Origin of the sequence: Rahnella sp. CG8 (assembly GCF_023701875.1) — a bacterium.
Taxonomy (GTDB): Bacteria; Pseudomonadota; Gammaproteobacteria; order Enterobacterales; family Enterobacteriaceae; genus Rahnella; species Rahnella aceris.
Genome location: NZ_JABAED010000002.1, coordinates 251,190 through 361,224, shown reverse-complemented (window position 1 = coordinate 361,224; position 110,035 = coordinate 251,190). Strand labels below are relative to the sequence as shown.

The following is a 110,035-nucleotide window of genomic DNA, read 5'->3' as shown; positions in this document are numbered from 1 at the left end:
GTGGTGGTGGCGGTGGCGGCAGCAGTAATAACGGTGGCAGCGACGGCGGCGGAAACACTGACGGTGGGAATACCGGTGGCGGGAATACTGGTGGCGGAAACACCGGTGGCGGAAACACCGGCCAGACCGCAACGTTATCGCTGGGCGCATTTGCCGGTGACAACACCCTTAACGCCACGGAATCGCGTTTAGCACAAATCTTTTCAGGCACCGCAAGTAACGTGGCCGCAGGCGAGACCATTACCCTGACCATCAACGGTAAAACCTACACCAGTACCGTAGGCGCTGACGGCAAATGGAACATCAATCTGCCGACGGTAGATTTACAAAATCTGGCAGATGGTACTTACGTGGTGTCCGTCACTGTCACCGGCACTGATGGCAAATCGGTTACTCAGGGGATCACCGTTGTCGTGGATAAAACCCCGCCGGTGGTCTCGCTCGATCCTGTCGCCAGTGACAACATTCTTGACGCCGTTGAGCATCAGCAACCGCTGACGGTGACCGGCACAGCTTCTGTCTCTGAAGCCGGGCGCACACTGGTCGTTACCCTCAATGGCACGCAATACAACACGACGGTCGGTGCTGATGGCACCTGGTCGGTGACAATACCCGCCAGCACGGTTTCCGCGCTGGCTGAAGGCAATTATACACTGACCGCGTCACTGACCGATGCCGCAGGAAACTCGACCACTACGCCGGAAAGTTTCGTTATCAGCGACAGCGCCGGTATTTTGATGGTCAACCCGATCTCAGGTGATGGTCAGCTCAATGCCAGTGAAGCGCAAAGCGCGCTGGTGATCACCGGTACCACATCCAATGTCCCTGCGGGCACGCAGATCACGGTGACAATCGGCGGCGTGGCATATCAGACCACAACAACAGCGGAGGGGGGCTGGAACCTGAGTCTTTCTCCTGCCCGGTTGCAGGCGCTGACTGATGGCCCGACGACCGTAACCGTCAGCCTGGTCGATAGTCAGGGCAATACCATCAGTCAGACGACAGATCTGAATGTTGCTATCCATGGCGTTCCGCCGACGCTTGATCCGGCTTTCGGCGGTGACAATACGCTCAATGGCAGTGAATCCATCACCAGCCAGACATTGACGGGGAACACGGGTCTCACCGGCGATGGTCAGACCGTGACTGTCACCCTTGGTGGCCAGCAAATTACCGGCACGGTTACGCCAGACGGTATCTTCACCGTGACGGTTCCGCCTTCAGTACTCGGTAACCTGCCGCAGGGCAGCAATAATATCGTGGTCACCGTGACGGACCCGGCGGGCAACCACAACACCATTACCACGCCAGTCAGCATCGATACTGTCGCCCCAACCCTTGCTATCAATTCGCTGGCGGGCGACGGCCAAATCAGTCTGGCCGAAGCTGCAGGTGCACTGACCTTGTCAGGTACTGCCTCAGCAGCAGATGCAGGCAGAACGGTTACCATCACCATTGACGGCCAGACATTTACCGCCGTTGTCGGTGATGACGGCGCATGGAGCACACAAATCCCGGCTGGCACGCTGACTGGTCTGAACGGTGATTTCCCGATCAGCGCCACCCTGACCGACGCTGCGGGCAACACCACCACCAGCACCAGCCCGCTGCATGTTGCTGCCGATTCCACTCTTCAGCCGGGCATTTCAGTGAATGCATTTGGCGGCGATGACGCCGTTGACGGCGCGGAAGTCCAGACGGCACAGGTGCTGAGCGGTTCCACAACCCGCGTCGAAGCGGGTCAGATCGTCACGATTACGTTCAACGGCAATACCTATGAAGCCACGGTTCAGACCAGCGGCAACTGGAGTGTGATTATTCCGGCGGCCGATATGGTCACGCTGACCGACGGTACCCAAACCCTCAATGTCAGCGTGTCTGATAAAGCCGGTAACCCGGCGACCGGCACTGATACTTTCGAGGTTGATACCTCTCAGAACGGTATTGCGATTGACCCGGTAACGGGTGATAACGTCATCAACGCAGTGGAAACTGCAAACGGCATTGAAATCAGTGGTACCACTCTGGGGGTAGCGGAAAACGCCATAGTCACCGTGCAATTCGGCTCGCTGTTTAAAACAGCCACGGTAGGGGCGAATGGCAGATGGTTCATGCTGTTAAGCACGGGCGAGATCGAGGACATTCAAGGAAGCAATCCAGATCTCAACAGCATTTCTGCCACTGTCGAAGGGCCTGGTGGAATAATTTTATCGAACAGTATTAATATCGGTATTGATAACACCAATCCTCTTCCCACTCTCAATACCCCGTTTGGCGATAGTCTGCTCAATGCGACTGAAGCCGCCGCCGGGCAGACTCTCAGCGGTACCACCGGAAAATCGGGTGATGGTCAAACCGTCACCGTCACATTAGGCGGGAAAACCTATAACGCGACTGTGGCCGCAGACGGCAACTGGTCAGTTCAGGTTCCGGCAGCAGATTTGCAGGCGCTGCCACAGGGCAATGTGGCGATTGCCGTCACTGCCACTGACGGCGCTGGCAATACCGCCACGTTAAGCAGTAACGCTACGGCTGATTTCACCGCGCCGCTTCTGACTGTTAACCCGGTTTCCGGCGACGGATACATCAACGCCTCTGAAGCGGCTGAGGGGGTGACGATCACCGGAACTGCCTCGATTTCGGAAGCCGGACGCACCGTCACCGTCACCCTCAACGGTGAAACCTATACCGGCATTGTGCAGCCAAACGGCCAGTGGAATGTTGCCGTGCCAGCCACCGCATTCAATGGTGTGGCAGACGGCAGCTATCCGGTGAGCGTCCAGTTGTCCGATGCGGCGGGCAACAGCACAACGGTTAACTCCGGCGTGCAGCTTGCAGCCGATGCGGCGAACGGCCCGACCATCACCGTTAATACCTTTGCGGGTAATAATGTGCTGGATGGAGCAGAACAACAAACCGCGCAGCAGCTCAGCGGTTCAACCTCCCGTGTTGAAGCGGGTCAGACAGTCCTGATCCTGCTGAATGGCCATTCTTATACGGCAGTGGTACAGCCAAGCGGAAGCTGGAGCGTCAGCGTTCCGGCGGCGGATCTGGCGACCATCGCCAACGGCACCACACAAATTAGCGTGTCAGTGGCGGATAAAGCGGGAAATGTGGCGACAGGCAGCGAAACCCTGATCGTCAACAACCTGCTCAGCGGGCTGGCGGTGAATCCGGTGGCGGGCGATAACCAGCTCAATGCCGGTGAAGCCGCCGCAGGAATTACCCTCAGCGGCACCTCCAGCAATGTGCCGGTAAATGGCGTGGTGACCATCACGCTGAACGGTAAAATTTATACGGCAACCGTCGGCACGGGCGGTGCCTGGAGTGCGCAGATCCCGGCAGCCGATCTGGCGCTGCTCAGTGACGGCACTAACACCGTGAAAGTCAGCGCGACTGATGCGGCAGGCAATCCGGTGTCCGGCAGCAGTGACTTCGGTGTGATCATCCATTCCCTCCCTGACGCGACACTCAACACGCCGTTTGGCGATACGCAGCTCAATGCCAGTGAAGCGGCAGCAGGCCAGACACTGACCGGCAGCACCGGGGTCAGCGGCGACGGACAGACTGTCATCGTCACCGTCGGCGGGACAGATTACACCGCCACGGTGGATGCCAGCGGGAACTGGAGCGCCACCGTCCCTGCCGGAGATTTGCAAACCCTTCCTCAGGGACCTGGGGCGGTGCTGGTGGCCGTCACGGATGCGGCAGGCAATACCAGCAATCTCAGTACGCCGGTAACTATTGATACCGTCGCGCCAGTAGTCACCATCACCACACCGGTCGCGGGCGACGGCACCATCAATGCCGCAGAAGCCGGGGCGATTATTCCGGTCAGCGGCACGGCAGGAGCGGGTGAGGCGGGCGATACCGTCACCATCAGCATTGGCGGACACACTTATACCGGCACTGTGGCAGCAGGCGGCGGCTGGACAGTCAACATTCCGGCCGATGCGCTGGCAAACGTGGCGAACGGCACCTATACCCTGACCGCCACGGTGACCGATGCCGCCGGTAACGCAGGCACCGCAACCGCACCGGTCACTGTGACGGCGGATCCGGCATTGCTGCCGACAATCGACATTGACCTCTTTGCCGGAGACGGCACCCTCGACGGCGCGGAACGTATGAACCCGCAAACCGTCAGCGGAACGACCACCCATGTGGAAGCCGGACAAATCGTCACCGTGACCATCGGCGGCATTGATTATCAGGCTACAGTCCTGGCCAGCGGTGCATGGAGCGTCAGCGTACCGGCTGCCACCTTGCAGACCCTGCAAAATGGCGCGGCAACCATTGAGGTTTCTGTCGCCGATAAAGCCGGTAATCCGGCGAACAACAGCGAAGACTTCACCGTTAACAGCGCGCTGGGCGGTGTGACCATCAATCCGATCACCGGCGATAACAAAATCGACGCTACGGAAGCGGCTGCGGGTTTTGATATCAGCGGTAAAACCGCCAACGTGCCGGAAGGAACGCCGGTAACCGTTAAACTGGGTACGGTGACCTACACCACGCAGACCGATGCTGACGGTAACTGGACAGTTAACGTTCCGGCGTCTGACGTTGCCAGTCTGGCGGATGGCACCAGTCATGTGATTGCCTCGACTGTCACCACGGATCAGGGGCCGGTGACCACCACCCAGGATTTGGGCATCTACGCCACATTGCCGGAGCCAACGCTCAACACCCCGTTTGGCGATGGTTTGCTGAGCAGCGCGGAAGCCGCCACCGATCAGACACTGACCGGTAAAACCGGACTGACCGGCGACGGTCAGACGGTGACGGTTACCCTTGACGGCGTCCCTTATACCGGCACGGTTGCCACTGACGGTAGCTGGACCGTGACCATTCCTGCCGCGGATTTGCAGGGCCTCGGTGAAGGCACGAAGACCATCACTGTTGATGTGACAGACGCGGCGGGTAACACCGCAACCTTACCGGGTTCCGTGAATGTGGACTTCACACCGCCTCCGCTGACGCTGGATAACGTGGCGACGGACAATGTGATTAACGCTGCCGAAGCTGGCGCACCGATCACCCTCAGCGGGACCAGTGATCCGGCCGATGCAGGACAGTCAGTGACACTGACCTTTAACGGACAAACCTATACCGCAGAGGTGCAACCAGACGGTAGCTGGAGCACCACCATTCCGGCGAATACCCTCAACGGTCTGGCGGATGGCAGCTATCCGCTGACCACCACACTGACGGATGCAGCGGGTAATACCACCACTTTGCCACCGGTCAATATCGGGATCGCGACCAATAACGTCCCTGTGCCGGACATTGATACACCGTTTGGCGATACCTATCTCAACCTGACCGAGTCCGGCCAGTCGCAAACCATCACCGGCAGCATTGGTGCGACGGCTGACGGCCAGACGGTCGTGGTTTCCTTAGGCGGTGAAGACTATCCGGCGACGCTGAACCCGAACGGCACCTGGAGTGTCACGATTCCGGCGGCTGATTTAGGGGCGCTGGACAATGGCAGTCTGCCGCTGAGCGTGACGGTCACGGACGCCGCCGGTAACACTGGCACCACCAGCTCGCAAATCACGGTTGATCGCACGGCGCCGGTTCTCAGTATTAATGACGTGGCGACCGACAACATCATCAACGCGGCTGAGTCCCTGCAACCGGTGGTGATCAGCGGTACGGCCGGTCTGGACGATACCGGACGTACGGTGTCTGTAGTGCTGAGTTTCAACAACGTCAGCTACACGGCAACCGTGCAGCCCGATGGCACCTGGAGCTTCACGCTGCCAAGTACCGTCGTGCAGTCGCTGACGGATACCACTTATACGCTGACCGCCACGATCACCGATGCGGCAGGCAACAGCACGACAGCCACGCAGACCTTCAGTGTGGATGCGAATGTCGCTAATTTGCCGACGCTGACGATTACAGCCGTGTCCGGCGATGATTACATTAATGCGGCGGAGAAAGGCGCGGATATTCCGATCACCGGGACATCCACCAATCTTGAAGTCGGGCAGACGGTGGTGGTGAGCTTTAACGGCAAAAACTACAACGCCGTCGTCGGTGCGAATGGCAACTGGACGGCAACCGTGCCGCTGGCTGATCTGGGCACCTTGTCTGACGGACCGGTTACCGTTACAGCGACCGCCAGCGATGTGGCGGGTAACCCGGCATCCGCATCGCACAACGCCACTGTTATCACCCAGCCGGGCGACCTGCCAACCCTGACCATCAACGCCATTTCCGGCGATGATTACATCAATAGCACTGAACACAATCAGGGCATGATCGTGAGCGGAACCTCCACGCATGTGCCCGTGGGCGGTACGGTGACCGTGGTCATTACCGGCGAAAACTACACGGCGACCTATACCGCTACCGTGCAGGCTGACGGGAGCTGGAGCTTCCCGATGACGGCGGCGCAGGTTCAGGCGATGCCCGCCGGGAACAATACCTTCACAGCAACAGCGGATGATGTGGCGCAAAACGTAGCAACCAGCACGCATGATGTCACGGTTGATACAACTCCTCCGCTGCTGACTGTCGTGGTGGATACCGGCGGTGACGGCATCATCAATCTGGCCGAAGCCGCGCTGGGTGTGCCGGTGAGCGGGACGACGGATCCTAATCTGACGGTCAAAGTGACCTTCAATGGTAAGGATTACCTGACCACGGCCAACGATCAGGGAGTCTGGTCGCTGACCCTGCCGGGCGTTGATGTGCAGGCACTCGCCACCGATGGCAGCAAAACCCTCGGCGTGAGCGTCAGTGATGCGGCCGGTAACATTGTGACTGCTTCAGGCAGTTTCACGCTGGCAACCCATTCGCTGCCAACCCTGACCGTCGGTGCTATTGCAGGCGACGGCGTGCTGAATATTGCTGAAGCCGCCGCAGGGTTTACCCTGAGCGGTACCAGTACCGGGCTGGTTGCGGGCACCACGGTGCTGGTCACTATTCCGGGGCTGGCGGATCCGATCACCGGTACCGTGAACGGCCTCGGAACAGGCTGGACAGCCGTCGTGGCACCGGGTCTGCTTAGCGGGCTGGACAACGGGCCGGTTCAGGTCAGCGTCTCCGCGACGGATACGGCGCTTAACCCGGCGTCTTCCAGTGCCAGTCTGAATGTGGTGCTGACCCAACCGGGTGTGCCAACCATTAATACGCCGTTTACCGATGGCGTGCTGAATGCCGCTGAAGCGGGCGCAACCCAGCTGATTACCGGCACCACCGGCATTACCGGCGCAGGCCAGACCGTGACGGTGACGATAGATGGCACGACGGTCACCGCGACCGTCGGCGCGGATGGCAACTGGACCGCCACCGTCCCTGCTTCTGTCTTGCAGGGGCTGACAGATGACACACACACTATTTCGGTGACGGCAACCGACAGTGCAGGAAACCCGAGCAGCGCAGCCGGTACCCTTGATTTCACGTCGGTAACGCAAATCCTGCCGCAGGCCGGAATCAATACACCGTTCGGTGATGGTGTGCTGAATCTGGATGAAGCGACGGCGGGTGGCACCATTACCGGGACGACCGGTATCACCTCGCCGGGTCAGACGGTTACCGTCGTGATTAACGGTAATGCGGTGCCGGTGGTGGTGGATTCTGCTGCCGGAACCTGGAGTGTCACTCTGACACCCGCGCAGTTGCTGGGCTTGCAGGATGGCACCTGGCCGGTCGTCGTGACCGTGACCGACAGCGCGGGTAACATCTCGCCGCTGACGACGTCGGTTGACGTACAAATCAACAACGTCCCGGCACCGGCAATCAATCTGCCGTTTGGTGACGGTACGCTAAATATTGCCGAATCCATTGATGTTAACGGGCAAACCCTTACCGGTACCACCGGCGTAACCGGAGCCGGGCAAACCGTCAGCGTGGCGATCGCGGGCATGACCGGCAGCCCGTTTACGGCAACGGTCGACCCGGACACCGGCAACTGGAGCCTTAACCTGACATCAGCGCAGCTCACTTCCCTTGGCACCGCGACGGCGTCACATCTGATTACCGTCACGGCCACCGACAGCGCGGGTAACCATACTGATGCGACACTGGCCTTCACCTCCTATCTGTCTGCCCCTGTGCCGGTTATCGACCCGCCATTTGGCGACGGCAATCTGAATATCACGGAAGCGGCTGATGTGAACGTGATTACCGGTAATACCGGCATCACCGGCAACAATCAGAACGTTAAACTGACCATTGATGTGAATGGCATTACCTATAACGCGACCGTCGATCCGCTGACCGGCGACTGGTCGGTAAGTCTGCCTGCAGGCGTGCTGAACTCTCTGGGCAGTGGTTCGCATGACATTAACGTCACCGTGACAGATGCCGCAGGCAACAGTACGCCTGCGACGTTGCCATTCACCAGCTATCTCACCGCGCCGGATGTCACCATCAACACGCCGTTTGGCGATGGTTATCTGAGCGCTGCGGAAGCCGCCACACCGCTAACCCTGACCGGGACGACGGGGATTACAGGGGCGGGGCAAACCGTGGTGGTCACTATTGCCGGAATACCTCTTCCGGGTGTCACGGTGGATGCGGACGGTAACTGGACGGTGCCTGTGACGGCGGGCGAAATCGCCGATCTGCCGCAGGGCGCACAGCAAATCTCCGTGACGGTCACGGACGGCGGCGGCAACACCGGTTCGGCCTCGGCTGACGTTGGCATTGCCGTAACCCAACTGCCAGCCGTAGCAGTAACGTCCTTTGCCGGTGCCGGTTTTGATCTGACCTACGCCGAGAGCCAGAGCACGCAAACCATCACCGGTACAACGGTGAATGTACAGGCGGGACAGCAGGTGACGGTCACTGTCGGCAGCATCAGCCATCAGGCAACGGTGCTGGGCGATGGCTCATGGAGTGTGACGCTGACACCGGCTGAGCTGGCTACGCTGAACAGCGCGGACACCATCACCGCTTCTGTCAATGATCTGGCGGGTAACACGGCAAACCTGCTGGCGCCACAGGCCATCACGGTCAACCTGACGCCGCCAACATTCGCCATCACCATTGATCCGGTCACCGGTGACAACATCATTAACGTGGCGGATGGCAATCCGGCGAACATTACTCTTTCCGGTAAAACAGTGAATGTGCCGGATGGCACATTGGTCAACATCACCGTGGGAGGTGTTCCGCATCTGGCGACAGTCACTGCGGGAAACTGGTCTGTGGCTGTTTCTGCCACTGAATTTGTGAATGGCACGACCACCACGGTGACCGCATCAACGCTCATTCCGTTGACCAATGCTACACAAAGCGTGCTGGTGGATACCACCGCACCGACCCTGACTATCAGCGCCTTTACCGGCGACGATATTCTGAATAATACCGAGTCGAAATCCGCGCAACTGATTTCAGGGACGGCGGATACCAGCGAGGTGGGCCGGGTGGTTACGGTCACGCTGAATGGCAAAACTTACAGCGGCACCGTGCAGACAGGCGGTACCTGGTCAGTCAGCGTGCCAGCGGCCGATTTGCAGGCATTGCCACAAGGCACTGGCGCAACTAACGTGATCTCCGCCACCCTGACGGACGCGGCAGGCAACGTGGGGACGGCGGTTCCGCATACGGTGAACGTCGATACGTCTGCGCCGTTGCTGGCGCTTGATGCGGTGGCCGGTAACAACGTCATCAATCTGGCGGAATCACTGCTCAACGTACTGGTGGGCGGGACCTCCAGCGGCGCGGACGGTCAGACCGTCAACGTCACACTGGGCGGTGCATCAATCGGTACGGCGGTTATCCAGCCGGGCGGGGCATGGTCGCTCAACCTGACACCTGAACAACTGATTTTACTCAACGATGGCACCCTGACACTGGCGGCCTCCGTGACCGATGCGGCGGGTAACACCACCAGCGTCAGCACCGGTCTGGATATCTTCTTTAACAAACTGCTTAATCTGAATGTCACCAGCGGGCTGGGGCTGACAGATGGTTTCCTCAATCTGGCGGAATCGCAGGTAGCGCAAACCCTCAGCGGAACGGCGATTGGTGCGGGCGTGGGTTCAGTGGTGTCGACGGTTATCAACGGCACGCCGCTCTCGGCGATTGTCGGGGCTAACGGTGCGTGGTCACTGAACATTCCGGCGGCCTTGCTCGGTGCGCTGGGTGAAGGTCAGCAGGTGCTCAACCTGAACCTCACCGATGCGGCAGGGAATGTGAAAGCGTCTGTGCTGAATCTGGACGTCATTAAAACGCTTCCGGTTCTGGGCGATCTGGATCCTCTGTTTGGTGGTAACGGTCTGCTGAATGCGGCGGAATCTCTGCTGGCACAAACCATTGGCGGCGTCGCGACAGCGGTTGACGGCACTCTGGTGACCGTGACGCTTGGCGGTAAAACCTACAACACTACCGTGACGGCGGGTACCTGGGATCTGCAGATCCAGCCGGGTGATCTGGGCGCGTTGCTGGATGGCAACCTGAATCTGGGCATCACCCTGACTGACCCGGCAGGTAACTCGTCTGCAACGAATATTCCGGTGGGGATTGCGATCCACAATCTGCCACAGGTGGTGCTCGACACCGTGTTTGGCGACGGCGTGCTGAATATCGCCGATCTGCTGGTGAATCAGACCATCAGCGGCACTGTTTCTAATGTGGCGGCGGGTACTGCCATTGCGGTGCAGGTCGGTACACAAACCATTAATGGCGTAGTGGATGCGACCGGGCATTTCCTGGTCACCGTTCCGCCGTCTGTTCTCGGCTTACTGAGTGGCACGACCGCAGCAGTCAGCGTGACGGTAGCGGATGCGGCAGGCAACGTCGGCAGTGCTGTGGCGAACGCGGTGCTGGATCTGGTCCAACCGGTCATTAACCTCACCTCGGTACTGGGCGACGGCTTGCTGAATGCGGCTGACGCGCTGACGACCCAGGTGATTGGCGGTACGGTCACCGGTGTGGCGACGGGTACGCAGGTACAGGTCACGCTGGGCGGGAAAACCTTCCTCGGGGCGACCGATGCCAGCGGTGCATTCAGCATCACCCTGCAACCGGGTGACCTGAACGCGCTGGGGGATGGCACCTTCACGGTCGGGGTTTCTGTGACCGACAGTGTAGGCAATACCGCCACTACCAGCGGAACGCTGAACGCTATTATCAATGCGGTACCGAAAATTGTGCTGGATCCGGTCTTTGGTGCTGACGGTATTCTTAACGCCGCTGAAGCGTTGCTGACTCAAACCATCAGCGGTACGGTCACCAACGGCCAGGTCGGGGAAATCGTCAATATCAATGTCGGCGGCGGTCTGATTAACCTGACCGCTACCGTAGACAGCGACGGCAAATTCTCAGCGTCGCTGACGCCGCTGCAATTATCCGGCCTGCTTGACGGTAACCTCACCCTCGTCGCCTCAGTCACCGATGCGGTGGGTAACACGACCTCAAGTACCGTGGGCCTGAATGTCGGTATTAACAATCTGCCGTCGATTGTGCTTAACCCGCTGTTTGGCGATGGCGTGCTGAATGTGGTTGACCTGCTGACCGGACAAACCATCAGCGGTGTCGCGACCAACGTGGCGCAGGGCACGCAGGTGCAGGTTTCCCTGAATGGCAAAAATTATCTGGCGACGGTCGGTGCGGGCGGTGTCTTCAGTGTCACCGTGCCGGTGACCGATCTGACCGCCATCCTCAACGGCACGCAGTCGGTGGTCGCCAGCCTGACGGACGGATCCGGTAACGCGGCGTCGGTCACCGGCCTGCTGAGTGTGGTATCGCAGTCACTGCCAACCATCACGCTGAATCCGCTGTTTGGCGATGGTCTGCTGAACGCGGCAGATGCGCTGCTGACCCAAACCATCAGCGGTACCACGACTAACGCGCAGGGCTCAACGGTGACCCTGAACGTGGGCGGAAATACCCTGACGGCGCTGGTGAAAGCCGACGGCACCTTCAGTGTGGCGATTCCGCAGCTCACTCTGGCGGGCTTGCTTGACGGTACGCTGAACGTCGGTGCCTCAGTGACCAACGCCGCCGGTAACGCCGTCAGCGGCAGTGCTACAGCAACGGTGGGGATCCATACCTTGCCGACGCTGCTGGTCAATACCTTGTTTGGCGGAGACCAGTATCTCAATGCTGCAGAAGCCGGTGCGAATACCAATATTACCGGTACATCTAATCTGCTCAACGGCACGGTATCTGTCACGGTGGGCACCGTTACACACACCGGTACTGTCACTAATGGCGTCTGGAGCGTGCCGTTCACCTCTGCTGAATTGCAAGGACTGGCGGACGGTTCCACACAGGTCTCCGTGGTGGTGAGAGACAGTGTGGGTAACACCGCGACGTCTTCCAACCTGCTGAACGTCCTGACACATGATCTGCCGCTGGTGGCGCTGAATCCGGTTCTCGGGCTGACGCTCGGTCTGGTGAGCAATATCCTCGGGGGGCAGGGGCTGACGCTGAGCGGCACCAGCCGCAATATCGCGCAGGGCGGTCTGGTCAGCGTAACCCTGCTGGGGAATACGCTGGCGGGTACCGTGCAGGCAGACGGTTCGTGGACGGTGAAATTCAGCAGTGCGCTGCTGAGCAGCTACGGACTGGTGGGCCTGCTGTCGGCATTACTGGGATCGATTGTTGAACTGAAAGCCGTCGATGCCGCCGGTAACGGATTTGATGCCCATGTCGGGCTGACTGTCGGTTCATCATTACCGCCAGAAACCGCCACGCTGATGGCGACCTCTCTGTCTGCCGAAGATACCGACACGCATACGCTGGCCGCCAGTGTGGTAGCCGATTCTACGACCACTTCTACATCGGAACCCACAGACACCACGCACGCCACCAGCACACTGGTCTCGTCGCTGGCGACTACGGAGTCTACTGCCACCACGACATCAGAAACCACCGCGCATGCTGATACTGCCTTCTCGATTGGCGGAGTCACTATCGATCTGACGGCAACGGACGGTGTCGCACTGGGTGGCACCGGCGATGACGTGATTGCAGTTCACACGCTGGACTTCGGTCTGATCGACGGCGGTACCGGTGTCGATACCTTGCTGCTGGCGGGCACCAATCAGCATCTGGATCTGACCCTGCTCGGGCTGAAAGTTGAGCATATCGACATCTTCGATTTGGGCAATTCCGGCACCAACAGTATCTCGCTGAACCTGCATGAGGCGCTGAGCGTGAAGGATAACCCGACCGATGAAGTGATCATCAAAGGCGGCGAGGGCAGTCTGGTGAATCTGCACATCGGCACTGACGGTGCGTGGAACGAAACCGGGCAACGCACGGTGGATGGCCTGACGTTCGACGTTTACCACAATACCTCAATAGAAGCCTCTAATACGCTGGGAGACGTTCTGGTGCAGCACGGTCTGCACGTTCAGCAAAGTTGATGCAGTGCGCCTCCCCCTGCGAAGGGGGAGGCGGGGAGGGGGTTTGCAAACGACTGCGCCCACCCAACCCTCCTCTTTGCAGGGGAGGGAGCAGTACCAAAAATATAAATCGGCGTAATTAAGTGGTGTCGGTAATGAAAAATAAGAGAGTGATGCGGTCACTGACCGTGATGTTGGGCACCTTGTGCCTGACCGGTTTAACAGGGAATACGGGGGTGACGGCGGCGGTTAAACAGCCGGAATTTAACTGGCAGGCTGCGCCGACCGAGGAGATGCGTGCCAGCCTGACGTTGCAGGATGCCATCCTGCGGGCATTTGCGCGTAATCCGCAAATTTCAGAAGCGGCGGCGCAAATTCGCGTCGGCAAAGGCAACCTTGATGAGGCAAAAAGCGCCTGGTATCCGCAGATTTCCTTACAGGGAACTGCCGGAAAATCACATCAGACTGACTCGGCAGGTAGCCTGAGTAATAACGCATCGGCGGGCGTCCAGCTCAGCCAGTTGCTGTATGACTTTGGTCGTACCGGCGGCAGCATCAGTCAGCAGGAATACCTGTCTGATGCCTATCGTTATTCGCTTTACAGCACAATGACTGATGTGGCGCTCAGTACCCTGCAGGCCTATCTCTCGGTCAAACGCTATCAGGCGCTGAGCCTGGCGGCGCGCGACAATATCGCTTCTCTCGAACGTGTGCGGGACACCGCCAGACTGCGGGCAGACGCCGGACTGAGTTCACAGTCTGACGTGTTGCAGGCAGAAACGCGTATCGCCGGAATGAGAGCCACCGTTGAGCAATACCGCGCGCAGCAACGTTCTGCGCAGGCACAACTGACGGTGCTGACCGGCGTGGTGTCCGATAATTTGCCGGATCTGCCGCAAAGTCTGCTGGACCAGAAAGTGACCCTCGACAAAATCCCTTACGAAAACAGCACGCTGGTGCGTGCCGCGCAGGCTAAACAGCAGGCGGCGATCGAAGAAGTTAATCAGACCGAAGCTCAGCACTGGCCGACCCTGAAAGTGCAGGCAGGACGTACGCGCTATGAAAACAGCGGCGGTGGCGGTTCTTACTGGGACGATCAGGTACAGCTGGCGGTGGATGCGCCGGTGTATCAGGGCGGGGCGGTGAGCGCCAAAGTCCGCGCGGCAGAAGGCCAGCGGCAGGCGGCACAGGCCGAAGTCGAAAAAGCCAAGCTGGACATCAACCAGAAAGCGTCGGCAGCTTATGCCGATATGATCGGCGGTCAGCAGCGGCAACTGGCGGGTGAGGAACAGTTCGGCAGCGCGACGCATACCCGCAGCGTTTATCAGGATGAATACAAACTCAGCAAGCGCAGCCTGAACGATTTGCTCAGCGTTGAGCAGGACGTTTTTCAGGCCGATACGTCGCGCATTGGCGCGCTGTATGACGGCTGGGATGCGACGGTGCGCTATGCCGCCGCCGTGGACAATCTGGTCGATATGTTAGGCATCGACAGACACAAACAAACAGGTGACACCATCCCGATGCTGTAAGGCGCGGACAGGACGGGAATAAACCAGAAGTATTCGATATCGAGGTTGAAATGAGTAATGAAGCAACAACACCTTTGTCGATCGACGTCTGGATAAGCGCCATGGGGCGCGTGGCCGAAACATTCGGTAAACCAGCAGATCCGCTTTATCTTCGCCAGCAAATGCGCTGGTTCGAACATCAGCCGTTGCGGCGTCAGCTCGACCGGCTCAGCGGTCTGATGGGGCTTCAGGTGGGTATGGTCAGCTGGAATCAGGTGCGCTGGCGTCAGGAAGTGTTACCTGCCGTCATTACGCTGCAACAGGGTGGCATTGCGGTACTGGAAAATCTGCACGATGACGGCATGGTGGACTACTGGCTGAGCGATGGCGGCAACTTGGTGCGTTCGGCTGAACTGGTGGTGTTGCTTGAGCAAAGCACCGGCCCGGTCTTTCTGGTTGGCGTGGCACCGCGCGGGCGCGATCAGCGTATCGATCCGTTCGTTCAGCCGCATAAAAAACACTGGTTCTGGGATAACTTCCGGGGTTCCGGGCGCAAAATCGCGGAAATCTCGCTGGCCTCTATTCTCGGTAACGTGCTGGCGCTGGCGGGAATTTTGTTCTCAATGCAGGTGTATGACCGCGTTATTCCGGCGCAATCTTACCCGACCTTGTGGGTGCTGTTTTTCGGCGTGGTGCTGGCGGCGGGGATGGAATATGTCATCCGCCTGATGCGTACGCTGGTGTCGGATCTGATGGGCAAGAAAGTCGATCTGAAAGTCTCCTCGCTGTTTTTCGTGCGGGCGATGAATATCAAAAACGACGACCGGCCGAAATCCACCGGTTCCTTTATCTCTCAGTTGCGTGAAATCGATCAGGTGCGCGAACTGCTGACCTCGACCACCATCAGCGCGGCGGCGGATATGCCTTTCGTGTTGCTGTTCCTTGGCATCATGTTTTTCATCGGTGGCCCGCTGGTGATTATCCCGCTGCTGGCGATCCCGCTGATTGTCATTCCTGGCATTCTGATCCAGTGGCCGATGGCCAAACTGGCGAAAGAAGGTATGCGCGAAAGCGCACTGCGCAACGCCGTGCTGGTGGAAACCATCGAAGGCATCGAAGACATCAAAGCCTTGCAGGCGGAAGCCTATTTCCAGCGTCAGTGGGAACAGACGCACGAAGTGAGCGCGGCGGTGGGCATGAAGCAACGCGTGTGGGGCGCGCGCCTGACAGGCTGGGCCTCCACCGTGCAGCAACTGACTTACGGCGGCATGCTGGTTTTCGGCGTGTATCTGGTGCTCAGCGGCGACATCACCACCGGTACGCTGGTCGCCAGCAGCATGTTGTCATCGCGCACCATCGCGCCGCTGATGCAACTGACGATGGTGTTTTCCCGCTGGCAGCATGCGAAAAGCGCCATGCGCGGGCTGGATGAACTGCTGAAAAAACCTGTTGACCGGCCAGCGGATGCACAGTTGTCACATTGCCCGACGCTCAGCGGCCATTTCAATGTGCGTAATCTGCAATACACCTACGACAAAGAGAACGCGCCGAATGTGCTCGGTATCGGGCAACTGGAGATCAAGCCGGGCGAACGCGTGGCAATCCTCGGGAAAGTCGGTGCGGGTAAATCCACATTGCTCAAACTGCTGGCGGGGCAGGCCAGCCCGTCGCAGGGGAAAATTCTCATCGACGGCGTCGACATGACTAAAGTTGAACCGGCGGATATCCGCCGCCAGCTCGGTTATCTGTCGCAGGATTCGCGGCTGTTTTTCGGCACCTTGCGTCAGAACCTGATGCTGGGTTATCCGCACGCGACTGACCAGGAAATGCTGCAGGCGTTACGTATCAGTGGCGCGTTGTCGATGGTGCAGGCCGACGCGTCGAGCCTGGATAAAATCATTAACGAAGGCGGGCGCGGGTTGTCCGGCGGTCAGCGGCAGATGGTGATGCTGAGCCGCATGATCCTGCGTAACCCGCAGGTGGTGCTGATGGACGAACCGACCGCGTCGATGGATGAACAACTGGAAGAATACGTCATCCGTCAGTTACATGGCTGGCTGGTGGGGCGGACGCTGATTGTGGTGACGCACCGTCCGGCGTTGCTCAGGCTGGTGGACAGGATCGTCGTGATGGATAACGGGCGCGTGGTGGCTGACGGACCGCGGGATCAGATCCTCGCCAAAGTAGCCAGCACCACGCCCGCTCCGGCAGCGGCGGTCATGGACGATAAAAAACAAGGCGCAGCCTGAGCTGCTAAGGACACCGCATGGCACATCTGACATTGCATGATGAACTGGAAGCCGAAAGCCGCAAAGTCTCGTGGATTATCTGGGGCACGCTGGCCAGTTTGCTGGTGTTTTTTGTCTGGGCACGTTTTGCTGTGCTGGACGAAGTAACGGTCGGTACCGGCAAAGTGACGCCATCGAGCAAAGCACAGCAAATTGACTCGCTCGATGGTGGCGTAATTTTAAAACTGATGGTGCAGGAAGGATCAGTGGTGAATCGCGGACAGCTTCTGGCGCAGCTTGACCCGACACGTTCTCAGTCAAACTATGGCGAGGCCGCCTCCCGTGTGCGGACATTACGTGCTTCTTCTGAACGTCTGAGCGCTGAACTGACCGGCGCACCGCTGAAATTCAGCCCCGAAACCATGAAATCACCGGAACTGGTGGCGCGTGAACGCCAGTTATATTTATCACGTAAGCAGAACCGTGATGAAACGGTGACTAACCTGCAACAGTCGCTCAAACTGGTGAACGATGAAATCAACATGACGCAACCCCTGGTGGCCAAAGGCGCGGCAGGGCAGGTCGAAGTCATTCGCCTCAAACGTCAGGCCAGCGAACTGCGCGGAAAAATCGACGATGCCACTAACCAGTACGCGGTACGTGCGCGTGAGGAGCAGGTGAAAAATAACGCCGATCTGGACGCTGAATTGCAGGTGTTGGCCGGTAAAGAAGATCAGGTGACGCGCTCTGAGCTGTATTCGCCGGTTCACGGCATTGTTAAAGACATTCAGGTTTCCACTGTCGGCGGTGTTCTGCAACCGGGTGGCAAGCTGATGGAAATCGTGCCGATTGAAGATCAGCTGCTGATCGAAACCCGCATTAACCCGCGCGACATCGCCTATATCCGCCCCGGACTGCCTGCCACGGTAAAAATCTCGGCGTACGATTCATCAATCTATGGCGATCTGGACGGTAAAGTTGAAGGTGTCTCACCGGATACGTTGCAGGATGAAGTGAAGCGCGACCAGTATTATTACCGCGTGTATGTCCGCACCGACAAAGCTTTCCTGACCAACAAAGCCGGGCGCCAGTTCCCGATCGTGCCGGGGATGGTGGCGAATGTGGATATCAAAACCGGTCAGAAAAGCGTGCTGGATTATCTGATTAAACCGTTGAATAAGGTGAAAGAATCCCTGAGGGAGAGGTAAGCAGGAGGGCGCTGCTGCTGAGGCTTTAAAGTCAACACCTTGGGCTCGCCGCCCAAACTGGCCCAGAGGACGCGTAAGCGCGCCCCCTCTGGACTCCGGCGGTATTTTAACTGCGCGCTCTGCTCGCTGACTATGTTTCAGCTGCCGCAGTGATAGCCATAAAGCTCCCTCCCCTGCGAAGGGGAGGGTTGGGGTGGGGTATTAAAGAAAAATCAGAGAGTTAAAGTAAGCTTTGACTAAGTGTTAGCCCGTAAAACCCCCTCCCAACCTCCCCCTTCGCAGGGGGAGGAGGAAAGATAAAACATTCTGTCGTTGAATTTAAGATCGTGCGGGCGATTCAGAAATCTTGCTGAACGGAGCGGCTTCGAGACCTGTGGCTCGAAGACCGAGTGAAGGCACCGCGCAGCGGCAAGATTTCCAGCCTGTCTCTGCGGCAACTGAAACATAGCCAGCACGCGATAGCGCTTGTTGAAAAGCGAAGGGAGATCCAAGAGGGAAAAAGCACTTTTCCCTCTTGGTCGGTTTCGGCGCGAAAGGCTCTGCGATAACAGTTATTGAGAAACCGAAATATTCCCGATTAAGCCTCCACGGCGAGTGAGAAACCGAAATATTCCCGATTAAGCCTTCACGGCCAGTGAAAATCCAAAATTTGCACCTTTATAAAAGGGGGGCAAGCCGCTATTGCAGCGGCTCCTGCAATCTAAACCCGGCGATAGGATCTTCAATCTCAGTCTTGCGCTTATCCTGCCAAAGATTCATCCTCGCCCGCAGCGAGCCGCTGAGTTCATCGTGAACCTGCTTCGCCGCCTCGGATTCCGGGTTCATCTCAAGCACGAATTCCATAAATTTATCCGCGATATAACGGTTTTTCTTCACGCCGGTACCGGTCAGCCAGGCCATGCCAAGGGTATAAGCGGCTTCGGCGCGATCCGGGTGTGCGGCGTTATGCAGAATTTCCGGCAGCCACACTTCTGCTGCCTGACGTTTCTCGGCATCTGAGCCATTATCCAGTGCGCAACTGGCGCGATAGTAGGCGGCGGACAGGTGCCCGGCGTCTATCGCGCGCTGATACCACTGCATCGCCTGTTCATAATCCGGTTCGCCGCTCAGCCCGTCGCGCAGCGCGTTAGCGCAGGTAAACATAGCCGGAACCATGCCAGAGCGGGCGGCGCTGAGCACACAATCCATCGCATTACTGTCATTGTGATAATGCTCAGGCACATCATGGTGCCAGCCGTTGCGGTAGAAGAAATACAGCTCGTAGCAGTGAATGGCACTGCCGTGGCGCGCCATGCCGGTCATCAGAGAATGAGCGGCATCGATGTCGTCATTGATTGCCATATCATGCGCCAGCGTGACCAGATCGCTGACCGGTTGTTCATCCCCCGATTGCTGGATAAGCGACCACGCGTGTTCCATCAGCCCTTCACTTAACTCTGGCCGGGCTGGCAGTCCGTACAATCCGAATTGCAGCGCCGTCGCCGCAAACGCGACCAGCACCGGATCATTGGCCTGGCTCAGGCCGCGGGTCAGTAACTGAGTGAGTACCGGCAAACCTTCTTCATGACCGTTTGCCAGCACGGCGCGGGAAATAAACATGCGGGCAGAATGGCCCGGCATCGCCTGCGGTGAAACGGTGAACAATGCGTCATAAACGGTCAGGCCGGCCTGATCATCATCCTGCCAGTAAGCGGTACAAATCCCGGCGAGATCCAGCAGGCGGATGCGGGTTTCAGGCGTGATGGGCTGAGCCAGTAAAGTCGCCAAACGCTGCTGGAGTTCCTGCGCCCGCGGTGATTCCCGTTCTGCAATATCGCCGGATAGCGCATCGCACAGCGCGTTCGCACGAAACTGGTTACGTTCTTCATCGCTGAATTCCGCACACAGCGGGCTGTCGATAATCAGCATCTGTTGCTCGTCGCTGCCGCCCCAGAACGCGGAATGGAATAACAGGTAGGATTCCATCGTGCCGACGTCGGCGTGACGCACGGACATCGCCATGCGCAGCCAGTAATCCAGCGCTTCTTCACCGGTTTTTCGGGTTTGCTGTAACGCGGCAGGTAACATTTGCGGCCAGTGTGTGGCAGGTTCGAACCCGAGGGCGTGGATATGCGCCACCCCGGCTTGCCAGATTTCACTGTCCTGAATCGAAAACTTCTCATGCAGGGGCTTGGGGATTTCGCCAGCGAAAAGAGATTTCAGCCAGTAAGGCTCACCGAAACCCCCGCTGAGATTCATCAGATGGCGGAACGCATGAGTCGGGCGCGGGTGTAATTCGATGGCGCGTAAAAACGCCAGCACGGCGTAATCGCAACACAACTGGGCACCGAGCCACTGGTGATCTTCAATTTCATTTTCGCCCTGAGACTGGCGGATCAACCAGGCATTTTCATGCCAGACCATGCCCAGCAATACGTGAGCGTGGTAGCTCTGCGGGCATTGCTGCGCCCAGTCACTGAGAACTTCCAGCGGATTAAGTGCAGGCGATTCCGTACCGGTAAACAGAGTAGCCGGATGCATCAGCAGGCCGTAATCGCTTTGGCCTTCGCCCTGATTCTGCCAGCCACGCATCAGTGACAACAGCCACTCGTCGAGTTTTAGAAAACGGCGGGTTGCCAGAAGCATTCTGGCTTTGGATATGTTGTCTAGCTGATCCTGTTGTGGCATGAGGTTCCCTGAACGGTTGAATAAAGAAGCTGTTGCGTGGCACCGCAGTTTATCGGTCTTCCCGGCGGTGATCAGCGGGATTGGTCTGACTTTGGCTATAGTAACGGATCTGAAGTGTCGCTGACCAACAAAGCCTCTCCACAATATCGATTAATAATTTTCCGAAAATACCTTATTAATTTAATGGATTAGATATCGAATATTAAGAAAATCGAAATTCAAAAGATGGAGATAATGTGAAGTAATTATGGAGAAATACAGTCAACGGGCGCGATATAATCAATGATGAATATCACAGAGTGATATTATATCTTTGTAAATCAAAAAAAAACCGGCCACAAAGGGCCGGCTGTTGTTTCCACAAAACGGGGAATGAGGGTAATTGAATAACAAATAATGATGATAGCGAGAGAGAGTATATATTATTGCTGAATGTATGATTTATCACTTAGTGCGGTAACGGGTTTAATTAATTAATTGATATATATCATTTTTTTATTAAATTAGCTTTGCGTGCTTTATTTTAACAAAAATAAACAGACGTAAATTTACGCAAAATTAATATATTGTTACATATTCTAATATATACGTAATGTCTTCACTAATTTCGTATCATTTTCTTTCTGGATTAAAAGAATCTATATCATGAGAATGGAACTGCCATGTCGGGCCAACATTTATACAGATACAAAAACGTTATGCAGATTTAAAGCGGTAAAAAAAACTGTACTTTACATTTAGTGGCACGGTCCGACACCTATCGAGGACAAAAAAATGAAAATCCGTGTTCTTTCACTCATGATCCCTGCTTTAGTGGTGGCGGGATCAGCAAGTGCGGCAGAAGTTTATAATAAAGATGGTAATAAACTGGACCTGTACGGTTTAGTGGATGGCTTGCACTACTTCTCTAACGACAAAGGTTCTGATGGCGATCAGAGCTACATCCGCCTTGGTTTCAAAGGCGAAACCCAGATTACTGATCAACTGACGGGTTACGGCCAATGGGAATATCAGGTTCAGGCTAATCAGGCTGAAAGCTCTGATGACGGTGACCGCGCATTTACCCGTTATGGTTTTGCAGGTCTGAAATTTGGCGACATGGGTTCATTCGACTACGGTCGTAACAACGGCGTGATGTATGACGTTGCCGCCTGGACCGACATGCAGCCTGAGTTCGATGGTTCCACTTATGGTGCTGACCAGTTCCTTTATCAGCGTACCAACGGCGTGGCAACTTACCGCAACGACAATTTCTTTGGTCTGGTCGATGGCCTGCACTTTGCCCTGCAATATCAGGGTAAAAACGACAGCGGCGGCGGCGAACCAGGTACCCGTGATGTGCTGACACAGAACGGCGACGGTTACGGTATGTCGCTGAGCTACGATATTGGCGCGGGCGTCAGCGTAGCGGGTGCCTTCTTCAACTCTGACCGTACTGACGAGCAGAACTCTGCACCGGGTATCATGGGCGACGGTAAAAAAGCCGAAGGCTACACTGGTGGTCTGAAATATGACGCGAATAACGTCTATCTGGCTGCGATGTTTACCCAGGCTTACAACGCTTCCCGCTTCGGTTCCACCGATTCAGAAGCTTACGGTTATGCTAACGAATCCCAGGCATTTGAAGCCTATGCAAGTTATCAGTTCGATTTCGGTTTGCGTCCGTTCGTAGCTTATAACCAAACCCGCGGTAAAGATTTAGGTTCAGACCGTCTGGGTAATAACTACCAGGATCAGGATCTGGTTAAATTTGTTGACCTCGGTGCGACTTACTACTTCAACAAAAACATGTCAGCCTACGTTGACTATAAAATTAACCTGATCGACAGCAGCACCTTCACCGACAACGCTGGCATCAATACCGATGACGTGACGGCGGTAGGTCTGGTGTATCAGTTCTAAGCGTGCCTTTCTCAGACACAGAATAGCGCTTAGCAGTAAAGAATAAGCAGTAAAAGAACGCGGCCTCTGATGGCCGCGTTTTTTGTGAGTTTCTGACAGCTTCAGGCAGATTTCTGATGGATGAGATGCAGCGGGGGAGAGACATCAAGTTTGATGTCAGGGTTCTGGCGGAATTCATGTGGCGTTATGTTGAAACGCTTGCGGAACATGTAGGTGAAATGCGATTGCGAACCAAAACCGAAATCCATAGCAATGTCAAAAATCGGGGTTTCACTGCTGCTCAGCTGATAAACAGCACTCGCCAGACGGCGTTCCCTGATGTACTTCCCCAGAGAAATGCCTGTCGATTCTTTGAACAGTTTTTGCATGTGCCAGAGCGAATAGCCTGAATACTCAGCCAGTTCTTCAAGATGGATCACACGACCAAGATGGCCTTCAATCCATTTGCTGAGTGCGCAGACGATAGCGATATGAATGTCTTGAGCCATAACCAGTCTGTATTAAGGTTGAATACCGCTATTATACACGAGTTCGCCAGGTTGGCGTGGCAGCTGTTGCTCAGAGATGTTCAGGGGGGGCAGACAATAATGGCCCGGTGGGCAGGACTGTAATGACAGCCGCGCGGGCCATGTTTTAACGCAACAGGATCCAGTGGATCAAACGGGCGATGCCATCGTCCACCACGACTATCCCGACGAGAATAAGAACAATCAAAACCACAAAGTTCTTACCGGTTGGCAAAATGATGTCTCCCTTTATCCCTTTTCAGGGAACGGAACTCAGTTACCAGGGGCTGCTGCCCTGCATATTCAGTGCAATCACACCCAGACAAACCGCAACAAAGATCAAAAATACGATAAGAAGCCGTTTCATTCTTTTTTTACAGAGCCTGCGCTCTTCCTCCACAGTGAGTCAGCCAGCAATTTCTTTAGCCACAAACACTGCGAACGTTAACCGCTTATTTCTGCGAGATCCAGTCTGTCAGAAATTTTTAATCTTTTTGCTCGCGTTTGATTAACCGTCTGTGGCCGGGCGACGTACCAGATCGGTTTTCTGCCCGCCATTAATCACCGTCGTTGGTGGCGTTTCCGGCACCAGCGCATCCGGCGCAATGTTCATATGGTTAAGGATTTCGCCCATAATCTGCCCGAAAATCGGGCCTGCAACCGAACCACCGAAGTGCTTGCCCGCTTGCGGATTATTGACCATCACCACCAGTGCAACACGCGGATTACTGGCAGGCGCAACACCGGCGGTGTAGTTGATGTAACCGCCGTCGTATTTGCCACTGGCTCCCATTTTTTCCGCCGTACCGGTTTTAATCGCCAGACGGTATCCCGGCACCGCAGCGCTGAGGCCGGAGCCGCCGGGCAGGGCGTCACTTTCCATCATATGAATCACGGTTCTGACCACGTCAGCCGACATCACACGGGTACCAAGCACCGGCGGCGTGACTTTGGTTATCGACAGCGGGCGGTAAATACCTTCGGCACCAATCGTGGCGTATTCACGGGCGATTTGCAGTGGCGTGACGCGCAGGCCGTAGCCAAAGGAGAAGGTAGCGCGCTCGATATCAGCCCAGCGGTCACGGTGGAGCGGGAAATAACCACTGCTTTCGCCACCGATACCCAGATCTGTCGGTTTGCCCAAACCAAAGGACTGATAAAGCTGAACCAGTACACTGGCAGGCATCGCCAGCGCAATGTGCGACACCGCAATGTCACTGGATTTTTGCAAGATACCGGTGATGGTCAGCGCTGGCCAATGACCAACGTCGCGGATCAGGTGGCCGTTAACGGTATACGGATGGGTATCGAGAACGGAATCCGGACGGATCATATGGCGGTTCAGACCCGCCATCACCACCAGCGGTTTGACCGTCGAACCCGGTTCGAAACTGTCGCTGATCGCCACATTTCGCATGTCTTTTGCCTGAACTCCGGCATAGTTATTGGGATTATAGGACGGATAGGACGCCATCCCTAAAATCTCACCGGTATTCACATCCACCAGAACAGCAGCACCGGATTCAGCCTGGTTAAGCGTAACGCCATCGCGCAGCCGCGAGTACAAAACGTACTGCATAAAACTGTCGATACTCAGGTTGATGGTGGGCGGCTGTTGTGGCGCGACTTCTTTCAGGATGCCGATCACATTGCCATGGCGATCCTGACGGTATTCGCGCATGCCCGGTTTGCCCTGCAGCAGAGCATTAAAGCCTTTTTCAACGCCAGTCAGACCTTCGTTATCTGTCCCGACGACGCCGACCAGATTTGCTGCGGCTTCACTCATCGGGTAATAACGGCTGTCATCGAGCTGACTGCTGATGCCGCCGAGGTGCAGCTGGCTGATATCTGCGGCGATGCCTTCTTCTATTTTGCGGCCGAGATAGACGAAGCGGCGTTGAGGATCACTGGTGATGGTTTGCTGGAGCTGCGAAAGTGGCATATTCAGCGCGGAAGCCAGATATTGCCACTTCGGACTGTTCAGGTCGCTGTGCAATTCCAGCACACGGAACGGATCGGCGATAATGTCTTTTGAGGCGACGCTCAGCGCCAGCGGATGGCCGTTACGATCAACAATAGTACCGCGCCCGGCAGGGATGACAGTGGAACGCAACGAGCGGGAGTCGGCTTCTTTTTCCAGCATTGGCTGGTTGAGCAATTGCAGGTAGCCCACCCGGCCGAGCAGAAGCGCCAGGCAACAGACAATACCGAGACAAATCAGCGCAAAGCGCTTGGTGTAGAAATTAGGTTGGGCGCTGGATTTTTTTAGGCTCGGTGGCATGGCGGTTTCGCAAAGTCATTGGCGCGTGTGAAGCGAAAAGCGAAGGTGCGGGAACAATGTACCGGATGAAATCACCCAGGTCTGTACCTCATTATGTGCAACTCATCGCTCTGATTGATAATGAATTTCGTATAACCCGCACATCTTATATTAAGCCATAGCGATGGATTGTTTATTTCAATTGCTCTTTGTAAGTAAGTGCAACGGCAAGGTGGATTTTTACTCCACAGCGAGCCACTCGTCGGTTTCTTCGAACATTTCCTCTAACATTTGGTTTAACTGTGAACGTTCCTGCTTGCTGGCACCGTGGGTATTCAGCCCGTTAGCCTGCATCGGTTTTACTTTTACTTCCGCGTCAGGAAACAGACGGTGTACCCGTTTAACCAGTTCCGCTTCAATCTTTTCACTGGCATTGGGGATGCCGGAGACATTCCGTTTGTCAAAAATCAGTTCGACCCGCATAACTTTCCTCATAAAAGACAGGGAGAAATAACTGTTGAAATATACAGTCTTATTTGTGCGGGTCCAAGTGATTTTTAGTCTGTTCTCTGCATAACGCCGCGCCCGATGAGACGCTGACGATCGTGAGGGCGGCGCAGATCAAGCTGCGGACCTGCCGGAACGATACCTGTCGGATTCAGCCATAAAATACCGTAGTAACCTTGTTTGATATGCGCCAGGTTTACCGTGTCGCTGACCCCCGGCCACTGATAGAGTTCACGCAAATAATTTGAAAGATTTCGATAGTCTTCAATACGGCGAATATTACATTTGAAGGCACCGTGATACGCGCTGTCGAAACGCACCAGAGTGACGAACAGACGCCAGTCGGCTTCGGTAATATATTCACCGGCCATGTACCGGTGGGTGTTTAAATGCGCCTCAAGGGTATCGAGCGTGCCGAACAGTTGGGTCACGGCGGCGTTATAGCTTGCCTGAGTCTTCGCAAAGCCTGTCTTGTACACACCGTTGTTGACGTCGTGATAAATCACTTCATTCCAGCGGTCGATGTCTTCGCGCAGGGCAGCAGGATAAAAGTTATCCCGATTTCCGGTCAGTGCATCAAACGTATGGTTAAGAATGCGGATAATGTCAGCCGATTCATTATTGATGATACGTCCTTCGCGACGGTCCCACAGTACGGGCACGGATACTTTGCCGGTATAGTGTGCATCGCTGGCGGTATAGAGCTGATGGATGTAACGCACCTGCTCAATCTTTTCGCCTGCATCCTGCGGCGTGTCGAACGTCCAGCCATTTTCACCAATCACTGGCTGAGCAACGGATACCTGAATGAATTTTTCCAACCCTTTCAGATGGCGGAAAATTAACGTGCGCGAGGCCCACGGACACAAATAAGAGACGAAAAGCTGATACCGTCCGGCTTCCGGCTCAAGATGTGTCTGGCGAAAGGCAGTTTCCTCACGATGAAATGCCCCGTTTTTTATTTCTTCTTTCGCGACGTCGCCGCTTACCCATTTTCCGTTGACCAGTCCCGCCACGATGGTTGCACTCCGCTCATTTTTTAGAAAGTTATCAGAATATAGGGTCCACCGTAACGGTTTCAGGCTGCGCTATAAACGACATTATTTTCAAGAAGAAGGTCAAATAATTTGATAGGGGAAAATGGGCGTGGCTCAATAAAAAAGCCAACCGGTCAGGGTTGGCTTTCATCTTTGCGCTAACGGCGAATGTCAGTTTGCCAGGAAGCGTTTTTCATCTGTCAGCACCTGAAGCAGCAAGCCAAGCTCGGGTTTCTGATCTTTAATCCGCTTGCCGTTAATGTCAAAAGCGCGGTAATCCCCGTTATTTTCCAGTTCCAGCGTCTGGTCCGGGGTGGTGATCACCAGCGTACCGTCGTCGCTGGTCGTGACCCAGTTATGACGACGCTTCGCAGCGAACAAATCTTCGCCCTGCGAGTAATCCGCCGGGGCCGTAGTGACGTGCAACAGGCGCTGCATCAGCGTGGTCATCACATCGGCATGATCCGTCAGCTTATCGATATTCTGCGCCGGTGTGCCCGGCCAGTGAATGATCAGCGGAACCTGCAACTGGCGGCGGTTCATCGAGTTACCTGACCCCCAGGTGCCATTCTCGTTGAATTCAATACCGTGTGAGGCGGTAATGACCACCACGGTTTTCTCCAGCTCTCCGCGGTCTTTTAACGATTGCAGGATGGCCTTGATTTGATCATCCACGCCCAGTGCACCGTTCTGATAGCGACGAATAAAGGTGTTACCGGTTGGCACACTGGCCCCGTCCTGACGCAATGCACTGCTGATGCCGTTCAGGTTCACGTAGGAGAACCACGGTCCGTTGCCAAGGCCATTCAGCCATTGTTGCCATTGATAAACGGTTTGCTGGTCAGTCTGTTTGACTGGCGGCGGCAAGGTGAAATCGGTCAGTAATGCCTGGCGGTACAGCGGGCTGTTAAAACCGTCTGAGGCAAATAAACCAAATTCGTAACCTTGTTGCTCCAGCGATGTCACCAGCGCAGAAGGTTTACGCGCCGCCAGAATGCCCTGCATATAGCTTGGCGAAATCCCGTAGAACAGGCCGAACTGCCCGGTGTCATTACGGTTTCCGGAACTGAAATGCTGATCAAAACGAATGTTATGTTTGGCAAAATCACTCAGTGCTGGCATGTCTTTATCCAGCGTGGCGGTATGGACACCGTCGAGTACCACCATCAGCAAATTATACTTCGACCCGGTTTTCGCGAAGCTGAGGGTATTCAGCGGATATTCCACTGCCAGCGCTTCAGGGTTGCCTTGTTCGATCAGCCGTTTCTGGTATTCACCGGCATTCAGCAAGCCGTGTTTTTCAAGGAATTTGCGTGCCGTCATCGGATACGACAGCGGAAGATTCGCGCGCTGCATAGTGATCGGGCGATAGAAGTTGGCATCCGCCCAGATATACATCAGATGCGAAGCAAAGAAACTGGCAATGAACAGCACGACAATCGGTTTGGCGAAATTACGGCGGTTCAGGCTGCGCAGCTTTTGCCACGCCCAGGTACCAAACAGCATTTCGAGCAGGAATATCACCGGCACAGCAATAAACATCAGCTGCCAGTCGCGGGCCATCTCGCCCTGAACGGGATTGACCACCAGTTCCCACACAACCGGATTAATATGCAGGTGGAAACGGGTAAAGACTTCGGTATCGACCAGGAGCAGGGTCAGCCCGGCAGTAGCCAGAATAGCGGATAAGAACCGCAGCAGGCGTTGTGACATCACCACGAAGGTGAGCGGGAAGATGATCAGTAAATATGCCGAGAAACCGATAAAACTGAAATGCCCAAGCCAGCTGACCAGCGCGTAAATACGCCCCTGCAATGAAGAAGGCCAGTCAGAAACAAACAGGTAGCGGCTGCCGATCCCAAGAATGAGCAGGATATTAAACAGGGCGAACCAGTGGCCCCAGCTGATCATCTGGGATACTTTTTCGCGATAGCGCTGACGATTTGTCACCATGAGAGGGTTTGGGCAAGTTGTGAATTAATGGGCTTTATCTTCTCTTATCGACGCTTGCAACGCTTTCGCAAAGGACTGCGACAAGGCTTTGCGCTGTGCAGGAGCGACGCTGGTATTAATAAGGTTTGTCACCATATTGCCCAGAACCATCAGAGACAGGTCTGTCGGGGCGCGGTGTTTTTCAAGAACTGTCGCCAGCTCGGAAAGGAGCTGTTCAACGTGTTCGTCACTGTAACGGGATGATTGTGCCATAGAGTATTGTGCTTCTTGATCCGACAAAGTCCAATATCTTAGCGTATCACGCCTCTGTTTTCCGCATTTTTATAACCCCTTCACAGTTCGGGTTGCAGATGCGTTGACTGCACTCAGTCACCCGAATCACTTACCGGCGTAAGCTCATCGGGATTTCTTCGTTTGCCGCCTTCCTGCAACACGAATTATTTTGGGTTTTTTCTCGCATCAAACTCTTATTTCTAAGGCATGAGCGGTTGCGGCTTTGACGCTTCGGTGTTTGAATACGCCCCGCAGACAAACCCTTCTTACACGGCTGCAATTCTTACAGGAGAAAATCCCCATGAGTCTGGATCTCGAGCAGATCGCTCTGCACCAGTTGAACAAACGTGATGAGCAAACGCTGGATGTTGTGCTGCGTGATACGCTTCTGACGCCCAATGCTGCCGTTGATGAAATGATGGCAGAACTGCACCGCGTCTACAGTGCAAAAAGCAAAGCGTACGGTCTGTTCAATGAAGACAGCGAGCTGGCAGTCGCATTACGCAGTTGCCGCAAAGGGGACGACGATTTCCTGTCATTCAGCCGCGCTGCCACTGGCCGTCTGCGTGACGAACTGGCGAAATACCCGTTTGCCGAAGGCGGCGTGGTGCTTTTCTGTCATTACCGCTTCCTGGCAGTCGAATATTTACTGGTTGCCGTGCTGAACAGCCGCAGCAGTATGCGCGTCAATGAACAGCTGGATGTCAGCAGCATTCATTATCTCGACATCAATCATGCGGATATTGTGGCGCGTATTGATCTGACGGAATGGGAAACCAATCCGGAATCGACCCGTTACCTCACCTTCCTGAAAGGCCGGGTAGGGCGCAAAGTCTCTGACTTCTTTATGGATTTCCTCGGCGCATCCGAAGGTCTGGATACCAAGGCGCAGAACCGTGGCCTGCTGCAGGCGGTTGATGATTTCTGTACCGAAGCGCAGCTCGATAAAAACGAGCGTCAGAATTACCGTCAGCAGGTTTATACCTACTGCAACGAGCAACTGCAGGCGGGCGAGGAGATCGCGCTGGATGATCTGTCCGAAGAACTGCCGCCGTGGAATGACAAGAAATTTAAAGAATTTACCCAGGAGCAGGGCTATCAGCTGGAAGAAACCTTCCCGGCCGACCGCAGCACCTTGCGTCAGCTGACCAAATTCGCCGGCAGCGGCGGCGGTCTGAGCATCAATTTTGATGCCATGCTGATGGGCGAACGCATTTTCTGGGATCCGGCGACCGATACGCTGACCATTAAAGGCACACCGCCGAATCTGCGGGATCAATTGCAGCGCAAAGCGGGCAATAAATAATCGCACCCTCCCCTGCGAAGGGGAGGGTTGGGGTGGGGTATTAAAGCAAAATCAAGATGTTGAAGTGTGCTTTAGAAAAGGGTATTAGCCCTTAAAACCCCCACCCAACCTCCCCCTTCGCAGGGGGAGGAGCAAATCAGAATAGCGCCCAATAAAAAACGCCGCATAAGCGGCGTTTTTTATTTGTTCTCGCACGGCGTCCCGATGCGCAACAACTCAGTCAGCGATTAAACGCGAACGAAGTCGATGTGAGCCAGTTTTGGCTTGAACGGGTGACGCTGTACAGCCTGAACTTTAACTTTGGTTTCTTTACCGTCGATAACCAGAGTAATTGCTTCAGAGTAGAACTCCGCTTTAACTTCCAGATTCTTGACAGAATCGTGGTCCAGTTTGATAGAAACCGGAGCAGCTGAGCCACCGTAAACGATAGCTGGGAATTTGTTTGCTGTACGCAGGCGGCGGCTCGCACCTTTGCCCTGCTCGTCCTGTGGACGTACTTCTACATTGATAGTGATCATTGTATGTTTCTCGATTAGAACTACTTCTAAAATGTGCCCCGCCACCTGCGACCGAGTGACGAGTTGAGTACTGCGGCTTTCACACAAGGCGAAAGCGGGCGGTATGATACCGGAGTCGGCGCGCAGCAACAATGAATAATTACCGATTTGGTCATCCCTGTTACCCGCGCAGTTCGTTAGCGCGCCGGTAGCGGCCTTCATAATCAAACATTTTTTCCCGCACCTGCCAGAACTGGCCTTTCATGCGCGCCACCACAAAATCCGGATGACGCAATAAAATCTGCTGCGCGACGATATCCGCGGCGGTATTCCATTCCAGCGGTACGCCCGGCGCGCGCTGGTGCGGACGCAGGAAGTTATGCAGAAACGCCATGCGCTGGGCAGGCGTCGTCAGGCGAAAGCGCTCGGAAACGTCAGCACCGTCTTCATCGTAATAAGTAATCTTCAGCCATTCGCCTTTGTCGTCGCGCCCGTTTTGCAGATTCATACCACCACAGCGCAGCACCAGTGCATCTTTCAGGCGCAGCGCGGCTTTCAGCATATCATCGGGATCGACCAGAATTTCCTGACACTGATGACAACGCCGTGCGGCGATATCGTTCTCGGCGCCACAGTGCGGACAGCTTTTAAAGCGAAAGCGGAAATCACATTGCTCGCGATTGCCTTCATCATCTTCCAGCACGCCCTGACAACGGCGGCCAAAATGCTCGATGACTGTGCCGTCTTCGGTGGTTTTTCCCCAGAAAATATTGGCGAAACCGCAGGCCGGGCAGAACACCTGCACCGGTTTGTTATCGCCCGCCGGTTTATGGCTGCCGACTTCCGGCGTAAACAGGTCATGCGGGTTTCCGGCGTAATCGAGGATCCGGCAATCCGTTTTGCCCGGTGCGAGCCGCAGCCCGCGTCCGACAATTTGCTGATACAGACTGACGGATTCGGTCGGGCGCAGGATGGCGATAAGATCCACATGCGGTGCGTCAAAGCCGGTGGTCAGCACCGATACATTCACCAGATAGCGTAACTGCTGCGCTTTAAACGCGGTAATCAGCCTGTCCCGTTCCACCGCGTGTGTTTGTGCGCTGATCAGCGCCGCTTCGCCTTTCGGCAGCAGACCGAAAATTTCACCGGCGTGTTCCACCGTCGAGGCAAAAATCATCACCCCTTTGCGGTCCTGTGCGAACTCAATAATCTGGCTGATGATGTGCGGCGTGATGCGCTTTTGCTGGCGCAGTTCGTCATTCAGATCGGCTTCACTGAACAGACCATTACTGCTGGCCTGCAGGCGGCTGAAATCGTAACTGACTACCGGCATATCGAGTCGTTCCGGCGGTACCAGAAAGCCGTTTTTAATCATGTAACGCAATGGCAGTTCATAGATGCAGTCGCGGAACAGGCTGTTGGCATCGCCGCGTACAATGCCCTGATGGTGATACTGATAAATCCAGCCCTTGCCCAAACGGTAGGGCGTGGCGGTCAGGCCGAGCAGCCGCAGGCGCGGGTTTTGTGCTTTGAGATGGCCGATGATTTGCTGATACTGACTGTTGTCATCGTCGGAGATACGGTGGCATTCATCGACAATCAGCAGGGAAAACTCACCGCTGAACTCCGACAGGTTAGGCGCGACGGACTGCACGCTGCCAAATACCACTTTGCCGCTGCTTTGCTTGAGATTCAGACCGGCTGCGAAGATATCGGCTTCCAGCCCGTAAGAAAGGTATTTGCTGTGGTTTTGCGCCACCAGTTCTTTGACGTGGGCGAGCACCAGCACACGCCCGCGGGCAACGCGCGCCAGTTCGGCAATCACCAGACTTTTTCCCGCGCCGGTCGGCAGCACAATCACAGCCGGTTCGTCGTGCTGGCGAAAATGACGCAGCGTGGCATCCACGGCATCTTGCTGGTAAGGGCGGAGGGTAAAAACAGTCACGCGATGATCACCTGTTCGTTATTGAGTTAACTTACCTGTTTATAAAAACAGTAATGCAGTATGCCAAGAAATCCGGCTGATGGCGATGAGCAAAGAAATCGCCCGCTGTGAATGTTTAGCCTGCTTATTTTCCTTCTTCCTTGCAGGATGCACGGCTATACTAATGCGCTCAATGCGGCAGTATTTCTGCCCCCCCGAAGTAATAATAACTCTTTGCAATTATTACGAACCGAACAACCCTGAACCCTGTCAGTTGCTGTATTGCGACGGCGGGGTCTTGTGTTTTATCAGTAACGCGATCACTCAGATCGCCATGAAGGCAAGTCGATCCAATGCGTCTGGACAAGTTTCTCTCTCAGCAATTAGGCGTAAGCCGCGCGCTGGTTTTGCGCGAACTGCGTAACAAACGTGTCACCGTAGACGGTGAAATCGTCAAAACCGGCTCAATGAAAATCAGCCCTGAACAACGCGTCGAGTTTGATGGCAATGTGCTGGATCAAATTACCGGTCCGCGTTATTTCATGCTCAACAAACCGCAGGGATACGTGTGTTCTACCGATGATCCGGATCACCCGACCGTGCTGTATTTCCTCGAAGAACCCGTTGCCTACAAACTGCATGCCGCGGGGCGTCTGGATATCGACACCACCGGTCTGGTGCTGATGACCGACGACGGTCAGTGGTCACACCGCATCACCTCGCCGCGTCATCACTGCGAAAAAACCTATCTGGTGACGCTCGAACATCCGCTGGCTGACGACACCGCTGCGCAGTTTGAGGCCGGTGTGCAGTTGCATAACGAAGATTCCCTGACCAAACCGGCACAGCTCGAAAAAATCGAAGACTGTCTGGTGCGTCTCACCCTCAGCGAAGGCCGTTACCATCAGGTAAAACGCATGTTTGCCGCCGTCGGTAACCGTGTGGTTGCGTTGCACCGTGAATGTATCGGCGAGATTGTGATGGATGAAGATTTAGAACCGGGTCAGTACCGTCCGTTAACTGAGCAGGAAGTGGCCAGCGTTGGCGTTCCTTCGCGATAGTTTTTTCGATAACTGGAGCAGCTGAAAGTGCAAGAAAAACCGGTCTCCCACGTCGGACTGATTTTCATCCTGGGATTGATATCGATGCTGATGCCTCTGGCCATCGATATGTATCTGCCAAGTATGCCCGTGATCGCACAGGAATATGGCGTTCCGGCGGGCAGCGTGCAAATGACGCTCAGCGCTTACGTGCTGGGTTTTGCAATAGGGCAGCTGTTTTACGGACCGATGGCGGACAGCCTCGGGCGTAAGCCGGTTATCTTCTGGGGCGTGATGATCTTTGCCGTCGCGGCCGGTGCCTGTGCGCTGGCGCAGTCGGTCGAGCAACTGGTCTGGATGCGTTTCCTGCACGGTCTGGCAGCCGCTGCCGCAAGTGTGGTCATCAATGCGCTGATGCGCGATATGTTCACCAAAGATGAATTCTCGCGAATGATGTCTTTTGTGGTGCTGGTGATGACGGTTGCGCCGCTGCTGGCACCGATGCTCGGTGGTTTGCTGATGGCCATATTCAGCTGGCACGCGATTTTCTGGGCAATGGCCATCGCCGCGCTGATTGCCGCGACGCTGGTGGGCGTCTATATCAAAGAGACACTGCCCAAGGAACGACGGCAGAAATTTCATCTGCGTACCAACGTCGGTAACTTTGCATCCCTGTTCCGTCACAAACGTGTGCTCAGTTATATGCTGGCGAGTGGTTTCTCATTTGCCGGGATGTTCTCTTTCCTCAGCGCCGGTCCGTTTGTTTACATCGAACTTAATGGCGTTTCGCCGCAGAACTTCGGCTTTTACTTTGCGCTGAACATCGTCGCACTGGTCATTCTGACACTCATCAACAGCCGTAACGTGCGCCGTACGGGCGCGGTGAAAATGTTCCGCTTCGGGTTGTTTGTGCAACTGACGATGGGGATGTGGCTGGTGATTGTGTGTACCTTCGGATTGCCATTCTGGGCGATGGTGATCGGTGTGGCGGGGTATGTCGGTGTGATTGCGATGGTGACGTCTAACGCCATGGCCGTCATTATGGATGACTTCCCGCACATGGCCGGTACAGCCGCTTCACTGGCTGGCACGATTCGTTTCGGAACCGGTGCGGCGATTGGTTCTGTGCTGTCACTGTTTACGGCGAAAAGCGCCTGGCCGATGGTCGGTTCAATGGCGTTCTGTGTCCTGGCCGCCACCTTGCTGTATCTCTACGCCAGCCGTCCGGCGAAAGCAGTATCTGCATAACTTCCTCCCCCTTCGCAGGGGGAGGAGCAAAGTCCGGTTGGCCTGCTGATTTTACAGATGTCGAAGCAGGAATTCGGTCTGCTCCCTCCCCTGCGAAGGGGAGGGTTGGGGTGGGGTATTAAGGTCAAAATCAGAAAGCTAACGTTTTCTTTAACAAGGGGTTAGCCTTTAAAACCCCCTCCCAACCTCCCCTTCGCAGGGGGAGGAGCTAAACCAGCACCGTTTTGGATCATTAAACCACTTCTGCTTTCACTCCCTGAACCCTGCGCGCGGCTTTGGCACGGGCGTATTCATCCGCCATGGCTTTGGCTTTCGCACCCGGCACCAGCGCCATGTCGCACTCTTTTGGCAGCAGGGTGGTGACCGCCGCAGCAATCAGCAATGAGGCTACCAGCGCATAAATCGCGGTGCTCTGGCCGTACAGACTGACCAGCACGCCGACCAGATACGGACCGCAGAAACCGCCCAGATTCCCCAGACCGTTGATCACACCCCGTGCGCTGCCTGCCACTTCCGGCGTGGTGACTTTACCCGGAATGGTCCAGAAGGCGCTGGTGGCGGCTTGCAGGAAGAAACCGGCACCGACCAGGAAACCGTAGGCCGCCATGATGTTATGGCCAAATGCGACAGAGGCCGCCAGACAAGCTGCGAAACCACACAGCGGCAGGGCGATAAACATACGACGCTTACCGGTTTTATCCGACAGCACCGACATCGCCAGGATCCCCAGCATGGTGCCGACGTAAGGGATAATCGCCAGCATACCCACCGAACTCATGTCACCGCCGGTCAGGTTTTTCAGGATGGTCGGCAGCCACAAGGTATAGCCGTAAATCCCGGTCTGATAGAAGAAGTTAATGATGATCAGTTTGACGATAGACTTGTTACGGAACACCTCTTTCAGCGGCGCATTGTTTACCGGCGCCAGGGCTTTCAGGGCTTCGCGTTCGCGGTTCAGTTCCGTCACCAGATAGTCGCGTTCACGCTCTGACAGCCATTTCGCTTCTTCCGGACGGTCGCTGATGGTGAACCACCAGAAAATCATCACCACGAAAGATAATGCCCCTTCGATGATGAACAACCAGCGCCAGTCGAGCGTATCAAGAATCAAACCGGACAACGGCGCGGTGATCATCCCGCCGAGCGGCGCGAACATCAGCACGTAAGCATTGGCGCGGCCACGTTCTTTATCAGGGAACCAGTTGCTGACCATCGTCAGCACCACCGGCAGCATCCCGCCTTCTGCCACACCCAGCGCAAAGCGCAGGAACAACAGCTGATACTGATTGGTGATAAAGCCGGTCAGGATGGAGATCACCGCCCAGGCAATCAATGAGCAGGCAATGAATTTCCGTCCGCTGCCGTGTACCGCCAGGCTGCCGCCCGGCACCTGCAGGAATAAATAGCCGATAAAGAAGATACCGGCGGCCAGACCGGCCATTGAAGCGGTAATCCCTAACTCCGCGTCCATCCCGCCGGGCATGGCGAAACTAATATTGACCCTGTCCATGAAGGAAATAATGCAAGCGATAAGGATTGGCGTTATTACTCGAAGCCAGCGAGCCTTAGGAATCTTATTATCCATATTCTTTCCTCTGTGTGCCTGTAACCGGTGATGGCTTAATAAAAGCATTTTGAGGAAAGTATTTCGTGACAGGAGTCACGTTGAATTATGTTAAGAAAAGGTGTTACCACTTACGTGATCCTGCACCGGAGTTGGCGTGCAGGACGAAGGGGGAGAAATGGACGGGAAAGGAGGATTAAATGGTGCCGCCGAGGGAAATACGGTAATGCAAATCCACCCTTTCGATCGTCGGCAGGTTCCTGATTTTTTTGAGCAATATCTCTGCCACCACTTTCCCCATCTCAAAGCGCGGGGTGATCACGCTGGCTAATAATGGTGTAGTGGCGAGGCCGATATCCAGCCCGTGGAAACCGGAAATTGCCATATCCTGCGGGACGCGGATCCCCTGTTTGATACATTCTTGTAACACGCCGACGGCAATATCGTCATTGGTACACAAAATAGCGTTGGTCTGCGGATATAACTGACGCGCCATGGCCAGCATGCCCGCACCGATAGATACCGACGACACTTTATTAGGCGTGATATGCACCGGCGTCAGCCCGCGTTCATCCATTGCGCGGCTGTAACCCTGATAACGCTTCTGGTCGCGGGCATCTGACATCGAACCGAAATACACCACATGTTCTTTGCCGCTGGCGAGCAACGTATTCGCCATATCGTAACCGGCCTGCTGGTTATCAAAACCGACGGCAATCCGCCCGTGCGGATCGTCGAGATCCATCACCTGCGCAACAGGAATTTCTGCGGCATTCAGATACTTATCGGCTTTCAGGGTATGCACGGAATCCGTGAGGATCAGCCCGGCAAGCTGATAACCGAGCAGATTAATGATGTGTTCTTCCTCGCGCTCTTTGCTGTAATCGTAATTGACGACCAGCGTCTGAAAGCCCTGCGCGGAAGTGACCGACTCAATGCCCGCCAGTAAGTCGGAGAAAATCTGGTTGTTAAATGACGGCACTAAAATGCCGATACGCGGCGCTTTTGCCGGTCCGCGGGCTTCTTCCAGCGGATATCCCACTTCTTCCATCACCTTCGTGATGCGTTCGCGGGTTTCAGGAGACACCTTTTCCGGCGTGCGCAGAAAACGGCTCACCGTCATCTTCGTGACATCCGCCAGTTGGGCGATGTCCTGTAGTGTCACGCGCTGGTTTCTCATGCGGAGTTTTCCTGATTGGGCCTGCAAATATACCTTGTTATTGAAACAGAAAGCGCCGGAGATTGTTATCAAAATGATGATGATCACACCCGGAGTAACAGGGTTTTTTAACATTCCGTCAGGTGATCTGCATCACAGTTTAGCGCGGGGTAAACCGGTGTAGTGAAGCTAACTTTTTAAATCAGCGTTCAATAAGGCCAACGTCATGACAAATCTCTTCTCACTGGACAATAAAAAGATTCTGATTACCGGCTCGACGCGCGGTCTGGGTTTCCTGCTGGCGAAAGGGCTGGCGCAGCATGGCGCGGAAATTATCGTTAACGGTACACAACAGGAATCCACGCAAAAAGCGGCCGAAGCCCTGCGTGCTGAAGGCTTTATCGCCCATGCCGTCTCATTTGATGTCACCAGCAGTCAGGCGGTGAATCAGGCGATTGATCATATCGAAAGCACCATCGGGCCGATTGATGTGCTGGTAAACAACGCCGGTATTCAGCGTCGTCATAAATTCACCGAGTTTCCGGAAAAAGACTGGGACGACGTGATTGCCGTAAACCAGAAATCTGTGTTCCTGGTATCGCAGGCGGTGGCGCGTTACATGATCCAACGCGAGCGCGGCAAAATCATTAATATCGGTTCGATGCAAAGCGAGCTGGGTCGCGACACCATCACGCCATACGCCGCTTCAAAGGGCGCGGTAAAAATGCTGACCCGTGGCATGTGCGTTGAACTGGCACGCTACAATATTCAGGTGAACGGCATCGCGCCGGGCTATTTCAAAACTGACATGACCCAGGCGCTGGTCGATAACAAAGAGTTCTCCGAATGGCTGTGTAAACGCACGCCGGCTGCACGCTGGGGCAATCCTGAAGAGCTGGTGGGCGGCGCAGTGTACTTATCTTCAAAGGCGTCAGATTTTGTGAATGGTCATCTTTTATTTATCGATGGCGGCATGTTAGCTGCGGTATAGGAGGCTCAATGAACAAAATCGCATTAATCACTGGCGGGGGCAGCGGTATCGGTCTGAGCGCTGCGAAAGCGCTGGAAGCGACTGGATTTACCGTGATTCTGGCCGGACGAAACAAAGAAAAGCTGGAGCGGGCCGTTGCGCTGTTTGCGCCGGGACAGGCGGTGGCGCGCCAGCTGGATGTGACCAGCCCGCAGTCAGTCGCCGCGCTGTTTCAGGATATTCACGAAACCTTCGGACGTCTGGATTTGCTGTTCAATAACGCCGGTAATAACGTGAAAGATGTGCCAATCGAAGAACTGCCGGTGGAGGACTGGCTGTCGGTGATCAATACCAATCTCACCGGCGCGTTTTTATGTACACAAGCGGCGGTAAAACTGATGAAACAGCAATCGCCACAGGGCGGCCGTATCATCAACAACGGGTCGATTTCGGCGCAGTCGCCGCGTCCGAATTCCGCGCCTTACACGGCCAGCAAACATGCCATCACCGGTCTGACCAAATCCACCGCGCTGGATGGCCGGGCGTTTAACATTGCCTGCGGACAGATAGATGTCGGCAACGCCGCGACGGACATGGGCAATAAAGCGCTGGCGGGCAGAATACAGGCGGACGGACATATCGCTGAGGAACCGGTGATCCCGGTGGAGCGCGTCGGTGAGGCGGTGGCGTTTATGGCCGGTTTACCGCTCGACACTAACGTGCTGACCATGACCGTAATGGCGAGCGCCATGCCGCTGGTCGGGCGCGGTTAGTTTTCAGATCCGCATATAAAAAACGGCCCAAACAGGGCCGTTTTGCATTTCAGTGTACGGATTACGCTGCTTTGGTTTTGCGTTTCCGGCCAAGCCAGAAAATCAGCACCAGCAGAACAATTACGCCAGCCACCATCGCCGGTGCCATGAACGGTTGCAGTTTTGCCAGCAATGTCACCGGACCGCCTGCCCGTAACACCGCGACATCCTGCGCGCTGACCTGCACACCGGCGTTGCCGTAGTTTTTCAGCACGTAGTTGGAGATGTCGGCAATTTGCTGGTCGTCTAACTGACCGACATAGGATCCCACGCCGAATTTCGGCATCAGCACGTGATGGTCGCCAACCTGACGATCCACGCCGTACAGAATGGCAGAAATCAGGTTAGAGGCATTGCCCATGCCAGTGGCCGTATTGTTAAACAGCGACGGATAAGCCTGATTTTCGCTGCCTGAGCCATCCGGCTGGTGGCAACTGGCGCAATAGCCGCTGAACAGTGCAGCACCGTTGTCGATAGTTTTATTGGCGTTAAACGGATGTGCGCCGCGTAAACCTTCTTCCACATTCACCGGTTTGCCAAAAGTATCCGCCGCCTGCGTATCACGCGGGTCGCGAACCGGCGTGCTGTTTTTCAGGTAGAAGGCAATCGCGTTCAGATCGCTGTCAGACATGTATTGCAGACTGTTCTGTACCGCTTCCGCCATGCCGCCTGCTGCCTGATTTTTCCCGGCGGTACGGCCGGTTTTCAGGTATTCCACCAGTTGCGCCTGCGACCAGTGGCCGATACCGCTGACCGGATCTGAACTGATATTTGGCGCATACCACGGGCCGACCATGCCGCCTGCCAGCGGTTTATCCGTCACCGATCCCATCATCAGGTTACGGGGGGTATGGCAGGTATCACAGTGACCGGCACCGTTCACCAGATAAGCGCCGCGATTCCATTGCTCACTTTTCGACGGATCCGGCTTAAACGGCGTGCTGTCAAGATACATCATGTTCCAGCCCGCCATCGCAATACGCATGTTGAACGGGAACGGCAGGGCAGTTTCAACATTCGGTTGTTCGACCGGCTTCACACCCTCTTTGAAATAGACATACAGCGCATGCATGTCGGCATCGCTCATATGACTGTAGGAAGTGTAAGGCATGGCCGGATACAGATTGGCGCCATCAGGGCGAACGCCTTCCCGCACCGCGCGGGTGAACTGTGCTTCGGTGTAATTACCGATACCGAACTGTTTCGACGGTGTGATGTTGGTGGTGTAAATCGTGCCCATCGGTGAATGGATTTCATAGCCACCGGCAAACGCTTTACCGCCTTCCGGGGCAGTATGGCAGGCCTGACAGTCGGCGGCTGTCGCCACTTCTTGCCCCTGACGGATCAGTTCAGCCTGATTGTCCGCAGCGAAGGCGAATCCGCTTAGCGATGCGCTCAGCAGGCAGGCGGTGAGAAGTTTCTTCATGCGGCACCTGCCAGTTTTTTCGCCATATCATCGGCGGCTTTCAGGCCGAGTGCGGCCATAGTCAGCGTACTGTTCACCACGCTGGAGGACGGGATCGCGCCGCCGCCCGGCAACCACAGGTTAGCGTGGTCGTGTGCGCGGCATTCGCCGTTGACTACGGAATCTTTCGGATCACTGCCCATGATGGTGCCGCCCATGATGTGGTTGTTGGCGTTCAGGCTGGTGGTGATATTGAATTCTTCAGCCATGAACAGGGAACCGATGTGCTCAAGCTGCTTGTGAGCCGCTTCCGCGCCTTTGCGCACGTAATCCCCGACATCGTAGTGAATATCCGGGCATGGCAAACCGTGTGGATCTTTACGGGTGGTGCTGAGTGTCAGGCGGTTATTTGGATCCGGCAGCGGTTCCAGGCTGATGGACAAATCCACGCCAAAGATGGAACGGCGGCGGATTTCTTCATCCAGCTCTTTGCCCACCAGCCCCATCTGCAACGCTTTAGAGGTCGCAGGGATCACGCGGCTGATGTTGTTGAGGATCATTTTGTTGGCAGAATAGTCTTTGCGGAAATCGCCATCGCGCGGGCCGACCAGACAACTGCTCTGCGCCGGACCACGACCGATCCACAGCGGCTCTTTGGCGATAAACGTGCAGTGGAAACCGGAGTGATCCATCATGTTACGACCAACATGATCAGACGAATTGGCGATACCGTTTGGATTTTTTTCGTTTGCGGCCATCAGCAACAGGCGTGGCGTCTCGATGCCGTTACAGGCCAGCGCGAACACTTTACCGGTCGCTTTATGCGATTTCTTCTGATTATCCAGCCAGTGAACGGCGGTCACATTGTTGTTTTCATCCGTGTCAATTTTGTAGACCACCGCTTCAGCCAGTACCACGGCACCTTTGTTCTCAGCGCGTTCGACGTGCGCAATTCCGTTATACATCGCACCAATCGGGCAGATTGGCTGGCAGTTGTTGTTGCCACAACAGGTCGGGCGGCCATTCCACGGACGGGTACTGCGACCCTGCGGAATTGGCACGGAACGGTAACCGTGCGGGTTAACGATTTCAGCAAAACGGGTGTCGCCGTAACCGTAAGGCACCTGTTCCATCGGATAGGGTTTGCTGCGCTCAGAAGGCGACTGCAACTCAGGGTCATTGGGACCGGCTACGCCGATTTCTTCTTCAGCACGGCAGTAATAAGGTTCGAGTTCATCATAGGAAATTGGCCAGTCGCGGCCCACGCCGTACAACGTTTTCATTTTGAAATCGTTGGGAACGTGACGCCAGCAGGATGCTGCCCAGTGCCAGGTGGTGCCGCCGACGGTGCGCAGATAACCTTGTTTGAAGCTGCTTGCGCTCGGCCCGGTCAGATGGACGTAGTTATTTTCCGGGAAGTACAGCGGTGCGGGGGCTTTTTCAGACTGCGGGTAAAGCCCCTGGAAGTCAGAGCCAGCGCGGTTTTCGAAAGGCATGTTGCGCCAGTTTTCAACGGCCTGCGCGCGCTCAATGCGCAAACCTGCTTCCAGCACCAGAACGGAATATCCCTGGCTGACCAGCTGATCGGCAATCATGCCGCCCACGATACCGGAACCGACAACAATCACATCAGCAGACGCATCGCCGTCTGCCGTAAATTCTGGTTTTTTCATCAGGCTTTGCTCACAACATGTGTTTCAGAAGGATTAGTAAAACGATCAGCATTCATGGATTCAGGCATCGCAGCGGCGGGAGGTGCGGCGGTGAAGTACAGCGGACCGTTTCCGCAGTAAGTGGGCACAATCAGGCCGTCACTGACCGGGCGATACATCAGCGCATCTTTGTATGCAATTAAAATGGAATCGGTTCCATGTCCAACCGTGCCAGTATACCAGGCGGTGACGATGCGGGTCACCAGTTCACCCAAACCGTTTTGCTTTGCCACTTCCTGCAAATCCTTCGCTGCCTGACCGGGTTTCACCAGCGCGTGTAGTTTGCTGACCTGCGCAGGGAAGTCGGGTTGTGAGCGATAGAATGCGTTGAAAATCTGTGCGGAAGAGCCTTCGCTGATATTTTTATGTTCAGTGATAGCCTGCGATACCAGGTAGAACTGGCCGAAGATAACCGGATCCTGCGTGGCGGTTTCTTTCTCCGCCTGGCTCAGGAACGGGAAGCCGAGCAGGGTAGTTGCCACCATCGCAGACGTCAGGCCTTTGAGGAGTGCACGACGACTGAAACCGGTTCCATTTTCGGGTGTGTTGCTTCCAATGATTGAAGGATCGTTTTCCATCTCTTTCTCTCTGGGAATGGGTTTTTGCCAAAAGGCAGGGAGTTCGCTGTCTGATTCTTATTATAATTTGCGTAATACGAGATTTATCAGCGGGTTAGTTTTGCCGATGTCTGTCCCGATAGGGTATACCACTTATAACGATGCGGATGATAAGCCAGAGAAGAGGGATTTGTGCAAACAAATTGTGCGGATTTATTAACATTAGATCCAGATTTTAACGTATGATGCGCGACGATAAAAAATGTAACCAACAGGTTCATTTCAAAATGAAATTAACCGATACCGCATCATTCTTAACTCCTCTGACTTAACTATCCTGTTGATAATAATCATTTTAGTGCGGAATTAGTCATGTTTACGTAGTTTGATTTGTATATTAAATGTAAAAAAATAAGGATCGAAAGGTAGCGACAATTGATTAAAGTGGTTGTTAATAAAGGCGTAAAAGGTTACAAATAAGCCAAAATGAGATCTGCCTCTCAATATGGTCGGGAGCAGACATAAAATTAGCAACAGTCTGTCAATTTGTATCCTATTACGTTAATTCAATGTTAATAATTTTAACGAAGAGTAGGCAAAGAGCAGCCTGTCGGCTATAACTTAAGCAGTGTGGTTGTAGCTATTTTGTAAAAACAGCGTGTAAATAATTTGCATGTATCATTGTCTGGGGAACGACGTGAATAATATCCAACTTTCGGTAGTACATCGTTTGCCGCAAAGTTATCGCTGGTTGTCAGGTTTTGCGGGTATCAAAGTTGAACCGATTCCGCTGCCTGGTAATGATGAAGATAACAACCTGATCGGCCTGAAACTGCTCAGCCATGAGGGCGAATTCGCCTGGCAGGTGATGCATCAGCTCACTGATGCATTAGAAGATATTCAGGTAAAAGCGGCGATTGTCGAAATCGACGGTGAGCCGTGTTTATTCGTTCATCGTGAAGATGAAAGTGCCACGCTCTGTTGCCTGAAAAATATCGGTGCAGCGATCGCGGAATCTGTAACTGCACTTTATCCTTTCTGACACGCCGCAATCCCGGTGCATTCCGGCGTGTTTTGCCTGCGTCTCAGCGCTGGTGGGTGTCGAAAGCCTCTGACGCGGCCAGTAATTCGCGGGTATAAGCCTGCTGCGGTGCAGTAAAAATCTGCTCACACTCTCCCTGTTCGACCACTTCTCCGTTTCGCAACACCATCAGCTGATGGCACAAAGCCCGCACCACGTGTAAATCATGACTGATAAACAGATATGTCAGGCCGTGACGTTGCTGTAACTCACTTAAAATGGTCAGAATCTGCGCCTGAACCGATTTATCCAGCGACGACGTAGGTTCATCCAGGATCAGCATTTCCGGTTGTAAAATTAACGCACGGGCGATCGCGATACGCTGGCGCTGGCCGCCAGAAAACTCCGTCGGGTAGCGGTGGCGGGATTGCGGATCCAACCCCACTTCCTGCATTGCGCGGATCACTGCTTTATCGCGCGCCTGTTCACTGACGTTGCGATGCACCAGCAGACCTTCAGCGATGATTTGCCCGACGGTAAAGCGCGGATTTAACGCAGAGAAAGGATCCTGAAACACCACCTGAATCCGGCTGCGGAACGGCAGCATTTTCTTACGCGAGAAAGCATGCAGTGGCTGGCCGTCAAACCAGATTTCCCCTTGAGATTTGAGCAAACGCAGCAATGCCAGCCCGGTGGTGCTTTTGCCTGAACCAGACTCGCCCACCACACCGAGACTTTCTCCCCGGCGAAGCTGGAAACTGACCTGATTCACCGCGTGTTTGATGCCGACCGTGCGACGCAGCAGGCCGCGTTTGACGGGAAAACCGACATCCAGATTTTTCACATCCAGCAGAACAGGTGGTTTGCCGGTCAGCGGTTGCGGGCGACCCTGTGGTTCGGCTTGTAACAGCTGGCAGGTATAAGGGTGCTGAGGCTGGCTGAAAAGGGCGGTACGTGATTGCTGCTCCACGACGCGCCCGTGTTGCATGACTGCTACGGTGTCTGCCAGACGGCGCACTATGCGCAGGTTATGGGTGATAAACAGCATCGCCATCCCCATTTCCTGCTTGAGCTCGTCGAGCAGCGATAAAATCTGCGCCTGCACGGAGACGTCCAGCGCGGTGGTTGGTTCATCGGCAATCAGCAGCTTTGGCCTGGTTAGCACCGCCATGGCAATCATCACGCGCTGGCGTTCACCGCCGGAAAGCTGGTGTGGAAAATCCCGCAGGCGTGAGGCGGCCTGACGAATACCCACGCGATCCAGACAGCGAAGAATTTCAGTGCGTGCTGCATCACCGTGAAGATTACGGTGCAGCGTCAGCACTTCAGTCAGCTGTTTTTCGATGGTATGCAGCGGATTTAGCGACACCATCGGTTCCTGAAATATCATCGAAATCTGGTTGCCACGGATCTGGCGCAATGTGCTGGCATCTGCGTTCAGTAAGGATTGGCCAGCAAACAGAATGTCGCCTTGCGGATAGACCACGGAAGAGGGCAGCAGACGCAACACTGACAGCGCAGTGACGCTTTTGCCGGAGCCGGATTCACCCACCAGCGCCAGGGTTTCACCGGCACGGATATCGAGCGATACATTGCTGACCACTTCACGTTGCTGTTTTCCCTGACGGAATGCGACGCTGAGATTTTTGATTTGCAGTAACGGGGCGGATAACGCAGCGTCTGTCATTTCAGAGCACCTCATTATGGTGTACGGACGGATTGAAGGCATCGCGAACGGCTTCACCAATGAAAATCAATAATGACAGCAGCGCGGCCAGCACCACGAAAGCGCTGATCCCCAGCCACGGCGCCTGCAAATTATTCTTCCCTTCCATCAGCAGTGTACCCAGCGATGGCGAGCCCAGCGGCAGGCCGAAACCGAGAAAATCCAGTGACGTCAGTGTGGTGATCGAGCCGCATAGAATAAACGGCAGATAGGTCAGCGTGGCGACCATCGCATTAGGCAGCATATGACGCCACATGATAGCGCGGTCGCTGACGCCCATCGCCTGCGCGGCGCGGATATAATCAAAGTTACGGGTACGCAGGAATTCGGCGCGCACCACGCTGACCAGCATCATCCAGCCGGAAAGTACGGTGATCAACAGCAGCCACCAGAAGTTGGGTTGCACCACGCTGGCCAGAATAATAATCAGGAACAGCGTGGGAATGCTCGACCACACTTCGATAAAGCGCTGCCCGAGCAAATCGATTAATCCGCCGTAATAGCCCTGCGTGGCACCGACAATCATGCCAATCACGGAGGTCATCGCCGTCAGCAGAACGCCGAAGAACAGCGAAATCCGCAACCCGTAAAGGATTTGCGCCAGCACATCATGCCCGTTACTGTCGGTGCCCAGCCAGTTTTGGGTGGACGGGGGAGAAGGGAAGGGGCGTGTGGTGGAAAAATTAATGGAGCTGTAACTGTTACGAATGGGCGCCCACAGCGCCCAGCCGTGATCTTCAATCTGGCGCAGGACAAACGGATCCTGATAATCGGCCGGCGTTTCCAGCTCTCCGCCAAACGTCGTTTCGCTGTAATTGACCAGAAACGGCACATAGAGATGTCCCTGATAACGTGCCAGCAGCGGTTTGTCGTTGGCGAGGACGTTGGATAACAGCACCAGGATCAGCATCACCATGAAAATCCACAGCGACCAGTAACCACGGCGGTTCTGGCAAAAACGCGCCCAGCGCGCCTGACTGACGGAGTTCAGTTTAAAAAGGCTCATTACTGGCGGCCCTCAAAATCGATACGCGGATCAACCAGCGTGTAAGTGATGTCGCTGACGATATTGAGCAGCAATCCAATCAGCGTGAAAACATACAGCGTGCCGAAAATCACCGGGAAATCGCGCTGTACGATAGCGTCGTAGCCCAGCAATCCCAGCCCCTGTAAGGAGAACATCACTTCAATCAGTAATGAACCGGTGAAAAACATGCTGATAAAAGTCGCCGGGAAACCGGCGATCACCAGCAGCATCGCGTTGCGAAAAACGTGCCGGTACAAAATTTGTTTTTCGTTCAGCCCTTTCGCGCGCGCAGTCATCACATATTGTTTACCGACTTCATCCATAAACGAGTTTTTGGTCAGCATCGTGAGGGTCGCAAACCCGCCAATCACCGTCGCCAGCACCGGCAACGTTATATGCCAGAGGTAATCGGTTACTTTGCCGTACCACGGCAGGGTATCGAAATTCGGCGACGTCAGGCCGCGCAGCGGGAACCAGTCGAGATAACTGCCGCCTGTGAATAGCACAATCAATAAGATGGCAAACAGGAAAGAGGGAACGGCATAACCGACAATAATGACGGAGCTGCTCCAGGTATCGAATTTCGTGCCGTTACGCACCGCTTTGCGGATCCCGAGCGGGATCGACACCAGGTAGATAATCAGCGTGCTCCACAGGCCGATGGTAACGGAAACCGGCAGCGCGCTTTTCACCAGTCCCATAACGGATGAGCCGCGGAACAGACTGTCGCCAAAATTAAAGCGAACATAGTTGGATAACATCTCGAAATAACGCACATGCAGCGGTTTATCGAAGCCGAAGCGGTGGGTGATTTCGGCAATGACTTCCGGATCCAGGCCCCGTGCGCCGCGATACTGACCTTCACCAAACTGCGCTAAACCCGGCGACGCTTTGCCATTTCCGCTGCCCGCGCTGGCACCCGGTAAACCGCCTGACTGCCCCATTTCAATAGCGGCAATCGCCTGATCAACCGGACCGCCGGGAGCAATCTGCACAATAAAAAAGTTAATGGTGATGATCGCCCACAACGTGGGGATCACCAGAAGCAGTCGTCTTAAAAGATAGGCGGCCACAGTATGCTCCTCAGCGGCGTTGCGCAGGTAAACGGGCTGCGCGGTTAACGTCGTACCACCATGTGTCGAGTTCCATTCCGTTGGATGGGGTGACGGCTGGCATCGAGAATTTATCCCAGTAAGCGTAGCGCTCGTGATGGGTATACCACATTGGGATCATCAGCATATTCCACGTCAGCACACGGTCGAGCGCATGGCCCAGCGACAACAGGGCATCAGGTTTGCCCTGATTGGCGGCGATTTCGTCGGTCAGCTTGTCAATGGCCGGATCGCTGACACCTGATTTGTTATAGGTGGAATCGAGATATTTACTGTTCCAGTAAATCTGCAAATCGCTGCTCGGATACGACGTGGCGGGATAAACCGTCGGCAGCATATCGTAATCACGCTGGCGCATACGGCGCACGAACTGCGAATTATCCACTTCACGGATCGACATCTTAATGCCCAGTCGCTGTAAATTATGCTGGAACGGCAAGACGTACTGTGAATTCCCGCCGCCAGGTAACAGCAGCTCGAAGGTAAACGGCTTACCGGTTTTGCCATTCACCAGCACCTGATTTTTCACTTCCCAGCCCGCTTCTTTCAGTAATGCGGTGGCTTTCAGCAGATTTGCGCGGTCATTACCGGTGCCGTCAGAGCCGGGTGGCTGATACAGCGCGCTAAAGACTTCAGGCGGCACTTGGCCTTTCAGCGGCCCCAGCCACGCCAGTTCTGCGGAGTTCGGATAATCTTTTGCCGCGTAGTCGGTATTCTGGAAGTAACTGTTCACCCGCTGATACGCCCCGAAATACAGCGCCTTGTTCATCCAGTCAAAATCAAAAGCCAAAGTGATGGCTTCGCGCACCTTGCGGTCGGCGAATTGCGGGCGATGGATATTGAATGCCAGCCAGCGGGTATCCTGCGCTGCCTGATTTTCCACATCAGCTTTAACGATAAAGTTTTTGCTGAAATTACCGCCCTGATATTGCGTCGCCCAATTTTTCGGCGAGGTTTCCATGCGGAAATCAAACGCGCCGGACTTAAACGCCTCCAGCGCCACATTGTCGTCGAGGTAATAGTCGTAGCGGATGGTGTCAAAATTATAGCGGCCCCGGTTGACGGGCAAATTGGCCGCCCAGTAATCCGGCACGCGGGAATAGGTGATGTACTGACCGAGTTTGTAATCGCTGATGCGGTAAGGCCCGCTGCCCGGCGGCGGTGTACTCAGCGGTTCATTGAATTTATGCTTTTCCCAGAATGTCTGCGGCAAAATCGGCAAACCGAGCAGGCCGAGCATCATGTCTTTATCCGCTTTCGGCAACACCATGCGTACTGTCAGGCGCGAAATGGCTTTTACTTCCACACCTTTATACACCACGCGAAATTGCGGTACGCCTTCGGTCATGAATTTTCGGAAGCTGAAGGCCACATCACTGGCGGTAATCGGGGTATTGTCGTTGAAACGGGCGCGCGGATTGATATCCACTTCGACCCAACGGTACTGGCTGTCATAACGGGCAGAATCGGCGATCAGCGGATAATAACTGCCAATCTCATCGCTGGAGGTGGTAAACAGGCTGTCGTAAAGCGAGCCGCTGCGCGCAGCCGGATTACCGCGAGACGCGAAGCGGTTGAAGTTGTCGTAAGTACCAATGGCCGCCAGTGTGATCTGACCGCCTTTCGGGGCGGCAGGATTGACGTAGTCAAAACTGGTGAAGTTTGAGACATACTTGGGCTCGCCTAATATGGCGAACGCGTAACTGTCCTGTATGACTTCAGCTTGTGCGCTGAGACTCAGCAGGCACAGCACACCGGCAAAAACGCGAGAAAACATCCTGAATCTGCACTCCTGTGATGACGACAGCATAATGCGGCATTACCGCGGGCTATTTCGATATTAATCAATTGAAAGCAAAGATTTTGTCACGCACGACTCTTCGGTTTCGTCCCTGATTTTGGCCTTTTTATCACAACCGGATGCAGACGCCTAAAAGAAAAATGGAACAAAAGATGCGGGACTGATGCAGGTCAAATCTGCCAGGTGGCTTCTTTCTCATTGAAATCACGTATAAAGTCCAGCAGCTCAGGAACACCGAGCGATTTGCTGTACAGATATCCCTGTAAATAGGTCACGCCGTGATTGCGCAGATACTCCGCCTGCATCTGGGTTTCGACGCCTTCGGCTACGGTTTTGATCTTCAGTTCTTCCGTGAGTTTAAGGACGGTATCCAGCACCGGGGCGATCAGGGTGTTCTGATCAATCGACATGACAAAGCCGCGGTCAATTTTCAGATAATCCAGCGTGAACTTCTCAAGATAGATCAGCGCGCTATGGCCGGTGCCAAAATCGTCAATGGCTATTTCAATCTTATGGCGGCGCAGCCAGTTAAATTCCCGTAATGCGCCTTGTGTATCAATCATTCCACGTTCTGTAATTTCGAATACCACCTGGAAAGCATTCTCAGGTAACGCTTCAATAAAATTCATCACATCGTCATGAAAGCTGATTTTGTTCATGTGGTGAGGAGAAATGTTGATACTGAGTTTGCCCGGACCGGGAAAAGCGTGCTGCAAGGTATGGGCGTCCGCCGCCACCAGAGCCATCATATGTTGAGTCAGGTCGACGATAAGCCCCTGATTTTCAGCATAGCTGATAAAAACATCGGGCGGAATGGGCCCCTCAATGGGGTGCTGCCAGCGCAGCAGGGCTTCAACGCCAGTTACCTTCAGGCTTTTTGAGTCGATAACCGGCTGATATTCAACAAAGAATTCTTTATTTTTCAGCCCGCGCAGAACCTCACGCTCAACGTTATGGCGGTTCAGCAGGCTGTGGTAAATCAGCGCGCAAACCAGCATGCTAAGCAGCAGGCCGCCTGAGAACGTAAAGAGTATGTTATCGCGGGTCAGGGAAGGAGAGTAGAGACGAATGCTGAAAGGATAATTATCTATTTTGACTTGAGTAAAATGGCTGCGGGGCAAATCACTGACCTTGATCAGACCAGCCTGAGAAGAAATCAGTGCGCTCTCTCCCACCAGCAGTGCAAAACCCCGGTAGCCGGAACCTGGCTGCGCAAAAAGCATATACGGCGACAACGTCAGTTCCAGCGTTGCTATCACGCCATCGTCCGTTGCTCCGGGGTTACGCTGCCATATAAGGATCACCGCGCGGTTCGGAACGGCTGGGGTGCCCATCTGCAGGCCGATACTCATGTTGTTATCAAATTCGAGGTCATGCAGGGTACTGTTTACAGGAATGTGCTGATTACCGGAAGCCGAGGAACAAAAAACGATGCCATTACGCACCAGCTGAAAATCACGAACACCAATGCTGAATGCGACGTCACGGTTTAATTCCCCGGCAATGGAATGGCAGGGTTCTGTCGTGAGCAGTCCGATTCTGTGCATCGTGTCGGTTAACTGGCGCAGATAATCAGCAGTAAATTGTGCCGTTCGTTGCGCGATTTCATTTTGTTCGCGGAGATTGTTGGTTTTAATAACGGTGAGGGTAACTGCGATAAATAAAATGAAAAACAGGGCTGAAAAAAGCAGGCTTCTCTTTAAATACAGATGTTTGGGCAATACGGTGTGTGTTAACGCCGTTTTTAAACCCATATGTTTTGCCCTTTTCGCGCAGAGGAAATAAAAGAATAACGTCGTCAAAAAATCAACAGACACTTCATACACTTTATTACAGGCATAAAAAAACGCCATCCAAAGATGACGTTTTTTTATTCGCTTGGCATAGGACAACAAGAACTAAATCATAAGGTAACGGGATCAGCCGTTAGCTAAAACTCGTCTTGCTTCACGATAACGTGCATTCCAGTAGGACTCTTTCAGATTTGAAATCATCACACCGTTGCTGGTGGATGCATGTACAAACTGATCGTTACCTAAATAAATGCCGACGTGACGGCCTGTTGAACCCGCACGGAACAGAACCAGATCACCCGGACGCAGTTTCGTGCGCTGGATTTTCTTGCCTTTCTCTTCCTGTTCATAGGTTGAACGAGGTAAATCCATACCAAATTGTTCGCGGAATGTTACCTGAACGAACGCTGAGCAATCGATACCACGCTTGCTGTCACCGCCCAACCGATAACGAACGCCTTTCCAGCCAGCGTACTGATCCATAATTTTGGATTTAACGTTGACGTTGCGAACCATTGCTTCGAATTCATCCTGAGAGGCTTGCAGTAGAAGGCCATCATTGCCATTTACTGCACGCATATCAGTTTGCGCGTTTTCTGTGTTCGAAGAATGTGTACCACTACATGCAGAAAGAATAATTGCTGCACCAATCGCGGGAATTATCCGCGTGATATATCTCAGAAACGGTTGAGACTTGACCATTATTGTTGTTATCCCTTGCTGTCCTTAACGATGAAATCGTTATTAAAATTGCCAAACGAAGCGAGATTACCTGCCATATATCTGTGGGACAAATACCAGGGGGAGGAAATGTGCGTCGGAGCACGTTTTTTTCCTGAACCGGGGTGTTTTTAACACAATTCTATACAGGCGAATTGGAGATTACCGTAATGAACAGGTGATTGCGAGAGGTATTATGAGATTTTTTATAAGAAATTGTGATGTAAGGTGATGTAAGTAAACATGTTAAAAATGCTGTGTGATCTTTACGCGAATTTGGGTTAAAACCGCATCAATAGCGCGTTCAGGGGACATAATACAGCGCAGAGGCGTTGAGAAACATCCTTTAAAAAGGCCCGGCAAATCATAAAGATCTGCCGGGCCATAAATATTATGTATGCATCCAAAATTATGCGTGTGTCTTAGGATTTTTTTTACCGGGTAATTTTTGATCAAGCCAGTTAATCAGCGTATCGCTGGCTGGTGTCATCAGCCACCAGCTGGCACCGACCAGCACGACGGACATTGAGCCGACCGCGATATCAGTAAACCAGTGTGCACCAATCATCACGCGTGGGAGTGAGAAGATGAGGGTGATGATCAAGGCGACAGCGAATGCTGACTTACTCAGGTAGCGCAGCATAAAGCATGAAAAAATAATTAGCATCATGCCATGGTCGCCGGGGAAGCTGTCGCTGGAAGCATCTTTGGTGGGAATGCCGGTCAGTTCGCTCACGCGGTTTACGCCCGGGAAGCTGAGTGACGGGCTTTTATGGCTGACAGGCAATAAATGTCCGAGCTGGTTGAGCACAACGGCAGTCAGCAACATCACGACACCAATAATGATGTACCGGCGACGCCCGTCGCTATCCTGCTTCAGGAAATAGCTCAGATACAGGATTCCCATCGCCAGCAATGAAATCAGATCAAAGGCACGATTATTGGTCACGGCGACCAGGTGCAGGAACCACGCATCAGTGGCCAGATGTTGATTAAAAAAGAAGAAAATCGATTTATCAATCGGGAACCAGAAACCATGGTTTGCTGGCAAATAGAAAGATAAAAATAAGGCAACACCCAATACATTGAGTATCAGGATTGCGGGAATATTGCGGCGCCACATAAAGGAAGACCTATTCTTAGCAAAGTAAGGAATAACTTAGTTAGCGTTAACTTAATCTGATCAACTTAAACGAATCTTCAACAAGGAGGATTGTATTGCATTCCACTGCACTTCATTTTGCGTAATAAGCTCAATTCTGCTGTCTAACGGCGCCACCGCTTTTGTTTCAATGTGTAAGTCATTGCCCTGACGGTTAATCAGTAATGTGCCTTCTTTAATGCGTATAACCCCTTTGACGCGATCAACCTGCACCGCGCGCGCCCAGTCGAGAATGCCTGCGGTCTCAAACTGCGTTTCGCCATCAAATATCCACCCGCAACTGGTATAACCGTCTGCCTGATTCAGTGCGCGACGCCAGCGCTGTTTTCCCGGCAGGCTCAGTGCAGCCAGTCCTTGTTTAGCGGCGTGAGCGTGATGATGTTTACCTTGCGGTAACTCAACCAGATTCTGGCGCGGAAAATCAAGTAATGTCAGGTCGATCTCACCTTGCGAAGCCGTCACCAGAAGTCGCTCGTGACCATTCTGCTGATACCATTCGTCCAGCTTCTGCGTGTCCTGCGCCTGCGTCACATCAGACTTATTTGCCACGATAATGTCTGCTGCGGCTAACTGATCGCGAAAGTTTTCATTATCAGTCACCCGCTGATCGCTTAACTGACGCGGATCCAGCAGGCAAAGCGTGGCATTGAGTGTCAGCCAGTTGCTGTAAACGTCAGACGTCAGTAAAGAAAGAATCTGTTTCGGATGCCCCAGCCCGGTGGGTTCTATCAGCAAGCGGTCAGGTTTAGCCTGCTGCAATAACATATTCAGACCGACCTGCATTGGCAATCCGTTCACACAGCACATGCAACCACCGGGGATTTCCTTCAAAACCGCCCCACTGTCAGCCAGTAATGCACCATCAATGCCGACTTCGCCGAATTCATTCACCAGCACGGCCCACTTTTCACCTTCAGGCTTCTGAGCCAGAAGGTGGCGCAGCGTGGTGGTTTTTCCGCTTCCCAGAAAGCCGGTGATCAGGTTGGTTTTGGTCATGGTTGCACATCCTTTTTGAAAAATTCCCCGCCAATGTGCAGCGACTCCTTAAGAAAATCCAGCGTTGCGCCGATGTAAGACATGGATTGCTTATTTTTGCCGGCAGGCAAGCAAGATTTATTTTGCCTCCAGACGTGTAAATTCAATTAGATGTATTAATGTTAAATTGTGGTTACGGGAACTTTAAAATTAATAGTTATGATGAGGTGTCACCATGAACAGAATTACCTGTGTACTGTTTTTGGGAGTCATGGCCTCAGGGACGATTCAGTTTGCCAGTGCCGCTGCAACAGGCGGAATTATTCATATTACCGGGTCAATTGTTGACGGAGGATGTCACGTCAGTGCCGCACGTAATGCGGTGATCAGCGACTGTGATCGTGGCGGAAAACAGGTGAGGCAAGTTCATACGCTGAATGCGCAAAATCCTTCTTCTTTCGCCTTGCCTTTGTCTCTCGGGCAGGTCACCACGCGGCATATTAATAATGATCCTCGCCTTGCGGTGATGACGGTGAGTTATAACTAAGCAGCCGTAAATAGTTAGTATCGTTAATATGTTTCGCTCCGGTCATTGAGCGCGGTAATGCAATGTATCGTTATGTGGCCGGACAACTTTATGAACTGGCTGGCCCAATCTTGATCGGGCCGTCAGTTTTCTATTCCTGTCCTTTCCCTTTTTGCTGACATGTTATAATTTTCTCTCTTATTTCAGGCATCAGAACGATTAATCAGATGTCAGACCAATTGAGCTTGTGTCAGTGAAAGGGGCAAAAACATGCGACTTTATCAGGAGATAGGCGGTCATTTACGTCGCGATATCCATGCCGGAAAATATGCCCCTGGCGATCGCCTCCCTCCGGAGCGTGACATTGCGGAATCTTATTCCGTCAGCCGAAGTGTAGTGCGTGAAGCGCTGATCATGCTGGAGCTGGAAAAAGTGGTCGAAGTGCGTAAAGGTTCCGGCGTCTATGTATTGCATCAACCGGAAGATAGCCAGCCGGAAAGCGCTGACAGCGGATATGGCCCGTTCGAGTTATTACAGGCGCGGCAATTGCTGGAAAGCGAAGTCGCGGCTTTTGCGGCGATGCAGGCCACTAAGACGGATATTCTGCAAATGCGCGATGCCATTGATGCACAGCGAGAATGCATTGCACGTGGCGTCTCCGATGATGCTGAAGATCAGCGGTTTCATGCCTTGCTGGCGCAGGCTTCCCAGAACAGTGTGCTGGTTAAACTGGTGGATGATCTGTGGCTGATCCGCCAGCGCAGCTCAATGTGGCAGGGGATCCATCAGCATGTCGGCGATAAAAACTACAGTCAGATTTGGTTGCAGGACCATCAGACAATCTTGCAGGCAGTACTTCGCAGGGATCCGAAAGCCGCCAAGCAGGCGATGTGGCAGCATCTGGAAAATGTCAAAGATATGCTGTTACAGGTTTCGGATGCTGATGATCCGTCTTTTGACGGATTCCTTTTTTCCTCAGTCCCCTCAGAACTGAACGACTGATACCGCCGCACAAATAAGAACGGCTGCCGCAGCAGCCGTTCTTAGCTTCAGTTGCCGGGCTTAACCTACGTATTTTGCCACGGTTTTCTTCGCGCCAATTCTTTGCAGATCGGCATACGCGCTCAGTATGGCCGCTACGACTTTCTCTTCATGAGGCAATTGCTCACCGAATACGCCCGTCAGGGCCAGCAGGGCTTTCACCCGCGGTTCGCCATCTTCGGTTGATGCCACAATTTTAGCGACGGTTTCAGCCATCGGATCTTTAATCTCAATGGACTGCCCGGCATCATCAGTACCACCGACATAACGCATCCAGCCTGCCACGCCCAGCGCCAGTAATTCATAGGAACCACCATTTTTAACATGCCAGCGGATGGAATCGAGCATACGCTGTGGCAGTTTCTGGGTGCCGTCCATCGCGATTTGCCAGGTTCGGTGTTTCAGCGCCGGGTTGCTGTAACGTGCAATCAGGCTGTCAGCATACGCACCGAGATCAACACCCTCGACGCTCAGCGTCGGAGCTTGTTCATGCAGCATCAGATGATGGGCAGCGGCCTTATAGTTGGCATCTTCCATACAATCGTTGATGTGCTGATAACCGGCCAGATAGCCGAGATAGGCGAGGAAAGAGTGGCTGCCGTTCAGCATGCGCAGCTTCATCTGTTCGAAAGGCAAAACGTCGGCAACCATCTGTGCGCCAGCTTTTTCCCAGTCCGGACGGCCCGCCACGAAATGGTCTTCCACGACCCACTGAATGAAGGGTTCACAGGCGATACCGCAAGGATCGGTCACACCTCCGAGGGCTTCGGTGATTTCTTCCAGCGTATTTTCCGTCGCGGCAGGAACAATACGGTCAACCATGGTGCTTGGGAAAGAGACGTTTCCGGCGATCCATTCAGCCAGTTCTGCGGAACGTGCTTTCGCCATGCCCAGTACGGCGTTTTTTACCACCAGACCGTTTTCAGGAATGTTATCGCAGCATAAAACGGTGAAGCCTGGTAAGCCGCGCTCATGACGTAAACGCAGGGCTTCGACTAAAACGCCCGGAGCGGTACCCGGCGCCTGACCGCCCGCCAGATCCTGCTGAATTTTTGGATTTTGCAGATCCAGTTCGCCGGTGCCCGGCTCAATGCAATAACCTTTTTCAGTGATGGTCAGGGAAACAATCGCGATCTGTGGCTCAGTGAGTTTTTCAAGTACTGCTTCCAGCCCGTCAATCCCGCCGTGCACAGATTCATGTGCAGAGCCGATGATAATCGCCTGATTGCCGTCCGCGCCTTTTTCCAGCACGGTAAACAGATGATTTTGCTGACGCAAACTCTGGATCAGCGTTTCATTGCCGAACAGGCTAATTTCGCAAATGCCCCAGTCGCCCCCCTGGAGGTTCAGCACGCGGTTGGTCAGTAGCGCCTGGTGAGCGCGATGGAAGGCACCAAATCCGAGATGAACAATACGGCTTTTTAACACATCGCGATCATAAGCAGGCAATGACACTGCTGCAGGCAGGGACGCTGTGGCAATAGTTTTCATGCAATACTCCAGGCAAGTCAGAAATAAATAATTGGTCAGGCCAAATTGGGGCTATTTACCCGTCAGTTGAATTTTATGCTGGATAAAGCGACGATTTAAGCCGAAATCAGGGCTTAGAGTGTAAAGTCATATGATAGAAAGGGGAATTGGTAAGTCCAGATAGCCACTCATTTTGTGATGCAGATCCACTGTCTGAAGGATTAATCGCAAAATGCAGACAATAAAAAAGGAACGCCGCAGCGTTCCTTTCAGCAGAGAGCGGGGCGCTGATTAATCCGCGCGCCCCATATAACGACGTTCTGCGATATGAATACGGATTTTGTCGCCAGAACTCAGGTATTCAGGAACCTGAATGTTCAGACCGGTGCTCATGACCGCAGGTTTGGTGCGGGAACTGGCGGAAGCGCCTTTGATGCCCGGTGCCGTTTCCACGATTTCCAGATCCACCGTCTGCGGCATTTCAAGCGCCAGCAGCTGGCTGTCCAGCGTCAGAACCTGCATGCCCTGCAAACCTTCTTCAGGGATGAACAGCAGTTCGTCTTCAATCTGCGCCTTATTAAAGGTGTAGGGCGTGAAGTCTTCGTCATCCATAAAGATGTATTCGTCACCATCAACGTAAGAGAAGTTCACTTTACGACGGGTCAGGGTAACGGTATCCAGGATATCGTCGCCTTTGAAGCGCTCTTCCACTTTGCCACCAGTACGAACGTCAGCGAAACGCATTTTGTACAAGGTGCTGGCACCACGGGCGCTCGGGCTCTGAACATCAATATCTTTTACCAGCAGCAATTTGCCGTCGTAGTTCACAACGAAGCCGCGTTTAATTTCGTTAGCACGTGCCATATAAATAACCTGTCAGGAGAGAGATAAATAATTTGCGACACGTTACCCGCGCCGCTGATTTCAGGCAAGCAGATAGCGTAAAAAGAGTCGCGAAAATCCGCTTTATGACGCATATTTTGCGCTTCGCCTGCCGGTATGAAAAATGTTCGGGTTATCGTGTTAAAGAGTCGTAAATATTTCGCTGGTGGCGCATTACGCTGCCTGCTATTGTCGCGGCTCAAAATGAGGCCTGAGGAGGCTGTTGATGGACTGTCGTACTGATTGCGGAGCCTGTTGCATAGCGCCTTCAATTTCCAGCCCGATCCCGGGAATGCCAGACGGAAAGCCTGCCAATACGCGCTGTGTTCAGCTGGCTGATAACTTTCTGTGTAAGATTTTCACCTCACCACTGCGTCCGAAAGTTTGCGCCAGCCTGCAGGCCAGCCGCGAAATGTGCTTTACACATCGCGACCAGGCGCTGACTTATCTGATTCAGCTTGAGGCAGATACCGCGCCTTAAATCACCGCCGCAGGCACGTCTTCCGCCGGTTTATCGACGTTTTTCACATTCCAGATACATAACACCGAACCAATCACCATCGCCAGTGCGGCATAAAATACCGCATGGTATGTCCAGAACTGGGCGATCACCCCGGCCAGCGAACCGGCCAGGATCCAGCCCGCCCGCGTTGAATTGGTAAATAACGTGGTGGCCGCGCCCGCCTGACCTGGCATCAGATCCTGGAAATACAGCATGCCGATCCCGGCCAGAATGCCGATGAAAATTGCGTTCAGCAACTGTAAAGCAATCAGCATTGCCGCACCGGTAGTAAACAGAATGCCGCCGTAGAAAATCACCCCCGCCAGCACAGCGAAACGCATCAGGAAGCGTTTCCCCAACTGTTTAGCCAGATATCCGGCGATCAGCATGGTCGGAATTTCCAGACAGGCTGCACTGCCCATCAGTACCCCCGCCAGTTTTTCCGGCAGACCCAGTTCACGCACCACATACAGCGGCATATTGATCAGATAAATGCTGTTTGCTGCCCACATCAGTGAACAGGCGATGAACAGCATCAGCGTATCACGGCGGTTACGGCGTGGTGCTTCCAGCGTGGCGGTGGTCTTGATGTGCGCCTTGGGCATCGAAGGCAGGAACATCCACACCATCACGCCGCACAGCAAGAAAGCCAGCGTGGCAGCGCAGTACATAAAGGTAAAACCAAAGCCCATCGACAGGGCAAAGGCCAGCGGCGGTCCGACGACCCATGCCAGCGAAACCTGTGCGCGCAAAATGGAGCTGAACATTACGGCTTCGCGACCAGTTTTTTCGGAATGCTCCCGTGCTAACGCGAACATCTGCGGGTTAGCTGTGGAACCAAAGCTCGACAGCAAAACGCCGATGAACAGCAGGATAAAGTAATTACGGTTAAAGGCGAAAAGCACACAAGCCAGCGCACCCAGAATGCAGCAATACAAAATCAGCGTTTTGCGGTCACCGCGTTGATCAGACCAGGTCGCCAGCAACTGGCTGACGAAGATGCCAATCACGGCACTGCCGGTAAAGAAGATACCCACCATAAACGGGCTGACGTGAACCTGAGAAGTGAGGAACAGGCTGAGCGTCGGGGTCTGTAACGCGCCTGCAATGCCGGTAAGGAAGGCGATGATCAGAAAAGCAGTTGACGTCATGTCGGGTAAACGGCGGGCTGACGTTGTAGAAATTCGCATTAGCTAAGTGAACCAGAAGTAGAGGAGGGGACGAAATTTGCGCGAATGTTACGACAGTTTAAAAAAAACAAAAACAGGTTTTGATCATCAAAAATGTAAACCACAGTGAATTTGCCATACTGAATAATAAAACCGCACTTTGTGTCAAAAATGACCGGGTGAGGCGTCGCTTCTTCACCGCAATATTGTCCGCAGAGAAGGGGGCAGCTTGCGTCAGCATTTTTCGTCAGCCTGACTTCAGCATTTGCGTTAAGTTATCCGTTTCGGAAAGCTCTCAGAAAGGAAACTGTGCGTAACATCAAAAAATCGTTACGCAAAATCAGGGAAAGCTTGATTTAAATACAGGCCGGATTGAGACTTCTTGAAACGTTTCAGCGTTGTCGGTTTTTCTTCTGAAATCTGATGGCGCTCCTTTTTTCTCAGTAAAGCTGAAACGATTCAATTTCAGCAGGAGAGGAGAATTATGTTCCAACTGTCACAGCAAGATATTCATCTCGGTGCGGCTGCCAGCGATAAGCAGGACGCTATTCGCCAGGTTGCAGCAGCACTGACTCAGGCCGGTCGCGTCAGCGCAGGTTATGTAGACGGCATGCTGGCGCGTGAGTTGCAAACCTCTACTTACCTTGGCAACGGCATCGCAATCCCGCATGGCACCACAGATACCCGTGATCTGGTGCTTGATACCGGTGTGCAGGTTTTCCAGTTTCCGCAAGGGATTACCTGGGGCGAAGGCCAGACGGCATATGTCGTGATCGGCATCGCAGCTCGTTCTGATGAACACCTCGGTTTGCTGCGTCAGCTGACGCACGTCTTAAGTGACGACAGCGTGGCTGATCGCCTGGCAAAAACAGATTCCGCTGAAGAATTACGCAGCCTGCTGATGGGCGAAAAAAATGCGGCTGAATTCCTGTTTGATAGCCAGTTGATCGCAGTCGATGTGGCCGCAGAAAACCTGATCACGTTACAGGCGCTGAACGCTGGCCGCCTGAAAGAGATTGGCGCTGTCGATACCGCTTTTGTCAGCGATGTGATCAGCCGTAAACCGCTGAACCTCGGGCAGGGCATCTGGCTGAGCGACAGCACCGAAGGCAACCTGAAAAGTGCTGCAACGGTAAGCCGTGCACAGCAGGCATTTGATCTGGATGGCGAAAAAGTCTCCATGCTGCTGACGATTTCTGTTGCTGACGATCAGCCGCTCGATGTGCTGAACTACCTCAGTGATTTGCTGATTGCCAACAAAGCTGAACGCTTGCTGACGGCAGATTCCGTCGGTGTGCTGGCATTGCTGACCAGCGAAGTCGAAGAACAAGCCAACGTGCTGACCGCTGAATACGTTATCCGTAACGAACACGGCTTGCACGCCCGTCCGGGTACCGCACTGGTGAACGTTATTAAGCAGTTCAGCAGCGAAATCACGGTAACGAATCTTGATGGCAGTGGTAAACCTGCCAACGGCCGCAGCCTGATGAAAGTCGTGGCGCTGGGCGTGAAAAAAGGTCACCACCTGCGTTTTACCGCGAGTGGTGAGGATGCAGAGCTGGCATTAAAAACCATCGGTGAAGCGATTGCTGAAGGTCTTGGGGAGGGCGCATGAGCCGTCGGGTCGCCACAATTACCTTAAACCCGGCCTATGATCTGGTCGGATACTGCCCCGAAATCGAACGGGGTGAAGTCAACCTGGTACAAACCACCGGCCTGCACGCGGCAGGTAAAGGGATTAACGTTGCCAAAGTGCTGAAAGATCTCGGCATCGACGTCACCGTTGGCGGTTTCCTCGGTAAAGAAAATCAGGATGGCTTCCAGCTGTTATTCAGCGATCTGGGTATTGCGAACCGCTTCCAGGTGGTTAATGGCCGCACCCGTATCAATGTCAAACTGACTGAAAAAGATGGTGAAGTCAGCGATTTCAATTTCTCCGGCTTCAACGTCACGCCTGCTGACTGGGAACGTTTCGTAACGGATTCCCTGTCATGGCTGGGCCAGTTCGACATGGTTGCCGTCAGCGGCAGTCTGCCAGCGGGTGTTGATCCTGACGCTTTCACCGACTGGATGAAACGTCTGCGCGCACAGTGCCCGTGCATCATCTTCGACAGCAGCCGTGAAGCGCTGGTTGCCGGTCTGAAAGCCGCGCCCTGGCTGGTGAAACCTAACCGCCGTGAACTGGAAATCTGGGCTGGCCGTAAATTGCCGGAACTGAGCGACGTGGTAGAAGCCGCGCATGCCCTGCGTGATCAGGGGATCGCCCATGTGGTGATTTCTCTGGGTGCTGAAGGTGCATTGTGGGTTAACGCCTCCGGTGCGTGGATCGCTAAACCGCCAGCCTGTGAAGTCGTCAGCACCGTGGGTGCTGGTGATTCCATGGTCGGTGGTCTGATCTACGGTTTGCTGATGCGTGAATCCAGTGAACATACGCTACGACTGGCCACTGCTGTTGCTGCCCTGGCTGTCAGCCAGAGTAATGTCGGTGTCACCGATCGTCCGCAACTCGCGGCGATGATGGCCCGTGTTGATCTGAAACCCTTTTAATCCGCAGGAGTCAGAATGAAAATGCTGCTGATGATAGACAGTTCGCTGGGACAGGCTCGCAGCCAACTGGCAAAAAATTTGCTCGCTGCTGCTGCGGCGAAAGCAGGCCACTCGTTGACCGAACAGGCCGCTGACGCTGATGTAGTGATTGTGGCCGGTGAAACCGTGCCAAACGAACCTGCGCTGGCTGGCAAAAATATTTATACCGGTAATGTGGCTGATGCAGTCCGTGATCCGGAGGCTTTCCTGCAACGCGCTGTGGCTGAAGCTAAACCTTATGTCGCACCTGTTGCGGCAGCCGTTGCCGCTCCGGCAGCCAGCGGCCCGAAACGTATCGTCGCCATCACTGCCTGCCCGACCGGTGTTGCACACACCTTTATGGCTGCAGAAGCGATTGAAACTGAAGCCAAAAAACGTGGCTGGTGGGTAAAAGTTGAAACCCGCGGTTCTGTAGGTGCAGGCAATGCTATTACACCGGAAGAAGTTGCAGCGGCCGATCTGGTGATTGTCGCGGCTGACATCGAAGTGGATCTGGCGAAGTTTGCCGGTAAGCCGATGTACCGCACGTCTACCGGTCTGGCACTGAAAAAGACCAAACAGGAACTGGACAAAGCGCTGGTTGAAGCTGAAGTGTTTGAGCCGAAATCTCAGGGCGCAGCGACGGGTACCAGGAAGAAAGAAGCGGGCGGCGCAGGCCCATACCGTCACCTGCTGACCGGCGTGTCTTACATGCTGCCAATGGTGGTTGCGGGTGGTCTGTGTATCGCACTGTCATTTGTCTTCGGTATCAAAGCCTTTGAAGTGAAAGGCACGCTGGCGGCGGCATTGATGCAAATCGGTGGCGCTTCAGCCTTCGCGCTGATGGTGCCGGTTCTGGCCGGTTTCATTGCCTTCTCTATCGCTGACCGTCCGGGCCTGACGCCGGGTCTTATCGGCGGCATGCTGGCTGTCAGCACCGGTGCTGGTTTCCTCGGTGGTATCATCGCAGGTTTCCTGGCGGGTTATGTGGCGAAAGCCATCAGCGGCAAGCTGAAATTACCGCAAAGTATGGAAGCGCTGAAACCTATCCTGATTATTCCGCTGGTGGCGAGTCTGATTACCGGTCTGGTGATGATTTACGTGGTCGGTACGCCGGTTGCTAAAATCATGGCGGGTCTGACTGCCTGGCTGCAATCTTTGGGTACAGCCAATGCGGTACTGCTCGGCGCAATTCTCGGTGCGATGATGTGTACCGACATGGGTGGCCCGGTGAACAAAGCTGCTTACGCGTTCGGTGTGGCACTGCTGAGTTCTTCCGTCTACGCACCAATGGCCGCCATCATGGCTGCCGGTATGGTGCCACCTCTGGCGATGGGGCTGGCGACATTGCTGGCGCGTCATAAGTTCGAGCAAAGCGAACGTGAAGGCGGTAAAGCGGCGCTGGTATTGGGCTTGTGCTTTATCTCTGAAGGTGCGATTCCGTTTGCGGCCCGTGACCCGATGCGTGTTCTGCCATGCTGTATCGCAGGTGGTGCACTGACCGGTGCGCTGTCGATGGCATTCCACGCACAACTGATGGCACCACACGGCGGTCTGTTCGTACTGCTGATCCCAGGTGCAATCACGCCGGTTCTCGGTTATCTGGTGGCGATTATCGCCGGTACGGTTCTGGCGGGTGGCGCATACGCGATTCTGAAACGTTCAGATGCTGCGGTAGCCGCGAAAGCTGCTGCATAACAGTAAATCGTTAAAAAACAAAAAGGCGCGACATGTGAATGTCGCGCCTTTTTTATTGCGCCTTCCCTTCGCAGGGGAGGGCGCCGACCGGAATTTACGGTAAAAACTACGCCGCGGCTTCGTCATTCTCGGCAGTCTGCTGCGCTTTCAGCCAGGCGATTTCATCTTTCCAGATATCCGGATTGACAGTTTCGAGGATCATCGGGATGCCGTCGAAACGTGCATCTTTCATAATCCAGCTGAATACGGTATTGCCGATATTGCCTTCGCCAAGGCTGTGGTGGCGGTCAACGCGGCTGTTGAACTCGCTTTTCGCGTCGTTGAGGTGCATCCCTCGCAGATATTGAAAACCAACCACCTCTTCAAAGTGCTTAAAGGTTTTCTCGCATTCTTCTGCCGTGCGCAGGTCGTAACCTGCCGCAAAGGCATGGCAGGTATCGATACAGACGCCAACGCGGCTTTTGTCTTCCACGCCTTCAATAATTTTGGCCAGATGCTCGAAGCGGAAGCCAAGATTGCTGCCCTGACCGGCGGTGTTTTCGATAACCGCAGTCACGCCTTTGGTTTTATCCAGCGCAATGTTCAGGGATTCAGAAATCAGCGCCAGGCATTTATCTTCTTCGATTTGCATCAGGTGGCTGCCCGGATGGAAATTCAGCAGCGACAGGCCCAGCTGTTCACAACGTTGCAGCTCATCGAGAAACGCCTCGCGGGATTTCTCCAGCGCCTCAGTCACCGGGTGCCCGAGGTTAATCAGGTAGCTGTCGTGCGGCAAAATCTGATTGCTTTGGTAACCGTATTTTTCACAGGCCACTTTGAATTTTTCGATGACGTCTTCCGGCAACGGTGCGGCTTTCCACTGACGCTGATTCTTTGTGAAAAGCGCAAAAGCCGTGGCTTCCAGCTCGTGTGCCCTCAGAACCGCCTGATCGACACCCCCGGCCGCACTCACGTGTGCTCCCACAAACTTCATTTTTGCTCCTCAGTTATTCATCGCGTTTATGGACAAATGATAGCGCCTCCGGGCAGGAGGCGCAGCACTGAAGTGTTAAAAGCAGCAATATCAGCCAAAAAGATGCTGAACCACTTGGTTGATACCGGCACCGCCGACAATCAGCCAGATAAACAGCAACGCCGCCAGCAGCATCGGTTTAAGCCCCGCCTGACGCAGTGCGCTCATGTGGGTGGTCAGCCCGAGCGCCGCCATCGCCATCGCCAGCAGCACGGTATCGAGCGTAATCAGCGCCGGGATCCAGCTGTGTGGCAAAATATTCAGCGAGTTGAATGCTGCCACCAGAATAAACAGCAGGGCAAACCATGGGATAGTTATATTGCGCATGCCCGCATTCTGGCCACCTTGTTGTACCTCTTTACGTGACTTCCAGCCAGAGAGCAGCAGCAGGAATGGTGCCAGCATCATGACGCGGATCATCTTGGCGATCACTGCCGCGTTTTCCGCATCCGGGCTGACACCCTGACCGGCCGCCACGACCTGCGCCACTTCGTGCACCGTCGAACCGGTGTAAATGCCGAACTGAGCAGCGGTAAAACTCAGCCAGTGATACTGCGCATTCAGATGCCATAACCACGGATACAGAAAGATGGCGGCTGTCCCGAAGATAACGACAGTGGCGACTGCAACCGTCACTTTCTCTGCTTTGGCATTCAGCACCGGTTCCGTCGCCATCACCGCCGCTGCGCCACAGATGCTGCTGCCTGCGCCAATCAGCATCGCGGTATCGCGATCCAGTTTAAACACCCGCTGTCCAAGCCAGCAGGCGAGGGCGAAAGTGGAGCACAACATCAGCGCGTCGATCACAATACCGGTCGCGCCGACATCGGCGATTTGTGCGAAGGTCAGCCGCAAGCCGTAAAGGATAATCCCCAGACGCAACAGACGTTGTTTCGCCAGCGTCACGCCGTCTTCGCACCAGGGTTTTGCCGCCGGATATACCGTATTGCCGACCACCATGCCGATGACAATCGCCAGCGTCAGCGCGCTCAGGCCGAGATGACTCAGTGCAGGAATATCGCTCAGCCAGAGCGCGAGTGCAGTGATCACACCGGTCAGCGCCAGCCCGGGTAACACGCGGCCAAAGCCCGACAAATGGGGTAAAGGGTGTTTATCCGCCGTCTTTTTATTTTCATTTTTAAGCGCAAGTGTACTCATTGTCCGTTCCTCGTTCAGGAGTGATGAAACAAGGCTACGCCGCGCTTATATAAAAATGAAATAGATTATTACTTTATAACCTAGCTGTAAAACTGGTATAAAACCTTCATTCAAAAGAGGCCTGCAAGGCAAGGGTCTATACTTAAAGCACAGCGTGCTGTCAGGCGCGTGAGAATAGCGGGACATTTATGCACATAACATTGCGACAACTTGAAGTTTTCGCCGAGGTGCTGAAAAGCGGTTCGACCACGCAGGCGTCGGTTGTGCTTTCATTATCACAATCGGCGGTCAGTGCGGCGCTGGCCGATATCGAAGGGCAGCTTGGCGTGCAGTTATTTGACCGTGTCGGGAAGCGGCTGGTAATTAATGAGCATGGGCGTTTACTGTATCCGAAAGCGCTGGCGTTGCTCGAACAGGCGGGCGAAATCGAGCGACTGTTCAATCACGATAACGGTTCGCTGCGCATCGGCGCGAGCAGCACCATCGGCAACTATATGCTGCCGGCGATGATCGCGGATTACCGCCTGGATTTCCCCAATACGCCGCTGGAGCTGAATGTCGGTAATACCAATGATGTTATTAACGCGGTGGCGGATTTTCGTGTCGATCTCGGTCTGATCGAAGGCCCGTGTCAGATGCCGGAACTGATCACTCAGCCCTGGCTGGATGATGAACTGGTGGTGTTTGTCGCGCCGGAAAATCCGCTGGCAGGGCGGGTCGTTTCGCTGGAATCGCTGGCGCGTGAACCCTGGATCCTGCGCGAGCGCGGTTCCGGTACCCGTGAGGTGTTAGATCATCTGCTGTTGCCTCAGTTGCCGGATTTTAACCTGGTGATGGAACTGGGGAATTCCGAGGCCATTAAGCACGCTGTAAGGCATGGCATCGGGATCAGTTGCCTCTCGCGGCGGGTGATTTCTGAGCAGCTGAGCAGCGGTTCGCTGGTGGAAATCCGGCTGCCCGTCGCGCCGCTGGTGCGTAAGCTTTACCTGATTCATCACCGGCAAAAACATATCTCCGGCGCATTATCACGTTTTCTAACCTATTGTCGCGAAGCCCAATAACGGTCTTTCACTAATGATCTGCGGCCAGTTATGAAGGTGTCTTATAACAGGTCGTTCCTGCTATTCAGAGCGGCAGGTTTTGCTACAATCCGCGCTTAAATTTGCACATGACGAGCGGATATAGGGAAAAAATGGCTCAACAACCTACAAAAAATACGCAGGTGGCTCCCACACTGCGTCGCGAGCTGAAGGCACGTCACTTAACGATGATCGCCATAGGCGGTTCAATTGGTACGGGGTTATTCGTTGCATCAGGTGCGACAGTTTCCCAGGCAGGCCCGGGTGGGGCACTGCTTTCCTACGCATTAATCGGCATCATGGTTTACTTCCTGATGACCAGCCTCGGTGAGCTGGCGGCGTTCATGCCGGTTTCCGGTTCATTCTCCACTTACGGCTCCCGTTATGTTGAAGAAGGCTTCGGTTTCGCACTGGGCTGGAACTACTGGTACAACTGGGCAGTCACCATCGCGGTTGACCTGGTGGCCTCACAACTGGTGATGAATTACTGGTTCCCGGACACACCGGGCTGGATCTGGAGCGCCTTGTTCCTTGGTCTGATTTTCCTGCTCAACTACATTTCCGTGCGCGGTTTTGGCGAGGCGGAATACTGGTTCTCGCTGATCAAAGTGGTTACCGTCATCATCTTTATCGCCGTTGGCGTCCTGATGATCACCGGCATTATGCGCGGTGCTGAAACGGCGGGCTGGCATAACTGGGCCATCGGTGATGCGCCGTTTGCAGGCGGATTTGCCTCGATGATAGGCGTGGCGATGATTGTCGGTTTCTCCTTCCAGGGCACTGAACTGATCGGGGTGGCGGCGGGCGAATCTGAGAATCCGGGCAAGAATATTCCGCGCGCGGTGCGTCAGGTTTTCTGGCGTATTCTGCTGTTCTATATTCTGGCGATTCTGGTGATCAGCCTGATCATTCCTTATACCGATCCGAACCTGCTGCGTAATGAAGTCGGCGATATCTCGGTAAGTCCGTTCACGCTGGTATTCCGTAATGCGGGTCTGTTATCAGCGGCGGCGGTAATGAATGCTGTGATCCTGACGGCGGTACTGTCAGCCGGTAACTCCGGAATGTACGCCTCAACCCGCATGCTGTTTACCCTGGCGAGCGAAGGCAAAGCGCCGCGCATATTCGCTAAGCTGTCGAAAGGGGGTGTGCCGCGTAACGCGCTGTATGCCACCACTATCGTGGCGGCGTTGTGTTTCCTGAGCTCAATGTTTGGTAATCAGACCGTTTACCTGTGGCTGCTGAACACGTCGGGCATGACCGGTTTCATCGCCTGGCTGGGGATTGCGGTCAGCCATTACCGCTTCCGTCGCGGTTATGTCTTACAGGGCCGTGATCTGAAGAGACTGCCTTATCTGTCAGGTTTCTTCCCGTTCGGCCCGGTTTTCGCCTTTGTGTTGTGTCTGATCATTACGCTGGGCCAGAACTATCAGGCATTCCTGAAAGACACCATTGACTGGGGTGGCGTAGCGGCGACTTACATTGGCTTGCCACTGTTCCTGATCATCTGGTTCGGCTACAAGCTGAGCAAAGGCACTAAAGTGGTGAAATACAGCGAAATGGAATTCCCGGATCACGTCGATAAGTAACAGACCCCGATTTCCATGGCATTGAAAAGCGGAGCTCAGGCTCCGCTTTTTCATGCCTGCGATTCACGCCAGGAGACCCATTACGTCATGCTTTGTTACGCCCTTGTTTACTTTGAATGTCTGATAGGTTTTGCAAAACACATTGATAATTATTATCATTTATTTCCTTCCTACGGGAACCCCAGAACATGTTCTCCCGCCGTAAGTTTTAACTTAATGAGATTGAAGCGAAAATGAGTGCAACTACCGAACCCACCCTGAGGGTGAACGTCAACGCCGAAGACAGCGTTATGGGGCGATACCAGAATATCGTGCGCCGCCGTCTGTTAGTTATGCTGATCCTGGTACTGGCGATTGTCGTTTCACTGGTGATTGATTTCATTATGGGGCCTTCGGGGTTATCGCTCGGCACATTGTGGAAAACGCTGTTTGACGCCGCAGCGGCGGATCCGGGCACGCGGGTGATTGTCTGGGATATTCGTCTGCCTTACGCGCTGATGGCGGTGGCAGTTGGTATGTCACTGGGCCTTGCCGGTGCTGAAATGCAGACCATCCTCAATAACCCGCTGGCCAGTCCGTTTACGCTGGGCGTGTCTTCTGCTGCGGCGTTTGGTGCGGCGCTGGCGATTGTGCTTGGCATTGGTATTCCGGGTGTGCCGGATCAATGGTTTATCTCCGCCAACGCCTTCATTTTTGCCTTATTTGCCGCACTGATGCTCGACGGTATCACCCGCTGGACGCGCGTTGCCAGCTCCGGTGTGGTGCTGTTTGGTATCGCGCTGGTCTTTACCTTCAACGCACTGGTTTCGCTGATGCAGTTTATCGCCACCGAAGACACCTTACAGGGGCTGGTTTTCTGGACGATGGGCAGCCTGGCGAGGGCGTCGTGGGTGAAACTCGGCGTGATGGTGCTGGCATTCCTGATTTTATTGCCGTGGTCGATGATGAGCGCGTGGAAACTCACCGCGCTGCGTCTGGGTGAAGATCGTGCCGTCAGTTTTGGTATCGACGTGCGTCGCCTGCGCCTCGGTACGTTACTGCGCATCAGTATTCTTTCCGCACTGGCGGTGGCTTTCGTCGGGCCGATCGGTTTTATCGGGCTGGTGGCGCCGCATATTGCCCGCCTGATGTTTGGTGAAGATCACCGTTTTTATCTGCCCGCCAGTGCGCTGATTGGCGCGCTGGTGTTGTCGATGGCGTCGGTAGCCTCTAAAAATCTGGTGCCGGGCGTCATTATTCCTGTCGGTATCGTGACGTCTCTGGTTGGCGTGCCGTTCTTCCTGAGTATTATTCTGCGCCACCGGGGGAACATCTGATGTCTGCGATGTTAGAAACGCGTCCTGAAGATTTACTGAATGCTGCTACGCAGGGCCTGCAAATCCGCGATTTCAACGCCGGATATCCGAAGCGCCGCGTGATCCGCAATCTGAATGTACCGATGTTGCCACGCGGGAAAATTACCGTTCTGCTCGGGCCAAATGGCAGCGGTAAGTCGACGCTGCTGCGTTCTCTCGCCGGGCTTAACCGTGCGGAAGGGCAACTGATGCTCGACGGACACGATTTAATGCCGATGCCGTTTGCACGACGTGCAGAGCAGGTGGTGTATCTGCCGCAAACTCTGCCTGCGGGCGTACATCTGCATGTGCTGGAATCCATTATCGTGGCGCAGCGCGCGTCCGGCGGCGGTAAAGGCAAGAATGCGGAAGGTACCGACACAGTGATGGCGCTTTTGCGTCAGTTGGGTATCGAACATCTGGCGCTGAGTTATCTCGATCAGCTTTCCGGTGGTCAGAAGCAACTGGTTGGCCTGGCGCAATCGTTGATCCGCCAGCCGTCATTACTCCTGCTGGACGAACCGCTCAGCGCACTCGATCTCAACTACCAGTTCCATGTCATGGATCTGGTGCGCAAGGAAACGCAGAAACGCAATATCGTGACAGTGGTTGTGGTGCATGACATCAATATCGCCCTGCGTCATGGCGACCGCGTGCTGATGCTTAAAGACGGTAATCTGATTGCCGATGGCGAGCCGGAAGACGTGATCACTGCCGACAGTCTGGCGCGGGTCTACGGTGTACGCGGCAGAATTGAGCGCTGCTCGCAGGGGACACCGCAGATATTGATCGATGGGTTAGTGGGGAATCCGGAGATTTAACGCGATGTCCTGACAAAAGGCAGACATTACTCAGGCGTTCACCGATCCGCTCCCTCCCCTGCGAAGGGGAGGGCTGGGGTGGGGTATTAAAGCAAAAACGTTGGGTGAAGTTTCCGCTCAGGCAATTGATTTACAGTCTAAAACCCCCTCCCAACCTCCCCCTTCGCAGGGGGAGGAGCAAACCGCAACGGGCTTATTTCCCGCTCCACGCCTTCAAATTCTGCTCCCGCGCTGACAGTTTCTGCTCAGGCGTCAGCTTGTTGTAATCCTTCGCCAGACCACTTTCCCAGTCACCGTACAGCGGATTTGGCAGCACGATATATTGTGTACCGAAGTGCTGATGGTTCTGATTCACAAACGCCCGACGCTGCTCGTTGCCCTGATGGTAGGTGGCAGAACCAAAGTCATTCAGGTTGTCGCCGATGTAAATCACCACGTGATAACCCGCGGCTTTGATGGAATCAAAACGTGCCTGCTTGTTGGAGGTATCAGAACTCAGCAGCATGGTTTTTTCATTGGCGCCGGTAAAGCCCAGACGGTTCATATTGTCCAGTGTCGCGGCGTATTCGCTGGTTTTGCGATTGGACACGTAGAACATCGTGCCGCCGTGAGTGTTGACATAATTAGCGAATTCAACCGCACCGGGAACGGCTGTTGCCTGGCGGGCTGCTGTCCACTGAGACCAGGTCTTGCTGTCGAATGGCTTGTTCGCTTTGACCTGCCACGCACTGTATGCGCTGTTATCGAGCATGGTTTCATCGAGGTCAACGACAACGGCTTTCTTCTGACCAGCCAGAGGCTGCGCCTGATCGAAAGCCATTTTGGCCGTGTTAAATGCCTGATAAGCCAGCGCCTGATATTCACCGGATTGCTGGAACCAGTTCAGTGCCATGACGGACTGATCGTTCAGCTTCTGCTGGGCATCGGTTTTTTGCTGCGCACAGCCACTGAGGGCCAGCATGATTAAAGCACTGGTGGTGCAAAGCGAAATTTTATTCATTGGTTGTCCCTATGCTTGTTACGAAGGATTCGCATTCATGAAAATCGTTAAAACTTTAGCAGATTCAGCGGGGTGTGAAAGAATAAATGATGAGTTACGCGAGATGTGCCGGAAAATGACAGAAATGAAAAAGGCCGGAGGGTGAGTCCGGCCAAAAAAATCAAAGACAGAGAAATAACAATGAGGGGGTAAAACGCTTAAATTTAGAACTGATAAACTAGGCCAACGGCAGTGATATCGTCGTTGTTCAGAGCCAGTTTATTGTCGTCAGACAGTTGGTTGATTTTATAATCAACATACGCAGACATATTTTTGTTGAAATAATAGGTCGCGGCTACGTCAACGTATTTAACCAGGTCGGCATCACCGATATTCTCAATATCTTTTGCTTTAGTCTGGACATAACCCAGTGAAGGGCGCAGGCCATTTTCAAACTGATATTGTGCAACGGCTTCGAAGGTTTGTGTTTTATTCGCAAAACCGCTGCCAGCCGGTGCGCCTGCAATTCCGCCAGGGACGGTGATTGCCACCATATTACGGGTTTCAGCATACATTGCGGCTAAATAAACGCCATTTGCGTCATATTTCATGCCGCCAGTCCATGCGTCTGCTTTATCACCTTTGCCGTAAGTGGAATTACTCTGAGCAGTTGTGCGGTCAGAAGAAGCATAGGCACCACCCAGGCTCACGCCGCTGTCACCCAGTGCGTAAGTGGTGGAAAGTGCATAACCGTCGCCGTTAGCTGTGCTGCTGCCGCGACCGTCGTTTTCATTTTTGCCCTGGTACTGAACGGCAACGTTCAGACCGTCAACCAGGCCGAAGAAGCCACGGTTACGGTAGGTGGCTACGCCGTTGGTACGGCCAGTCATGAAGCGGTCAGCCTTGGTATAACCGTCGCCGCCGAATTCAGGGAACATATCGGTCCAGGCTTCAACGTCGTACAGCGCACCGTAGTTACGGCCATAGTCGACGGAACCGTATTGACCGAATTTCAGGCCAGCGAAGGCCAGACGGGTTTTGGTGCCGGTGGTGCTTGGCGTTTTGCTGTCAGATTCAGCATGGTTAGCCATGACGTTGTATTCCCACTGGCCGTAGCCGGTGATCAGGTCATTAATTTGTGTCTGGCCTTTAAAACCGAAACGAATATAACTCTGGTCGCCGTCATTGCTGGCAGCGTCAGAGAAGTAATGCAGACCTTTCACTTTACCGTACAGGTCCAGTTTATTGCCGTCTTTATTATAAACTTCCGCTGCGTGTGCGCCTGATGCAATCAATAAACCAGGAATTAAAAGTGCCAGAATATTACGTTTCATGAATTTTTACCCTGCATTTTCTATTAAAAGCTTTTTGGGAAAGCTTTATATGAAGTCTTATGGAAAGACGCTAATCACCATTTTTTGCTGTGCATTCCGTGTGGACTCGGATTTTTCTCAGCGAGAGTTTTTTACCGTATTTTTGTGATCAATTTATGACAGTCAGAAATGAACTTTTTCTTTTTTTACACATCCTCCGTTTTTTCTGCACAATTTTCGTTCACCCGTAAGGAGGAGGAATTGAGATTTCGGGCTGCGCCGGAAGCGGGTCTGTGTGACAATAGCCCCGACATTCCTGTCTCACTTCCAACAAAAAAGAGATGCATGGCGCTTTCCCCCGCAGTAAAAAATCAGATAAGCCAGTGGTACAAAGCCCTGCAACAGCAAATCCCGGACTTCATTTCCCGCGCTCCGCAACGTCAGATGATTGCAGAGGTGGCGAAAGCGTTCTCGGGGGATTCTGCACGGCATCTGGCCATTGAGGCGCCAACTGGCGTCGGGAAAACGCTGTCCTATCTGATCCCCGGCATTGCCGTCAGCCGCGAGGAAGAAAAACCGCTGATTGTCAGCACCGCCAACGTGGCGTTGCAGGATCAGATTTTCAGTAAAGATCTCCCGCTGCTGAAAAAAATTATTCCGGATCTGAAATTCACCGGCGCATTCGGGCGTGGCCGTTATGTCTGCCCGCGTAATCTGGCGGCGATGAGTAACGAGAATGCGCAGGGCGACCTCGGGTTGTTCCTCGGCGATGAACTGGCGCCTTCCAGCGGCGAAGAACAGAAACTCTGTAAAACGCTGGAAACCGCGTTGTCCCGCTACGAGTGGGACGGATTGCGCGATCATTACCAGAAAACCATCGACGATCCGCTGTGGATAAAAATCAGCACCGACAAAGCCAACTGCCTCAGCCGTAACTGCCACTATTTCCGCGAATGTCCGTATTTTGTGGCGCGCAAAGAGATCGAAAGTGCCGATGTGGTGGTGACTAACCACGCGCTGGTGATGGCTGCGCTGGAATCGGAATCGGTGCTGCCGCCGGCGAAAGATCTGCTGCTGGTGCTTGATGAAGGCCATCATTTGCCGGAAGTGGCGCGTGATGCGCTGGAAGTTGAGGCCGAAATCACAGCGGTGTGGAATAACCTGCAACTGGACAACTTTGTGCGGCAGATTGAGCAATGTCTGGCGCTGTTCACCCCGAAAAATCCGCCGCCGCTGACCCATGCTGAACGCCTGCATAACCACTGTGCCGAAATGCGCGAACTGCTGCTGCTGATCGAGCAAGCGGTCAGCCAGCATCTGCCACCTGCAGAACCGGAAGCCGAATACCGTTTCGAGCTGGGCGTCTTACCCCCTGAACTGACCGAACAGTGCAGCCGCCTGTTTAAACTCACCGATGGCCTGCGCAGCCTGGCAGAATACATGGTGAATGACCTCATCGAGAAAACCGGCAAGCACGATATTATGCGTTTACACCGCGCGATTCTGCATATGAGCCGCATGCAGGGGTATCTCGAAACCATGAGCAAACTGTGGCGGCTGGCGGCGCTGGACAAGGCCTCGAATGCCCCGATTGGCAAATGGGTGACGCGTTCGTATTTCGATAACCAGACACATCTGGTGTTTCATTGCGCGGGGATCCGCGTCAGCGAACAGCTGGAAAAAATGCTGTGGCGCAAAGTGCCGCATGTGGTGATCACTTCCGCGACATTGCGTTCGCTGAACAGTTTTTCCCGGCTTCAGGAAATGAGCGGGCTGACGGAAAAAGCCGGTGACCGGTTTGTCAGCCTGGATTCGCCGTTTAATCACCTCGAGCAGGGCAAGCTGGTCATTCCGCAAATGACCCTCGAACCGGTGATGGCCAATGAGGCCGCGCATATTCAGGAAATGGCAGATTTCTTCCGCGCTGAACTGGCGAAAGGGGGGCATACCGGTCAACTGGTATTGTTTGCCAGCAACCGTGCGTTACAGCAGTTTGTGGCGCTGTTACCGGATTTACGCCTGATGTTACTGGTGCAGGGCGATCAGCCGCGCTACCGGCTGGTCGAGGAGCACCGTAAACGCGTCGCTGCGGGCACCACCAGCGTACTGATTGGCCTGCAATCGTTCGCCGAAGGGCTGGACCTGAAAGGGGAACTGCTGACGCAGGTACATATCCATAAGATCGCTTTCCCCCCTATCGACAGTCCGGTTATTCTGACGGAAGGTGAATGGCTGAAAACGCTGAAACGCTATCCGTTTGAAGTGCAGAGTTTGCCCAGCGCGTCATTCAATCTGATCCAGCAGGTCGGGCGACTGATCCGCAGCCATGAATGTACGGGCGAAATCGTGATTTACGATAAGCGCCTGCTGACAAAAAGTTACGGTGCACGCCTGCTGGCGGCATTGCCGGTATTCCCGATTGAACAGCGCGAAATGCCAGCGCCCGGTTCAGTGAAGCGTCCCGATATTCTCAAGACCGCGAAGAAAGACCCGGTTCGTCGCCGTGCGCGCAGACGATAACTTCTTTCCACTGACACATGATTGCACAGACAAGGTAAGGCTACGATGGATTACACCAAACTCATCAAAGAAGTGGGACGGGGCAAAAATCACGCCCGCGATTTGAACCGTGAGCAGTCGCATGCGTTGTATCGCCACATGCTGGCGGGCGAGGTGCCGGATCTGCAACTCGGTGCGCTGCTGATTGCGTTTCGTATCAAAGGCGAAGCGGAAGAAGAAATGCTCGGTTTTTATCAGGCGATGGACGAGTGCGTGATGCGCCTTCAGCCACCGGCTGATCGTCCGCTGCCGGTCGTGATCCCAACCTATAACGGTGCACGTAAACAGGCGAATCTGACGCCGCTGCTGGCTATCCTGCTCAGCCGTCTCGGCTTGCCGGTGCTGGTGCATGGTGTGGATGAAGATCCTACCCGCATCACCAGTGCTGAGATTTTTCGTGCGCTCGGCATCCGCGCAGCACAAAGCCAGCAGGACGCACAACAGCTTTCAGATGCGGCTGACGCACCGGTATTTGTGCCAATCTCCGTACTTTGCCCGCCAGTCGAAAAACAGCTCGCGTTGCGCTGGCAAATGGGGGTGCGAAACAGCAGCCATACCCTGGCGAAACTTATCACGCCGTTTACCGGTCAGGATTCCCTGCGTTTATCGAGTGTTTCGCACCCTGAATACGTGCAGCGTGTTTCCTCGTTCTTCCGCCAGATTGATGGCCGTGCGCTCCTGACGCAAGGCACTGAAGGGGAAGTGTACGCGAACCCTTCACGCTTTCCGCAGACGCACTTTATCGCCGGTGGCGAACAGCGCGTACTGGCCGAAAAAGAAGAGATTTTCGGTGCGGACGTGCCGGCAAGCAAAGATGTCGCCACTACCGTTGCCTACATTCAGGAATGCCTGAAGGGCGAACGCGCTATTCCGCAGGCGATCATCACGCAACTGGCGTGTTGTCTGGTGGCCGCAGAGGTTTGTGCCGATATGGTTGAGGCCAGAATGATTGTGGATCAGATTTTTTAACCGAACTCGATCCGCTCCCTCCCTGCGAAGGGGAGGGTTGGGGTGGGGTATTAAGGTCAAAATCAGGCGTTTAAGTGTGCATAAGCATGGGTTTCGCCTTTAATACCTCCTCCCGGCCTCCCTCTTCGCAGGAGGAGGAGTTAAAAAACTGCCTGTATTCCTCTATAAATCCTGCGTTTAAGTCCGGCTCAGCTCCCCAAAAACTCCGTTACCCTGTTCAAAAGTGTGGTTAACCGCTAAAATAGAGAAACTACGAAATTTATTTCATGATTTTATTCGTTTTTTTATAAAATTTTATGGGGATTTAAATATGGAAACTTTACCAGCTTGCCCGACGTGTCAATCCGAATTCACCTGGCAGGACGGCGAAATGCTTAACTGCCCTGAATGCGGTCATGTCTGGTCGATGAACAGTGATGCTGCGGCAGATGATGATGTACTGAAAGTGGTGGATGCCAACGGCAATCTGCTGGCGGATGGCGATTCTGTCACCGTGATCAAAGACCTGAAAGTGAAAGGCAGTTCTTCGATGCTGAAAATCGGCACCAAAGTGAAAGGCATTCGTTTAGTCGAAGGCGATCACAACATCGATTGCAAAATTGATGGTTTCGGCCAGATGAAACTCAAATCTGAGTTTGTTAAGAAAAACTGATCTCCGCACCTTCCTGCCTGACGTTCAAAAGCGGTTTTGCCATATCGACATAACCGCTTTGCGAACATACACTCAATGCATAATCTCGTTAACTTTCAGCAGAGAAGAATGCATGAAACAGGCCCAGGACTACTTTAACGCCCTCAATCGCGATTACCTCAACGTTCATCAGGACAAAGAAAATTTGTTCTGGCAACACTATATGGGCACCGGTGATGACACTGTTTCTGCGGCTTTCTCCGCTGCTGAAACGGCGTACAAACGTTTTATCGCCCAGCCTTCCCGCCCGCAGGAATTGCGTGATGCGATTGCCCGCGTCGAAAAAGAATCCGCCAGCGAGGCGCGTGATGCCTTACTGCACGGTCTGCGTGGCTGGCTGAATTTCTTTGACTGTAACGTGATTGAAGACCCTAAAGCACAGGCGCTGCTGGATGAAATTATTCAGGCGGAATCGGCGCTGTTCGGCAAACGTAAGCAGTACCGCATGACGCACATCAACAGCAAAGGCGAGCGCGTTAATGCCTCCCTTGGCGAGCTGCTGACCAATCAGGCGAATAACGAAAATGAAGTCTACCGCCGGAGTTCGCAAAATGCTTTGCGCGAACTGGAGGACTGGCTGCTGCATAACGGATTGCCTGAGCTGATCGGCTTGCGTAACCGTTTTGCGCGTCAGCTCGGTTACCGCAACTACTTCGATTATAAAGTGAATAAAACCGAGCGCATGTCGCCGGAACAGTTATTCGCCATCCTCGATCGTTTCGAAGAGCAAACCCGCGAAAGCAACACCCGCAGCCTCAATGAACTGGTCGCGCGTGAAGGCGACGCCGCACTATTGCCATGGAATATCCGCTTCGCCAGCGCCGGTGACGTCACCCGTCAGCTCGATCCTTACTTCCCGTTCGCTGATTCCCTGCGTCGCTGGATAGACAGCTTCAAGCGCCTGAATATCGGTTTTAATGGTGCAGAAATGCAGCTGGATTTGCTGGTACGCGAAGGCAAGTTTGAAAATGGTTTTATGCACGGGCCGGTGCCGCCGTTCTATGACAACGGCAAATGGGTGCCAGCAGTGATTAACTTCACCAGCCTGGCGAAACCTGATCAGATTGGCAGTGGCGCGAATGGCCTGAATACGCTGTTCCATGAAGGCGGCCATGCGGCGCACTTCGCCAATATCCGCCAGAATGCGCCATGCTTCTCGCAGGAATTCCCGCCGACGTCCATGGCCTATGCGGAAACGCAATCCATGTTTTGCGACAGCCTGCTGGAAGATGCTGACTGGCTGAAACGTTATGCGAAAAATACCGCAGGTGAACCGGTGCCGGATGAACTGATCCGCGCCAGTATTGAAGCCCGTCAGCCGATGCGTTCCTTCAATGAACGTCACATTCTGCTGGTGCCGTATTTCGAGTGGCAGCTTTATCAGTGGCCGGATGAGAAACGCACGCCGGAAGCGATGACCGCGCTGGCGCGTGATGTCGAAACCCATATTCTGGGCGTCACCGGCAGTCCGCGTCCGACGCTCGCTATCCCGCATCTGCTTTCCATGGAATCCGCCTGTTCGTATCAGGGCTATCTGCTGGCGATGATGGCCGTGGAACAGACCCGCGCTTTCTTCCTGAAACGCGATGGTTATCTGACCGACAATCCGGCCATCGGTCCGGATCTGGCGAAGCATTACTGGACGCCGGGTAACAGCGTCAGTCACGACGATACCTTGCGCAGCCTGACCGGCGAGGGGTTCAATCCGGATTATCTGGCGCAGGCCTGTAATCAGACCGTGGATGCGGCGTGGCAGGAAGCGCAGCAGACCATTGAAAAGGCATCAAAACGTGAGCAACCTGAAGCGGATTTCGATCTGAATGTGCATATCCGCGTGGTGGATGGTGCGTTGATCCTCGCTGACAGTGCCGACGGTGATGACGCGATGTGTCAGGATTTTGCGGATTTCGTTGAACAGAACTACGGTAGAAAATAGTTACAGCAAAAAATAAAGATCATGAACATAAAAGCCACCGGCAGGGTCAACGTGCGGTGGCTTTTTTTTTGTCTTACGCCTCAGGTCAACGGGCGTCGGGGCGTATCAGGTCAAAGCGTAAATCTTCTGAAATACCGTAATAGGCAGAAGGGCCACCGGCGCGTAATACCGGTTCGGCAAGCGCAGTCTGATAAATGCCGTCAATCAGCAGATGTGGCGCGATATGCACGGCAACCACTTCGCCCAGCACCAGCCAGGTATCGATATCGCTACCGGCGGCCGTTTTAAGCTGAATACACTGCGTCAGTTTGCACTCAAAGTTCACCGGGCTTTCCAGTACGCGATCCGCGGCAACCAGTGTTCCCGGTTGCGGCGTCAGACCGGCGAAATCAAACTCATCTGCCCCGTGTTCCAGCGAGGCCGAACTTTCATTCATTTTCACCGCCAGCGGTCGGGTGGTGAGATTCCAGACGAATTCGCCGGTTTCGACAATATTCGCCACGCTGTCTTTCCAGCCACTGCTGGCAAAACCGATGATCGGCGGACGGTAATTGAAACAGTTGAAGAAGCTGTACGGCGCCAGGTTGCGTTGTCCGGCGGCATTGCGTGATGAAATCCAGCCAATCGGACGCGGGCCGACAATGGCGTTTAACGGATCATGGGGCAGACCGTGGCCTTTAGCGGGCTCGTAGTAGTAACGTTCATCAGTGTTCATGATTTTCCTCAGCAAATAATTCATAAAGACTATGATTTGTACATTACCCGAATTAATCAGACGTTGACCGTTTTTATGTGCCCGCCCGAGTCAGCATGCATCCGGCAGGCGGCGGCGCTTTGTGGTATCTTGTGCGCCATTCATAAATATCCAACGCCCCATCGCATATTTTATGCGTCGCGCACACCTTTCGGAGAGTCACTCAGGTGGAAAAAAAGAAAGTCTTCCCTCAGGAAAAAAGCGGTCTTCACCCGCGAAATCGTCATCGCAGCCGCTATGATTTCCCGGCCCTGATTGCCAGCAGCCCGGAACTTGCACCGTTCGTCGTCGAAAATAAATGGGGCGATTTGTCCGTTGATTTCGCCAACGCTCAGGCGGTAAAAGCCCTGAACCGTGCTTTGCTGCGCGATTGCTATCAGATTGAAAACTGGGATATTCCGGCTGATTACCTGTGCCCGCCAATTCCCGGGCGTGCAGATTATATTCACCATCTGGCAGATCTTCTGGCGGGCAGCAACAACGGCAATATCCCGCAAGGCAAAGACATTTCCGTGCTGGATATCGGTGTGGGCGCGAACTGTATTTACCCGATTATTGGTTTACGCGAATACGGCTGGCGCTTCACCGCCAGTGAGATTGATCCGGTATCAATGGCGGCGGCTAAAAAAATCGTCGCCACCAATCCGCAACTGACCAATCAGGTGCGTTTCCGTTTACAGGCGAAACCGCAGCGTATTCTCGACACCATTATCCGCCATGATGAGCGATACGACGCGGTGCTGTGTAATCCGCCGTTCCACGCTTCAGCGGCAGATGCGGCATCCGGCAGCCAGCGTAAACGTCAAAACCTGGGGCTGGACAGACGTGCGGGCACCGCAGAGCTTAACTTCGGTGGTCAGCACAACGAATTGTGGTGTGAAGGTGGTGAAGAAGCCTTTGTGGTCCGTATGGCAGAAGAGAGCGCCGGTAAAGCGCAGAACTGTTTCTGGTACACCGTGCTGGTTTCCAAAAAAACAACGCTGCCGTTACTGTATGATGCACTTCGTGAAGAGGACGCGACGGATGTCCGCACTGTCGAAATGGTGCATGGCAACAAGATCAGCCGTTTTGTCGCCTGGACTTTCCTGACGCCTTCGCAGCAAAAAAGTTGGGCAATCAAACGCTGGTCAGTCTGATCACGTTGTGAATTCCTGTATTCCAGCGTGTTTATCTGACGGTGAATATGCTGGAAAAAATACTCCTGCCAGCCCCTTTCTTTTTTGGTGAATTAAATTAAGCTTAATTGACTATAATAAAGTTTGTTAATTATCAGAGTAATGATTTTGCTGGTGAGTTTATTTTTCACTGCGCTATTTAAATTTTCACGCACCTGCCTAAACCCACCCAGGGGTCAGACTAATCTTTCGCATGTTGATGAGTAACTTTACTCATCATCTGTGGGAATTAGCACGTGTATTTTTATAAATTAACTGTGATTACACATTAATTCACGTTATCAGCCACAGGGTGTCTGTCCTATGCAATTATTTTCTCATCAGTTTAGTACGATATGGCGTGATAAATTCGCTGCGATCCAGCAGGCGGTTCCGATGATCGCTTTCACGCCGGAAGGCGTGGTGCTTGAGGTTAACGACCTGTTTCTCAGCAGCATGGGGTACAGCAGAAACGAGGTGATTGGTCAGCCTCACCGGATTTTCTGCACCCCGGAGTTTGTTGCCAGCGATGCGTATCGTCTTCACTGGGAAGGTTTGCGGCAGGGAAAGTCGGTCAGCGGAAATATTAAACGTGTACACAAAAACGGGAATATAATCTGGCTTGAGGCAAATTATGTTCCGGTGAAAAATAAACAAGGCAAAGTGACCGAGATAATTAAAATTGCCAGTGATGTATCTGAAAGAATTAATGAATCCCACGAGCATCAGGGAATTTTACAAGCACTTGACCGTTCAATGGCACTGATTACCTTTACACCTGAAGGTCATGTGATTTCTGCGAACAATAACTTCCTGAAAGTCATGGGTTATTCTTTGCAGCAAATTAAGGGCCATTCCCACACGATGTTTTGTGTCCCGCAATACTGTGATTCCCACGAGTACCGCAATCACTGGCAGCGTCTGAGAAACGGTGAATTTATCCTTGGCCGTTTTGAGCGCATCACTGGCCACAGTCAGTCTGTCTGGCTGGAAGCGAGCTATAACCCGGTGATCGATGATGACGGCAAAGTGATAAAAATCGTCAAAATCGCGCATGACATTACGGATCAGATGGATCAGCAGCGTCAGCAGGAAAGCATGATGACGCACGTGCATGAACTGTCGCTGACTACTGACAAAACCGCGGCAGAGGGCGTGACCATCGTCCGGCAGGCAGTGGAAGATATGCAGGAAGTCGAAGCGCTGGCGCGGCGGACTTCCGACATCATCGGGCAGCTCGGTCAGACATCTGAACGTATTGGCGAAATGGTTGATACCATCCGCCGTATTTCGTCTCAAACCAACCTGTTAGCCATCAACGCCACCATCGAAGCCGCGCATGCGGGCGAGCAGGGCAGAGGATTTGCCGTGGTGGCGGGTGAGGTTCGCTCACTGGCCGATCAGTCCCGCAAGGCTGCCGTCGAAATTGACCAGCTTACGCAAAGCATCCGTGATGGTGTGATGGCCGCGATTGATGGTATGGGGAATTGCGTCAACCGCGCAGGCGGTGGCGTGGTGCTGAGCCGCAATGCCGGTGATGTGATCAATCAGGTTAACCTCGGTATGCAGGATCTGGTGCGGATGATGGCGGAGTTTTCGGTCGTGGCGAGGGAAAAGGAACAGACCAGGCATTAGTTGCAGGAGGCCGCTGCAACGGGGAGGCTTTCAACCCCTTTGATCGAGAACATTTCGGTTTCTCAATAACGGTTATCACGCGGCCTCTCGCGCCGAAACCGCCCAAAGGAGGGAAGTGCTTTCCCTCCTTTGGATTCCTCCCCGCCTTTACAACAAGTGCTTCGTTCAGGTACCACCGTGACAGGCTGGAAATCTTGCCGCTGCGCGGTGCCTTCTCTCGGTCCTGAAGCCATAGGTCTTCAGGCCGCTCCGTTCAGCAAGATTTCTGAATCGCTCGCACGATCATAAACATGAGATCTGCTCCTCCCCCTGCGAAGGGGGAGGCGGGGAGGGGGTTTTAATAACGACTCTGTGATGAAGTTACTCATAATATTACCTGAATCTATGCTTTACATTGATTACATTTTTGTTTGCGAGATGCTTTCCAATGCTTTGAAAAGCCAATTTTTTATTAAATTAATCGGCGTAAATTGTTTCCTGCTGCGGCAAAATCCGTAGCCAGGATTTGCAACCTGTGACATTTGAAATATTCATGGTTAAATACACCGTGGATCTCCGCCAGCATATTATGGCGGATCAGACAGAGCAGCCTTCGGGCTGGCTGGTTTTCTCAAATGTCCGGTATTGCAAACTCTGTTTGATCTGCCACCCATGCGATTTGCAACGCATGTATGACGCCACAACAAACATTTGAGGGTTTACCATGATTATTTCTACTTCTTTACCGAATCCTACCGCTGATGGCCTGTTCGATAAGACACCGCTTGAACCCGATGAGCTTTGTGATCAATGCCGTGCACTTTGTCTGGCTATCACCGAAATCTGCAATCCAGTTGCTAAAGAAATACTGAATTTTGTTCTTTTGGAAAGGCTGAACCTCTTAAACGATGTGCTGGCATTTTCAGCAAATGATGAAGACGTTATGGATCAAATAGCCGTTTGAGTCGTCTTTAAAACCCCCTCCCCGCCTCCCCCTTCGCAGGGGGAGGAGCAGATCTCATGTTTATGATCGTGCGAGCGATTCAGAAATCTTGCTGAACGGAGCGGCCTGAAGACCTATGGCTTCAGGACCGAGAGAAGGCACCGCGTAGCGGCTAGATTTCCAGCCTGTCACGGTGGTAACTGGAACATAGCCAGCAAGCGGCAGCGCGAAGTAAGAAAGCGAGGGGAAATCCAAAAGGGGAAAAGCACTTTCCCCTTTTGGGCGGTTTCGGCGCAGCGCGTTAAGCGATCACCGCACTTGAGAAACCGAAATAATTCCGGTCAGAGTTAAAAGCCGCCCTTGCAGCGGCTTTCTGCATCAGGAAACGTGTTGCAGGAACTCGCGCAGACGTTCGCTCGGCGGGTTGTTCACCAGATCAGCCGGTTTACCGTCTTCAGCAATACGGCCTTTGTCGATAAAGATTAAGCGTGAAGCCACTTTCTCGGCAAAGCCGACTTCGTGGGTCACGATAACCATTGTCATGCCTTCTTCTGCCAGTTGCTTCATGACGGTCAGCACTTCGTGACGCAGCTCAGGATCCAGCGCCGAGGTTGGCTCATCAAACAGCATCAGTTTTGGCTTAACCGCCAGTGCACGGGCAATCGCCACGCGCTGCTGCTGGCCACCGGAAAGCTCTGACGGATAGTGGTTGGCGCGTTCAGACAGGCCCACTTTTGCCAGCAGTTCTTTCGCCAGTTTATTGGCTTCATCCTTCGACGCACCACGAACGCGGATCGGGCCGAAAGCCACGTTTTCCAGCGCTGTCATGTGCGGGAACAGGTAGAACTGCTGGAACACCATACCGGCTTCCTGGCGGATCAGACGTTCATCGACTTTCGGGTCGTTCACTTTCAGGCCATCAACAATCAGCTCGCCGGACGTGATTTCTTCCAGCTTGTTGATGCAGCGCAGCAGCGTGGATTTACCGGAGCCGGATGGCCCGATGATAACCACGACTTCACCCTGAGAAATGTTCAGATCGATGTCGTGGAGCACCTGGGTTTTACCAAAGTGTTTTGAGACGTTCTTGAATTCAATCATATAATTTTCAGTTTGCGTTCTAAGCGGCGCAGAACAAAGCTCAGAGCCAGCGTGATGATCAGATAGATAACAGCAACCGCACTCCAGATTTCCATGGCGCGGAAGTTGCCGGCGATGATTTCCTGGCCCTGACGGGTCAGCTCGGCGACACCGATAACGATAAACAGCGAGGTATCTTTGATACTCACGATCCACTGGTTACCCAACGGTGGCAGCATGCGGCGCAATGCCAGCGGCATGATGATGTAACGCAGCGTTGCACGGCGCGACAGACCCAGCGCCAGACCCGCTTCACGGAAACCGTTGTGAATCGACAACACCGCGCCGCGCGTAATTTCAGCAATATAAGCACCGGAGTTGATGATGATCGTCACCACCGCCGCGCTGAACGGGTCGATCCGCAGATCGGGCACCATCATCGGCAGGGCGAAATAAATGAACATTACCTGTACGACGATAGGCGTACCGCGAATGAGCTCGATAAAGACCAGTGCGACGTTGCTGCTAAACCAGCCACCAAACGCGCGGGCAAAACCCGCAATCACACCAATAATCAGACCGCCAACCAGACCGAGGACCGAAATCCACAATGTCATTTTGGCGCCTTCGAGCAGGATAGGCAGAGCGGGCCAAATTACGCTCCAGTCAAACTGCATGGATTATCTCCTGGTAAAACCACAAACTGCGCCTGTGCAGATTTGCATCTGACAGGCGCTTCTTATCAAGTGCTCTTTCTGAAAAGGAACGACTTAAATGAAAAGGACTTATTTAGGTTCGGTATCAAACCATTTTTTGTAGATTGCTGCGTAAGTACCATTCTCTTTGATGGTTTTCAGCGCGGCGTTGGCTTTCTCACGCAGGTCACTGCCTTGCGGGAATGCGATACCGTATTGCTGGCCAGCCAGTGAATCGCCGACCGCTTTGAACTGACCTTTACCGGCCGTTTTGATGAAGTACAGAATGTTTGGCGTGTCGTGCATGACCGCATCAGCACGGCCCGTGCCCAGTTCCATGTAAGCGCTGTCGATGTTCGGGAACTGACGCAGATCTTTGGTCTGCACGTTGGCTTTCATGTAATCAACGGAGCTGGTACCGCTTTTCACTGCAACGGTTTTACCTTTCAGATCAGCAACGCTTTTGATGGCGTCGTTATTGCTCTTAACCATCACCATCAGGCCGCTGTTGTAATAGCCGTCAGAGAAGTCGATGGCTTTTTTACGTTCAGGCGTGATGGTGATACCCGCCAGCGCCAGATCGATGTTGTGTGTTTGCAGGGCAGGAATGATGCCGCCGAAGTCCATTGGTTTCAGTTCATAGGAGACTTTCATCTCTTTAGCGACCGCGTCCCACAGGTCAATGTCGAAGCCGACGTACTTATCGCCTTGTTTGAATTCAAACGGTACAAACGCAGTGTCGGTAGCTACGATCAGTTTTTTATCTGCTGCGTGGGAGCTAACGGCAAAGGCCAGAGTTAACGCGGCCAGGGAAACTTTTAAGAGTGACTTCATCAGTGAATTTCCTTTGTACATATTATGGGAACGACTTTATATTACGGCGCTTTGATGCAATATTCATGCCAAATGACAGGTATATTAAAATTCAATGGCTTATCGCTTTGCTGAACCGATCAGGCAGTGATTAAAAATCAGATTGCACCAGTTTGGCGCATTGCTGCACGTCGCCATGTTCTCTCATGGTGCACAGCTTCATCATTAACCATATGATGTATTTTAAACAATCATTAATTAACAAATGCGCTGCTCAAATGATAACTTGCTCTAACTTTATTGGTACATGAGCAAAACCTGTGCTCAGTTTTGAAGCAAATGTAAAGAGAAAAGCGGGAGTAATAACGGGGGGAATGACTTGTGTTGAACCATAATGGTGCGTCAACGTATAATGTAAAGTTCTAGCGCAACTGGCTGTCTTTACTGCCACGACGATTGTAGCCCGCGTGATCTTGCTGCTTTTTATCCAGGGCGGCCTGACAGGTGACGCAATACTGTACGCCCTGAAGGGCTTTCCGGCGCGCCTCCGGAATGGGTTCGCCACACTCCTTACAATAATGCGCACTTTCGCCATGCCCGAGAGACTGACGTGCGCGATCAACGGCATCATTGACCGTTGAATCAATCTGATCCTGCACTGCGCCATCTTGCGCCCATCCGCTTGCCATAGTGACCTCTTTTCCTAAGAGTTATCCGATAGAGTTTGTGTTATTTCGAGCTCTATGTTAAAAAAACCCATGAATTGAATGAATGTATTTCAGACATAAATAGATTGTGTGAATTTGTTGCTTTTCGCATATTCGTGACCTCATGATCTGCCTGCGGAGCCTTGTTCCTGGCAGGTCTTAGCGACTTATCATTCAGTTCCCCTCGCTGCCTTGCAGCTACGACCGGCCAGACCAGGAAATGGATTTCGTCAGACACATGTGCTTGCTTGGCTAACCATGATAAGTGCCCACTCTTAAGTGTAGTCCTAAACACGATGAAGATTTCGCACCGTGATCCATTGGCTGGGGATATCAACGCAGTTTCACGGTACTTTTAATAAAGCACGATAATAAAAACGTGCAGTTTGTCATGATGATAATAAATGTTTATTGAAAAAATGAAGTCAGCATGGCCCGGGGAACATATCGCCCGGGTTCGTCGGTCTCCGTATTTTAGTATGGCAACGCTGAACAGCAATTTGGGTAAAATTGTCATTGGCCTGCCGATGGCGTTACTGATCATCTATCTGGTGATTTTCAGTCGTCCGCGTTATCTCAGTGAATCCACCGTTGCGATCAAAAGTTCTAACGACATCAGCGGCACCAGCCTGAATGTCGGCTTACTGTTGGGGGCAGGAAACCCGGGCACAGCCCAGGATGCGATGTATTTAAAAGAATACATCAACTCACCTGACATGCTGGCCGCGCTGGATAAGCAACTCGATTTCCATTCCGTGTTCGGCAGGAGCGGCTTAGATTTCCTCTATCATTTGCCCAAAGATGCCAGCCGCGAGCAGTTTTTAAACTATTATCGCGATCGTATTGCCGTCACGTATGACGATAAATCGGGCCTGCTGACTATCGGCACACAGGGCTTCACCCCGCAGTTCGCTGAGCAGTTTAACAAAGCCGTTCTCAAAGAATCTGAACGCTTCATCAATGAAATTTCTCATAAGATCGCCCGCGATCAGCAGGCATTTGCTGAAAACGAAATGCTTGAGGCCCGTGCACGTCTCAATGCGAGTAAAGCGCAGTTGCTGGCGTATCAGAACCACAACAATATTCTCGACCCTGAAGCGCAGGCGATTGCCGCCACCACGCTGGTGAACACGCTCGTCGGGCAAAAAATTCAGATGGAAGCGGAGTTACGCAATCTGCTGACTTACCTGCGTGACGATGCGCCACAGGTGATCAGTGCGCAAAATGCGATTACGTCTCTGGGCAAACAGATTGATCAGGAAAAAAGTAAAATTACTGCGCCTGATGGCCGTCAGCTCAATACCATGGCCGTGGATTTCGAAGAGATTAAGTCGAAAGTGCAGTTTGATACTGAACTCTACAAACTCACCCTGACATCCATTGAAAAGACGCGTGTTGAAGCTGCCCGCAAACTGAAAGTGCTGTCGGTGATCAGTTCGCCTCAGTTACCGCAAGAAACCACCTTCCCGAATGTCCCTTATATGATCGCCAGCTGGTTGCTGGTGTGCTGTCTGCTGTTCGGAACGATTAAATTATTGCTGGCCGTTATCGATGACCATAAAGACTGATGTGGTCTGTATCGCTTTCCCTTTTTGCCTGAAGAATCGCCTACAGAGTTTGTTATGAAATTATTGAAGTCCGTTGTTATCTTGCTGGCCTTCCAGCTAACCCAGGCCAATGCCGTGGGGATCAATGCCGATCCGAATATGACCGGCGCGGCACCGTTGCCGACATTTTTAACCGGCCAGACGCAACAGACGAGTCCGGATACCGGCTTTGATGATTCCCCACCGCCTCCGGTTCCGGCAGTGATGAGCCGCATGTTCGGTGCGCAGTTATTTACCGGCGGTGCGGCTGCCGATAACGCGGCCAGTATCGGTTTCAACCCGAATTACATTGTTGGCCTCGGCGATCAGGTACAAATCCGTTTGTGGGGCGCGTTCAATTTTGACGGCGCGCTGACCGTTGACCCGAAAGGTAATATCTTCCTGCCAAACGTCGGCCCGCTGAAAGTCGCAGGCGTCTCGAACAGCCAGCTGAACAGCGTGATCACCACCAAGGTAAAACAGGTTTATCAGGCCAACGTCAACGTGTATGCCTCCCTGCTTCAGGCACAGCCGGTCAAAGTGTTTGTCACCGGCTATGTGACCAATCCCGGTTTATACGGCGGTGTGGCGTCTGACTCCCTGCTTTCTTATCTGAGTAAAGCCGGCGGCGTCGATACTGAACGCGGCAGCTATGTCGACATTGTGGTGAAACACAATGACCGCGTGCGTTCGCGCATTAACCTGTATGACTTCCTGCTCAACGGCGATTTGCGTCTGTCGCAATTCTCTGACGGCGATACCATCGTGGTCGGGCCGCGTCAGCACACATTCAGCGTGGAAGGCGATGTCTTTAACAGCTACGACTTTGAATTCCGCGACAGCACCATTCCGGTCAGCGAGGCCCTGAGCTGGGCACGCCCGAAACCGGGCGCGACGCACATGACCATTATCCGCCAGCAGGGCAGCATGAAACGCAGCGAGTATTACCCGCTGGGGTCCGCACCGGGGCGCTCATTGCAGGATGGCGACAAACTGATTGTCAGTTCCGACCGTTATGCAGGCACCATTCAGGTTCGCATCGAAGGCGCGCATTCCGGTGAACACGCCGTGGTGCTGCCGTATGGCGCCACCATGAGCCAGCTGTTGCCAAAAATCCGCACCAACAGCATGTCGCAGATTAACGCCATCCAGCTTTACCGTCGTTCTGTCGCGCTTCGCCAGAAAGAGATGCTGGATCTGACCTTGCAGAAACTCGAAGAAGCATCACTTTCCGCACAGTCCTCGACGCAGGAAGAAGGGCGTTTGCGTGCGCAGGAAGCCCAGTTAGTCAGCCGTTTCGTGGCGAAGGCGCGTCAGGTGGTGCCGAAAGGCGAAGTGGTTCTGAGCGAAAATAATCTGAATGAAGTGATCCTGGAAGACGGCGATGTCATCAACATTCCGGAGAAAACCTCACTCGTGATGATCCACGGCGAAGTGCTGTTCCCGAATGCGGTGAGCTGGCAGAAAGGTCTGAGCCCGGATGATTACATTGAGAAAGTCGGTGGCTACACGCAAAAAGCCGGGAACTCGAAAGTCATCCTGATTAAACAAAACGGCGAAGCGATTAACGCGGAAGACGTGAAGACGTTGCAGCCGGGGGATGAACTGATGGTTCTGCCGAAATACGAATCGAAAAATATCGAAATCACCCGTGGCATCTCGACGATCCTGTATCAGCTGGCCGTCGCCGCGAAAGTGGTGCTGACGATTTAATGATTGGGATCTTTTCAGCGGGCATACAACGTATCCCGCATCTGGAAGCGTTTCTCGGCGAACCCTGTCGCAAGCTTTCGCTGCTGCGACCGGTGCCGGATGGCATCACTCGCATCGCGGTGTGGGGTTACCGGCCAACCGGCGGGAAAGCCGTCGCGCGGGCAGAGCAGTCAGGCTTGCCGGTGCTGCGGCTGGAAGACGGGTTTATCCGCTCCCTGGGACTGGGTGTGTCGGGCTGTCCGCCGCTCTCAATGGTTTTAGAGACGCAGGGAATGTATTACGACGCCTCGAAACCCAGCACGCTTGAAATGCTGATCCGCCAGCGTGAAGAGAATCAGCCGCTGCAGGATACGGCGCGGCAGGCCATGCAGATCATCGTGGAAGGTGATCTGTCGAAATATAACCAGGCACCGGCCTGCACAAAGGCAAAACCCGAGTGTGGCGCGGTGCTGGTGGTCGATCAGACTTTCGGTGATATGGCGGTGGTTTATGGCAATGCAGGCGCGGAGCAGTTCGGACAGATGTTGCAGGCCGCCATGGCAGAAAATCCGACGTCTGAGATTTGGGTAAAGATCCACCCGGATGTTTTGCAGGGCAAAAAGGCCGGCTATTTCACGCAGATTACCGAACTGGCGCAGCAGGATCCACGCATCAAACTGCTGGCTGAAAACGTCAGCCCGCAATCGCTGTTGCGCGTTGTCAGCCGGGTTTACGTGGTGACGTCTAACTACGGATTTGAAGCGCTGATCGCCGGAAAACCGGTCAGCGTGTTTGGTCAGCCGTGGTACGCAGGCTGGGGACTGACGGATGACCGTCATCCTCAGTCCGCATCGCTCCGGGCACGCCGGGGTACCGCCAGCGTGGAAGAGTTGTTCAGCGCGGCCTGTTTGCGTTACAGCCGGTACATCAATCCGGCTAATGGCAAAAGCGGCACATTGTTTGATGTGCTCAGCTGGCTGCTGATGCAGCGAAAGCATCAGCAACAGCGGGCGGGGCGCCTCTGGTCGCCGGGACTGACCCTCTGGAAGCGCAGCATTCTCGGGCCTTTCCTGCGAACTAAAAGCAACAAAGTGAATTTCAGTAAACGCTATGCCGGTGAAGTGGCCTGTGTCGTGTGGGGTATCAAAGGCGAGGCTCGCTGGGGTGCTCAGGCGCAGCAGCGTCAGATCCCGCAATGGCGAATGGAAGATGGTTTCCTGCGTTCGGCCGGGCTGGGGTCTGATCTGCATCCGCCGCTGTCGCTGGTGCTGGATAAAACCGGTATCTATTACGATGCGACGCGCCCGAGCGACCTGGAACTGTTGCTGAGCCACAGCAATCTGGCGCCATGCCAGCAGCAGCGGGCTGCCACGTTACGCCAGAGACTGGTTGCCAGCAAAGTCAGTAAATACAACCTTGGCGCGGCGTTTACCTTGCCCGCTGAAGCGACGAATAAAACGGTGATTCTGGTGCCGGGGCAGGTTGAGGACGATGCCTCTATCCTGACCGGCACGCTATCCCTGCGTACCAACAGCGCGCTTTTACGCACTGTCCGGGAACGTAACCCCGGCGCTTACATTATTTATAAGCCTCATCCGGATGTTCTGGTGGGGAACCGGCAGGGACACATTCCCGCCGAAGATGTCAGCCGCTGGGCGGACAGTCAGGCGCTGGATGCAGACATTATTCAATGTATTCAGGCTGCCGACGAACTGCACACGCTGACGTCGCTGTCAGGTTTTGAAGCGTTGTTACACGGTAAAAAAGTGGTGTGTTACGGCATGCCATTTTATGCCGGATGGGGACTGACGCAGGATGAGCATGCCTGTTCACGCCGGCTGCGCAGCCTCACTTTAGACGATGTGGTTTACCAGGCGCTGATTGCCTACCCGTCGTATATCGACCCGCAAAGTCGGGAGCCCATTTTGGCAGAGCAGGCGGTTGAACTTCTTGCTGCGACGCCCCGGGCACAAATGCAATTCACCAGAGTTAAAGCGGGCAGGATAGTCCGGTATTACAGAAAACTGCTCATGCTGGTCCGGGTGACGTTGACGACCTGAACCGGCTTCTTACTACAAGCTTATTGCATTAATGGAAACGGACAGAAATGGACAGTAAGGCGCTTACGACATTACTTTCTGGGAAAAAATATTTGCTGTTGCAGGGGCCGATGGGGCCTTTCTTCAGCGATTTAGCTCAGTGGCTGGAGTCTCTGGGGCGTGAGGCGGTGAATGTCGTCTTTAACGGCGGCGACAGGGTGTATTCGCGAAAGCGTGAATACCGCTTGTACCAGCAAACGCCAAAAGAGTTTCCGACCTGGCTGAAAGAGACCTGGCAGGATTACGACTTCGATACCATCGTGTGTTTCGGGGATTGTCGTCCGTTGCATCAGGCAGCAAAACGCTGGGCACAGGCTAAAGGCATACGCTTCCTCGCGTTTGAGGAGGGATATCTGCGCCCGCATTACATCACGCTGGAACAGAATGGCGTGAATGCCTATTCCAGCCTGCCACGCGATGCGGAGTTCTACCGCAGCCTGCCTGAAATGACCATGCCGGAAGTTGAACAACTGAAACCTTCGGGCTGGCAGCGCGTGCGTCATGCGGCCGTGTATTACCTGGCGGGCTGGCGCTACCGGCACGACTTCCCAAAATATCGCCATCACAAATCCTTCTCGCCGTGGTATGAGGCGCGCTGCTGGACCCGTGCTGCCTGGCGTAAAAAGCTGTACGCCTTCCGCCAGCGCAACATTTTGCAGCAACTGCAGACGGATCTGGATCAGCGGTATTATCTGGCCATTTTGCAGGTATATAACGACAGTCAGATCCGCAATCACAGCCCGTATCAGGATGTGCGTGATTACATCAATGAAGTGATGCACTCGTTTGCCAAAAAAGCCCCTTCCGCTGAGTATCTGGTGATCAAACATCACCCGATGGACAGAGGGCACCGCTTATACGGGCCGCTGATCCGCCAGCTTGGCAAAAAATACGACATCGCTGACCGTGTGATCTACGTGCATGATCTGCCGATGCCGGAACTGCTGACCCACTCGAAAGCCGTAGTCACGATTAACAGCACCGCGGGTCTCTCCGCGCTTATTCATAACAAGCCGCTGAAAGTGATGGGCAACGCGCTCTATGACATTAAAGGCATTACGTATCAGGGACATCTGAACCAGTTCTGGCAGTCAGGGTTTAAACCCGATGCGAAGCTGTTTAAGCAGTTCCGGCTATACTTGCTGAAGAATACGCAGATTAATGCCGTATTTTATGGTGGCAATAAAGTGGATATCGCCACAGCGACTGATAACCCATATCACCCGGTATTTATCAGTCAGAAACTGATTATGAATTACACCAAACATCAGCCTTCATAACGATTAACCTTCAAAAACAGGCAGAGGAATATGCACAGATGCAAAAACGTTTATCAGTTCCACCCTGTGCATATTTCTCATTAGCTGTTCTTCTGCCTTTATTTCTTTCTGCCTGTGCTGGTGCAGTTCCTTCGATGCATTCTCATGAGTGCGAATTGCCTGAGGTGCGCGGCAACACCACGCTGTCCCCTCACTGCGTTTATAAAGAAGCGGTCATCATCACCAGCAGCAACACCACGTTAGATTGCCGGGGAGCGGTGCTGGAGGGGGACAATGAACGCCCTTTTGGCATAATGATCAACAGCAAGGGTAAGCCATTATCCGATGTCACCGTCCGTAACTGCAAAGTGCGACACTTCACCCGCAGCGGGATCCGTATCACTTCTGACATCGCAGCCAATAAACTCAGCCCGAATCACGAAGAGAACTACCGCCGGACACCCACGCGGATCACCCTTGAGAATGTTGAAGTGACCGGCAGCGGACGCGTAGGAATTTACTTTGACGATTACGTCACCCACTCAACGCTAAGCCACTCGATTGTCCGCGACTCGTATATGTCCGGTATCTATCTGGAACATTCCTCGCGTAATAATAAAGTCGTGGATAACCAGATCATCGACAACGGCCATGAGCGTTTCGGCAAGGGGAAGCGTGAAGGATTAGCCGTCGATTCGTCAGCTTACAACCTGATTGAAGGCAACCGTTTTGAATCCAACGGGGCAGGGGGGGTGTTTCTGTATAAGAACTGCGGCGAGCATTTCAGCACAGGAAAATCTGTGATCCGCTGGCAGCACAGCGACTACAACGTTATTCGCAACAATACCTTTGTGAATGAACCCGTAGGCATCTGGCTGGCATCCCGGCAGAACCGGGACTTATCAGGATTTGATTGCGGGGATAAACCGAGGGAAGGAAGCCTTAAGTTTTATCCTGATTATGCCGATAATAATGTTGTAGAAGGTAATCATTTCTTTGGGGGAAAGGTTATGGTAAGGAATGATGGCCAAGGCAATAAACTCAATAAATTATAAGTATCAGATTTTTTCGGTGTTGGAGCCAATGATGAGTTCAAATTTCTCTTGCGAAATGACAAGTTTTACAAATATCACTTACGAAGACCCATGCAGAATACACTCATCATGCAAAATCATGGGGCAATTTAATATCGGCGCCTACAGTTATTTGGGCGAAAATTGCCTAGTCGGTGGGGCTATTATCGGTCGCTATTGTTCGATAGCTCCTGGTGTCAAGATAGGCTTGGGAGAGCATGAGCCTAATCATATTTCAATGCACCCTATTTTTTTCGGTTCGAAACACAGTTTTAATATACCAGACAGAATTGGCACTCAAAGAGATCTTACATTGAAAAAACATCAAATTCCTAAAATAGGGCATGATGTTTGGATTGGTGCCAATGTAGTTATATGTAGAGGGGTAGAGATCGGTAATGGGGCAGTAATTGCTGCAGGTTCTATTGTGAGAGAAAACGTCGAGTCATATTCTATTGTTGGTGGTGTTCCAGCCAAATTCATTAAATTGAGATTTAGTAAGGATATCATCAGTGAGTTAATGGAACTGAATTGGTGGGATTATGAATTAGAAAACTTTGTTGGTATAGATACTTCTAATGTTGAAGGTTTTATTGAGATATTCAAACAAAAGAAAAAGTCAAAAGCAAAGTATAATGTATATATTAGAAACTCCGAAAAAGAAATATTAAAATAATATAGAAGATAGAGTGTAATAACGAGTGCCAATAGTTTGGCACTCGTTATTAGTAGGAAGTTATCTCACCACAACTCTCAACAAACCAGTAGAAAAACGTCCTAGCAAGGTGTTTTTCTTGAACAAATATTTAAATCTTTTGATGCTTGGTTTTTTGGAGTCATCGAAGAAAATATAAGGATCCTTTCTTAATTTTTCGCGTTTACGCTGTTTTGGGGTTTTTCCGATGTATGCAGGATTTTTGTTCTTGATGTTAACAACATTACCATTGTTTGTTTTAGTATCCGAAATAATACTATCAACCGACTTTAAGTCTTTCTCAAATGATGAATAATAAGCCTGAGCTCCTTTTTTCCATTTTGATGCAGCCAGAAGTTGTTGCAATGCTTCAGGTTTAATACTGTTATCTGCATTAAAATGATATTTTTCTGGGGAAGCAACTAAACATACTGAACCTCCGCCGAATACATTTTCAACCTCATGACCGGAAAACATCTTTGCATCAATACCATTAGGGTTATTGGCAAACGAGAGTATGATTCGGCTAGATAAAATTGGTGAGAACTCAATATTATCTAAATAAGATGAAAATCTTGTTTTCAAATCCTTAGTGAAATCTACTACACCATTATGTGTTTTTATCAAAGCAGATTTTCGAATTATTTCTTCTTCAGCTTCTAAAAAGACTGCTTTTCGTTCAGTTCCAGTATTTATGAATTTTGTTAGACTTCCCTCGGGGGCGCTAAGTGCTGCTTCAAATATAAATACGTGGTCATTAAGCCCGTGATGATAAGGAATACGATGATCATCTAGGTTTTGTAAATATCCTTCAAAGTGCTCATTCAGGAAATGGTCGCGACTGTGATGATGGGTTAAGAAATAGAATCCATGAAGAGAGTCAATCTGCAGGATTTTTTTAAGGTAATATTGCATTGATCCGCTATAACCAATGTCGACGACTGCAGTTTTATTGTTTTTAGAATGAGTGATAAAATCAATGTCGTTTAAATAATCCAGATAGCTGGTACGCTCTAATTCTGCATTAGCGATAATCAAATCTGAAATTGACTCTAGAAATTGGAGTAATTTTCCATGATCAAAATAAGGTGAGACAATGCTGTCTTTTTTGAAATCATACTTTGAGAATTTTTCGTCGTTAATATCATCAGCATTGATGCCAAAACGGGATTCCAGGAATTCAGTTATGGACCTGGCATTAAAGTTTTGAGAAGCGACTTCCATTATATCATCAAGGTTTCTTATTGATGACACCATAGCTGCGCGTCTTGAGCTATAAAGATAGGAGCTTTTTGGTGAAGTAGGATTATCAGCATATAGTTCATCATATACTTGTTTTAACACCCATCCATCTCTGGATAAGAAAAACAATTCATCAATGCCGAGTCTTTTTGCTCGGCGATGCAACCATTGAACAAACCCGACTACGAGTGGACCAATAGCAATATATCCATAATTGTATTCTTCACCTCTAAATATTGAGGATTTATTTATTTTATACCAATGGCCGGCATTGTATTTGTTAGCAAATAAGCCGTTTAAAACTGAGCTTGATATACCTGAAGACTTCAAACTAGCGGCCATAACCTCTGCGATTTTAGACTGCTTGTAATTATCCATAGCTTTCTGGAAAACATAACTTTTTAAGCCATGTTTTTTTGCCATGAGGCCATCGGCTTGCGAGTTGTCACCAATATGTAGAGCTTGGTCTGCAGGAATATTATATGTTTTTTGTAGGAATTCTAAATATTCAGGATAAATTGTACCATTGTGTTTTCTGGTTTTAGTTTCAGCGGAAACGAGAAGTTTATCATACTGCTGAAGGCCAACATTATTTAGAATTCTTTTAATAGAGGTACGATCTAAATAGATATCTGTAATAATGGATGTTGGATTACAAAGTAATCTAGAAAAATGAAATTCTCTGACCATCGATTTTTTTGGATGCACAAGATCGACTTCGGCATCAATTTCGATGTTTTTAATGTTTTCTAGAGTGGTTTTGTCAAGAGGATAATATTTCTCAAAGCGCTCATATATCTGATCTAGTGTAATCTCAAATTCCCCTCGAGATTCTCTCCTAAGATCAAGTTCGGCTTGTCGTCTGATAGTATGGAACTGGAAGTTCTTATTATTTATTAGTTTTCTGACTTTGGGTTCAATAAATAAAAACAATTCATGTGGTTCAACAAAATCACGTTCTACTAATGTATCAAAAAGATCGAATGATGTTGCTTGGCTTGATGCCATTGCAACACGCAGATGGTCAACTTCAGGTGTTATATTTTCATCTTTAAAGTTTTTCGCAAGGAGCCATTCACGATTGCCTTGGCTAATCATTTCAAAAACTTGGTCAGTGGTTTTTTGTTCAGAAAAGAATTCAAAACCAAGCCCATTTTCAATGAAGTGATTATATAGCGATTCGATTTTTCTAAAATAAGCCTCCCCATTGAAAATATCGAACTTATGAGAGAGATGTACGCGAGATAAGAGGAAATATAAGATGTTATCAGAGTCAATTTTTTCTGATTTTAAAACGGAATCGTTGAAGTCTTTAAAATTATCATGTACTGAGAATAATGATAGCTGAGATTTCCCTAATGAATAATAGGGAATATTCCATAAGGCTGCCTGATAGCCTATAGAAGATGATACGGATAATGCGCCATCAACATATGGGAGGAGAAATTGCGTGACTGTTGGGATTTTTTTATCGTTTTTAAAATAGATGAAATTGTCAAATTTTTCTTCGAGTTCAGAAATTTGCTTGCTACTAAGCTGATTTTTGTAGCCATGTTCAGTAACAATTACACCAATCTGTGATGGTGTATTAGTTAAAACATCAGAAACCATTTCAAATTGGGTTTTATACTCAGTACAACCATTATAGGAAAAATAGTTATCTACTTGACATGCTAAAACAACTAAACTTGAAAATCTTTCATATAGAATTGAAGTGTAGTTTTTTAAAGGATGATATTTTGCTAAAGCTCTTATAGAATTTTTTCTTAATAAAGTAATGAGATCTTTTTGGGTTTGTGTAATTACACTAGCTTTGATTTCACTTGAATAAGTATTTTGATATGAATACTCATATAAACCAAATGGATCCAAGATGCCCAAGGCAGGGAATGGTGCTCTAGAAAAAAGACCAAACATTGAATTAAGATGCAAAGAATGAGGGTATAAGTCTTTTAAAAATGGAGTTGGTGATTCATAGCTTATCGTAACTTCAGGAATGAACTCAATGCCAATCTTATCTTTCAATAGGTCTAAAATATAACAAGTATCTTTTTCATTTCCTTTGTTATGGTAGAACTCAATACTAAGTTCATTATTAGTAGTTACAATTTTATTGAGTTCATCATCTGATATAATAATAGTAGTAACTTGGCTGAAATCTAAGTTGTTTCTAATTGCTTCGTTAAATATCTTCTCAGAAACAACAATTTTTACTTCTAGATCAGGTTTGAACTCTTTTAATCCCTTGATTTCGGGTAAAATATGGGAACGAAGCGTTGCATAGCGAAATAATGGATCATTTAATTCGGTACGAGGTTCTAAATAGTAAAGAATGCTTTTCATAATGTTTTACCAATGCCTTTTTACTGATAATTTCTGTTAGTGTGCTGTGTTTTTAATTTCCGCAACATGCAATTATTAGTTAATTAAATCCCTTCATCTACTTTATACATTTCAATTGCTGCATCCACTGAATCAAAAAACTTAACTTTATTATCCCTTCCAATAAACAAAGCCACATCGCAAAACTCTTTCAGTGATCCGAGGCTATGTGAAACCATCAGAAAGCTGGCTTCCTCATGTCGTGCTTTGAATAAGTCTGCGCATTTTTGTTTAAATCTGGCATCGCCGACTGCGGTGACTTCATCGACAAGATAATAATCAAATTTAAATGCCATGCTCAGGCCAAAACCCAGACGGGATTTCATACCGGAAGAATAGGTTTTAATCGGCATATCAAAGTATTTTCCCAGTTCGGCAAACTCTTCAACAAAGGCGACTTTTTCACGTAACTGATCTGGTGTGGAATAGAGGCGGGCGACGAATTTTACATTTTCACGTCCGGTCAGGCTTCCCTGAAATCCGCCGGCCAGGCCAACCGGCCAGGAAATGGTTTTCTCCGTGTGAATTTTGCCGGAATCCGGGCGGTCAATGCCGCCGATGACGCGTAATAATGTTGATTTACCCGCGCCGTTGCGGCCAATCAACGCCACGCTTTTACCTGAAGGCAGCTCAACATTGAGATCTTTAAAAACGTAATGGCGGCCTTTCGGTGTGCGGTAGGATTTTGTCAGGTTTTCGATTTTTATCATGATGTCAGCATCGCCTCTTCACGATTCCGGTAGAGGGCCAGGCCGATAAACAATACAACCAGAGTACAGGCAGCCAGATAATTCAGGCTGACGCCTTCACTGATATAACCCGGTACGACTGATTCGCGGCAAAGCTCAACCACGTGGACGATAGGGTTCCACAGCAGGTAAGGCCAGTATTCCTTCGGTATGTTATGCAAAGAAAACATAATGCAGGAAATGAAATAGAGAGGCTTAATCAAAATAGGCAGGAACTTTTCGGTCTCCGGGAATGACTTTCCGACCACCATAAATATTAAGCCCATACCGCAGGAGAACAGCACTAAAAGTACCCAGACCAGAATCAGAGTAATAAGCTTTGTGACTTCAAACTCTTCGCCCAGCAGGCCGACAATGGCCATAAGTAACACGTACACGACCGCGTATATCAGCGCTTCCAGCATTGCTCTGGCGATGATGGTATCCACAGGGCGAACCGGGCGGTAATTAAACAAACCCTGGTTGGCTTCAATCGCGCCAATAGAACGGTTGGTAATATTGCTAAATACAAAGAAAGGGATAATGCCGTTGATCAGGAAAACCGGAAACGAAATATCCGGCATAGTGCGGTGCATCACGTAGCCAAAAATGGCCAGCATAATCAGCATATGCGCCATCGGCTCCAGCGCCGCCCACAGATACCCTAACCGGTACTTACCAAAACGGGTTTTGATTTCCCTTAAAAACAGCGCTTTCACCGCCGCTTTTTGTACTTCTAAGCCACTACGTGCCATCAGATTATTCCAGTTTTTTACATTTTCCACGCTACCGCCCCTGGCTTACAGCAGCCAATGCGCTCGGAATCGGGTCGGATTGTGGGAGGCGGCACATCTTTGATGCTGCCGCAGCAGGGGAGTCACTTTTCCGTAAGTTGCATTTAGGGGGTTAATGCGGTGTCACATCCCTGTAAATTATCTTTAATTTTATTAGGTTAGGTTGGCAGGCGTTTTTCACAAAAATGCAAAGGTTGCGAAAAAATATTTCAGCAAGTTTCAGGTGTGATCGAGGTTATGTAAAATTGCTTTGAGCTATTAATTTGTATTAAATCATTCACACCGCCTATTGGTTTAAGAATTCTCTTAGGATGAAAATAAACATTAAGTTTATCAGTGGGATAATGAAACCGGTTCCAGGGGGTGAAGTTGAGAATGTAGTTGAAAATGTAACTATTTATCAGCGGGATTATTAAATGTAGATGTAAAGTTACAGGGTAAGAGGGGTTTTAAGTGCAATTCGCCAGAAGAGGATACAGGTATTTGTTATCGAAAATGAAAAGGCCAGTGACTTTCGTCACCGGCCTTTTCTTGTTAATCGCTCATTTTACCGTCGCATGATCCCGCGGTCAGAGCACATTGTTACTCAATATTTGATTCGATGAACCACAGGAATTTATCCAGGTCGCGCGATGCAGCGGTGAAAATATCTGCGGTGTCTTCATCTTCCACTTCGCCGATAGCCTTACGGGTATCGTTCGCGACAACACCATAACGTTCCGCCAGGGCTTTCAGATGTTCCTGCACGGTATGGATGTTGGTCGGGTAACTTTTCAGCGGGGTTTTATCGTTAACAACCTGCACGGTACCCAGCGCCACACCACCTAACTGCACCACACGTTCTGCGATGGTGTCCTGATGGTCAATAATCGCGGTACGGAAACCATCAAGCATTTCGTGTACGGCAATAAAGTTTGCGCCACGCATGTTCCAGTGAGCTTGTTTGGTGATCAGCGACAGATCGATGTATTCAGTCACCAGACGGTTCAGCACCTTGATAGTATTGAGTTTGACGCTTTCATCTAAATCATTGCGTGTGTAGATAAGCTCAGAAGATTTCGTTTTGACCAGTTTAGCGGTACTCATATACATATCTCCTTGTTTCATTAAAATTAATTGCTACTAATGTATTTCGTAACTGCATTCAGTATAGCAATAAATTGAAAATTTGCAGGGCGTACATTCCTATCGTTCTGATAGCGTGTGTCTTATAAGCTCTGCTGTGATTTCACTTCCAGCTTATCATGCTGATTTATAAGGTGGATAGGATTCCTCCTGAACTTCCACTTCTATTAATCTGCTAAAATAAACTAAGACTGATAATTATTTTCATTACGTGGGGAAAGATATTTTTAAATGTAAGTGACAGTGTGCGGATATATTTTTACCGGGACTTTGTTCTGGTATGGAATATGACCAGTCGGCATAACAGTTTGCCGTATTTAATATTGAAATATAACGGCGGGATAATACCCGCCGTTAATCACTGTCTGCTGTCCTTTAAAGCGCCATCGCACCGCTATACAAAACGGCACCCGTCGGTTGCCCGGTCGGCGAACCGCCGTGAGGCTCGAGGCTTATTGCCAGCGTAAAACCTGCATCCGGCATTTTCGCTGCCAGCGCCAGTTGCGTCGGTTGTTGCGTATTCAGCAAGCCGAGGGAATGCGGCTTGCCTCCCGGCGGAATGGCCCACAGTTCAAGGCTGTGATCTGCGGCGATATTCTGCGCATTGATCGGCGTCAGCAACAGGCTGCGGGTGCTTCTGTCCGCGCTGACCACCCACTGTCCGCTTTGCGTACCGGCGCTGCTGGCCAGTATCGCCACCGGCATTGGCGCTTCTGGCTGAACCAGCAGGCGGGGGATCAGCAACAATGCGGCAAGCCCGGCGGCCAGCGCCCAGCCCATATAAGCCCGCACCGGTCGTGTCGCCGGAGCCGGAAGTCTGGCCGGTTGCAGCGCAAGGTTATGCTGAATGCGTTTCCACACCGATGCAGGTGGGATGACCGGGGTTATCTGATTATCCAGTTGCGTGAAAGCTTCCTGCCAGCGTGCCACTTCGGCCGCCAGTTCAGGGTCTTCCTGCATTTTTTGCTCAAACTGAATCCGGGCCGCGCCGCGCAAGGTGCCGAGCGCATATTCAGCCGCCAGGGCGGCATGATAATGGCTTCTGCTTTTCATAGTCCTACGCAGCTCTTTAAGTGATCCAGGGCGCGACGTATCCAGCTTTTGATCGTCCCCAGAGGTTGTTGAAGATGCGATGAGACCTCACCGTGCGACAGGCCCTGATAATAGGCAAGGATCAGGCTTTGTCTTTGTTCGGCGGGCAGATGTGCGAGGCAGGTGGCCAGAATTTTGGCGTCACTGTCCTGTTGCAGCCGTTGCAAGGGGTCATCATAGTCGCTGGCATCTCCGTCATGCATTGTCTCGTCCAGTTCATCTAACTGGTTATCGCTCCCGCGCATCCAGTCGATAGCGCGGTTGCGGACAATATGGGTAAGCCAGGTCATCGGGGAACTGAGCGCCGGATTATACGAGGCAGCCCGGTTCCACGCGGTGATATAGCTGTCGTGCAACACTTCTTCTGCCCAGGCATGTCGCCGCAACATGCGTAATGCGACGGCGAATAGCCGGGGGGACGTCAGACGATATAACTGCTCAAATGCCTGACGATCGCCAACGGCCATGGCGCTCATCAGTTCGCGCTGTACTTCCGGCGCATTCTCTGGTGTTGGCTTAACGAAAAAATTGTCATGCATTCGCGCGTCCTGACTTACTGAGGTGCTGTTTCATAAGAGAAATCATGCCCTCAGTATAGCCGGTATTATTTTGGCATCAGGACGGTATCAATGACGTCGATCACACCGTTCTTCTGCTGGACGTCATAAGTACTGATGTTGGCGATATTCCCCTTGCCATCTTTGAGCTGAATATTGTGAGGTCCGTTGTTCAGGATCCACAGTGGCTGGCCGTTAACGGTTTTCAGTTCCGCCGTGCCGTTGCCTTTTTTCAGCAGTTTTTCCAAATCTTTCATTTCATATTTACCGGCCACCACGTGATACGTGAGGATGCTGGTCAGGGTGGCTTTGTTTTCTGGTTTCACCAGATTATCCACGGTACCCGCCGGTAATTTGGCAAACGCGGCGTTGGTTGGCGCAAACACGGTGAACGGGCCTTTGCCCTGCAGCGTATCCACCAGTCCTGCTGCTTTTACCGCCGCCACCAGCGTGGTGTGGTCTTTCGAATTCAGGGCATTTTCTACGATATTTTTGGACGGATACATTTCAGCGCCACCGACCATGGTGATGCTTTGGGACATCATTGCAGCCATTGACGCGGTGCTGAGCAGCAGAGAAGCACAGATTGCGGTACGGAGTAATGTTTTCATGATGGTGTCCTTCGTCAGTTAGGAGGTGAGGTCTTGCCTCACCTCTATACATACGAATGACCCCCTGCTTTTGGATGCAGGAAAAATGAAATAAATGAAAATAATTTTCAACCTGCTGATAGAAAAGAAAAAGCCACATCGGGATGACGTGGCTTTTTTATACGATGCGGTGCAATTACTTCCCGGAAGGGGTATTTCCGGCAATATCGACCGTCTCGATTTTGGTTTTGCGCTGCAGGGTAAGTGTTGAACCGGCGGAAGCCGCGATAATCGCCGCCAGCCCGATCCACTGCGTCGCGGTCAGGAATTCACCGAGGAAGATAATGCCGGAAAGCGCGGCCATCGCCGGTTCCATGCTCATCAGCGTACCGAAGGTTTTGGCTGGCAGTTTGGTCAGCGCCATCATTTCCAGTGAATAAGGAATGGCGGAAGTGAGCAGGGCGATCAGCAAGCCGAGCGGTAAAATATCCCAACTGAAAATAGAGGTGTGTGCCTGGATTGCGCCAATCGGGAAGAAGATTAACGCTGCAATCAGTGACCCCATCGCGGCGGTGCCCGGTCCGTAACTGCTGCCAGCACGTTGTCCGGCGAGGATATAAACCGCCCAGCAGCCACCGGCGATCAGCGCAAAGCACGCACCTTTGAGGTCAACACCGCCGGCACTTTGTCCCAGGGGTAACAGGAACAGTAACCCGATTACGGCCAGCACGACCCAGATGAAATCCACCGGACGGCGTGAGGAGAACATCGCGACCGCCAGCGGGCCGGTAAATTCCAGTGCAACGGCAATGCCCAGCGGCACGGTACGCAGGGCCAGATAAAACGAATAGTTCATGCAGCCCAGCGCCAGGCCATACATCATCAGTGCACGCAAATTACCGCCGCGCATTTTCAGGCGCCACGGACGAAAATAGAGCAGCAACAGAATAGAGCCGATACCAAGACGCAGAGCCGTGACACCCTGCGGGCCGACCACCGGGAAAAGCGTTTTTGCCAGCGACGCGCCGCCTTGTAATGACAACATGGCGATCAGTAACAACAGAATCGCCACCAGCGGTGAGGTTTTTTTCGGTAACGCAGGGACGGGCGGGCTGTTGTTATGCGTCGCTGCCTGCAGAGCGATCTGCGGATCCTGCGGCTGATTTTGTCCTGACTGTGTCATCCATTGCGCCTTTTGAGGTGATCCCATGAATCCGGAAACTTCAGATTTATAGTTTTGAAAAGAAAGGTAAAGCGCTGTCAGTGTAGAGGGAAAAGTGGCGAGAAAAAATCCTCACGAAAAAGTTTTTTTCGGAACGTGTTTGTTAAAAAACTTCCTAAAATAGTTTGTTTTTTGAGCAAATTTTTAGGAATTATCTGCTAATCTCAAAAAGTTCAATAAGTTTACCTTATAGTTTGTGTGACTAAAATCCCAATAAAATTAAATGGATAGCGTGTGCTGGAAACTTCCTGTTACACCATATGATGCTTTGGACATCTTAATTGAGGCAGAGTTTCACACTAGTTTTTGTTATATTTTCAAACGTGAAGGTTACTTTGGTTTCTCTTTTTGAGGTGGTTTATGAAAAAAATTGCATGTCTTTCCGCATTAGCTTGCGTAGTTGCACTGGGCGTTTCTTCAAGCGCTTTCGCTGACACCAGCACCGTAACTGCTGGCTACGCTCAGGGTGACGCACAAGGCGTTGCTAACAAAGCAAACGGCTTCAACTTAAAATACCGCTGGGAACAAGATAGCAACCCACTGGGCGCTATCGGTTCTTTCACTTACATCGAAGATGACAGCTCTCCTGCATCTGGCGACTACCGTAAAGCACAATACTACGGTCTGACTGCGGGTCCTGCTTACCGTCTGGCTGACTGGGTTTCCATCTACGGTGTTGTGGGTGTTGGCTACGGCAAATTCCAGTACAACGAAGCGGCAGCATCTACTGCTAACCGTGAAAAAAATGACACCAGCGATTACGGTTTCTCTTACGGTGCTGGTCTGCAGTTCAACCCAATCCAGAACGTTGCTCTGGACGTGTCTTACGAACAGTCCCGCATCCGCAGTGTTGATGTTGGTACCTGGATCGCAGGCGTGGGTTACAGCTTCTAATTCTTCGCCGCAGCGTAACGCTTTGCCGTTACCCTCCCGCGAAAACAAAAACCGCTCAGCTGAGCGGTTTTTTTATGCCTGTCAGATCCCGCTGAACCAGTTATAACCCTGATCTTCCCAGTAGCCGCCGGGATATTCATTGGTGACGAAAATCGCGCCAATATGTTTGGCGTTTTTAAAGCCGAGTTTGGTTGGCATCCGCAGGCGTAACGGGTAACCAAAATCGGGGGGTAAGGGTTTGCCGCCAAAATCCAGAGCCAGAATGGTTTGCGGATGCAGTGCCGTCGCCATATCAATACTGGAATAATAGCGGTCGTCACATTTGAATCCGACATATTTGGCTGTCAGATCCGCGCCGACATGTTGCAGAAACGTTTTCAGCGGTACGCCTTTCCACTGGCCGATGGCGCTCCAGCCCTCAATGCAAATCAGCCGGGTGATCTGGCTTTCCTGCGGCAGGTGCTGCAATTGTTCCAGTGTCCACGGCGCTTTCTTTTGCACCAAACCGGAGACTTCCAGCCGGTAATTGGGGATGTCGATTTCCGGCACGTTGTATTCGGGGTAATACGCGTTGAAACGAAACGGCGTGGTGATTTGATCGGCGCGATAGGTTTGCGCCAGTTTCTGGCCGCTGAACAGCCAGCTTTGTACCCGGTCGTTCCAGCGGGACATCGCCCACAGCACTTTATCGACCTGATCGCCGTCCTGCAGATTACAGCCGGTAAGCATCGAAACCGCGCCCAGCGTAAGGCCAGAGCGCAATAACATACGGCGTTGAATATTAACCAGTTGCTTGCGCTGATCGGGTTCAAGAATAATTTTTGGCCGCTGTGTTTTATCACTCATCGGCTCGGTCCTCCGTGCTAATTTTTTTGCCGCCGGTCAGCATCGCCACGAAGGTTTTCGGCACCAGCAGAACCATCAGTACGTGAATAATGACGAACAGCAGTACGCCGCTCATCGCAAAGAAATGCACATAACGGGCGATATCAAAACCGCCAAACAACCAGACCAGACCGCTGAACTGCGCGGGTTTCCAGATCGACAAACCCGACAGCACCAGCAGCGCGCCCAGCAACAGAACACCGCTGTACATCAGTTTTTGCACCGCGTTGTACTGACCCAGTTTGTGCGGGAGTTTGAATGTCAGTGCGCGAACGGTATCGCGCCAGACCGTACGGGGCGAAAAGGGGAAAAAGTCGCGTCTGAAATGACCGCTAAAAATGCCCCACAGCAGATAGAACAGGGCATTGCCCGCCAGCAGCCACATTACCGCCAGATGCCAGGCAATATTGCCACCCAGCCAGCCGCCGAGGGTGGTGTTCTGCGGGAAAGTGAAAGCGAAAAGCGGGTCGGCGTTATAAATCCCCCAGCCGCTCATCACCATGCCGATCATTGCCAGCAGATTGATCCAATGACAAATGCGAACCGGCCAGGAATGAATCCGGCGCTTCCGGGGTGATGAGAGCTGAGGTTTCACGCTTAATCTCCTGTTGTTCGGCCGGATTACATCGGTGGCGCGATGCCGTCTTTACCGGCAGCAATACCACGGGCAACCAGCGCACCTTTGTCATCTTTCATGGCAAATAATACGATTTTAGTGCCCGGTTTCAGCAGGCTGCGGTCGCCCGGCGCCAGCAGAACAACCGGTACATCGTCAGGCACAATGACAGTTTTCTCTGCATCATGATATTTCACGGTCAGGGTGCGGCCATTGCTGTTCACCAGCTTGCCGACAGTGCCGTTGGTCATGGTATTGATTTTGCCATCGGCGGATTCAAACGGGTTGAAGCCTTCACCGCTGCCGCGCAGGCTGGGTGCGAATACGTGCACTTCTAGTGCTTTCAGCGTGCCATTAGCCTGCGGAACGGCGGCCGTCCCGATGAAGCTGTCCGCTTTGATATCGCTGATCTGCCCTTTGGTGACGGCATTGATCTTGGTCTGGTCGGTCAGCTTAACGTCGAGTTTTTCGCCCTGACGTGTGGTGATTTGTACCGATGAGTCATTAACTGAATCAATGGTTCCGCGTGTAGGTTTAATCACATTATCGGCGGCAAATACCGATGTCATCCCGCTGCACATCAGCAGGGAACCCAGTAACAGACCAGCGAGACGTGTTGGTGCATTCATGATTAATTCTCCATTTTCCAGTGTTTTTTCATTCTGTTAGATGAATCACTGAACCTGCCAGTGATGAATAACTTTCTTAAGAGTGGACGATAAACCGGTATTGGCTGATGACAAATTGATGACAAAATTGTCATCAAAGGTGTCTGACGAAACTGATAAACTTTCGGATGAATCATTCTTTAGGTGAATGGTCATGCGGCGCTGAGGGCCTGAATGCGAATACTGGTGATTGAAGACGATGTCAGTACAGGCGATTACCTGAAAAAAGGGCTGACAGAAGCAGGTTACAGCGTAGATCTGGCGCGCAACGGTGCCGACGGCCTGTTTCTGGCGCTGGAAGAGGGGTACGACGCGGTGATCCTCGACGTCATGCTGCCGGGGCTGAACGGCTGGCAGGTGATGGAAGTCCTGCGCAAAAAGAGCGACGTGCCGGTGCTGTTTCTCACCGCCCGCGATGAAGTACAGGATCGCATTCACGGGCTGGAGCTGGGGGCTGACGACTATCTCATCAAACCGTTCTCCTTCACCGAACTGGTGTTGCGTATCCGCACCTTGCTGCGCCGCCCGGCCGCCCGTGAGCCGGATGCGTATTCGGTGGCGGATCTGAATCTTGATGTGCTGCGCCGCCGCGTGACCCGTCAGGATCAGACCATCGCACTGACCAATAAGGAATTCATGTTGCTGCAGTTGCTGATGCGCCGTGAGGGTGAGGTTCTGTCGCGAACCATGATCGCCTCGCAGGTCTGGGATATGAATTTCGACAGCGATACCAATGTAGTGGATGTCGCCATTAAGCGTCTGCGTGCCAAGGTTGACCGCAGCTTTGAGGTGAAACTGATCCATACCGTGCGTGGCATTGGTTACGTGTGCGAAGTGCGACATGAGTGATCGTCAATTGACTCACCTCCCGACACGCGCCATGTCGCT

General features: G+C 52.7%; 84 protein-coding genes (1 of these 84 running past the window's edge). 39 read left to right on the top strand and 45 right to left on the bottom strand.

Translation table 11 applies throughout. The features are described 5' to 3' along the window. From HGO41_RS03475 to HGO41_RS03455, 5 genes are all read left to right on the top strand, one after another. Positions 1–192 (top strand): hypothetical protein (locus HGO41_RS03475; RefSeq protein WP_250980767.1); only part of this gene is annotated, 192 nt, incomplete at its 5' end. Next, positions 141–13,334, top strand: coding sequence for an Ig-like domain-containing protein (locus tag HGO41_RS03470; RefSeq protein WP_250980766.1), 13,194 nt, complete (start codon positions 141–143; stop codon positions 13,332–13,334). The genes HGO41_RS03475 and HGO41_RS03470, both read left to right, overlap by 52 nt. A gap of 134 nt (positions 13,335–13,468) precedes the next feature. Continuing rightward, entirely contained in the window at positions 13,469–14,845 is a 1,377-nt protein-coding gene (locus HGO41_RS03465) for a TolC family outer membrane protein (protein WP_041673044.1), read from the top strand. A gap of 50 nt (positions 14,846–14,895) precedes the next feature. Further along, on the top strand, positions 14,896–17,073 hold the full coding sequence (locus HGO41_RS03460; protein ID WP_013574624.1) for a type I secretion system permease/ATPase: 2,178 nt from the start codon (positions 14,896–14,898) through the stop codon (positions 17,071–17,073). Between the two features lie 17 nt (positions 17,074–17,090). Beyond that, positions 17,091–18,260, top strand: coding sequence for a beta-barrel domain-containing protein (locus HGO41_RS03455; RefSeq protein WP_126124698.1), 1,170 nt, complete (start codon positions 17,091–17,093; stop codon positions 18,258–18,260). 678 nt (positions 18,261–18,938) lie between these two features. Here HGO41_RS03455 and HGO41_RS03450 read toward each other — a convergent pair. Further along, positions 18,939–20,927 carry a DUF4034 domain-containing protein gene (locus tag HGO41_RS03450; RefSeq protein WP_250980763.1) on the bottom strand — a complete coding sequence of 663 codons (1,989 nt, stop codon included), beginning with the start codon at positions 20,925–20,927 and terminating at the stop codon, positions 18,939–18,941. 774 nt (positions 20,928–21,701) lie between these two features. Here HGO41_RS03450 and ompC (HGO41_RS03445) point away from each other — a divergent pair. Continuing rightward, positions 21,702–22,829 (top strand): porin OmpC, encoded by a 1,128-nt coding sequence (gene ompC, locus HGO41_RS03445; RefSeq protein ID WP_013574627.1) that lies wholly within the window; start codon positions 21,702–21,704, stop codon positions 22,827–22,829. Between the two features lie 101 nt (positions 22,830–22,930). On the opposite strand, the gene HGO41_RS03440 is transcribed toward ompC (HGO41_RS03445), so the two are convergent. After that, positions 22,931–23,317 (bottom strand): helix-turn-helix domain-containing protein, encoded by a 387-nt coding sequence (locus HGO41_RS03440; RefSeq protein WP_013574628.1) that lies wholly within the window; start codon positions 23,315–23,317, stop codon positions 22,931–22,933. Between the two features lie 163 nt (positions 23,318–23,480). On the opposite strand from HGO41_RS03440, the gene HGO41_RS03435 reads away from it, so the two are divergent. Continuing rightward, positions 23,481–23,783, top strand: coding sequence for a hypothetical protein (locus HGO41_RS03435; protein WP_015689534.1), 303 nt, complete (start codon positions 23,481–23,483; stop codon positions 23,781–23,783). 60 nt (positions 23,784–23,843) lie between these two features. Here HGO41_RS03435 and HGO41_RS03430 read toward each other — a convergent pair whose 3' ends face one another. From HGO41_RS03430 to HGO41_RS03410, 5 genes are all read right to left on the bottom strand, one after another. After that, entirely contained in the window at positions 23,844–25,616 is a 1,773-nt protein-coding gene (locus HGO41_RS03430; RefSeq protein ID WP_013574629.1) for a penicillin-binding transpeptidase domain-containing protein, read from the bottom strand. A 219-nt stretch (positions 25,617–25,835) separates the two neighbouring features. Beyond that, positions 25,836–26,078 (bottom strand): DinI family protein, encoded by a 243-nt coding sequence (locus HGO41_RS03425; RefSeq protein ID WP_250980762.1) that lies wholly within the window; start codon positions 26,076–26,078, stop codon positions 25,836–25,838. A gap of 74 nt (positions 26,079–26,152) precedes the next feature. Beyond that, positions 26,153–27,118: a glutathione S-transferase family protein gene (locus tag HGO41_RS03420; RefSeq protein ID WP_013574631.1), complete on the bottom strand. Its 966-nt coding sequence runs from the start codon at positions 27,116–27,118 to the stop codon at positions 26,153–26,155. Positions 27,119–27,310: 192 nt separating this feature from the next. Continuing rightward, positions 27,311–29,092 carry an LPS biosynthesis-modulating metalloenzyme YejM gene (gene yejM / locus HGO41_RS03415; protein ID WP_013574632.1) on the bottom strand — a complete coding sequence of 594 codons (1,782 nt, stop codon included), beginning with the start codon at positions 29,090–29,092 and terminating at the stop codon, positions 27,311–27,313. A 24-nt stretch (positions 29,093–29,116) separates the two neighbouring features. Beyond that, positions 29,117–29,344 carry a YejL family protein gene (locus HGO41_RS03410; RefSeq protein WP_015696497.1) on the bottom strand — a complete coding sequence of 76 codons (228 nt, stop codon included), beginning with the start codon at positions 29,342–29,344 and terminating at the stop codon, positions 29,117–29,119. 322 nt (positions 29,345–29,666) lie between these two features. Here HGO41_RS03410 and yejK point away from each other — a divergent pair, with 322 nt between their 5' ends. Next, on the top strand, positions 29,667–30,671 hold the full coding sequence (yejK, locus tag HGO41_RS03405; RefSeq protein WP_013574634.1) for a nucleoid-associated protein YejK: 1,005 nt from the start codon (positions 29,667–29,669) through the stop codon (positions 30,669–30,671). A gap of 227 nt (positions 30,672–30,898) precedes the next feature. Here yejK and rplY read toward each other — a convergent pair whose 3' ends face one another. Together rplY and radD are read right to left on the bottom strand one after the other, a co-directional pair. Then, positions 30,899–31,189, bottom strand: coding sequence for a 50S ribosomal protein L25 (rplY, locus tag HGO41_RS03400; RefSeq protein WP_013574635.1), 291 nt, complete (start codon positions 31,187–31,189; stop codon positions 30,899–30,901). A 160-nt stretch (positions 31,190–31,349) separates the two neighbouring features. Beyond that, positions 31,350–33,113: a DNA repair helicase RadD gene (radD, locus tag HGO41_RS03395; protein WP_250980761.1), complete on the bottom strand. Its 1,764-nt coding sequence runs from the start codon at positions 33,111–33,113 to the stop codon at positions 31,350–31,352. A gap of 332 nt (positions 33,114–33,445) precedes the next feature. On the opposite strand from radD, the gene rsuA reads away from it, so the two are divergent. Both rsuA and HGO41_RS03385 read left to right on the top strand, forming a co-directional pair. Then, entirely contained in the window at positions 33,446–34,153 is a 708-nt protein-coding gene (gene rsuA, locus HGO41_RS03390; RefSeq protein ID WP_250980760.1) for a 16S rRNA pseudouridine(516) synthase RsuA, read from the top strand. A 27-nt stretch (positions 34,154–34,180) separates the two neighbouring features. Then, positions 34,181–35,380 carry a Bcr/CflA family multidrug efflux MFS transporter gene (locus HGO41_RS03385; protein ID WP_250980759.1) on the top strand — a complete coding sequence of 400 codons (1,200 nt, stop codon included), beginning with the start codon at positions 34,181–34,183 and terminating at the stop codon, positions 35,378–35,380. 232 nt (positions 35,381–35,612) lie between these two features. On the opposite strand, the gene HGO41_RS03380 is transcribed toward HGO41_RS03385, so the two are convergent. Next, entirely contained in the window at positions 35,613–36,965 is a 1,353-nt protein-coding gene (locus HGO41_RS03380; protein WP_153374955.1) for an MFS transporter, read from the bottom strand. A gap of 175 nt (positions 36,966–37,140) precedes the next feature. Then, positions 37,141–38,124 carry a LacI family DNA-binding transcriptional regulator gene (locus HGO41_RS03375; RefSeq protein ID WP_013574640.1) on the bottom strand — a complete coding sequence of 328 codons (984 nt, stop codon included), beginning with the start codon at positions 38,122–38,124 and terminating at the stop codon, positions 37,141–37,143. 205 nt (positions 38,125–38,329) lie between these two features. Here HGO41_RS03375 and idnO point away from each other — a divergent pair, with 205 nt between their 5' ends. Both idnO and HGO41_RS03365 read left to right on the top strand, forming a co-directional pair. Then, entirely contained in the window at positions 38,330–39,094 is a 765-nt protein-coding gene (idnO, locus tag HGO41_RS03370; RefSeq protein WP_217244214.1) for a gluconate 5-dehydrogenase, read from the top strand. 8 nt (positions 39,095–39,102) lie between these two features. Further along, positions 39,103–39,846 carry an SDR family oxidoreductase gene (locus tag HGO41_RS03365; protein ID WP_217244213.1) on the top strand — a complete coding sequence of 248 codons (744 nt, stop codon included), beginning with the start codon at positions 39,103–39,105 and terminating at the stop codon, positions 39,844–39,846. A gap of 61 nt (positions 39,847–39,907) precedes the next feature. Here the strand turns inward: HGO41_RS03365 and HGO41_RS03360 are convergent, their stop codons facing one another. Genes HGO41_RS03360 through HGO41_RS03350 form a run of 3 tightly spaced genes read right to left on the bottom strand, consistent with a single transcriptional unit; the run spans position 39,908 to position 43,580 of the window. Further along, positions 39,908–41,311: a c-type cytochrome gene (locus HGO41_RS03360; RefSeq protein WP_250980758.1), complete on the bottom strand. Its 1,404-nt coding sequence runs from the start codon at positions 41,309–41,311 to the stop codon at positions 39,908–39,910. After that, positions 41,308–42,963 carry a GMC family oxidoreductase gene (locus HGO41_RS03355; protein WP_112151188.1) on the bottom strand — a complete coding sequence of 552 codons (1,656 nt, stop codon included), beginning with the start codon at positions 42,961–42,963 and terminating at the stop codon, positions 41,308–41,310. The genes HGO41_RS03360 and HGO41_RS03355 overlap by 4 nt, the downstream gene beginning before the upstream one ends. Beyond that, positions 42,963–43,580 carry a sorbitol dehydrogenase family protein gene (locus HGO41_RS03350; RefSeq protein WP_217244211.1) on the bottom strand — a complete coding sequence of 206 codons (618 nt, stop codon included), beginning with the start codon at positions 43,578–43,580 and terminating at the stop codon, positions 42,963–42,965. Before HGO41_RS03350 ends, HGO41_RS03355 begins: the two co-directional genes overlap by 1 nt. Before the next feature lie 676 nt (positions 43,581–44,256). Here HGO41_RS03350 and HGO41_RS03345 point away from each other — a divergent pair. Beyond that, a complete protein-coding gene (locus HGO41_RS03345) occupies positions 44,257–44,601 on the top strand; it encodes a YejG family protein (RefSeq protein WP_015689537.1) in 345 nt (114 codons plus the stop codon). Positions 44,602–44,644: 43 nt separating this feature from the next. Here HGO41_RS03345 and yejF read toward each other — a convergent pair whose 3' ends face one another. From yejF to HGO41_RS03305, 8 genes are all read right to left on the bottom strand, one after another. After that, the gene (yejF, locus tag HGO41_RS03340) at positions 44,645–46,267 is read right to left on the bottom strand and encodes a microcin C ABC transporter ATP-binding protein YejF (protein ID WP_013574647.1); all 1,623 of its coding nucleotides are present in this window, start codon (positions 46,265–46,267) and stop codon (positions 44,645–44,647) included. Between the two features lies 1 nt (position 46,268). Then, positions 46,269–47,312, bottom strand: coding sequence for an ABC transporter permease (locus HGO41_RS03335; RefSeq protein WP_250980757.1), 1,044 nt, complete (start codon positions 47,310–47,312; stop codon positions 46,269–46,271). Next, complete coding sequence (gene yejB, locus HGO41_RS03330) at positions 47,312–48,406, bottom strand: microcin C ABC transporter permease YejB (RefSeq protein WP_112198100.1); 1,095 nt, start codon at positions 48,404–48,406, stop codon at positions 47,312–47,314. Before yejB ends, HGO41_RS03335 begins: the two co-directional genes overlap by 1 nt. 10 nt (positions 48,407–48,416) lie before the next feature. Then, the gene (locus HGO41_RS03325) at positions 48,417–50,222 is read right to left on the bottom strand and encodes an extracellular solute-binding protein (RefSeq protein WP_112198101.1); all 1,806 of its coding nucleotides are present in this window, start codon (positions 50,220–50,222) and stop codon (positions 48,417–48,419) included. Between the two features lie 194 nt (positions 50,223–50,416). Continuing rightward, on the bottom strand, positions 50,417–52,000 hold the full coding sequence (gene pdeN / locus HGO41_RS03320) for a cyclic di-3',5'-guanosine monophosphate phosphodiesterase PdeN (protein ID WP_240785634.1): 1,584 nt from the start codon (positions 51,998–52,000) through the stop codon (positions 50,417–50,419). Between the two features lie 165 nt (positions 52,001–52,165). After that, positions 52,166–52,741, bottom strand: coding sequence for a bifunctional murein DD-endopeptidase/murein LD-carboxypeptidase (gene mepS / locus HGO41_RS03315; RefSeq protein ID WP_013574652.1), 576 nt, complete (start codon positions 52,739–52,741; stop codon positions 52,166–52,168). A 427-nt stretch (positions 52,742–53,168) separates the two neighbouring features. After that, a complete protein-coding gene (locus HGO41_RS03310) occupies positions 53,169–53,882 on the bottom strand; it encodes a phosphatase PAP2 family protein (RefSeq protein WP_013574653.1) in 714 nt (237 codons plus the stop codon). 60 nt (positions 53,883–53,942) lie between these two features. After that, positions 53,943–54,917, bottom strand: coding sequence for a CobW family GTP-binding protein (locus tag HGO41_RS03305; RefSeq protein WP_153374963.1), 975 nt, complete (start codon positions 54,915–54,917; stop codon positions 53,943–53,945). Positions 54,918–55,131: 214 nt separating this feature from the next. On the opposite strand from HGO41_RS03305, the gene HGO41_RS03300 reads away from it, so the two are divergent. Continuing rightward, positions 55,132–55,443 carry a YmdA family protein gene (locus HGO41_RS03300; protein ID WP_013574655.1) on the top strand — a complete coding sequence of 104 codons (312 nt, stop codon included), beginning with the start codon at positions 55,132–55,134 and terminating at the stop codon, positions 55,441–55,443. 249 nt (positions 55,444–55,692) lie between these two features. Then, positions 55,693–56,424, top strand: coding sequence for an FCD domain-containing protein (locus HGO41_RS03295; RefSeq protein ID WP_013574656.1), 732 nt, complete (start codon positions 55,693–55,695; stop codon positions 56,422–56,424). Between the two features lie 60 nt (positions 56,425–56,484). Here HGO41_RS03295 and HGO41_RS03290 read toward each other — a convergent pair whose 3' ends face one another. Further along, complete coding sequence (locus tag HGO41_RS03290) at positions 56,485–57,954, bottom strand: mannitol dehydrogenase family protein (RefSeq protein WP_013574657.1); 1,470 nt, start codon at positions 57,952–57,954, stop codon at positions 56,485–56,487. Between the two features lie 270 nt (positions 57,955–58,224). Continuing rightward, entirely contained in the window at positions 58,225–58,797 is a 573-nt protein-coding gene (gene yeiP, locus HGO41_RS03285) for an elongation factor P-like protein YeiP (RefSeq protein WP_015696520.1), read from the bottom strand. Positions 58,798–59,041: 244 nt separating this feature from the next. Here yeiP and HGO41_RS03280 point away from each other — a divergent pair, with 244 nt between their 5' ends. Beyond that, positions 59,042–59,296, top strand: a complete 255-nt coding sequence (locus HGO41_RS03280) for a YkgJ family cysteine cluster protein (RefSeq protein ID WP_013574660.1) — start codon at positions 59,042–59,044, stop codon at positions 59,294–59,296. Here the strand turns inward: HGO41_RS03280 and HGO41_RS03275 are convergent. Continuing rightward, positions 59,293–60,507, bottom strand: coding sequence for a sugar efflux transporter (locus tag HGO41_RS03275; RefSeq protein WP_112151183.1), 1,215 nt, complete (start codon positions 60,505–60,507; stop codon positions 59,293–59,295). The genes HGO41_RS03280 and HGO41_RS03275 overlap by 4 nt on opposite strands. Before the next feature lie 463 nt (positions 60,508–60,970). Between HGO41_RS03275 and fruB the strand changes: the two genes are divergently transcribed. From fruB to fruA, 3 genes are read left to right on the top strand one after another with little or no spacing between them, the layout of a single operon-like run. Continuing rightward, entirely contained in the window at positions 60,971–62,101 is a 1,131-nt protein-coding gene (gene fruB / locus HGO41_RS03270; protein ID WP_037036140.1) for a fused PTS fructose transporter subunit IIA/HPr protein, read from the top strand. Continuing rightward, entirely contained in the window at positions 62,098–63,033 is a 936-nt protein-coding gene (gene fruK / locus HGO41_RS03265; RefSeq protein WP_013574663.1) for a 1-phosphofructokinase, read from the top strand. The genes fruB and fruK overlap by 4 nt, the downstream gene beginning before the upstream one ends. Before the next feature lie 15 nt (positions 63,034–63,048). Next, on the top strand, positions 63,049–64,749 hold the full coding sequence (gene fruA / locus HGO41_RS03260; RefSeq protein ID WP_013574664.1) for a PTS fructose transporter subunit IIBC: 1,701 nt from the start codon (positions 63,049–63,051) through the stop codon (positions 64,747–64,749). Between the two features lie 106 nt (positions 64,750–64,855). Here the strand turns inward: fruA and nfo are convergent, their stop codons facing one another. Together nfo and HGO41_RS03250 are read right to left on the bottom strand one after the other, a co-directional pair. After that, entirely contained in the window at positions 64,856–65,722 is an 867-nt protein-coding gene (nfo, locus tag HGO41_RS03255; protein ID WP_013574665.1) for a deoxyribonuclease IV, read from the bottom strand. A 90-nt stretch (positions 65,723–65,812) separates the two neighbouring features. Then, positions 65,813–66,919 carry a YeiH family protein gene (locus HGO41_RS03250; RefSeq protein ID WP_166860034.1) on the bottom strand — a complete coding sequence of 369 codons (1,107 nt, stop codon included), beginning with the start codon at positions 66,917–66,919 and terminating at the stop codon, positions 65,813–65,815. Between the two features lie 188 nt (positions 66,920–67,107). On the opposite strand from HGO41_RS03250, the gene yieE reads away from it, so the two are divergent. From yieE to HGO41_RS03230, 4 genes are all read left to right on the top strand, one after another. Next, positions 67,108–67,980 carry a DNA-binding transcriptional regulator YeiE gene (gene yieE / locus HGO41_RS03245; protein ID WP_013574667.1) on the top strand — a complete coding sequence of 291 codons (873 nt, stop codon included), beginning with the start codon at positions 67,108–67,110 and terminating at the stop codon, positions 67,978–67,980. A 131-nt stretch (positions 67,981–68,111) separates the two neighbouring features. Continuing rightward, a complete protein-coding gene (locus HGO41_RS03240) occupies positions 68,112–69,587 on the top strand; it encodes an amino acid permease (protein WP_013574668.1) in 1,476 nt (491 codons plus the stop codon). 233 nt (positions 69,588–69,820) lie between these two features. Continuing rightward, a complete protein-coding gene (locus HGO41_RS03235) occupies positions 69,821–70,903 on the top strand; it encodes a FecCD family ABC transporter permease (RefSeq protein ID WP_013574669.1) in 1,083 nt (360 codons plus the stop codon). Next, complete coding sequence (locus HGO41_RS03230; protein ID WP_013574670.1) at positions 70,903–71,742, top strand: ABC transporter ATP-binding protein; 840 nt, start codon at positions 70,903–70,905, stop codon at positions 71,740–71,742. The genes HGO41_RS03235 and HGO41_RS03230 overlap by 1 nt, the downstream gene beginning before the upstream one ends. A gap of 193 nt (positions 71,743–71,935) precedes the next feature. On the opposite strand, the gene HGO41_RS03225 is transcribed toward HGO41_RS03230, so the two are convergent. Together HGO41_RS03225 and ompC (HGO41_RS03220) are read right to left on the bottom strand one after the other, a co-directional pair. Continuing rightward, positions 71,936–72,742 carry a 5'-nucleotidase, lipoprotein e(P4) family gene (locus HGO41_RS03225; protein WP_013574671.1) on the bottom strand — a complete coding sequence of 269 codons (807 nt, stop codon included), beginning with the start codon at positions 72,740–72,742 and terminating at the stop codon, positions 71,936–71,938. 203 nt (positions 72,743–72,945) lie between these two features. After that, positions 72,946–74,055, bottom strand: a complete 1,110-nt coding sequence (ompC, locus tag HGO41_RS03220) for a porin OmpC (protein ID WP_013574672.1) — start codon at positions 74,053–74,055, stop codon at positions 72,946–72,948. Positions 74,056–74,379: 324 nt separating this feature from the next. Between ompC (HGO41_RS03220) and dinG the strand changes: the two genes are divergently transcribed. The 4 genes from dinG to HGO41_RS03200 all read left to right on the top strand — a co-directional run bounded on the left by dinG (position 74,380) and on the right by HGO41_RS03200 (position 80,189). Further along, on the top strand, positions 74,380–76,554 hold the full coding sequence (gene dinG / locus HGO41_RS03215; protein WP_250980756.1) for an ATP-dependent DNA helicase DinG: 2,175 nt from the start codon (positions 74,380–74,382) through the stop codon (positions 76,552–76,554). 45 nt (positions 76,555–76,599) lie between these two features. Further along, entirely contained in the window at positions 76,600–77,562 is a 963-nt protein-coding gene (gene ybiB / locus HGO41_RS03210) for a DNA-binding protein YbiB (protein ID WP_153375122.1), read from the top strand. 310 nt (positions 77,563–77,872) lie between these two features. Further along, positions 77,873–78,214 (top strand): zinc ribbon domain-containing protein YjdM, encoded by a 342-nt coding sequence (locus tag HGO41_RS03205; RefSeq protein WP_013574675.1) that lies wholly within the window; start codon positions 77,873–77,875, stop codon positions 78,212–78,214. 112 nt (positions 78,215–78,326) lie between these two features. Then, on the top strand, positions 78,327–80,189 hold the full coding sequence (locus tag HGO41_RS03200) for a M3 family metallopeptidase (protein ID WP_015689543.1): 1,863 nt from the start codon (positions 78,327–78,329) through the stop codon (positions 80,187–80,189). Positions 80,190–80,274: 85 nt separating this feature from the next. On the opposite strand, the gene HGO41_RS03195 is transcribed toward HGO41_RS03200, so the two are convergent. Beyond that, a complete protein-coding gene (locus tag HGO41_RS03195) occupies positions 80,275–80,904 on the bottom strand; it encodes a flavin reductase family protein (protein ID WP_119261404.1) in 630 nt (209 codons plus the stop codon). 206 nt (positions 80,905–81,110) lie between these two features. On the opposite strand from HGO41_RS03195, the gene rlmF reads away from it, so the two are divergent. From rlmF to HGO41_RS03180, 3 genes are all read left to right on the top strand, one after another. After that, positions 81,111–82,079: a 23S rRNA (adenine(1618)-N(6))-methyltransferase RlmF gene (gene rlmF, locus HGO41_RS03190; protein WP_112151179.1), complete on the top strand. Its 969-nt coding sequence runs from the start codon at positions 81,111–81,113 to the stop codon at positions 82,077–82,079. Positions 82,080–82,421: 342 nt separating this feature from the next. Beyond that, the gene (locus HGO41_RS03185; protein ID WP_013574679.1) at positions 82,422–83,732 is read left to right on the top strand and encodes a methyl-accepting chemotaxis protein; all 1,311 of its coding nucleotides are present in this window, start codon (positions 82,422–82,424) and stop codon (positions 83,730–83,732) included. A 703-nt stretch (positions 83,733–84,435) separates the two neighbouring features. After that, on the top strand, positions 84,436–84,675 hold the full coding sequence (locus tag HGO41_RS03180) for a hypothetical protein (protein WP_013574680.1): 240 nt from the start codon (positions 84,436–84,438) through the stop codon (positions 84,673–84,675). Between the two features lie 357 nt (positions 84,676–85,032). Here the strand turns inward: HGO41_RS03180 and glnQ are convergent, their stop codons facing one another. The 4 genes from glnQ to HGO41_RS03160 form a co-directional block, all read right to left on the bottom strand. Then, the gene (glnQ, locus tag HGO41_RS03175; RefSeq protein WP_013574681.1) at positions 85,033–85,755 is read right to left on the bottom strand and encodes a glutamine ABC transporter ATP-binding protein GlnQ; all 723 of its coding nucleotides are present in this window, start codon (positions 85,753–85,755) and stop codon (positions 85,033–85,035) included. Beyond that, the gene (gene glnP, locus HGO41_RS03170; RefSeq protein WP_013574682.1) at positions 85,752–86,411 is read right to left on the bottom strand and encodes a glutamine ABC transporter permease GlnP; all 660 of its coding nucleotides are present in this window, start codon (positions 86,409–86,411) and stop codon (positions 85,752–85,754) included. Before glnP ends, glnQ begins: the two co-directional genes overlap by 4 nt. A 108-nt stretch (positions 86,412–86,519) precedes the next feature. Continuing rightward, complete coding sequence (gene glnH / locus HGO41_RS03165; protein WP_013574683.1) at positions 86,520–87,263, bottom strand: glutamine ABC transporter substrate-binding protein GlnH; 744 nt, start codon at positions 87,261–87,263, stop codon at positions 86,520–86,522. A 401-nt stretch (positions 87,264–87,664) separates the two neighbouring features. Then, complete coding sequence (locus HGO41_RS03160; RefSeq protein ID WP_013574684.1) at positions 87,665–87,931, bottom strand: DksA/TraR family C4-type zinc finger protein; 267 nt, start codon at positions 87,929–87,931, stop codon at positions 87,665–87,667. A gap of 497 nt (positions 87,932–88,428) precedes the next feature. On the opposite strand from HGO41_RS03160, the gene HGO41_RS03155 reads away from it, so the two are divergent. The 6 genes from HGO41_RS03155 to HGO41_RS03130 are packed head-to-tail and all read left to right on the top strand — an operon-like array spanning position 88,429 to position 96,334. Beyond that, positions 88,429–89,517, top strand: a complete 1,089-nt coding sequence (locus tag HGO41_RS03155; protein WP_370633942.1) for a capsule biosynthesis protein — start codon at positions 88,429–88,431, stop codon at positions 89,515–89,517. A 54-nt stretch (positions 89,518–89,571) separates the two neighbouring features. After that, positions 89,572–91,248 carry a polysaccharide biosynthesis/export family protein gene (locus HGO41_RS03150; protein ID WP_013574686.1) on the top strand — a complete coding sequence of 559 codons (1,677 nt, stop codon included), beginning with the start codon at positions 89,572–89,574 and terminating at the stop codon, positions 91,246–91,248. Beyond that, on the top strand, positions 91,248–93,287 hold the full coding sequence (locus HGO41_RS03145) for a capsule polysaccharide biogenesis protein (protein WP_250980755.1): 2,040 nt from the start codon (positions 91,248–91,250) through the stop codon (positions 93,285–93,287). The genes HGO41_RS03150 and HGO41_RS03145 overlap by 1 nt, the downstream gene beginning before the upstream one ends. A gap of 47 nt (positions 93,288–93,334) precedes the next feature. After that, entirely contained in the window at positions 93,335–94,606 is a 1,272-nt protein-coding gene (locus tag HGO41_RS03140; protein WP_250980754.1) for a capsule polysaccharide biogenesis protein, read from the top strand. A gap of 38 nt (positions 94,607–94,644) precedes the next feature. Continuing rightward, complete coding sequence (locus HGO41_RS03135; RefSeq protein WP_250980753.1) at positions 94,645–95,640, top strand: right-handed parallel beta-helix repeat-containing protein; 996 nt, start codon at positions 94,645–94,647, stop codon at positions 95,638–95,640. After that, positions 95,606–96,334 (top strand): CatB-related O-acetyltransferase, encoded by a 729-nt coding sequence (locus HGO41_RS03130; RefSeq protein WP_228388949.1) that lies wholly within the window; start codon positions 95,606–95,608, stop codon positions 96,332–96,334. The genes HGO41_RS03135 and HGO41_RS03130 overlap by 35 nt, the downstream gene beginning before the upstream one ends. A 60-nt stretch (positions 96,335–96,394) precedes the next feature. On the opposite strand, the gene HGO41_RS03125 is transcribed toward HGO41_RS03130, so the two are convergent. The 8 genes from HGO41_RS03125 to rhtA form a co-directional block, all read right to left on the bottom strand. After that, entirely contained in the window at positions 96,395–99,937 is a 3,543-nt protein-coding gene (locus tag HGO41_RS03125; protein ID WP_187514355.1) for a hypothetical protein, read from the bottom strand. Between the two features lie 83 nt (positions 99,938–100,020). Beyond that, positions 100,021–100,686: an ABC transporter ATP-binding protein gene (locus HGO41_RS03120; RefSeq protein WP_126124708.1), complete on the bottom strand. Its 666-nt coding sequence runs from the start codon at positions 100,684–100,686 to the stop codon at positions 100,021–100,023. Then, positions 100,683–101,459, bottom strand: a complete 777-nt coding sequence (locus HGO41_RS03115) for an ABC transporter permease (RefSeq protein ID WP_013574695.1) — start codon at positions 101,457–101,459, stop codon at positions 100,683–100,685. Before HGO41_RS03115 ends, HGO41_RS03120 begins: the two co-directional genes overlap by 4 nt. A gap of 621 nt (positions 101,460–102,080) precedes the next feature. After that, positions 102,081–102,584, bottom strand: a complete 504-nt coding sequence (gene dps / locus HGO41_RS03110; protein WP_015689551.1) for a DNA starvation/stationary phase protection protein Dps — start codon at positions 102,582–102,584, stop codon at positions 102,081–102,083. 414 nt (positions 102,585–102,998) lie between these two features. Next, on the bottom strand, positions 102,999–103,676 hold the full coding sequence (locus tag HGO41_RS03105; RefSeq protein WP_013574697.1) for an anti-sigma factor: 678 nt from the start codon (positions 103,674–103,676) through the stop codon (positions 102,999–103,001). Continuing rightward, entirely contained in the window at positions 103,673–104,254 is a 582-nt protein-coding gene (locus HGO41_RS03100; protein WP_013574698.1) for a sigma-70 family RNA polymerase sigma factor, read from the bottom strand. Before HGO41_RS03100 ends, HGO41_RS03105 begins: the two co-directional genes overlap by 4 nt. A gap of 65 nt (positions 104,255–104,319) precedes the next feature. Further along, positions 104,320–104,883, bottom strand: coding sequence for a fasciclin domain-containing protein (locus tag HGO41_RS03095; RefSeq protein WP_217244203.1), 564 nt, complete (start codon positions 104,881–104,883; stop codon positions 104,320–104,322). A 175-nt stretch (positions 104,884–105,058) separates the two neighbouring features. Further along, entirely contained in the window at positions 105,059–106,045 is a 987-nt protein-coding gene (gene rhtA / locus HGO41_RS03090; RefSeq protein WP_013574701.1) for a threonine/homoserine exporter RhtA, read from the bottom strand. 399 nt (positions 106,046–106,444) lie between these two features. Here rhtA and ompX point away from each other — a divergent pair, with 399 nt between their 5' ends. Next, positions 106,445–106,978 carry an outer membrane protein OmpX gene (gene ompX / locus HGO41_RS03085; protein ID WP_013574702.1) on the top strand — a complete coding sequence of 178 codons (534 nt, stop codon included), beginning with the start codon at positions 106,445–106,447 and terminating at the stop codon, positions 106,976–106,978. A gap of 81 nt (positions 106,979–107,059) precedes the next feature. Here the strand turns inward: ompX and HGO41_RS03080 are convergent, their stop codons facing one another. The 3 genes from HGO41_RS03080 to HGO41_RS03070 are packed head-to-tail and all read right to left on the bottom strand — an operon-like array spanning position 107,060 to position 109,108. Beyond that, positions 107,060–107,824: a molybdopterin-dependent oxidoreductase gene (locus HGO41_RS03080; protein WP_217244202.1), complete on the bottom strand. Its 765-nt coding sequence runs from the start codon at positions 107,822–107,824 to the stop codon at positions 107,060–107,062. Continuing rightward, a complete protein-coding gene (locus HGO41_RS03075; protein WP_250980752.1) occupies positions 107,817–108,458 on the bottom strand; it encodes a cytochrome b/b6 domain-containing protein in 642 nt (213 codons plus the stop codon). The genes HGO41_RS03080 and HGO41_RS03075 overlap by 8 nt, the downstream gene beginning before the upstream one ends. Before the next feature lie 26 nt (positions 108,459–108,484). Next, complete coding sequence (locus tag HGO41_RS03070) at positions 108,485–109,108, bottom strand: hypothetical protein (RefSeq protein WP_119261413.1); 624 nt, start codon at positions 109,106–109,108, stop codon at positions 108,485–108,487. Positions 109,109–109,321: 213 nt separating this feature from the next. Between HGO41_RS03070 and HGO41_RS03065 the strand changes: the two genes are divergently transcribed. Both HGO41_RS03065 and HGO41_RS03060 read left to right on the top strand, forming a co-directional pair. After that, complete coding sequence (locus HGO41_RS03065; protein ID WP_013574706.1) at positions 109,322–109,996, top strand: heavy metal response regulator transcription factor; 675 nt, start codon at positions 109,322–109,324, stop codon at positions 109,994–109,996. Then, a protein-coding gene (locus HGO41_RS03060; RefSeq protein WP_250980751.1) for a heavy metal sensor histidine kinase crosses the window boundary here: on the top strand, positions 109,989–110,035 show its start. 1,390 nt of this gene lie beyond the right edge of the window; 47 of the gene's 1,437 nt are visible here — the first part of the coding sequence; its start codon is at positions 109,989–109,991; its stop codon lies beyond the right edge, outside the window. Before HGO41_RS03065 ends, HGO41_RS03060 begins: the two co-directional genes overlap by 8 nt.

Bases quoted from the DNA above. Each gene is read 5' to 3' on its own strand.
- HGO41_RS03465 (WP_041673044.1), top strand. From the start codon at position 13,469: ATGAAAAATAAGAGAGTGATGCGGTCACTGACCGTGATGTTGGGCACC.
- HGO41_RS03460 (WP_013574624.1), top strand. From the start codon at position 14,896: ATGAGTAATGAAGCAACAACACCTTTGTCGATCGACGTCTGGATAAGC.
- HGO41_RS03455 (WP_126124698.1), top strand. From the start codon at position 17,091: ATGGCACATCTGACATTGCATGATGAACTGGAAGCCGAAAGCCGCAAA.
- HGO41_RS03450 (WP_250980763.1), bottom strand. From the start codon at position 20,927: ATGCCACAACAGGATCAGCTAGACAACATATCCAAAGCCAGAATGCTT.
- ompC (WP_013574627.1), top strand. From the start codon at position 21,702: ATGAAAATCCGTGTTCTTTCACTCATGATCCCTGCTTTAGTGGTGGCG.
- HGO41_RS03440 (WP_013574628.1), bottom strand. From the start codon at position 23,317: ATGGCTCAAGACATTCATATCGCTATCGTCTGCGCACTCAGCAAATGG.
- HGO41_RS03430 (WP_013574629.1), bottom strand. From the start codon at position 25,616: ATGCCACCGAGCCTAAAAAAATCCAGCGCCCAACCTAATTTCTACACC.
- HGO41_RS03425 (WP_250980762.1), bottom strand. From the start codon at position 26,078: ATGCGGGTCGAACTGATTTTTGACAAACGGAATGTCTCCGGCATCCCC.
- yejM (WP_013574632.1), bottom strand. From the start codon at position 29,092: ATGGTGACAAATCGTCAGCGCTATCGCGAAAAAGTATCCCAGATGATC.
- HGO41_RS03410 (WP_015696497.1), bottom strand. From the start codon at position 29,344: ATGGCACAATCATCCCGTTACAGTGACGAACACGTTGAACAGCTCCTT.
- yejK (WP_013574634.1), top strand. From the start codon at position 29,667: ATGAGTCTGGATCTCGAGCAGATCGCTCTGCACCAGTTGAACAAACGT.
- rplY (WP_013574635.1), bottom strand. From the start codon at position 31,189: ATGATCACTATCAATGTAGAAGTACGTCCACAGGACGAGCAGGGCAAA.
- rsuA (WP_250980760.1), top strand. From the start codon at position 33,446: ATGCGTCTGGACAAGTTTCTCTCTCAGCAATTAGGCGTAAGCCGCGCG.
- HGO41_RS03380 (WP_153374955.1), bottom strand. From the start codon at position 36,965: ATGGATAATAAGATTCCTAAGGCTCGCTGGCTTCGAGTAATAACGCCA.
- HGO41_RS03375 (WP_013574640.1), bottom strand. From the start codon at position 38,124: ATGAGAAACCAGCGCGTGACACTACAGGACATCGCCCAACTGGCGGAT.
- idnO (WP_217244214.1), top strand. From the start codon at position 38,330: ATGACAAATCTCTTCTCACTGGACAATAAAAAGATTCTGATTACCGGC.
- HGO41_RS03365 (WP_217244213.1), top strand. From the start codon at position 39,103: ATGAACAAAATCGCATTAATCACTGGCGGGGGCAGCGGTATCGGTCTG.
- HGO41_RS03360 (WP_250980758.1), bottom strand. From the start codon at position 41,311: ATGAAGAAACTTCTCACCGCCTGCCTGCTGAGCGCATCGCTAAGCGGA.
- HGO41_RS03355 (WP_112151188.1), bottom strand. From the start codon at position 42,963: ATGAAAAAACCAGAATTTACGGCAGACGGCGATGCGTCTGCTGATGTG.
- HGO41_RS03350 (WP_217244211.1), bottom strand. From the start codon at position 43,580: ATGGAAAACGATCCTTCAATCATTGGAAGCAACACACCCGAAAATGGA.
- yejF (WP_013574647.1), bottom strand. From the start codon at position 46,267: ATGACAGACGCTGCGTTATCCGCCCCGTTACTGCAAATCAAAAATCTC.
- HGO41_RS03335 (WP_250980757.1), bottom strand. From the start codon at position 47,312: ATGAGCCTTTTTAAACTGAACTCCGTCAGTCAGGCGCGCTGGGCGCGT.
- HGO41_RS03325 (WP_112198101.1), bottom strand. From the start codon at position 50,222: ATGTTTTCTCGCGTTTTTGCCGGTGTGCTGTGCCTGCTGAGTCTCAGC.
- pdeN (WP_240785634.1), bottom strand. From the start codon at position 52,000: ATGGGTTTAAAAACGGCGTTAACACACACCGTATTGCCCAAACATCTG.
- mepS (WP_013574652.1), bottom strand. From the start codon at position 52,741: ATGGTCAAGTCTCAACCGTTTCTGAGATATATCACGCGGATAATTCCC.
- HGO41_RS03310 (WP_013574653.1), bottom strand. From the start codon at position 53,882: ATGTGGCGCCGCAATATTCCCGCAATCCTGATACTCAATGTATTGGGT.
- HGO41_RS03305 (WP_153374963.1), bottom strand. From the start codon at position 54,917: ATGACCAAAACCAACCTGATCACCGGCTTTCTGGGAAGCGGAAAAACC.
- HGO41_RS03300 (WP_013574655.1), top strand. From the start codon at position 55,132: ATGAACAGAATTACCTGTGTACTGTTTTTGGGAGTCATGGCCTCAGGG.
- HGO41_RS03295 (WP_013574656.1), top strand. From the start codon at position 55,693: ATGCGACTTTATCAGGAGATAGGCGGTCATTTACGTCGCGATATCCAT.
- HGO41_RS03290 (WP_013574657.1), bottom strand. From the start codon at position 57,954: ATGAAAACTATTGCCACAGCGTCCCTGCCTGCAGCAGTGTCATTGCCT.
- yeiP (WP_015696520.1), bottom strand. From the start codon at position 58,797: ATGGCACGTGCTAACGAAATTAAACGCGGCTTCGTTGTGAACTACGAC.
- HGO41_RS03280 (WP_013574660.1), top strand. From the start codon at position 59,042: ATGGACTGTCGTACTGATTGCGGAGCCTGTTGCATAGCGCCTTCAATT.
- HGO41_RS03275 (WP_112151183.1), bottom strand. From the start codon at position 60,507: ATGCGAATTTCTACAACGTCAGCCCGCCGTTTACCCGACATGACGTCA.
- fruB (WP_037036140.1), top strand. From the start codon at position 60,971: ATGTTCCAACTGTCACAGCAAGATATTCATCTCGGTGCGGCTGCCAGC.
- fruK (WP_013574663.1), top strand. From the start codon at position 62,098: ATGAGCCGTCGGGTCGCCACAATTACCTTAAACCCGGCCTATGATCTG.
- fruA (WP_013574664.1), top strand. From the start codon at position 63,049: ATGAAAATGCTGCTGATGATAGACAGTTCGCTGGGACAGGCTCGCAGC.
- nfo (WP_013574665.1), bottom strand. From the start codon at position 65,722: ATGAAGTTTGTGGGAGCACACGTGAGTGCGGCCGGGGGTGTCGATCAG.
- HGO41_RS03250 (WP_166860034.1), bottom strand. From the start codon at position 66,919: ATGAGTACACTTGCGCTTAAAAATGAAAATAAAAAGACGGCGGATAAA.
- yieE (WP_013574667.1), top strand. From the start codon at position 67,108: ATGCACATAACATTGCGACAACTTGAAGTTTTCGCCGAGGTGCTGAAA.
- HGO41_RS03240 (WP_013574668.1), top strand. From the start codon at position 68,112: ATGGCTCAACAACCTACAAAAAATACGCAGGTGGCTCCCACACTGCGT.
- HGO41_RS03235 (WP_013574669.1), top strand. From the start codon at position 69,821: ATGAGTGCAACTACCGAACCCACCCTGAGGGTGAACGTCAACGCCGAA.
- HGO41_RS03230 (WP_013574670.1), top strand. From the start codon at position 70,903: ATGTCTGCGATGTTAGAAACGCGTCCTGAAGATTTACTGAATGCTGCT.
- HGO41_RS03225 (WP_013574671.1), bottom strand. From the start codon at position 72,742: ATGAATAAAATTTCGCTTTGCACCACCAGTGCTTTAATCATGCTGGCC.
- ompC (WP_013574672.1), bottom strand. From the start codon at position 74,055: ATGAAACGTAATATTCTGGCACTTTTAATTCCTGGTTTATTGATTGCA.
- dinG (WP_250980756.1), top strand. From the start codon at position 74,380: ATGGCGCTTTCCCCCGCAGTAAAAAATCAGATAAGCCAGTGGTACAAA.
- ybiB (WP_153375122.1), top strand. From the start codon at position 76,600: ATGGATTACACCAAACTCATCAAAGAAGTGGGACGGGGCAAAAATCAC.
- HGO41_RS03205 (WP_013574675.1), top strand. From the start codon at position 77,873: ATGGAAACTTTACCAGCTTGCCCGACGTGTCAATCCGAATTCACCTGG.
- HGO41_RS03200 (WP_015689543.1), top strand. From the start codon at position 78,327: ATGAAACAGGCCCAGGACTACTTTAACGCCCTCAATCGCGATTACCTC.
- HGO41_RS03195 (WP_119261404.1), bottom strand. From the start codon at position 80,904: ATGAACACTGATGAACGTTACTACTACGAGCCCGCTAAAGGCCACGGT.
- HGO41_RS03185 (WP_013574679.1), top strand. From the start codon at position 82,422: ATGCAATTATTTTCTCATCAGTTTAGTACGATATGGCGTGATAAATTC.
- HGO41_RS03180 (WP_013574680.1), top strand. From the start codon at position 84,436: ATGATTATTTCTACTTCTTTACCGAATCCTACCGCTGATGGCCTGTTC.
- glnQ (WP_013574681.1), bottom strand. From the start codon at position 85,755: ATGATTGAATTCAAGAACGTCTCAAAACACTTTGGTAAAACCCAGGTG.
- glnP (WP_013574682.1), bottom strand. From the start codon at position 86,411: ATGCAGTTTGACTGGAGCGTAATTTGGCCCGCTCTGCCTATCCTGCTC.
- glnH (WP_013574683.1), bottom strand. From the start codon at position 87,263: ATGAAGTCACTCTTAAAAGTTTCCCTGGCCGCGTTAACTCTGGCCTTT.
- HGO41_RS03160 (WP_013574684.1), bottom strand. From the start codon at position 87,931: ATGGCAAGCGGATGGGCGCAAGATGGCGCAGTGCAGGATCAGATTGAT.
- HGO41_RS03155 (WP_370633942.1), top strand. From the start codon at position 88,429: ATGGCAACGCTGAACAGCAATTTGGGTAAAATTGTCATTGGCCTGCCG.
- HGO41_RS03150 (WP_013574686.1), top strand. From the start codon at position 89,572: ATGAAATTATTGAAGTCCGTTGTTATCTTGCTGGCCTTCCAGCTAACC.
- HGO41_RS03145 (WP_250980755.1), top strand. From the start codon at position 91,248: ATGATTGGGATCTTTTCAGCGGGCATACAACGTATCCCGCATCTGGAA.
- HGO41_RS03140 (WP_250980754.1), top strand. From the start codon at position 93,335: ATGGACAGTAAGGCGCTTACGACATTACTTTCTGGGAAAAAATATTTG.
- HGO41_RS03135 (WP_250980753.1), top strand. From the start codon at position 94,645: ATGCAAAAACGTTTATCAGTTCCACCCTGTGCATATTTCTCATTAGCT.
- HGO41_RS03130 (WP_228388949.1), top strand. From the start codon at position 95,606: ATGATGGCCAAGGCAATAAACTCAATAAATTATAAGTATCAGATTTTT.
- HGO41_RS03125 (WP_187514355.1), bottom strand. From the start codon at position 99,937: ATGAAAAGCATTCTTTACTATTTAGAACCTCGTACCGAATTAAATGAT.
- HGO41_RS03120 (WP_126124708.1), bottom strand. From the start codon at position 100,686: ATGATAAAAATCGAAAACCTGACAAAATCCTACCGCACACCGAAAGGC.
- HGO41_RS03115 (WP_013574695.1), bottom strand. From the start codon at position 101,459: ATGGCACGTAGTGGCTTAGAAGTACAAAAAGCGGCGGTGAAAGCGCTG.
- dps (WP_015689551.1), bottom strand. From the start codon at position 102,584: ATGAGTACCGCTAAACTGGTCAAAACGAAATCTTCTGAGCTTATCTAC.
- HGO41_RS03105 (WP_013574697.1), bottom strand. From the start codon at position 103,676: ATGAAAAGCAGAAGCCATTATCATGCCGCCCTGGCGGCTGAATATGCG.
- HGO41_RS03100 (WP_013574698.1), bottom strand. From the start codon at position 104,254: ATGCATGACAATTTTTTCGTTAAGCCAACACCAGAGAATGCGCCGGAA.
- HGO41_RS03095 (WP_217244203.1), bottom strand. From the start codon at position 104,883: ATGAAAACATTACTCCGTACCGCAATCTGTGCTTCTCTGCTGCTCAGC.
- rhtA (WP_013574701.1), bottom strand. From the start codon at position 106,045: ATGACACAGTCAGGACAAAATCAGCCGCAGGATCCGCAGATCGCTCTG.
- ompX (WP_013574702.1), top strand. From the start codon at position 106,445: ATGAAAAAAATTGCATGTCTTTCCGCATTAGCTTGCGTAGTTGCACTG.
- HGO41_RS03080 (WP_217244202.1), bottom strand. From the start codon at position 107,824: ATGAGTGATAAAACACAGCGGCCAAAAATTATTCTTGAACCCGATCAG.
- HGO41_RS03070 (WP_119261413.1), bottom strand. From the start codon at position 109,108: ATGAATGCACCAACACGTCTCGCTGGTCTGTTACTGGGTTCCCTGCTG.
- HGO41_RS03065 (WP_013574706.1), top strand. From the start codon at position 109,322: ATGCGAATACTGGTGATTGAAGACGATGTCAGTACAGGCGATTACCTG.